At 58.1% G+C, this 112,015-nt stretch carries 108 protein-coding genes and 3 tRNA genes (1 of these 111 cut by a window edge); 67 read left to right on the top strand and 44 right to left on the bottom strand.

The genetic code is table 11. The features are described 5' to 3' along the window. Positions 1-888, bottom strand: partial view of an SLC13 family permease gene (locus tag ACR0AJ_RS04205; RefSeq protein WP_170347967.1) — the 5' portion only. The gene continues 885 nt to the left of window position 1, outside the view; 888 of the gene's 1,773 nt are visible here — the first part of the coding sequence; its start codon is at positions 886-888; the stop codon falls past the left edge of the window. Positions 889-998: 110 nt separating this feature from the next. Between ACR0AJ_RS04205 and ACR0AJ_RS04200 the strand changes: the two genes are divergently transcribed. Both ACR0AJ_RS04200 and ACR0AJ_RS04195 read left to right on the top strand, forming a co-directional pair. Then, positions 999-1,739 carry a YebC/PmpR family DNA-binding transcriptional regulator gene (locus tag ACR0AJ_RS04200; protein WP_170347968.1) on the top strand — a complete coding sequence of 247 codons (741 nt, stop codon included), beginning with the start codon at positions 999-1,001 and terminating at the stop codon, positions 1,737-1,739. Positions 1,740-1,874: 135 nt separating this feature from the next. Continuing rightward, positions 1,875-3,164, top strand: coding sequence for a permease (locus tag ACR0AJ_RS04195; RefSeq protein WP_170374411.1), 1,290 nt, complete (start codon positions 1,875-1,877; stop codon positions 3,162-3,164). Here the strand turns inward: ACR0AJ_RS04195 and ACR0AJ_RS04190 are convergent. Further along, positions 3,159-4,049 carry a LysR family transcriptional regulator ArgP gene (locus tag ACR0AJ_RS04190; protein WP_480740160.1) on the bottom strand — a complete coding sequence of 297 codons (891 nt, stop codon included), beginning with the start codon at positions 4,047-4,049 and terminating at the stop codon, positions 3,159-3,161. The two genes, ACR0AJ_RS04195 and ACR0AJ_RS04190, sit on opposite strands and share 6 nt — an antisense overlap. Positions 4,050-4,137: 88 nt before the next feature. Between ACR0AJ_RS04190 and ACR0AJ_RS04185 the strand changes: the two genes are divergently transcribed. From ACR0AJ_RS04185 to ACR0AJ_RS04160, 6 genes are all read left to right on the top strand, one after another. After that, positions 4,138-4,737 carry a LysE/ArgO family amino acid transporter gene (locus ACR0AJ_RS04185; RefSeq protein ID WP_170347971.1) on the top strand — a complete coding sequence of 200 codons (600 nt, stop codon included), beginning with the start codon at positions 4,138-4,140 and terminating at the stop codon, positions 4,735-4,737. Between the two features lie 40 nt (positions 4,738-4,777). Beyond that, complete coding sequence (locus ACR0AJ_RS04180) at positions 4,778-5,686, top strand: DMT family transporter (protein ID WP_170347972.1); 909 nt, start codon at positions 4,778-4,780, stop codon at positions 5,684-5,686. Between the two features lie 89 nt (positions 5,687-5,775). Next, positions 5,776-6,348: a choline-binding transcriptional repressor BetI gene (betI, locus tag ACR0AJ_RS04175; RefSeq protein WP_170347973.1), complete on the top strand. Its 573-nt coding sequence runs from the start codon at positions 5,776-5,778 to the stop codon at positions 6,346-6,348. Next, positions 6,345-7,853 (top strand): choline-sulfatase, encoded by a 1,509-nt coding sequence (betC, locus tag ACR0AJ_RS04170; protein WP_170347974.1) that lies wholly within the window; start codon positions 6,345-6,347, stop codon positions 7,851-7,853. The genes betI and betC overlap by 4 nt, the downstream gene beginning before the upstream one ends. A gap of 72 nt (positions 7,854-7,925) precedes the next feature. Continuing rightward, positions 7,926-9,584: a choline dehydrogenase gene (gene betA, locus ACR0AJ_RS04165; RefSeq protein WP_480740157.1), complete on the top strand. Its 1,659-nt coding sequence runs from the start codon at positions 7,926-7,928 to the stop codon at positions 9,582-9,584. 79 nt (positions 9,585-9,663) lie between these two features. Further along, entirely contained in the window at positions 9,664-9,903 is a 240-nt protein-coding gene (locus ACR0AJ_RS04160) for an HP1242/YdcH family protein (protein WP_170347976.1), read from the top strand. Between the two features lie 74 nt (positions 9,904-9,977). Here ACR0AJ_RS04160 and ACR0AJ_RS04155 read toward each other — a convergent pair whose 3' ends face one another. Both ACR0AJ_RS04155 and ACR0AJ_RS04150 read right to left on the bottom strand, forming a co-directional pair. Next, positions 9,978-11,378, bottom strand: coding sequence for a helix-turn-helix domain-containing protein (locus ACR0AJ_RS04155; RefSeq protein WP_170347977.1), 1,401 nt, complete (start codon positions 11,376-11,378; stop codon positions 9,978-9,980). Between the two features lie 65 nt (positions 11,379-11,443). Beyond that, complete coding sequence (locus tag ACR0AJ_RS04150; RefSeq protein WP_170347978.1) at positions 11,444-12,649, bottom strand: multidrug effflux MFS transporter; 1,206 nt, start codon at positions 12,647-12,649, stop codon at positions 11,444-11,446. 183 nt (positions 12,650-12,832) lie between these two features. On the opposite strand from ACR0AJ_RS04150, the gene ACR0AJ_RS04145 reads away from it, so the two are divergent. The 4 genes from ACR0AJ_RS04145 (at position 12,833) to ACR0AJ_RS04130 (ending at position 15,435) form a co-directional block, all read left to right on the top strand. Beyond that, positions 12,833-14,365, top strand: coding sequence for an acyl-CoA carboxylase subunit beta (locus ACR0AJ_RS04145; RefSeq protein ID WP_170347979.1), 1,533 nt, complete (start codon positions 12,833-12,835; stop codon positions 14,363-14,365). 100 nt (positions 14,366-14,465) lie between these two features. Then, positions 14,466-14,948: a DUF6497 family protein gene (locus ACR0AJ_RS04140; RefSeq protein WP_254437370.1), complete on the top strand. Its 483-nt coding sequence runs from the start codon at positions 14,466-14,468 to the stop codon at positions 14,946-14,948. Between the two features lie 2 nt (positions 14,949-14,950). Then, positions 14,951-15,088 carry a hypothetical protein gene (locus tag ACR0AJ_RS04135; RefSeq protein ID WP_170360362.1) on the top strand — a complete coding sequence of 46 codons (138 nt, stop codon included), beginning with the start codon at positions 14,951-14,953 and terminating at the stop codon, positions 15,086-15,088. Then, complete coding sequence (locus tag ACR0AJ_RS04130; protein ID WP_170347980.1) at positions 15,082-15,435, top strand: alpha-amylase family protein; 354 nt, start codon at positions 15,082-15,084, stop codon at positions 15,433-15,435. Before ACR0AJ_RS04135 ends, ACR0AJ_RS04130 begins: the two co-directional genes overlap by 7 nt. Positions 15,436-15,522: 87 nt before the next feature. On the opposite strand, the gene ACR0AJ_RS04125 is transcribed toward ACR0AJ_RS04130, so the two are convergent. Continuing rightward, the gene (locus ACR0AJ_RS04125) at positions 15,523-16,686 is read right to left on the bottom strand and encodes a DcaP family trimeric outer membrane transporter (protein ID WP_170347981.1); all 1,164 of its coding nucleotides are present in this window, start codon (positions 16,684-16,686) and stop codon (positions 15,523-15,525) included. 650 nt (positions 16,687-17,336) lie between these two features. Here ACR0AJ_RS04125 and ACR0AJ_RS04120 point away from each other — a divergent pair. Next, positions 17,337-17,540 carry a hypothetical protein gene (locus ACR0AJ_RS04120; RefSeq protein WP_170347982.1) on the top strand — a complete coding sequence of 68 codons (204 nt, stop codon included), beginning with the start codon at positions 17,337-17,339 and terminating at the stop codon, positions 17,538-17,540. Positions 17,541-17,654: 114 nt separating this feature from the next. Continuing rightward, positions 17,655-19,700, top strand: a complete 2,046-nt coding sequence (locus tag ACR0AJ_RS04115; RefSeq protein ID WP_480662383.1) for an acetyl-CoA carboxylase biotin carboxylase subunit — start codon at positions 17,655-17,657, stop codon at positions 19,698-19,700. 76 nt (positions 19,701-19,776) lie between these two features. Here ACR0AJ_RS04115 and ACR0AJ_RS04110 read toward each other — a convergent pair whose 3' ends face one another. Beyond that, entirely contained in the window at positions 19,777-20,223 is a 447-nt protein-coding gene (locus tag ACR0AJ_RS04110) for a DUF4174 domain-containing protein (RefSeq protein WP_170347984.1), read from the bottom strand. 168 nt (positions 20,224-20,391) lie between these two features. On the opposite strand from ACR0AJ_RS04110, the gene scpA reads away from it, so the two are divergent. The 6 genes from scpA (at position 20,392) to ACR0AJ_RS04080 (ending at position 25,831) form a co-directional block, all read left to right on the top strand. Continuing rightward, on the top strand, positions 20,392-22,518 hold the full coding sequence (scpA, locus tag ACR0AJ_RS04105) for a methylmalonyl-CoA mutase (RefSeq protein ID WP_480740154.1): 2,127 nt from the start codon (positions 20,392-20,394) through the stop codon (positions 22,516-22,518). Between the two features lie 107 nt (positions 22,519-22,625). Beyond that, on the top strand, positions 22,626-23,228 hold the full coding sequence (locus tag ACR0AJ_RS04100) for a VOC family protein (RefSeq protein ID WP_170347986.1): 603 nt from the start codon (positions 22,626-22,628) through the stop codon (positions 23,226-23,228). After that, positions 23,225-23,749, top strand: coding sequence for a GNAT family N-acetyltransferase (locus ACR0AJ_RS04095; RefSeq protein ID WP_170347987.1), 525 nt, complete (start codon positions 23,225-23,227; stop codon positions 23,747-23,749). The genes ACR0AJ_RS04100 and ACR0AJ_RS04095 overlap by 4 nt, the downstream gene beginning before the upstream one ends. A 9-nt stretch (positions 23,750-23,758) precedes the next feature. Next, positions 23,759-24,439 carry a molecular chaperone DjiA gene (locus ACR0AJ_RS04090; protein ID WP_170347988.1) on the top strand — a complete coding sequence of 227 codons (681 nt, stop codon included), beginning with the start codon at positions 23,759-23,761 and terminating at the stop codon, positions 24,437-24,439. Positions 24,440-24,443: 4 nt separating this feature from the next. Further along, a complete protein-coding gene (locus tag ACR0AJ_RS04085) occupies positions 24,444-25,421 on the top strand; it encodes an endonuclease/exonuclease/phosphatase family protein (RefSeq protein WP_170347989.1) in 978 nt (325 codons plus the stop codon). Between the two features lie 38 nt (positions 25,422-25,459). Next, the gene (locus ACR0AJ_RS04080; RefSeq protein ID WP_170347990.1) at positions 25,460-25,831 is read left to right on the top strand and encodes a hypothetical protein; all 372 of its coding nucleotides are present in this window, start codon (positions 25,460-25,462) and stop codon (positions 25,829-25,831) included. Here ACR0AJ_RS04080 and ACR0AJ_RS04075 read toward each other — a convergent pair. The 5 genes from ACR0AJ_RS04075 to ACR0AJ_RS04055 form a co-directional block, all read right to left on the bottom strand. Then, complete coding sequence (locus ACR0AJ_RS04075; protein WP_170347991.1) at positions 25,828-27,372, bottom strand: Ppx/GppA family phosphatase; 1,545 nt, start codon at positions 27,370-27,372, stop codon at positions 25,828-25,830. The genes ACR0AJ_RS04080 and ACR0AJ_RS04075 overlap by 4 nt on opposite strands. Before the next feature lie 49 nt (positions 27,373-27,421). Beyond that, the gene (locus tag ACR0AJ_RS04070) at positions 27,422-28,111 is read right to left on the bottom strand and encodes an HdaA/DnaA family protein (protein ID WP_170374440.1); all 690 of its coding nucleotides are present in this window, start codon (positions 28,109-28,111) and stop codon (positions 27,422-27,424) included. Next, positions 28,112-29,185 (bottom strand): AI-2E family transporter, encoded by a 1,074-nt coding sequence (locus ACR0AJ_RS04065; RefSeq protein WP_480740151.1) that lies wholly within the window; start codon positions 29,183-29,185, stop codon positions 28,112-28,114. A gap of 91 nt (positions 29,186-29,276) precedes the next feature. Beyond that, positions 29,277-30,251 (bottom strand): isopenicillin N synthase family dioxygenase, encoded by a 975-nt coding sequence (locus ACR0AJ_RS04060; RefSeq protein WP_480740149.1) that lies wholly within the window; start codon positions 30,249-30,251, stop codon positions 29,277-29,279. Beyond that, positions 30,251-31,615, bottom strand: coding sequence for an FAD-dependent oxidoreductase (locus tag ACR0AJ_RS04055; RefSeq protein WP_170349345.1), 1,365 nt, complete (start codon positions 31,613-31,615; stop codon positions 30,251-30,253). Before ACR0AJ_RS04055 ends, ACR0AJ_RS04060 begins: the two co-directional genes overlap by 1 nt. A gap of 168 nt (positions 31,616-31,783) precedes the next feature. On the opposite strand from ACR0AJ_RS04055, the gene proS reads away from it, so the two are divergent. Then, positions 31,784-33,124 (top strand): proline--tRNA ligase, encoded by a 1,341-nt coding sequence (gene proS, locus ACR0AJ_RS04050; RefSeq protein ID WP_170360340.1) that lies wholly within the window; start codon positions 31,784-31,786, stop codon positions 33,122-33,124. Then, complete coding sequence (locus tag ACR0AJ_RS04045; RefSeq protein WP_170360338.1) at positions 33,108-34,019, top strand: glycosyltransferase family 2 protein; 912 nt, start codon at positions 33,108-33,110, stop codon at positions 34,017-34,019. The genes proS and ACR0AJ_RS04045 overlap by 17 nt, the downstream gene beginning before the upstream one ends. A 2-nt stretch (positions 34,020-34,021) precedes the next feature. On the opposite strand, the gene ACR0AJ_RS04040 is transcribed toward ACR0AJ_RS04045, so the two are convergent. Next, positions 34,022-34,375 (bottom strand): hypothetical protein, encoded by a 354-nt coding sequence (locus tag ACR0AJ_RS04040; protein WP_170347997.1) that lies wholly within the window; start codon positions 34,373-34,375, stop codon positions 34,022-34,024. A gap of 377 nt (positions 34,376-34,752) precedes the next feature. Between ACR0AJ_RS04040 and ACR0AJ_RS04035 the strand changes: the two genes are divergently transcribed. Further along, positions 34,753-36,048 carry a lipoprotein-releasing ABC transporter permease subunit gene (locus tag ACR0AJ_RS04035; protein WP_170395608.1) on the top strand — a complete coding sequence of 432 codons (1,296 nt, stop codon included), beginning with the start codon at positions 34,753-34,755 and terminating at the stop codon, positions 36,046-36,048. Continuing rightward, entirely contained in the window at positions 36,041-36,727 is a 687-nt protein-coding gene (locus ACR0AJ_RS04030; RefSeq protein ID WP_480635947.1) for an ABC transporter ATP-binding protein, read from the top strand. The genes ACR0AJ_RS04035 and ACR0AJ_RS04030 overlap by 8 nt, the downstream gene beginning before the upstream one ends. Here ACR0AJ_RS04030 and ACR0AJ_RS04025 read toward each other — a convergent pair. Then, the gene (locus ACR0AJ_RS04025) at positions 36,711-37,148 is read right to left on the bottom strand and encodes a DMT family transporter (protein ID WP_170360332.1); all 438 of its coding nucleotides are present in this window, start codon (positions 37,146-37,148) and stop codon (positions 36,711-36,713) included. The two genes, ACR0AJ_RS04030 and ACR0AJ_RS04025, sit on opposite strands and share 17 nt — an antisense overlap. A gap of 92 nt (positions 37,149-37,240) precedes the next feature. Between ACR0AJ_RS04025 and ACR0AJ_RS04020 the strand changes: the two genes are divergently transcribed. Then, positions 37,241-37,645: a c-type cytochrome gene (locus tag ACR0AJ_RS04020; protein WP_170348001.1), complete on the top strand. Its 405-nt coding sequence runs from the start codon at positions 37,241-37,243 to the stop codon at positions 37,643-37,645. Between the two features lie 3 nt (positions 37,646-37,648). On the opposite strand, the gene ACR0AJ_RS04015 is transcribed toward ACR0AJ_RS04020, so the two are convergent. Both ACR0AJ_RS04015 and ACR0AJ_RS04010 read right to left on the bottom strand, forming a co-directional pair. After that, on the bottom strand, positions 37,649-38,335 hold the full coding sequence (locus tag ACR0AJ_RS04015) for a hypothetical protein (protein ID WP_170548032.1): 687 nt from the start codon (positions 38,333-38,335) through the stop codon (positions 37,649-37,651). Between the two features lie 40 nt (positions 38,336-38,375). Then, entirely contained in the window at positions 38,376-39,038 is a 663-nt protein-coding gene (locus ACR0AJ_RS04010; RefSeq protein ID WP_480740146.1) for a DNA-3-methyladenine glycosylase I, read from the bottom strand. Positions 39,039-39,206: 168 nt separating this feature from the next. Here ACR0AJ_RS04010 and ACR0AJ_RS04005 point away from each other — a divergent pair, with 168 nt between their 5' ends. The 4 genes from ACR0AJ_RS04005 (at position 39,207) to ACR0AJ_RS03990 (ending at position 42,916) form a co-directional block, all read left to right on the top strand. Further along, positions 39,207-39,872 (top strand): NnrU family protein, encoded by a 666-nt coding sequence (locus ACR0AJ_RS04005; RefSeq protein ID WP_480740144.1) that lies wholly within the window; start codon positions 39,207-39,209, stop codon positions 39,870-39,872. Positions 39,873-39,944: 72 nt separating this feature from the next. Then, on the top strand, positions 39,945-40,466 hold the full coding sequence (locus ACR0AJ_RS04000) for a DUF2478 domain-containing protein (RefSeq protein WP_170374471.1): 522 nt from the start codon (positions 39,945-39,947) through the stop codon (positions 40,464-40,466). 87 nt (positions 40,467-40,553) lie between these two features. After that, positions 40,554-41,801, top strand: coding sequence for a D-arabinono-1,4-lactone oxidase (locus tag ACR0AJ_RS03995; RefSeq protein WP_480740143.1), 1,248 nt, complete (start codon positions 40,554-40,556; stop codon positions 41,799-41,801). Then, positions 41,798-42,916, top strand: a complete 1,119-nt coding sequence (locus tag ACR0AJ_RS03990) for an alanine racemase (RefSeq protein ID WP_480740142.1) — start codon at positions 41,798-41,800, stop codon at positions 42,914-42,916. Before ACR0AJ_RS03995 ends, ACR0AJ_RS03990 begins: the two co-directional genes overlap by 4 nt. Positions 42,917-42,950: 34 nt before the next feature. Here ACR0AJ_RS03990 and ACR0AJ_RS03985 read toward each other — a convergent pair. Continuing rightward, positions 42,951-43,034 (bottom strand) — tRNA-Tyr (locus tag ACR0AJ_RS03985). A gap of 116 nt (positions 43,035-43,150) precedes the next feature. Between ACR0AJ_RS03985 and rlmB the strand changes: the two genes are divergently transcribed. The 4 genes from rlmB to ACR0AJ_RS03965 all read left to right on the top strand — a co-directional run bounded on the left by rlmB (position 43,151) and on the right by ACR0AJ_RS03965 (position 45,447). Next, positions 43,151-43,924, top strand: a complete 774-nt coding sequence (rlmB, locus tag ACR0AJ_RS03980; RefSeq protein WP_170374477.1) for a 23S rRNA (guanosine(2251)-2'-O)-methyltransferase RlmB — start codon at positions 43,151-43,153, stop codon at positions 43,922-43,924. Next, entirely contained in the window at positions 43,905-44,219 is a 315-nt protein-coding gene (locus tag ACR0AJ_RS03975) for a hypothetical protein (protein WP_480740140.1), read from the top strand. Before rlmB ends, ACR0AJ_RS03975 begins: the two co-directional genes overlap by 20 nt. Positions 44,220-44,325: 106 nt before the next feature. Next, positions 44,326-44,778: a YHS domain-containing (seleno)protein gene (locus ACR0AJ_RS03970; protein ID WP_170360318.1), complete on the top strand. Its 453-nt coding sequence runs from the start codon at positions 44,326-44,328 to the stop codon at positions 44,776-44,778. Positions 44,779-44,976: 198 nt separating this feature from the next. Continuing rightward, on the top strand, positions 44,977-45,447 hold the full coding sequence (locus tag ACR0AJ_RS03965; protein WP_170409102.1) for a CoA-binding protein: 471 nt from the start codon (positions 44,977-44,979) through the stop codon (positions 45,445-45,447). On the opposite strand, the gene ACR0AJ_RS03960 is transcribed toward ACR0AJ_RS03965, so the two are convergent. From ACR0AJ_RS03960 to ACR0AJ_RS03945, 4 genes are all read right to left on the bottom strand, one after another. Further along, entirely contained in the window at positions 45,444-46,010 is a 567-nt protein-coding gene (locus ACR0AJ_RS03960; RefSeq protein WP_480740138.1) for a hypothetical protein, read from the bottom strand. The two genes, ACR0AJ_RS03965 and ACR0AJ_RS03960, sit on opposite strands and share 4 nt — an antisense overlap. A gap of 73 nt (positions 46,011-46,083) precedes the next feature. After that, entirely contained in the window at positions 46,084-46,401 is a 318-nt protein-coding gene (locus tag ACR0AJ_RS03955; protein WP_480740136.1) for a phosphoribosyl-ATP diphosphatase, read from the bottom strand. Further along, positions 46,398-47,159, bottom strand: coding sequence for an imidazole glycerol phosphate synthase subunit HisF (hisF, locus tag ACR0AJ_RS03950; RefSeq protein ID WP_117872606.1), 762 nt, complete (start codon positions 47,157-47,159; stop codon positions 46,398-46,400). The genes ACR0AJ_RS03955 and hisF overlap by 4 nt, the downstream gene beginning before the upstream one ends. 99 nt (positions 47,160-47,258) lie before the next feature. Next, positions 47,259-49,301 carry a fused MFS/spermidine synthase gene (locus tag ACR0AJ_RS03945; RefSeq protein WP_480646108.1) on the bottom strand — a complete coding sequence of 681 codons (2,043 nt, stop codon included), beginning with the start codon at positions 49,299-49,301 and terminating at the stop codon, positions 47,259-47,261. Between the two features lie 416 nt (positions 49,302-49,717). Here ACR0AJ_RS03945 and ACR0AJ_RS03940 point away from each other — a divergent pair, with 416 nt between their 5' ends. Further along, entirely contained in the window at positions 49,718-50,164 is a 447-nt protein-coding gene (locus ACR0AJ_RS03940) for a DUF302 domain-containing protein (protein ID WP_480635961.1), read from the top strand. Positions 50,165-50,213: 49 nt separating this feature from the next. Here the strand turns inward: ACR0AJ_RS03940 and hisA are convergent, their stop codons facing one another. Further along, positions 50,214-50,936, bottom strand: a complete 723-nt coding sequence (hisA, locus tag ACR0AJ_RS03935; protein ID WP_480646110.1) for a 1-(5-phosphoribosyl)-5-[(5-phosphoribosylamino)methylideneamino]imidazole-4-carboxamide isomerase — start codon at positions 50,934-50,936, stop codon at positions 50,214-50,216. A gap of 134 nt (positions 50,937-51,070) precedes the next feature. Between hisA and ACR0AJ_RS03930 the strand changes: the two genes are divergently transcribed. Continuing rightward, positions 51,071-51,472: a DUF2147 domain-containing protein gene (locus ACR0AJ_RS03930; RefSeq protein ID WP_480635965.1), complete on the top strand. Its 402-nt coding sequence runs from the start codon at positions 51,071-51,073 to the stop codon at positions 51,470-51,472. 4 nt (positions 51,473-51,476) lie between these two features. Here ACR0AJ_RS03930 and hisH read toward each other — a convergent pair whose 3' ends face one another. Beyond that, on the bottom strand, positions 51,477-52,115 hold the full coding sequence (gene hisH / locus ACR0AJ_RS03925; protein WP_480635967.1) for an imidazole glycerol phosphate synthase subunit HisH: 639 nt from the start codon (positions 52,113-52,115) through the stop codon (positions 51,477-51,479). Continuing rightward, entirely contained in the window at positions 52,116-52,703 is a 588-nt protein-coding gene (gene hisB, locus ACR0AJ_RS03920; protein ID WP_170348018.1) for an imidazoleglycerol-phosphate dehydratase HisB, read from the bottom strand. It abuts the gene before it with no gap. A gap of 154 nt (positions 52,704-52,857) precedes the next feature. On the opposite strand from hisB, the gene ACR0AJ_RS03915 reads away from it, so the two are divergent. Beyond that, positions 52,858-53,097 carry an Lrp/AsnC ligand binding domain-containing protein gene (locus tag ACR0AJ_RS03915; RefSeq protein WP_058280212.1) on the top strand — a complete coding sequence of 80 codons (240 nt, stop codon included), beginning with the start codon at positions 52,858-52,860 and terminating at the stop codon, positions 53,095-53,097. Here the strand turns inward: ACR0AJ_RS03915 and ACR0AJ_RS03910 are convergent. The 3 genes from ACR0AJ_RS03910 to ACR0AJ_RS03900 all read right to left on the bottom strand — a co-directional run bounded on the left by ACR0AJ_RS03910 (position 53,094) and on the right by ACR0AJ_RS03900 (position 54,229). Further along, positions 53,094-53,960, bottom strand: coding sequence for a GNAT family N-acetyltransferase (locus tag ACR0AJ_RS03910; protein ID WP_170348020.1), 867 nt, complete (start codon positions 53,958-53,960; stop codon positions 53,094-53,096). The two genes, ACR0AJ_RS03915 and ACR0AJ_RS03910, sit on opposite strands and share 4 nt — an antisense overlap. An 85-nt stretch (positions 53,961-54,045) precedes the next feature. Beyond that, positions 54,046-54,120: transfer RNA gene (locus ACR0AJ_RS03905), tRNA-Gly, on the bottom strand. Between the two features lie 34 nt (positions 54,121-54,154). Continuing rightward, a tRNA-Gly gene (locus tag ACR0AJ_RS03900) sits at positions 54,155-54,229 on the bottom strand. A 148-nt stretch (positions 54,230-54,377) separates the two neighbouring features. Between ACR0AJ_RS03900 and ACR0AJ_RS03895 the strand changes: the two genes are divergently transcribed. Then, positions 54,378-54,530, top strand: coding sequence for a hypothetical protein (locus tag ACR0AJ_RS03895; protein ID WP_170348021.1), 153 nt, complete (start codon positions 54,378-54,380; stop codon positions 54,528-54,530). A 16-nt stretch (positions 54,531-54,546) separates the two neighbouring features. Here ACR0AJ_RS03895 and ACR0AJ_RS03890 read toward each other — a convergent pair whose 3' ends face one another. The 4 genes from ACR0AJ_RS03890 to ACR0AJ_RS03875 all read right to left on the bottom strand — a co-directional run bounded on the left by ACR0AJ_RS03890 (position 54,547) and on the right by ACR0AJ_RS03875 (position 61,552). Further along, entirely contained in the window at positions 54,547-54,930 is a 384-nt protein-coding gene (locus ACR0AJ_RS03890) for an MAPEG family protein (RefSeq protein WP_170348022.1), read from the bottom strand. A gap of 74 nt (positions 54,931-55,004) precedes the next feature. Further along, complete coding sequence (locus tag ACR0AJ_RS03885) at positions 55,005-58,442, bottom strand: pyruvate carboxylase (protein WP_480740133.1); 3,438 nt, start codon at positions 58,440-58,442, stop codon at positions 55,005-55,007. A gap of 146 nt (positions 58,443-58,588) precedes the next feature. Continuing rightward, positions 58,589-59,725 carry an alpha-hydroxy acid oxidase gene (locus ACR0AJ_RS03880; protein WP_170348024.1) on the bottom strand — a complete coding sequence of 379 codons (1,137 nt, stop codon included), beginning with the start codon at positions 59,723-59,725 and terminating at the stop codon, positions 58,589-58,591. A gap of 39 nt (positions 59,726-59,764) precedes the next feature. Then, positions 59,765-61,552 (bottom strand): sensor domain-containing diguanylate cyclase, encoded by a 1,788-nt coding sequence (locus ACR0AJ_RS03875; RefSeq protein ID WP_480740130.1) that lies wholly within the window; start codon positions 61,550-61,552, stop codon positions 59,765-59,767. A 189-nt stretch (positions 61,553-61,741) separates the two neighbouring features. Between ACR0AJ_RS03875 and ACR0AJ_RS03870 the strand changes: the two genes are divergently transcribed. Next, on the top strand, positions 61,742-64,138 hold the full coding sequence (locus ACR0AJ_RS03870; RefSeq protein WP_170348026.1) for an ATP-dependent helicase: 2,397 nt from the start codon (positions 61,742-61,744) through the stop codon (positions 64,136-64,138). Positions 64,139-64,658: 520 nt separating this feature from the next. On the opposite strand, the gene ACR0AJ_RS03865 is transcribed toward ACR0AJ_RS03870, so the two are convergent. Further along, a complete protein-coding gene (locus tag ACR0AJ_RS03865) occupies positions 64,659-64,883 on the bottom strand; it encodes a DUF1127 domain-containing protein (protein ID WP_170348027.1) in 225 nt (74 codons plus the stop codon). Positions 64,884-65,792: 909 nt separating this feature from the next. Here ACR0AJ_RS03865 and mraZ point away from each other — a divergent pair. The 9 genes from mraZ (at position 65,793) to ACR0AJ_RS03820 (ending at position 75,474) form a co-directional block, all read left to right on the top strand. Next, complete coding sequence (gene mraZ / locus ACR0AJ_RS03860; RefSeq protein ID WP_170348028.1) at positions 65,793-66,296, top strand: division/cell wall cluster transcriptional repressor MraZ; 504 nt, start codon at positions 65,793-65,795, stop codon at positions 66,294-66,296. Between the two features lie 4 nt (positions 66,297-66,300). Continuing rightward, positions 66,301-67,293 carry a 16S rRNA (cytosine(1402)-N(4))-methyltransferase RsmH gene (gene rsmH / locus ACR0AJ_RS03855; protein WP_480740305.1) on the top strand — a complete coding sequence of 331 codons (993 nt, stop codon included), beginning with the start codon at positions 66,301-66,303 and terminating at the stop codon, positions 67,291-67,293. Beyond that, entirely contained in the window at positions 67,290-67,658 is a 369-nt protein-coding gene (gene ftsL / locus ACR0AJ_RS03850) for a cell division protein FtsL (RefSeq protein WP_170348029.1), read from the top strand. Before rsmH ends, ftsL begins: the two co-directional genes overlap by 4 nt. After that, positions 67,655-69,442, top strand: a complete 1,788-nt coding sequence (locus ACR0AJ_RS03845; RefSeq protein WP_170348030.1) for a peptidoglycan D,D-transpeptidase FtsI family protein — start codon at positions 67,655-67,657, stop codon at positions 69,440-69,442. The genes ftsL and ACR0AJ_RS03845 overlap by 4 nt, the downstream gene beginning before the upstream one ends. 21 nt (positions 69,443-69,463) lie before the next feature. Further along, on the top strand, positions 69,464-70,945 hold the full coding sequence (locus ACR0AJ_RS03840) for a UDP-N-acetylmuramoyl-L-alanyl-D-glutamate--2,6-diaminopimelate ligase (protein ID WP_170548053.1): 1,482 nt from the start codon (positions 69,464-69,466) through the stop codon (positions 70,943-70,945). Further along, positions 70,942-72,336, top strand: coding sequence for a UDP-N-acetylmuramoyl-tripeptide--D-alanyl-D-alanine ligase (locus tag ACR0AJ_RS03835; RefSeq protein ID WP_480740128.1), 1,395 nt, complete (start codon positions 70,942-70,944; stop codon positions 72,334-72,336). The genes ACR0AJ_RS03840 and ACR0AJ_RS03835 overlap by 4 nt, the downstream gene beginning before the upstream one ends. A gap of 24 nt (positions 72,337-72,360) precedes the next feature. Further along, entirely contained in the window at positions 72,361-73,443 is a 1,083-nt protein-coding gene (gene mraY / locus ACR0AJ_RS03830) for a phospho-N-acetylmuramoyl-pentapeptide-transferase (protein WP_170348033.1), read from the top strand. A gap of 150 nt (positions 73,444-73,593) precedes the next feature. Further along, complete coding sequence (murD, locus tag ACR0AJ_RS03825; RefSeq protein ID WP_480740127.1) at positions 73,594-74,994, top strand: UDP-N-acetylmuramoyl-L-alanine--D-glutamate ligase; 1,401 nt, start codon at positions 73,594-73,596, stop codon at positions 74,992-74,994. Positions 74,995-75,099: 105 nt separating this feature from the next. Then, a complete protein-coding gene (locus ACR0AJ_RS03820) occupies positions 75,100-75,474 on the top strand; it encodes a glycine zipper family protein (protein WP_254428516.1) in 375 nt (124 codons plus the stop codon). Here the strand turns inward: ACR0AJ_RS03820 and ACR0AJ_RS03815 are convergent. Then, positions 75,471-76,649, bottom strand: coding sequence for a BaiN/RdsA family NAD(P)/FAD-dependent oxidoreductase (locus ACR0AJ_RS03815; RefSeq protein ID WP_170577362.1), 1,179 nt, complete (start codon positions 76,647-76,649; stop codon positions 75,471-75,473). The genes ACR0AJ_RS03820 and ACR0AJ_RS03815 overlap by 4 nt on opposite strands. Positions 76,650-76,831: 182 nt before the next feature. Between ACR0AJ_RS03815 and ACR0AJ_RS03810 the strand changes: the two genes are divergently transcribed. From ACR0AJ_RS03810 to ACR0AJ_RS03735, 16 genes are all read left to right on the top strand, one after another. Next, positions 76,832-77,167 carry a cupin domain-containing protein gene (locus ACR0AJ_RS03810; protein ID WP_170374536.1) on the top strand — a complete coding sequence of 112 codons (336 nt, stop codon included), beginning with the start codon at positions 76,832-76,834 and terminating at the stop codon, positions 77,165-77,167. Positions 77,168-77,381: 214 nt separating this feature from the next. Next, entirely contained in the window at positions 77,382-78,545 is a 1,164-nt protein-coding gene (gene ftsW, locus ACR0AJ_RS03805; RefSeq protein WP_170348041.1) for a putative lipid II flippase FtsW, read from the top strand. Beyond that, positions 78,545-79,642, top strand: a complete 1,098-nt coding sequence (locus ACR0AJ_RS03800; protein ID WP_480646119.1) for a UDP-N-acetylglucosamine--N-acetylmuramyl-(pentapeptide) pyrophosphoryl-undecaprenol N-acetylglucosamine transferase — start codon at positions 78,545-78,547, stop codon at positions 79,640-79,642. Before ftsW ends, ACR0AJ_RS03800 begins: the two co-directional genes overlap by 1 nt. Then, entirely contained in the window at positions 79,639-81,048 is a 1,410-nt protein-coding gene (gene murC / locus ACR0AJ_RS03795; RefSeq protein WP_170348043.1) for a UDP-N-acetylmuramate--L-alanine ligase, read from the top strand. The genes ACR0AJ_RS03800 and murC overlap by 4 nt, the downstream gene beginning before the upstream one ends. 75 nt (positions 81,049-81,123) lie before the next feature. After that, on the top strand, positions 81,124-81,372 hold the full coding sequence (locus tag ACR0AJ_RS03790; RefSeq protein WP_170348044.1) for a DUF2484 family protein: 249 nt from the start codon (positions 81,124-81,126) through the stop codon (positions 81,370-81,372). Further along, entirely contained in the window at positions 81,369-81,617 is a 249-nt protein-coding gene (locus ACR0AJ_RS03785) for a DUF2484 family protein (protein WP_170348045.1), read from the top strand. The genes ACR0AJ_RS03790 and ACR0AJ_RS03785 overlap by 4 nt, the downstream gene beginning before the upstream one ends. A gap of 792 nt (positions 81,618-82,409) precedes the next feature. Further along, positions 82,410-83,339 (top strand): UDP-N-acetylmuramate dehydrogenase, encoded by a 930-nt coding sequence (gene murB / locus ACR0AJ_RS03780; RefSeq protein ID WP_480740124.1) that lies wholly within the window; start codon positions 82,410-82,412, stop codon positions 83,337-83,339. 101 nt (positions 83,340-83,440) lie between these two features. Next, positions 83,441-84,364 (top strand): D-alanine--D-alanine ligase, encoded by a 924-nt coding sequence (locus ACR0AJ_RS03775; RefSeq protein WP_480704063.1) that lies wholly within the window; start codon positions 83,441-83,443, stop codon positions 84,362-84,364. Further along, positions 84,352-85,353 carry a cell division protein FtsQ/DivIB gene (locus ACR0AJ_RS03770; protein ID WP_170532759.1) on the top strand — a complete coding sequence of 334 codons (1,002 nt, stop codon included), beginning with the start codon at positions 84,352-84,354 and terminating at the stop codon, positions 85,351-85,353. Before ACR0AJ_RS03775 ends, ACR0AJ_RS03770 begins: the two co-directional genes overlap by 13 nt. A gap of 8 nt (positions 85,354-85,361) precedes the next feature. After that, positions 85,362-86,696 carry a cell division protein FtsA gene (ftsA, locus tag ACR0AJ_RS03765; protein ID WP_480740303.1) on the top strand — a complete coding sequence of 445 codons (1,335 nt, stop codon included), beginning with the start codon at positions 85,362-85,364 and terminating at the stop codon, positions 86,694-86,696. Continuing rightward, entirely contained in the window at positions 86,683-87,099 is a 417-nt protein-coding gene (locus ACR0AJ_RS03760) for a hypothetical protein (protein ID WP_480740122.1), read from the top strand. The genes ftsA and ACR0AJ_RS03760 overlap by 14 nt, the downstream gene beginning before the upstream one ends. A gap of 349 nt (positions 87,100-87,448) precedes the next feature. Then, positions 87,449-89,059, top strand: a complete 1,611-nt coding sequence (gene ftsZ / locus ACR0AJ_RS03755) for a cell division protein FtsZ (RefSeq protein WP_170348050.1) — start codon at positions 87,449-87,451, stop codon at positions 89,057-89,059. Between the two features lie 213 nt (positions 89,060-89,272). After that, entirely contained in the window at positions 89,273-90,193 is a 921-nt protein-coding gene (gene lpxC / locus ACR0AJ_RS03750) for a UDP-3-O-acyl-N-acetylglucosamine deacetylase (protein WP_170348052.1), read from the top strand. A 127-nt stretch (positions 90,194-90,320) separates the two neighbouring features. Beyond that, positions 90,321-91,163 (top strand): outer membrane protein assembly factor BamD, encoded by an 843-nt coding sequence (locus ACR0AJ_RS03745; RefSeq protein ID WP_170348054.1) that lies wholly within the window; start codon positions 90,321-90,323, stop codon positions 91,161-91,163. A 35-nt stretch (positions 91,164-91,198) separates the two neighbouring features. Further along, on the top strand, positions 91,199-92,848 hold the full coding sequence (gene recN, locus ACR0AJ_RS03740) for a DNA repair protein RecN (RefSeq protein ID WP_480646126.1): 1,650 nt from the start codon (positions 91,199-91,201) through the stop codon (positions 92,846-92,848). 100 nt (positions 92,849-92,948) lie between these two features. Next, positions 92,949-94,634: a chloride channel protein gene (locus ACR0AJ_RS03735; RefSeq protein ID WP_170360248.1), complete on the top strand. Its 1,686-nt coding sequence runs from the start codon at positions 92,949-92,951 to the stop codon at positions 94,632-94,634. Here ACR0AJ_RS03735 and ACR0AJ_RS03730 read toward each other — a convergent pair. Next, positions 94,631-95,995 (bottom strand): DUF3179 domain-containing protein, encoded by a 1,365-nt coding sequence (locus ACR0AJ_RS03730; protein ID WP_170348058.1) that lies wholly within the window; start codon positions 95,993-95,995, stop codon positions 94,631-94,633. The two genes, ACR0AJ_RS03735 and ACR0AJ_RS03730, sit on opposite strands and share 4 nt — an antisense overlap. A 219-nt stretch (positions 95,996-96,214) precedes the next feature. On the opposite strand from ACR0AJ_RS03730, the gene ACR0AJ_RS03725 reads away from it, so the two are divergent. Then, positions 96,215-96,835, top strand: a complete 621-nt coding sequence (locus ACR0AJ_RS03725) for a hypothetical protein (protein ID WP_480740120.1) — start codon at positions 96,215-96,217, stop codon at positions 96,833-96,835. Positions 96,836-96,892: 57 nt separating this feature from the next. Here ACR0AJ_RS03725 and ACR0AJ_RS03720 read toward each other — a convergent pair whose 3' ends face one another. The 5 genes from ACR0AJ_RS03720 to cobS form a co-directional block, all read right to left on the bottom strand. Further along, positions 96,893-97,234: a DUF427 domain-containing protein gene (locus ACR0AJ_RS03720; protein WP_170348062.1), complete on the bottom strand. Its 342-nt coding sequence runs from the start codon at positions 97,232-97,234 to the stop codon at positions 96,893-96,895. A 60-nt stretch (positions 97,235-97,294) separates the two neighbouring features. Further along, positions 97,295-99,076: an aminopeptidase P family protein gene (locus ACR0AJ_RS03715; protein ID WP_480740118.1), complete on the bottom strand. Its 1,782-nt coding sequence runs from the start codon at positions 99,074-99,076 to the stop codon at positions 97,295-97,297. Positions 99,077-99,149: 73 nt separating this feature from the next. Next, on the bottom strand, positions 99,150-101,027 hold the full coding sequence (cobT, locus tag ACR0AJ_RS03710; RefSeq protein WP_170348067.1) for a cobaltochelatase subunit CobT: 1,878 nt from the start codon (positions 101,025-101,027) through the stop codon (positions 99,150-99,152). A gap of 210 nt (positions 101,028-101,237) precedes the next feature. After that, complete coding sequence (locus ACR0AJ_RS03705) at positions 101,238-101,957, bottom strand: sulfotransferase family 2 domain-containing protein (protein ID WP_170374559.1); 720 nt, start codon at positions 101,955-101,957, stop codon at positions 101,238-101,240. Between the two features lie 4 nt (positions 101,958-101,961). Beyond that, positions 101,962-102,948: a cobaltochelatase subunit CobS gene (gene cobS, locus ACR0AJ_RS03700; protein ID WP_170348070.1), complete on the bottom strand. Its 987-nt coding sequence runs from the start codon at positions 102,946-102,948 to the stop codon at positions 101,962-101,964. 391 nt (positions 102,949-103,339) lie between these two features. Between cobS and ACR0AJ_RS03695 the strand changes: the two genes are divergently transcribed. Then, positions 103,340-104,227 carry a Hint domain-containing protein gene (locus tag ACR0AJ_RS03695; RefSeq protein ID WP_480740117.1) on the top strand — a complete coding sequence of 296 codons (888 nt, stop codon included), beginning with the start codon at positions 103,340-103,342 and terminating at the stop codon, positions 104,225-104,227. Between the two features lie 6 nt (positions 104,228-104,233). On the opposite strand, the gene ACR0AJ_RS03690 is transcribed toward ACR0AJ_RS03695, so the two are convergent. After that, positions 104,234-104,857: a J domain-containing protein gene (locus tag ACR0AJ_RS03690; protein WP_170348074.1), complete on the bottom strand. Its 624-nt coding sequence runs from the start codon at positions 104,855-104,857 to the stop codon at positions 104,234-104,236. Between the two features lie 108 nt (positions 104,858-104,965). Here ACR0AJ_RS03690 and ACR0AJ_RS03685 point away from each other — a divergent pair, with 108 nt between their 5' ends. Next, positions 104,966-105,220 carry a BolA family protein gene (locus tag ACR0AJ_RS03685; protein ID WP_170360232.1) on the top strand — a complete coding sequence of 85 codons (255 nt, stop codon included), beginning with the start codon at positions 104,966-104,968 and terminating at the stop codon, positions 105,218-105,220. Between the two features lie 32 nt (positions 105,221-105,252). After that, a complete protein-coding gene (locus ACR0AJ_RS03680; protein WP_226688691.1) occupies positions 105,253-105,477 on the top strand; it encodes a GDCCVxC domain-containing (seleno)protein in 225 nt (74 codons plus the stop codon). A 17-nt stretch (positions 105,478-105,494) separates the two neighbouring features. Here ACR0AJ_RS03680 and ACR0AJ_RS03675 read toward each other — a convergent pair whose 3' ends face one another. The 5 genes from ACR0AJ_RS03675 to pepN all read right to left on the bottom strand — a co-directional run bounded on the left by ACR0AJ_RS03675 (position 105,495) and on the right by pepN (position 111,996). Further along, positions 105,495-105,905 carry a DUF4177 domain-containing protein gene (locus ACR0AJ_RS03675; RefSeq protein ID WP_480662347.1) on the bottom strand — a complete coding sequence of 137 codons (411 nt, stop codon included), beginning with the start codon at positions 105,903-105,905 and terminating at the stop codon, positions 105,495-105,497. Between the two features lie 140 nt (positions 105,906-106,045). After that, a complete protein-coding gene (gatB, locus tag ACR0AJ_RS03670; protein ID WP_170360228.1) occupies positions 106,046-107,557 on the bottom strand; it encodes an Asp-tRNA(Asn)/Glu-tRNA(Gln) amidotransferase subunit GatB in 1,512 nt (503 codons plus the stop codon). A 70-nt stretch (positions 107,558-107,627) separates the two neighbouring features. After that, positions 107,628-108,800: a hypothetical protein gene (locus ACR0AJ_RS03665; RefSeq protein ID WP_367647900.1), complete on the bottom strand. Its 1,173-nt coding sequence runs from the start codon at positions 108,798-108,800 to the stop codon at positions 107,628-107,630. Between the two features lie 218 nt (positions 108,801-109,018). Further along, positions 109,019-109,447 carry a hypothetical protein gene (locus ACR0AJ_RS03660; protein WP_480740114.1) on the bottom strand — a complete coding sequence of 143 codons (429 nt, stop codon included), beginning with the start codon at positions 109,445-109,447 and terminating at the stop codon, positions 109,019-109,021. Beyond that, positions 109,444-111,996 (bottom strand): aminopeptidase N, encoded by a 2,553-nt coding sequence (pepN, locus tag ACR0AJ_RS03655; RefSeq protein ID WP_480740113.1) that lies wholly within the window; start codon positions 111,994-111,996, stop codon positions 109,444-109,446. The genes ACR0AJ_RS03660 and pepN overlap by 4 nt, the downstream gene beginning before the upstream one ends. Positions 111,997-112,015: the final 19 nt, after the last annotated feature.

Here is a 112,015-nt window from a genome sequence, read left to right as displayed (position 1 = left end):
CCGCGTGTCCGAAAAATCGAGATTCAGCGCTGCACGGAATTCATCCAGTGCCTCGGGCCGCGCCTCAAGCACCAGCGCGTCGCCCGGTTTCAAGGTAGCATGGGCCGATCGTCCATAGCGCCGCTTGCCATCGCGGATCAAACCGATGATGGCGACGTCGGATTTCTCGGCGGCCTCATACAATTCGCTGACCCGCTTGCCGATATGCGCTGATTCCGGAGGGATGGTCAGTTCGGCGATGTATTCCGCCAGCGCCTCGGACGTTTCCTCTTGCGGGCCGCGGTTCGGGATCAGACGCCATCCGATCAAAGACACAAAGGCCAGCCCGGCAATGGCCGCTAACCCGCCGACAGGGGCGAAATCGAACATCCGGAACGGCTCGCCCAAGGTTTCGGCACGGATTGAGGCGATAATGATATTAGGCGGCGTCCCGATTAGGGTGGCCATACCGCCCAGAATGGTGGCAAAGCTCAGCGGCATCAGGGTCAGGCCTACCGACCGCCCCGCCTTGCGCGCGGTTTGAATGTCGACCGGCATCAACAAGGCCAGTGCGGCCACGTTGTTCATAAAAGCCGACAGAACAGCTCCGATCCCGCCCATCAGTGCGATATGCGCGCCAAGCCCGCGCGAGGCATCAACCAGCGTGCGCGTGATCAGAAACACCGCCCCCGACCGAACCAGCCCTGCTGAGACAACCAGAACTAACGCCACAATAATGGTTGCCGGATGTCCAAACCCGGCAAAGGCGTTGTCCACCGGCACGACGCCAAGAACGACCCCGATTAACAGCGCAGAAAACGCCACAAGATCATAGCGAAACCGCCCCCAAAGAAGCATTCCGAATACAGTGGCAAAAAGGGTGAAAAGAATAATCTGATCTGTCGTCATCCCGCCACCATACCCGCAAGGGGGCGTCTCGCAAGCCGCTCTCTTGATCCCATGCCCTGCAAACGTCTATATGAGCGCCGAATACGCAATCACTATCACGAGGACGCACCATGGCAGGCCACTCCAAATGGGCCAACATCCAGCACCGCAAGGGACGTCAGGACGCCGCGCGGTCCAAGCTGTTTTCCAAACTGTCGAAAGAAATCACCGTCGCCGCCAAGATGGGCGACCCCGATCCCGAAAAGAACCCACGCCTGCGTTTGGCAGTTAAAGAGGCCAAGTCGAACTCAGTCCCCAAGGACGTGATCGACCGGGCGATCAAAAAGTCGGTTGCGGGTGAAGGCGATGATTACGAAGAAATCCGGTATGAGGGTTACGGCCCTAACGGTGTGGCTGTGATCGTCGAGACGATGACTGACAACCGCAATCGCACCGCCTCGACCGTGCGTTCAACCTTTTCCAAGAATGGCGGCAATCTGGGTGAAACCGGCTCGGTCGGGTTCATGTTCGACCGCAAGGGCGAGGTGGTGTATCCGGCCACTGCAGGCGATGCGGACACCGTTTTTGAGGCCGCCATCGATGCCGGCGCCGAAGACGTCGAAAGCTCGGAAGACGGTCACATCATCTGGTGTGCTGACACCGACCTGAATGATGTGTCGAACGCACTGGAGGGCGCGCTGGGCGAATCCGAATCTACCAAGCTGATCTGGAAACCCACCACTACAACCGAGCTGGGGCTGGAAGACATGCAAAAGCTGATGAAGCTGGTCGATGCGCTGGAAGATGACGATGACGTACAGCGCGTGACCACGAACTTCGAGGCCACAGACGAGGTCATGGCGCAGCTTTAAGCGTTTTGAATTTCTGTTGGAAAACCCGGCCTCTGGTCGGGTTTTTTGCTTTGTGGGTTCTTGGCCGGTTGGACAGAACCCGATAGGCTTGACCAGAATATCTGTGCCCAAACGGCACATAATCTGATTGAGCGAATGACGGACAGCCCAGCCAGCCAACCCAAACGCAATATTCCTGTTCTGACCGGTCAGAGCATCCTGTCTCAGGTCGCGTGGACGCTTGGCAGCCCTTCAATCGTCCTGCCGTTTCTGGCCGTTTCTTTTGAATTGCCCATGTTCATCGCAGGCGCATTGGTGTCGATTCGGATGGTCGGCAGCATGATTTCGGATATCTTTCTGGCACAGCCGATTTCGGCGCGACAGCAGAAGAAACGCGGGATTGCCCTAACCGAGGTTTGTATAGGCGCCTGCCTTGTCATGGCTGTTTTGGTGGCCGCGACAGGGTTTGTTCCTGCAATTGCACTGGCCTTTGTCGCAGCGTTCTTCGTGATCGGCCTGATCGAAGAAATTCAATCGTTGATGTTAACGGATCTGATAGGGGATCAAGTGCAATCCAAATCGCGGATGATCATGCACTATCTTCAATTAGGTATAGGCGGGTTGGGAGCCATCGGATTGGCGCTGCTGGTGCATGAGATCACAAAGGAAAACCCACCGTTTTCCCGCCATTCCACCGTGATTGCGGTTTCGGTGGCCTTTTTCGTTCTGTCTGGCCTGTCCATTCTTGCGATCTCAGAAATCGCACGAGGGGATGAGGTCAAGGACACACCGCAAAGGGTGCGGAAACGGAAATTTTCAGAGAACTTTACCGATATTGCCGCCATGTTCGACCAGGCTTGGTTCCGTCGGTATCTGGTCATGCGGTTGCCCTTGGTCGTGGTCTCCCTGTCGGTGCCATTTTTTGCCCTGATCGCGGCCGAGGCACATCATGCCTCAGCCAAGGGACTGACGGCCATGATCATCTCATCCGCGTCGGGATATTTGGTCTCGGCACCGCTGTGGCAGCTGGTGAACATGAAATCCCACCGCGCCGTCATGGTGGCCGGAAACCTGATGGTTGCCGCGACAGGTGCCACGTTGGTCACTGTCCACTTTCTGGGTATTGATCACGCAGTCCATCTGCATGCTATCGCGCTGTTCGTTGTGACCGTGGCCGTAACTGGCATAAGCGGTGCGCGGCAGTTGTATTATTTGGACGTGGCCCCCAAGGATCAACGTGTCAAAGGCGCGGCGGCGATCAAAAGTATTTGCCGGATCACGGCGGTGATCCTGTCGGCGGCCTTGGCCGGGGTCGCCCATATGCATGAGGTTGCGTGGGCCATTGTGTTCATCACTATGGTCAGTCTGTTTGCTGCCCTCACCTGTTACCGCGTGGTCCTTCCCAACGCGGAAAAGGCCAAGGGCGCGCAACCGGGACAGTCATGATTGCGACGGAAGAAGCTCCTTTGCCGCGGTTTGTCTGACCGCGCGGGTCAGCGGAACCAGCGCAGAGGACAGAACGCGCCCCACCTGCCAAGTCAGACCCACGTCAAGAGGGGCCTCAGGCAGCAGCGGACGTAGTCGCCCATCATTTAGCGCGCTCTTCGCCAGCCCGACAGGGTTCATGCCCCAACCCAACCCAGCTATGGCCGCTTCCACAAACCCTTGCGGAGACGGCAGAAAATGCGAGGGTGGGGAAATCCGGCACCCCATCTGTTCGATGATCCACGTTCGTTGAAGGTTGTCCTTGCGGTTGAAGGTCAAGCAAGGGGCAAGGGCCAGCGAGCGTTCGTTTACACCCTCGGCAAACCATTGTTGCATATAGGCCGGGCTGGCGGTCGCGATGTAGCGCAGCGCGCCCAAGGCATAGGTGTCGCACCCCGAAACCGGCTGACCGCCTACCGTGATTGCAGCGCTGACCTCGCCGCGACGCAACCACTCGGCCGAGTGATCCTGATCATCCACCACCAGATCAAATAGCAGCCCATCCACCTGTGCCATGGCATCAATGAACCACGTGGCCAGAACGTCGGCAGGCACTGCCACGCGGACACGGGCCGGGCCGGTGCCTTGATCCAATGTCAGTTCGCGGGCCAGCTTCGCTTCGAGCAAACCGATATCCTCAGCATGCTGGGCAATACGCAGCCCCGCCGGTGTTCCGGTGCAAGGCGGTCCGCGATTGATCAATGCTGCCCCCACGCGATCTTCCAGTGCCTTGATCCGCTGGGATATGGCTGAAGGCGTCACAGTAAGTTCCGTCGCAGCGGCCTCAAAACTGCCGTGCCGCAAAATCGACGACAAAGCCGACAAGTGGTTGGGGTCGAGTATCATTAGCTAGACTTAATTAGGATCAACATCTTTAATTTGATAGGATGCCAAAATGCGCATAGTCAATGCCCCTGAACGCACAGGAGGCATTATGTCCGCATCCCTTTTCGCCGGTTTTTTACTGGGCTTCAGCCTCATCCTAGCCATCGGGGCACAAAACGCCTTTGTGTTGCGTCAGGGATTGCGGCGCGAACACGTTTTTCCCCTGTGTCTGACCTGCGCAGTGTCGGATGCCATCCTTATTGCCGCAGGTGTCGCGGGGTTTGGTGCGCTGGCCGAAGCGGCACCTTGGTTTGAGACCGTCATGCGATACGGAGGGGCGATCTTTCTGACGTGGTACGGGCTGCGCAGCCTGCAATCTGCGTGGCAGGGCGGGGCGGCGATGGACGTGACCAAAGGCCAACGCGCCAGCCTTCGGTCGGTGCTGCTGACGGTGCTGGCTTTTACCTGGCTCAACCCGCATGTCTATCTGGATACGGTAGTGTTGATCGGATCGATCTCGGCCCAGTATGATGACCGTCTGGCCTTCGCGAGCGGTGCGATGCTGTCCAGCTTCGTGTTCTTCTTTTCCCTCGGTTATGGGGCCAGGGTGCTGTCCCCGGTCTTTGTAAGACCGCGTGCCTGGCAGATTCTGGATGTGGTCATCGGTATTGTCATGCTGGGAATCGCACTGAAACTTGTTGCCATGTGAAGGGTTGTACCTGCGCAGGTTTCAGTGTTCAGGTTTCGGCATGAAAACGTCTGCAACCTCATACCGGCCCCTTGCGGGCATGTTCTGGATGTTTGCCGCCGGGCTGTCCTTTGTGGTGATGACGGCCTTGGTCAAATCGCTGGGCACAACAATGAGTCCGATCCAGGCGGCATTCATACGCTATGCTCTGGGGTTGGTATTTCTGTTGCCGGCCCTGCGTTTGATCCTGTCGACTCATCTCACAAAGCGTCATCTGACCCTGTTCGGGCTGCGTGGGATCATTCACGCCTTTGCTGTGATGCTGTGGTTCTATGCAATGACCCAGATCCCCTTGGCCGAGGTCACGGCGATGAACTATATGACGCCGGTCTATGTCACGTTGGGTGCGGCGCTGTTCTTGGGTGAGCCGCTGGCCTTTCGCCGGATTGCGGCGATAATGGTGGCGTTGGTCGGTGTGGTGATCATCCTGCGCCCGGGGTTCAGAGAGGTTTCGACCGGTCACTTGGCCATGTTAGGAACTGCTCTGCTGCTTGGAGGGTCCTACCTGCTGGCCAAACTGCTGGTGCGCGATATTCCACCATCGGTGGTCGTGGCGCATTTGTCGATTTGGGTGACACTGGCGTTGATCCCCTTTGCCATCGCCGTTTGGCAGCCGCCCAGCTTGCGTGACATCTGGGTTTTGTTTCTGGTCGCCTGCTTTGCCACCGCGGGGCACTATTTCATGACGCTGGCCTTGCAGGCGGCTCCGGTGGCGGTCACGCAGCCGGTGACCTTCCTGCAATTGATCTGGGCCACGCTGCTGGGTGCGTTGGTTTTTCACGAAAGTGTTGACATCTGGGTTGTTGCCGGGGGTACGTTAATCCTGTCTGCCGTCAGCTTCATCGCCTGGCGCGAAGCGGTTCTGAACCGCAGTAACCTGACCACGCCCAGTATAGCCCCAAAACTCTAGCAGGTTTCAGCGTGCGGAAATGGTTATTGATTGACGAGTCAATAAAAACACCGTAGCGTTTTCCTACCAGTCATAGGGAGGGGACAGCTATGCCGAAACTCGGAATGGAGCCGATCCGCCGAGACGCAATCGTCCGGGCGACGATTGCCGAGCTTGGGTCGAAGAAATCCCTAGATGTGACCGTCAGCCAAATCGCCAAGCGGGCCGGCATGTCCAGCGCCCTTGCGCATCACTATTTCGGTGGCAAAGACCAGATTTTTCTGGCGGCGATGCAACGCATCCTGTCCGATTTCGGTGCCGAGGCGCGCAGCGAGCTTAAGGCAGCCGCACCGCAGGAGCGGGCGCAGGCCATCATCCGGGCCTGTTTTGCGCCCTCGTGCTTTACGCCCGATGTCATTGCTGCATGGATGACGTTTTACGTTCTGGCCCAAACCAACGATGACGCGCTGCGCCTGTGGCAGATCTATCAGGCGCGTATCCGTTCCAATCTTATTGATGCCCTGCGCCCGTTGATGAGCGACCCGGTCGAAGCGGCCGAGAATATGATTGCTCTGATTGACGGGCTGTATATCCGCGCCGCGCTGAGCGCGCCGAAAAAGCCGCAACTGGCGGTTAATCACGCATTGCGTGTCCTCAACACTCTGCTCGAGGCTGAAAAATGACAAAACCGAACATTCTGATCCTGATGGTGGATCAGCTCAACGGGACACTCTTTCCAGATGGTCCCGCAGATTGGCTGCATGCACCCAATCTGAAGAAATTGGCGGAAAGGTCGACACGGTTCGCCAATGCTTATACGGCCTCGCCGCTATGCGCGCCGGGGCGGGCCAGCTTTATGTCCGGCCAGTTGCCGTCGCGGACCGGCGTCTACGACAACGCCGCTGAGTTCCGCAGCGACATCCCCACCTATGCGCACCATCTGCGCCGTGCGGGGTATTACACTTGCCTGTCCGGCAAGATGCATTTCGTCGGCCCCGATCAGTTGCACGGGTTCGAGGATCGCCTGACCACCGATATCTATCCGGCCGATTTCGGCTGGACGCCCGACTACCGCAAACCGGGTGAACGGATTGATTGGTGGTATCACAACATGGGCTCGGTGACGGGCGCAGGCGTGGCCGAGATATCCAACCAGATGGAATACGACGACGAGGTCGCCTATAACGCCAAAACCAAGCTGTATGATCTGGCGCGCGGTAAGGATGACCGACCCTGGTGCGTAACCGTCAGCTTTACCCATCCGCATGATCCCTATGTGGCGCGCCGCAAGTATTGGGACCTGTACGAGGATTGCGAACATCTGCTGCCCGAGGTCGCGGACCTTGGCTATGACAACCAAGACCCGCACTCCAAGCGGATTTTTGACGCCAATGACTGGCGCAGCTTCGACATCACCGAAGAAGATATCCGCAAATCCCGCCGCGCCTATTTTGCCAATATTTCGTATCTGGACGACAAGATAGGCGAGATTCTTGAAGTGCTGGAAAGTACACGGCAAGAGGCGATCATCCTCTTTGTCTCGGATCACGGCGATATGCTGGGTGAGCGTGGATTGTGGTTCAAGATGACCTTCTTCGAGGGCTCGTCCCGTGTTCCGCTGATGATTTCGGCCCCTGACTTGCCTGCCGGCCGGATCGGCACGCCAGTTTCGACAATCGACGTTACGCCGACATTGGGTGCGTTGGCAGGTGTCGACATGGTCGAGATCGAACCTTGGACCGATGGGGAAGACCTCGTGCCGCTGGCCAAGGGCGTTGAGCGCACCGCGCCCGTAGCAATGGAATATGCGGCCGAGGCATCTTATGCCCCGCTGGTTTCGCTGCGCTATGGCAAGTGGAAATACAACCGCTGCGCGCTGGACCCGGATCAGTTGTTCGATCTTGAGGCCGACCCGCACGAACAGGCCAACCTGGCCGAAGACCCGTCGCATGCCGGAACGCTGGAAACGCTGCGCGCCAAGTCCGAGGCCCGTTGGGATCTGGATCAGTTCGACGCGGATGTCCGCGCCAGCCAGGCCCGCCGCTGGGTGGTGTACGAGGCGCTGCGGCAGGGTGGGTATTACCCGTGGGATTACCAGCCGCTGCAGAAGGCATCGGAACGCTACATGCGCAATCACATGGATCTGAATGTCGTCGAGGAAAACGCTCGTTTTCCGCGTGGCGAATAGACTTATCAACCTAATCGAAGATTCCTCGCCGAAAATTCGCAACTTGGTTCGGCGGGGCATGGAGACCAAATAATGGAAGCAGATTTCGTCATCGTTGGCGCAGGATCCGCAGGATGCGCGATGGCTTATCGCCTCAGCGAGGCTGGGGCCTCGGTTCTGGTGATCGAACATGGTGGCACCGATGCCGGTCCGTTCATCCAGATGCCCGCGGCGCTGAGCTATCCGATGAATATGTCGCGCTATGACTGGGGCTATCATTCTGAACCCGAGCCGCACCTGAATAACCGCCGTCTGGCCTGTCCGCGTGGCAAGGTGATCGGTGGGTCATCCTCGATCAACGGCATGGTTTATGTGCGAGGTCATGCGCGTGACTTTGATACCTGGGCCGAGATGGGGGCTGATGGCTGGTCCTATTCGGATGTGCTGCCCTACTACAAGCGTATGGAGACCTGGCATGATGGTGGCCATGGTGGTGATCCTGAATGGCGCGGCACTGATGGGCCGCTGCATGTTTCGCGCGGTCCCCGTGAAAATCCGCTGTTTCAGGCCTTTGTCGATGCTGGTCAGCAAGCTGGCTATGAAGTTACTGGAGATTATAACGGCGAAAAACAGGAAGGCTTTGGCCCGATGGAGCAGACCGTCTGGAAAGGGCGGCGCTGGTCGGCTGCGAATGCTTACCTGAAGCCTTCGCTCAATCGTGAAAACTGCGATATCGTGCGCGGGCTGGCCGCGCGCGTGGTGATAGAGAACGGCCGTGCGACGGGTGTTGAGCTGGTGCGTGGTGGTAAAAAGGAAATTATCCGTGCGCGGCGCGAGGTGGTGTTGGCCGCATCCTCGATCAACTCGCCCAAGCTGCTGATGTTGTCGGGCATTGGTCCGGCGGCACATCTGGCCGAACATGGGATCGAAGTTGTCGCTGATCGCCCCGGTGTGGGGGCGAATTTGCAGGACCATCTGGAGCTTTATATCCAACAGGCTTCGCTGCAGCCGATCACGCTGTATAAGCACTGGAACCTGATCAGCAAGGGCTTGATCGGGGCGCAGTGGCTGTTTACCAAAACCGGCCTTGGCGCGTCGAACCAGTTCGAAAGCGCGGCCTTCATCCGGTCGAACCCCGGTGTCGAATACCCGGACATCCAGTATCACTTCCTGCCGATTGCTGTCCGGTATGACGGGCAGGCGGCGGCCGAGGGGCATGGCTTTCAGGCGCATGTAGGGCCGATGCGTTCGCCTTCGCGCGGGGCTGTCACGCTGCGTTCGAACAAGCCCGAGGACGCGCCGGTGATCCGGTTCAACTACATGAGCCACGAAGCGGATTGGGAGGACTTCCGCAAATGTATCCGCCTGACCCGCGAGATTTTCGGGCAAGATGCGTTCAAACCCTATGCGGGCAAGGAAATCCAGCCGGGTGCCGACGTGCAGACAGACGAAGAGCTGAATGGCTTCATCGCCGAACATGCCGAAAGCGCCTATCACCCCTGCGGCACCTGTCGCATGGGTCGGGCCGATGACAAGAATGCGGTGGTCGATCCTGAGGGTCGTGTGATTGGTGTGGACGGCCTGCGCGTCGCCGACAGTTCGATCTTTCCGCAGATCACCAACGGCAACCTCAACGCGCCGTCGATCATGGTGGGTGAGAAAATGTCGGATCATCTGTTGGGTAAAGAAGCCCTGCCAAAAGCCAATGACCGTCCGTGGATTCATCCGGCATGGGCAACAGCGCAGCGGTGATTTGATCCGCGTCAAAGCAGGGTGTGGAAAAGACGTATAGACCTGAATCGCAACGACATATTTTGAGGAGCGAACAGGAATGTCCCACACCCCGCATGAACTGGCCGAAGAGTTTCCGGATAAGGTCGAGCTGATGAGCCAGCTCAAGCAATCGGATGCACATTTTGCCCGGCTGGCGGATGAGTATCACGAGATCAACCGCATCGTGCATCGGGCCGAGACCAACATCGAACCCGTCGAAGATCTGACCGAGGGTGAAATGCGCAAGAAGCGCGCGGCGCTCAAGGATGAGATCTGGGCGATCTTGTCGAAAGCCTAAACCTTAAGGCGGGGGTGATGCCCCCGTCGCCGCAGGCCGCGACTCCCCCGAAGTACTTTCAGGCCAGGTGAAGATCAGGTGACCTTATATGGCAGGGTTCCACGGGTGTGGGCGTCGATCGACAGGCGGCGTTCCAGCGGCGGGACCGAGCGTTGGTGGCAGGTTTGCCGTTCGCAGATACGGCACGAGATGCCGATGGGCTCATAGGCGCTGGCGTTATTGATGTCGAGATTGTCGGCATAGACCAGCGCTTCGGCGTGGCGGATTTCGCAACCAAGCGCGATGGCATAGCGACGCACCGGCGCGCCATAGGAACCGCCCGATTTCGAAACATCCCTAGCCAGAGAGATATAGCGCACGCCGTCGGGTGTTTCCGCCAGTTGCCGCAGGAAATGGCCGGGCGTTTCAAAAGCACGGTGGACGTTCCACAGGGGGCAGGCACCGCCGAAACGTGCAAATTGCAGGCGAGTGGCCGAATGGCGTTTGGTAATCGTACCAGCCTGATCAACGCGGACAAAGAAGAACGGGATGCCTTTGGCACCGGGGCGTTGCAGTGTCGAAAGCCGGTGTGCCACTTGTTCGATTGACGCGCCGAACCGGTTGCTGAGCAGTTCCAGATCGTGGCGATAATCCTGCGCTGCGGTCAGAAAGGCGTCGTAAGGCATCAAGGACGCCCCGGCGAAATAGTTGGCCAAACCGATCTTGGCGATGGCGCGGGCTTCCTCGCTTTGGAACTTGGCGAAGTCCAGGGTGGCTTCGAGCAGTTTGTCCTGGCTGATAAGCGCCAACTGCAGCAGCAGTTGAAACACTTGTGTTTGCGGCGCGATACGGGACGAGAGTTGCAGTGTCTTGCTGTCAGCGTCGTATTTCCGTGTTTCGGGGATATCGACAAATTGAACCCGAATGTCGCGCTCATTAAGACTGTTGATCGCTTCCGCCCTTATGCCATCGGCCTTACCAGCGCGGGTCGAAAAATGTTCGGCCGCGCGGTCGACCGCGTCGATGTAGTTGTCGCAATAATGGAAAAAGTCACGCACCTCTTCCCAGGGGCTGGCCTGAATCTGCGCGTCCTCGCGACCCAAAGCTTCGTCCAGCGAAGCGAGCCGTTCGTGGGTTTGGCGATAGGTGCGGTGCAGTGCAATGAACGCGCGCGCCAGTGCAGGAGCGTTCGAGGCCGTCAGGCGCAGATCGGCCAGTGGTGGTATGGCGTCATCGAAAACCGGGTCGGCCAAAGCCTCGCGCATGTCCGAGACCAGACGCTCGCTGTCGCCGGTGCTCAGCTCGGTCACATCCATACCGAATTCCTGTGCCAGAGCCAGAACAACTGTGGTCGAGATCGGCCGGTTATTATTCTCCATCTGGTTTAAGTAGGGCAAAGAGACGCCCAATTTGGTGGCGAATTCCTTTTGCGTCAGGGTCAGGCGCGTGCGCATTTCGCGCAGTTTCGCACCGGCATATAGCTTTTGAGTGGCCATGGCGTTTCTTTGCAACTTTTCCGTTGTGGCAAGCTAACTTTGCAAACCATGCGGTGCAAGCTGTGTTACAAGCCCAGTTGCCTCTCGCGTCGGATGACGGACGCAATCGCGCAGATCGCCAGCGCCGATGTTGCCAGCATCAGCCAAAGCAGGGGCATGGCGCCGGTTTCATGGGTCAGCAGCGTCCCGGCCAGGGCGCTGAGGCCCGCGCCACCGCCCAGCATGATCGCGCCACTGAGGCCCGAGGCGGTGGCGGCCAGATGCGGACGAACCGACAGGGCGCCCGAGGTCGCGTTGGGGATCGTCATGCCGTTGCCAAGGCCCACAAAGGTCATGAGGCCAAAGAAGCTGAGCGCGGTGCCAAAACCTGCCAGAAACAGGATGGCCGACAAGGCAACACCCATCGCGTTCAGCCAACATCCCCAGTATACCATCCGGTTCACGCCAAATCTGACCGAGTATCGACCGCTGAGAAAATTGCCGACAAAATACCCGACAGCAGGAGCGCCGAAATAGATGCCGACCTGCGCGGCACTGAGGCCGAACAATTCCGTACCGATGAAGGGCGCGCCGCCCAGATAGGCAAAAAACGCGCCCGAAGACAGGGCAGAGGACAAGGAATAGCCCCAGAACCGAGGTGAGCGCAGCAGCTCTGGATATTCTCGGAATTGCTGTACCAGCGTTTTACCGCTTTTGGCGGAGGTTTCCCCAAAGTCGACAAAGGTCAATGCCAGCGTCAAAGCGCCCAGGCCGAAAGGCAGCCAGAAATTAGCTTTCCACCCAAAGCTTTCCTCAAGCAGGCCGCCGATGGCAGGGCCGATCATCGGTACGATGGCCATGCCCATGGTCACATAGCCGATCATCGAGGCCGCCTGATCCTGATCATAAAGATCCCGGACGGCTGCTCGGCTCAGCACCATGCCGACCACCACGATGGCCTGGCACATTCGAAAGGCTAGAAAAACCTCGGCCGTCGGCGCATAGATACAGCCCAGCGTGGCGATCAGAAACAGCGCCAATCCCCACAGTAAAACAGGGCGACGCCCCGCTTTATCCGCAATCGGGCCGATCAGTACCTGCAGCACCGCATTGACCAGCAGGTACAGCGCGATGGAAAGTTGCATGACCTTGTAGTCGGTCTGAAAATGCAGCGCCATATTTGGGAGGCTGGGCAAGAACAGGTTCAGGCTGAGGGCGGACAGCCCCGACAGCAAAACCAGCGTGAAAATGGTGGGTGGCGACCGACGCGCCATAGGCGAACTAAACTGCATGGTTCACATGTATAGTGACCGTTTCAGGGAATGCTATCCAAGACGGTGTTTCAGTATGAAACTTTGCAATTTTACAGTTTTCCATAACTTTGTTGCCAAAGGTTTGCAAATTTGCCGAAATGTACTTTGGCAACGGCATCCGTGCGTATAGTGTTCGCCTAAATTTCACAGGGAATTAGCGCCATGAAAGACATCCTGACTGAGCTTGAAGACCGCCGCAACGACGCCCGTCTTGGGGGTGGGCAAAAGCGTATCGACGCGCAGCACGGCCGCGGTAAGTTGACAGCACGCGAGCGGATCGAACTGTTGTTGGATGAAGGCAGTTTCGAAGAGTTCGACATGTTCGTCAACCATCGTTGCACTGACTTTGGGATGGAAAATCAAAAGCCTGCGGGTGATGGTGTGGTCACCGGCTGGGGCACAGTCAATGGCCGCATGGTCTATGTGTTTAGTCAGGACTTCACCGTGTTTGGTGGTTCGCTGTCGGAAACCCATGCGCAGAAGATTTGCAAGATCATGGATATGGCGATCCAAAACGGCGCGCCTGTAATTGGAATCAACGACTCGGGGGGTGCGCGAATCCAAGAAGGCGTGGCTTCGCTGGCCGGTTATGCCGAAGTGTTTCAGCGCAACATCATGGCTTCGGGCGTCGTTCCTCAGATCAGCGTGATCATGGGGCCATGTGCGGGCGGTGCGGTTTACAGCCCGGCGATGACCGACTTTATCTTTATGGTCAAAGACACGTCGTACATGTTTGTGACCGGCCCCGATGTGGTGAAAACCGTGACAAACGAAGTTGTCACGGCAGAGGAACTGGGTGGTGCGTCGACCCACACCAAGAAGTCCTCGGTCGCTGATGGCGCGTTTGAAAACGACGTCGAAGCACTGGCCGAGGTGCGCCGTCTGGTCGATTTCCTGCCGCTGAACAACCAAGAGAAACCGCCCGTTCGTCCGTTCTTTGACAGCCCCGAACGGGTTGAAACCTCGCTGGATACTCTGATCCCAGACAATCCCAACACGCCCTACGACATGAAAGAGCTGATCACCAAGGTGGCGGATGAGGGCGATTTCTACGAAATTCAGGAAGATTACGCCAAGAACATCATCACCGGTTTCATCCGGCTGGAAGGACAGACTGTGGGTGTCGTGGCGAACCAGCCGATGGTTCTGGCCGGATGTCTGGACATTGACAGCTCGCGCAAGGCAGCACGGTTCGTGCGGTTCTGCGACTGTTTCGAAATCCCGATCCTGACGCTGGTGGACGTGCCCGGATTCCTGCCGGGGACGTCGCAGGAATATGGCGGGGTGATCAAGCACGGCGCCAAGCTGTTGTTTGCCTATGGTGAAGCGACGGTTCCAAAGGTCACCGTGATTACTCGCAAAGCCTATGGTGGCGCCTATGACGTTATGGCCTCCAAGCACCTGCGCGGCGATTTCAACTATGCTTGGCCCACAGCTGAAATCGCGGTGATGGGTGCCAAGGGCGCGACTGAGATCATCCACCGTGCCGATCTGGGCGATGCCGAAAAGATCGCGCAGCACACGCAGGACTACGAAGATCGCTTTGCCAACCCCTTTGTTGCGGCTGAGCGCGGTTTCATCGACGAGGTGATCATGCCGCAATCCACCCGCCGCCGAGTGTCGCGCGCGTTTGCCAGCTTGCGCAACAAGCAGCTGAAAAACCCGTGGAAAAAGCACGACAACATTCCGCTGTAACGGACTGCGCTGAATGACCTGCCCTTTGCAGAATGCTCCTTGGGCGGGTCATGGCAAGGGTAACTGTCGGTACGTTTGACTTTGAGGCCAAAGCTGCTAGATGAGACGTCTTACCAGATACATACACGCGCGGGCCGAAAGCCATGCGCGCGCGATCCCGGAGAGAGGAGCCCACTTGTGGGTCTGGGATCGCGCTTTTGTACTGGCGTTTCTGGCATGGACCTCCCCTGCAATCGCTCAATCCGAAAACCTGTTGCCTGTCCCCTCTGGTCAGCCGGTGCATCTGAGTGATGTGCTGCTGGACAACAACCCGGGCGAGCTGTGGGTCAGGTTCCGTTTTATCGCGCCCAAGATCGGATCGGACGTTGGACGGATCGGGTATGATGTGGCCTCGGTGGACATGGAACATCTGTGCCAAACCCTTGCGGTGGCTTATGTCGCGAAATACGAGCTTAATCCGGCGCGGGTCGTGATATCGCTTTCTGATCGACCCCTTGAATTCGGGCGATCTTCACCTGATGCAACTCAGTATTTTGAAGCCTACCGGCTGGAGCAATCCCAATGTATCTGGGAGGGGCTCTGACCATGAAACCCCGTTTTCACCACGTCCGAGCGTTCCTAGACACCAAAGCGACTTTGGAGGTGCGCGAAATGACCCCGTCTGCAATCGGGTACGAGTTTGTTTCCCCGAATACATCGAACAACGAGGTGCTGGCATGCTAAAGCACCGCGGATTCCCCGGACGTCTGGCCGGAACTGATTTTCAGTTCACCATTCGCCGCGCCAATCCCAAGGGCGTAACCCCGATTGCCCGGCGCGAGCGGTTCCGTGACCGCAAACCCGCCGATCGCCGCGCGGATGCGGCGTTTATGGAAGCGCTGTGGCAGAATTTCGGAGACCAGCCGTTCGAGCGTGGCAACCTGGACGCCGGTCGCCTAAGCTGGTTGTTCGAGCGTGAGGTGATCGCGGCGGAGGATCCGTTCGATCCGGCCAGCTATGATGCGCTGCTGGTGATTGATGTGGACGCGGCGCGCATGTCGTTCCCCGATATCTTCGACGGGATACGCTGATCCGTGCAACCCGCTGTCGCGCATATCCATTCGGGGGAAACTTCGGAAAAAACCCTGCCCAGGATCGGGCAGGGTGGATTTGTGTGCCTAGAAATTCAGCTGGGCCGCGAATTGAACTCGGTCCGAGTCAAATGTCCGGCCTGTAGACGCGTCGTTGCGTTCGCCAAAGAAATATTCGGCGCTGAACGTCAGGTCGTCGGTTGCCTTGTAGAAGGCATTGACGTGGATTGTCTCAAGCTCGGTAAAAGCCAGAGTTCCGGTCGAGGTGGGCAGGTCGTAATCTTCTTCGCCATAGGCAATGCCGACATTCCACTTTTCGCTAATTTGCTGCCGGAATTCGACGGTAAAGCCGTCAACGTCGTTGGCCTCTCCACTGACGATGGCGTCCCCGAAGCCGATCAGATAGGGGCCAAGCGCTTCGCCGTCGACGTAGTTGACCTGAAACAGACCACCTTCCCAGGGACGGATACCAGCCGACAGAGTAAAGCCGGTTTGATCAACTTCGACATCACCGGATTGTGCCCTGCCGTACAAGGCCGAGGCTCGGGCGATGTATTTCCCGTCATTATATTCCGCCGACGCCGTCAGAACCGGATCGTCGGAATTCGAAGCGCCGACATTTTCTTCAACCGACAGGGCAAAGGTTGCGTTGCCGCCAATCTTATTCGTAAAGCGCACCTGAGGGACACGCGCGAAGGGGATACCAACGGGGCCGTTGAATTCCACAGAGGTCGGGTAGGTATCCAGCGGCTGGAAGTTGGTCCAGTACTGACCGATCAACCAGTGGTCACCGATTGTGATGTTGGCGTGTCTCAGACGCAATTCGGCCGGACCGTCCGTACCGCCGGAGAAAAGATCCAGTTCCAGTTGACCACCGATATCGCCCAACGCACTTGGCGTCGTCGTGCGCAATCCGACCCGAGATTGGCGAACCGTGGCGCCAAAGGTTCCATCCGTGGCAAATTGGGGCTCACCAATCCGCGACGTATCGGCCAAATCGCCAAGTTCAAAATCCGTATCGTAGAAAAAGTCGGCCTTGACGTAGCCATAGAGATCCAAGGTGGTGTTTCCGATCCTCAGGTCTCCGTCTCCGCCCCCAGAGCCGGTATTTGCGGTCTCCAGCGCCTCGACGCGGGCGCGCAGCGCATCCAGTTCAGCCTGGGTTCCGGCATCTTGAGCGAGCGCGAGCGTGCCCGTGACGCTAAGCGCAGAGGCAGCAAGCAAGAGTGCCTTTTTTCTATTTGTAATCATGCAGTTGATTCCTTGTGTGCGAGTGTGCCCACGCAAAGTTTCACGCAAACGTCAGTGGGGGAAATCACGAGAACGGCAAAGAAAGCGCCGTTTTCCTCAAGCAAAATTGTGCAAAGAGTCGATATTTTTCACAGCAAAGTGAACAGATCTGTCAACCATACGTTCGCAAAGACTTTTTCAAATGGGAACAGCGAACTGAGACGTGATGTTGCACATGCAGAAAACTGCCTCGGAAGCGCGAATTGTAACGGAAGTGTGACTGATTCAGAGGATGGCGTTTTCCAGTCGGGACGACCCGGTGTCGGCACGATTTTGCGCGGGAATTCGCCTTATGGGCGAATTCTGGCCGGAAATTTGGGTGGAAACAATACTTTGTTTGCGGCCTCATTTGTGCCGTGCAATGTGATCGGGCCGTGCGGCTCTACTTTGCCTGCGCCGCACAAGCACCTACTATTCCGTACCCCTTCCTTCCGCGGGCAGGTTTGTGAAACCCACAAAATCCTGCCCGCGTTTTTCTTTGCGCACAATGCAGGCGTGATGCGGCATAAATCTGCGCAAAACATCCATTTCCAGCGCTTGTTATTGAATAACAGCGCTTGGTTCCGGCATCTGCGCCCCAATGCATCAAGAAAGCTAAAGGGGCAGAACACATGCGAATCTCAAAATTCTTCCTGGCCGTTGCGACCTGCGCGGGCCTTGCTGCCTGCGGCGACTCATTCGGTGAACAGGCGTTGCTTGGCGGCGGCGCAGGGGCACTGGGTTCGGCGGTCATCGGAGCGGATCCGTTTGTCGGCGCAGCAGTCGGGGCTGCGGGCAACGTGCTGTACTGCAAAACACAGAAGAACTGTTACTAACCAAGAATTCGGGGCGCCCGCCGCTCCGGTTGCCATTGCGCATCACGCCGTCGCAGGGTTTACGCCCTGCGGCGGCGTTTTGCGTTTCCAGAACATCAAGACAAAGGACGTTCCATGTTCAACAAGATCCTGATCGCCAACCGGGGTGAGATCGCCTGCCGGGTCATCAAGACTGCACGCAAGATGGGTATCGGCACAGTTGCCATATACTCGGACGCGGACAGACAAGCGTTGCATGTATCGATGGCGGATGAGGCCGTACACATCGGCCCGCCGCCCGCGAACCAGTCCTATATTGTGATCGACAAGGTGATGGATGCCATCCGCCAGAGCGGGGCGCAGGCGGTGCATCCGGGTTACGGTTTTCTGTCTGAAAACGCCAAATTCGCCGAGGCATTGGATGCCGAAGGCGTGGCTTTTGTGGGTCCCCCGGTTGGTGCGATTGAAAGCATGGGTGACAAGATCACCTCGAAGAAAATCGCGCAGGATGCGGGTGTTTCGACTGTTCCCGGTTATATGGGCCTGATCGAAGACGCGGATGAGGCAGTAAAGATTTCGAACGAAATCGGTTATCCGGTCATGATTAAAGCGAGCGCCGGTGGCGGCGGTAAAGGCATGCGGATCGCGTGGAGCGACGAAGAAGCGCGCGAAGGGTTCCAGTCCTCCAAGAACGAGGCCGCGAATTCGTTTGGCGATGACCGGATTTTCATCGAGAAATTCGTGACCCAGCCGCGCCATATCGAAATTCAGGTGCTGTGCGACAGCCACGGTAACGGGATTTATCTGGGCGAGCGTGAATGTTCGATCCAGCGTCGGAACCAGAAAGTGGTGGAAGAAGCCCCGTCGCCCTTCCTTGACCCTGAAACCCGCAAGGCGATGGGCGAACAAGCTGTCGCTCTGGCCAAGGCTGTGAACTACGCCAGCGCGGGTACGGTGGAATTTATCGTGGATGGCGACAAGAACTTCTACTTCCTTGAAATGAACACACGCCTGCAGGTGGAACACCCAGTGACCGAGTTGATCACCGGTGTCGATCTGGTTGAACAGATGATCCGCGTTGCTGCGGGTGAGCCGTTATCCATCACGCAGGACGACGTGACCCTGACCGGCTGGGCCATCGAAAACCGTCTGTATGCTGAAGACCCGTATCGCAACTTCCTGCCGTCGATTGGCCGTCTGACCCGCTATCGCCCGCCACAGGAAACCGCAGCTGGCCCGATGTTGGACAACGGCAAGTGGCAGGGTGACGCGCCCAATGGTGAGGCCGCCGTGCGTAACGATACCGGCGTCTATGAAGGCGGCGAGATCAGCATGTATTACGACCCGATGATCGCCAAGCTGTGTACCTGGGCTCCGACCCGTGAAGCCGCGATTGAGGCGATGCGTGTAGCGCTGGACAGTTTCGAGGTCGAAGGCATCGGTCACAACCTGCCGTTCCTGTCCGCAGTGATGGATCACCCGAAATTCGTCAGCGGCGATATGACAACGGCCTTCATCGCCGAAGAATATCCCGACGGGTTTGAAGGTGTAATCTTGCCCGAGGCCGACTTGCGTCGCATCGCGGCCTCATGCGCGGCGATGCATCGTGTTGCTGAGATTCGCCGCACCCGTGTTTCGGGCCGCATGGATAATCACGAGCGTAAGGTCGGAACCGATTGGACCGTTACCCTGCAAGGCCAGGATTTCGAACTTGCCATCGAGGCGGATCATGACGGGTCAACGGTTACGTTCACTGACGGTGCGGTGATGCGTGTTGCATCAGATTGGACACCGGGCGATCAGCTTGCGTTGCTAGACGTAGACGGCGCTCCGCTTGTTCTGAAGGTCGGCAAAATCTCTGGCGGCTTCCGTATTCGCAATCGAGGTGCTGACCTGAAAGTTCATGTCCGTACACCGCGTCAGGCAGAACTGGCCAAACTGATGCCCGAGAAGTTGCCACCTGATACCTCGAAAATGCTGCTGTGCCCGATGCCAGGACTGATCGTGAAGATCGACGTCGAAATAGGTCAGGAGGTTCAGGAAGGTCAGGCGCTTTGTACGGTCGAGGCGATGAAGATGGAAAACATCCTGCGCGCCGAGAAGAAAGGCGTGGTAGCCAAGATCAACGCAGGCCCCGGCGACAGTCTGGCCGTGGACGACGTGATCATCGAGTTCGAGTGATCATGTCCGCGCGTTCGTCATATATCCAAATGGTCCCGGCGTTTTGCGCCGGGTGCTTTGGGCGTGGCGAATGCGTTCAGCCGCCCTGGCGCCGCTCGCGAATCTCGCGTTCGCGCAGGGGGGTTTTGTCGATGGACCGGCCGATTTCACGCACGCTCCATGGGGACGGTTTGCGCAGTTTGACCACGCCGTCCTTGTCTACGAATACCATTTGGAACCCGCGAGGCCGCAGCTGCGACCGGATCGGAGACCGCGCCGAAGGGTCGGTGTCGGTCAGCACGACCACATCACGGTCGCGCATCGCTGCCTCGCCTTCGGTCAGCATATCGATCTGTTGCTGGAACCGCGGGTCGGCTGGCGTGTCGGCAAAAACGACGATGGGCCGTTTGACCCAAAGAAACTCACTGAGATCGCTGTCACCAGTAGGGCGAACAAATTCGTCTTCCACCGGTGCGGACCCGTCGGCAGCCAAGGCGGCCAGCGGGAATAGTGCCGAGAAAACAAGGGCAAGCGTTCGTATCATGGGGCCTCCTGTTGAATTGAATATAGCCCCTGCGTCGGTGAATGCGACCGGCGAATTGCATCAAAGGTTCAAAATTTTGCGTAAAGCGCTGTCTGAACCAACCCGTCCGAACACCACAACGCGCAGGCCAGGCCCCAGCGCGACCCGAATTGAAAAAAGGATATCGCTATGACCGATACGAAAGACTGGCGCGCGCTAGCCGAAAAAGAGCTGCGCGGGCGTCCGTTGGAGGACCTGACGAAAGAGACGTTGGAAGGCATCGACGTCAAACCGCTCTATACGCAGGAGGACACTGCAAATCTTCCGCATATGGGATCGTTGCCCGGTTTCGGTCCGTTTACGCGCGGGGTGAAGGCGACGATGTATGCGGGGCGGCCGTGGACAATTCGCCAGTATGCCGGGTTTTCGACGGCCGAGGAATCGAACGCTTTTTACCGCCGCAATCTGGCTGCGGGCCAACAGGGCGTCTCGGTTGCTTTCGATCTGGCGACGCATCGGGGCTATGACAGTGACCACCCGCGCGTGGTTGGTGATGTCGGCAAGGCTGGTGTGGCCATCGACAGCGTTGAAGATATGAAAATCCTGCTCGATGGCATCCCGTTGGACAAGGTCTCGGTTTCGATGACGATGAACGGTGCGGTGATCCCCATCCTTGCCAGCTTTATCGTGGCGGGCGAAGAGCAGGGGCACGACAAATCCGTCCTGTCGGGCACCATTCAGAACGACATTCTGAAAGAGTTCATGGTGCGCAACACATATATTTATCCGCCCGATCCTTCGATGAAGATCATCTCGGATATTATTGAATTCACGTCGAATGAGATGCCCAAATTCAATTCGATCTCGATCTCCGGCTATCACATGCAGGAAGCCGGAGCGAACTTGGTGCAGGAGCTGGCCTATACTTTGGCGGACGGGCGTGAATACGTACGCGCCGCAACGCAGGCCGGGATGGATGTGGACAAATTTGCTGGACGCCTGTCGTTTTTCTTTGCCATAGGCATGAACTTCTTCATGGAGATTGCCAAACTGCGTGCCGCACGCACCTTGTGGCACCGGGTTATGACCGAGTTCGGAGCAAAATCCGAGCGGTCGAAGATGCTGCGCACCCACTGCCAGACTTCTGGTGTGTCGCTTCAAGAGCAGGACCCTTACAACAACGTGATCCGCACCGCCTATGAGGCGATGAGTGCGGTTCTGGGCGGTACCCAATCGCTGCATACCAACGCGCTGGACGAGGCGATTGCGCTGCCCACCGATTTCTCGGCACGCATAGCGCGGAATACTCAGTTGGTACTGCAGGAAGAAACCGGCGTGATCGATGTGGTCGATCCGCTTGCCGGGTCCTACTACATCGAAAGCCTGACCAATGAACTGGTCGAAAAGGCCTGGGCATTGATGGAAGAAGTCGAGGAAATGGGCGGTATGACCAAGGCCGTAGCCTCGGGTATGCCGAAACTGCGGATCGAAGAAAGCGCCGCCCGTCGTCAGGCGATGATCGACCGGGGTGACGAGGTTATCGTCGGGGTCAACAAATACCGCAAGGAACAGGAAGACCCGATCGACATCCTGGACGTCGACAATGTCGCCGTGCGTGAGGCTCAGGTGGCACGTCTGGAACGCATTCGCGCCACTCGCGACGAAGCTGCGTGCCAACAAGCGCTGGACGCACTGACCAAGACCGCCCGCGAGGGTGGCAACCTGCTGGCTGCTGCGGTCGAGGCCGCCCGCGCCCGCGCATCCGTAGGAGAGATCAGCATGGCAATGGAGAAAGAATTCGGCCGCCACCGCGCCGAGGTGAAGACTTTGGCCGGTGTCTACGGCGCGGCTTACGAAGGTGATGAGGGCTTTGCTGCGATCCAGAAATCCATTGAGGAGTTCGCCGAAGCCGAAGGCCGTCGCCCCCGTTTGCTGGTGGTCAAGATGGGGCAGGACGGGCATGACAGAGGTGCCAAAGTCATCGCCACAGCCTTTGCCGATATCGGGTTTGACGTGGACGTTGGCCCGTTGTTCCAAACACCTGCCGAAGCTGCGCAAGACGCAGTTGATAACGATGTGCATGTGGTTGGCATTTCCTCGCAAGCCGCGGGGCACAAGACACTGGCGCCGCAACTGGTTGAGGAACTCAAGAAAGCCGGGGCAGAGGACATCATTGTGATCTGTGGCGGCGTGATCCCGCAGCAGGATTATCAGTTCCTTTATGACCATGGTGTTAAGGCGATCTTTGGTCCGGGAACCAATATCCCCGAGGCCGCGCAGGATATCCTGCGTCTGATCCGAGAAGCAAAAGGCTGAGGCCAGCCAAGATTTTTCGCCGAAAAATCTTGTGATTCACCGCCGTTGGCGAAAACATGCGACCAGATCCATCGGGATCTGGTCGTTTTTTGTTGGAGGCAGCGCACGTGTTACTGGATCATTTGGCCGTTGCGGGCGAAACATTGGAAGAAGCCTCGGCCCATATCGAACAGGCATTGGGAGTGCCACTGCAGGCGGGCGGTAAACATGATGCTTTCGGCACGCACAACCGGTTACTGGGTTTGCGGGATGAGCTTTATCTCGAGGCCATCGCGATTGATCCGCAGGCACCAAAACTAAAGCGCACACGGTGGTTCGATCTGGATCGATTTTCTGGCCAGCCGCGCCTAACAAACTGGATATGCCGGGTCTCAGATATCCAGGCCGCACTGTCCATATTCCCAGATGGCGTAGGCCAACCAATTGACCTGACCCGAGGCGCGCTGAGGTGGCAAATGGCGGTCCCGCCCAACGGGCGGCTGCCATTCGACAATCTGTTTCCTGCGCTCATTCAATGGCACGGCGATCTACACCCGGCGCGTATGTTGCAAGGCAGTGGATGCCGCCTGAGACGTTTGGTGGTTTTTCATCCTGACGCTTTGGATCTGGCGCGGTTGCTGGGTAATCTGGAAACCGTGGTGTTCGATACCGGTCCGGCCGCCTTGCGGGCCGAGTTCGAAACCCCGCATGGCCCCCGCGTGCTGGAATGAAAATACGGCGCGCAAAGGTCGCGGACGCCGCCTCAATCGCGGAAATCACCAACACGATCATCCGCGATACGCTTGTGACCTTCACCACGGATGAGCGCAGCGTCGAAAGCATCGCCAAGGAAATCGTTTCTCGTGGGGACGGCTATTGGGTTGCGGGAAAAGGCAAGCAAGTTGTGGGTTTTGCCACCTACGGCCCATACCGCTCCGGGCCAGGTTACGCGCAGTGCCGCGAGCTTACGATCCAATTGGCACCTGATGCGCGGGGGCAGGGGGGTGGGAGGGCATTGATGGCGGCGCTTGAGACCGCCGCCCGGGTGGAAGGTGTGCATGTGCTGGTGGCCGGGATCTCCTCGGCGAATCCTGGGGCGGTCGCATTCCACGCGGCGCTGGGGTTTAAGCAAGTCGGGCACATGCCAGAGGTTGGATTCAAATGGGGCAAACGGTTGGATCTTGTGCTGATGCAGAAAATTATTTCCTCTGACCCACCTGTCGTACCTGACAGTCGCGATTTCGGACGCTAGGGTGCGCCCATGTCGATCTGGACCCGCATATCCGATGCGCTAAGTGCGCTTGCCCAGGGTGAAAGCCTTACGGACGTATTTGAAAAACTGCGCACGCCGCCGGAACGCTCGGTTGCGTTTGCAATTGCCGTGATCGCGCTGGGTGCGAAGATGGCAAAGGCTGACGGGCAGGTGACGCGGGATGAGGTCACCGCCTTTCGCGATGTCTTCCAGATTGCCCGCGATGATGAGGCCGGTGCCGCACGTGTTTTCGACATGGCCCGGACGGACGTTGCCGGTTATCAGGACTATGCCCGCAAGATTGCCCGTATGTTTGCCGATGACAGCACCACGCTGTGCGACCTGATGGAGGGGCTGTTTCACATCGCCATGGCCGACGGGTTCTATCACCCAAACGAGAACGAATTTCTGGAACAGGTCAGCCGCATTTTCGGTCAGACCGACGCGCAGTTCATGGCCTTGCGCGCGCGGTTTGTGCCTGACGCACCCAATGACCCTTATACCGTGTTGGGAGTGCCGCACGACATGCCGCTGCCTGAAATCCGCAAGATTTGGCGGCAACTTGTTCGTGATACCCATCCCGACGCGATGATGGCCCGCGGCGTGCCCGAGGAAGCCATCCGTCTGGCCGAGAAAAAGATGATCGACATCAACCGCGCCTGGGACGAGATCAACGGCGCACAGGCGTAGGCGAATGCGGTTGGCGACCTACAATATTGAATGGTTCGCCAACCTGTTCGACCGCAATGATAATTTGGTCGTCAATGATCGCTGGTCCGGTCGTCACAACGTCACCAAAGCGCAGCAGGTTGAGGCCATCGCCAAGGTTCTGACGGCAATTGACGCGGATGCAGTTTTGATTGTCGAAGCCCCCAATTCCGGGAAATCGCAGGACACCATCCGTGCTTTGCAGAATTTTGCCGAGGCGTTTGATCTGCGCACCTCACACGCGGTGATGGGGTTTCCCAACGATACCCATCAAGAGCTGGCGCTGCTTTACGATCCGAATGTGCTGCAAGCGCGGCACGACCCGGTTGCGGGCAACGATGCGGCCCCCAGGTTCGACGACGTGTTCCATATCGACCTCGATATCGATGCGACCGAGGATCTTGTGCGTTTTTCCAAACCCCCGATGGAACTGGCGGTGCAGATCCGATCCGGCGCGCAGCTTCGCCTGATCGGGGCGCATCTGAAATCCAAGGCCCCGCACGGGGCGGGATCGCGGGATGAGGCGATCCGCATCTCGATCGCGAATCGCCGCAAGCAACTGGCGCAGGCCGTGTGGCTGTCTCGGCGTGTCAAAGCGCATGTCGAGGCCGAGGAACAGGTCATCCTGCTGGGCGATTTGAACGATGGGCCGGGGCTGGATGAGTTTGAACACCTGTTTGGCCGATCCTCGGTCGAAATTCTGCTGCAGGCCGGATTGTTTGACCCGCATGCCGCGGGGACGGACGCAGAGCCGTCAACCGCCCGGTTTGCCCGCGAGGGTGGGCGGTATCTTGAGGCGCTGCTGGACTACATCATGGTCAGTGAAAACCTGCGCGCCAATCGTCCGGCGTGGCGTATCTGGCACCCTTTCAAAGACGCAGGCCTTCGTGCGTCAGAGGACTTGCATCAGGCCTTGTTGACCGCGTCCGACCACTTCCCCGTTACTCTGGATATCGCGTTGTGACCTTTTATCGACGGAAGGCTCTGCTTATATTCTTTGACATGAAACATCTCATTGCGATCTGCGCGTTATCGGTCGCGCTGGCCTTGCCCGCACAGGCCGAGGAAGATACCGGCAAATCCTTGATGGAGCAGGGGGCCGAACTGTTTTTTGAAGGTTTGCGCAAGGAAATGGAACCCGCGCTGGAAGACTTGCAGGGGCTGGTCAGCCAATTTGGCCCAGCAATGCAGTCATTCTTTGAAGAGATGGGCCCAGCCCTGGCCGAACTGGCGGGTGAGATCGAGGACTGGAGCGCCTATGAAGCGCCTGAGATATTGCCCAATGGGGATATCATCATCCGCAAAAAGCCTGAGGATCAACCAGAAGAGCCCGAGCAAATCGAAGAAGAAGCCGACGGAGCGACGGAAATCTAACCTCGGATAGTGACGTGAACCTCTGACTTTAGGGCATTCGCCAAGGAATTCAGGCGCGCTTCGGCCACCTCACTGAACAATGGTTCTGCGGCTTTGGGCAGCCGCAGTTCAAGCTGACGCTTTTTGGGATAGAATCGCAGCGTGCCCATTTTGACATCGTGGTGCATCCACAGCATGGCGCCAAAGCGCATGGCCTTGCCCAGAATTTCAGCCTGTTTCTGATCTTTCTCGTCCAGCAGTTTGTAAAGCGGCTCGAACCGGTTGCCCTCGCGTTTATTGCGATAACGGTGTTGCAGCGCAAGGCCGATAAAAACCCGTTCAGAATGTTTCAATCCGCCCAGATTGGCGCGGGTGACATTGTCGAAACAAATCTCGGCCCGGTAATCGGGATGGGCGCGCCAGCTGACGTCGTGCAGCAGGCAGGCAGCCTTGATCAGGCGCACGCGTGCCTCTGGAGCGGATTTGAACAACGGCATGACAAAATCAAACAGGTGTTTGCCAAATCCGGGCAGACGGGCATCTTTGGCTTCGGAGAAGTAGCTGGCTTCGATCAACGGGTCACGGTCGCGCAGAATCTGCGGCATTTGTTCGTACAGCAACCCTTCGCGGATGCCATAGCTTGAGATCGCGATGTCCTTTGGTTTGAAAGTGCGGATCAGCCGCGCCAGAACGTCCATCGCATAGGGGATCAGCGCCATGCGGGAACTAGACACGCCCGCCTGACTGCGCAGCTGATCCGGATCACCTTTTTCGATGAACTTTATGGTCTCACGGACCTGCTTTGTGGTCATGCGGTATTCATGCAGCACGTTCAGCGGATAACCCCGGCGCAGCATGTCCAGACGTGCAAAAGCACGCCAGCTGCCGCCCACCAAAAACAGGCGATCCCGCTGCGGCCCCAGCTGATCCCGCAGTTCTTCCATGGTGGCCTTGATATGGGCCTTGCGCGCGCGCCGCCCGCCCTTGATATCGCGTAGTTTCAATGGCCCCAGGGCCGAGGTCAGACGGCGCCCGACTTGACCGTCGCCAATCTCGGCCAGTTCCATGGATGAACCGCCAATGTCGCAGATCAGGCCATAAGCCCCGGGCCAGCCCAGCAACACACCCTGCGCGGACAAGCGCGCCTCTTCGCCGCCGTCTATGACCTGAACGGTCAGACCGGTTTCCGAATGAACCTGATTGCAAAAATCCGGTCCATCCTTGGCTTCGCGCACTGCAGCGGTTGCCACGACATGCAGGCCCGGTAGGTCCAGATCATTGGCCAATTGCTGAAACCGGCGCAAAGCGGACAGCGCACGCTTGCGCCCGCGCGGGTTAAGGAACCCGGATTCCGACAGGCCCGCACCCAGCTCGCACATTATCTTTTCATTGTAGAAATAAGCCGGGGATCGCGCGGCCCCGTCAAAGATTACCATCCGGACCGAGTTCGATCCAACGTCGACCACGCCCACCCGCGACAGGGCGCGGGCCTCGGGGTTGTCGAACAAGGGCTTGCCGAACGATCCCCAGTCCGGGATTTTGGCTTCTGCAATCTGATCCATGTCTATTCCAGATATTCGGGTGGCAGAATGCGAAATCGCAGTGTGCGGGTCAATTGTCGGATGCGACATCTGTCATGTCCGCGTTTAGCACCCGGATCGCAAGAGCGCGGGTGATTTCCCGCTTTTCCGACAAGGCTAGATGATCCAACCGGGCTACGACCTCGGCTGCGGTCTTGAACCGCCGATCCATGTGCTTGACGAGATAGGCAATCACGTCTGGTCCGGGATTCAGTTGGCGGTCGACAAACAGCTTGGCCAGAACGGCCCCCAAAAGGGCATCGTCCGGTGGGTCCAACGCCACGTGATGCGCCCCTTCGATCCGGCTTTGCAGATCGGGCAGTGGCAGTTCCCACAGCTTTGGCGCTAACCGCCCGGTCATCAACAACGCATGGCCTTCTGCCAGCACCAAGTTGTGCAGGTGAAACAGGGTTTTCTGCTGATCGAGGTCGCCTGCGACCATCGGAATATCTTCGACCGCTATCGGAGTGCTGGCCAAGGCGGGCACGTCTTCGTACCGCACATCGCGGGCCTGAATGATCCGCCCGCCGGTTTCGGCAGCCCAGACATGGGCCAGATGCGTTTTGCCAGACCCGGCAGGGCCGCTGAGGACCAGCTTGTTGCCGGGCCACGACGTCGCCGAGATCATCGCAACGGCCAGCGCATTGGCGGGCGAGACAAAAAAATCCTCGCGGCCCAGTGCGGTTTTGGCCGGTAGATCAAAGCTGAGTTGTTGGGCCATTTATTCGTCTTCCTGCTTCAACCCGTCGAGGCCGGTATACAGGCGGCTGTCCAGATAGATTGAGGTCAGGAACCGGGCGACCACGCCCAGCGCTGCGGCAACCGGAACAGCAACCAGCATACCCACAAAGCCGAACAGCGCGCCAAAGACGGACAGGGCCAGCAGCAGCCAGACAGGGTGCAACCCGACCGAGCTGCCAACCAGCTTGGGCGTCAGGAAATTGCCCTCGGTCACCTGTCCCAGCGCGAAGATGCCTGCCACCAGGCCGATATGAAGCCAATCGCCCCAGAACTGAAACAGCGCAAGGCCGATAGCCAACGTGCCGCCAATCAGGGCACCCAGATAGGGGATGAATGTCACGAGCCCTGCGATGAAGCCCACGATCAGGCCGAATTGCAGACCAACGATCATCAGCGCAACGGCGTAGTAGGTGCCCAGGATCAGACAGACGGTTCCCATGCCGCGGACGAATGAGGCAAGAACATCGTCAATCTCACCCGCCAGCCGCTTGATCGTTGGGGCGTGGTCACGAGGTAGCAGCTCTCCTATGCGGGCTATCATACGATCCCAATCTAACAACAGATACACGGCAACCACCGGCACGATGACAAGCAGAACCACCACGTTGATGGCTGATCCCAGCGAAGCGGCGACGGATTGCAGAACGTCTCCAGTTTTGGATTGCAACGTCTCGCCCAGCGACACAAGGAATTGGTGAGAGCTGGATTCGGTATCCAGCAGGGATGGGAATTGTTTTTCGATGAAGCCGCGCAGTTCTTTGAGCAGACTGGGCATAACTTCGACCAGATCGATCAACTGGGTGATCAGCGCGGGCACCACCATCAGCACCATCAGCACAAATCCCAGAACGCCGACAATGGTGATAATCCCTGTCGCGGCCATTCGCGTCAGCCCCAAGTTTTCCAACCGGTCTGCAATTGGGTCAAGGAAGTAAGCGATTGCTCCGCCAATCACAAAGGGCAAAAGAACGTCGCCAAGTGCCCACAATAGAAGCACAAAAACTACAGCGGCTATGCCCCAGTACCTGAGCTGATCCTTCACCGGCAAAGCCATGGCTGTCCCCTTGTTTTCGGCTCTTGCCAGTGTTCTTGGCGCATGCAGCCCCATGATGCAAGCGCTTCATCGCCCGTACATTTCCCGGGCGCTAATCGCTGAGCGTGCCCAGTTCAGGCGTGGCGTCATGGGCGGCCTCGTCCGGCCAGTTGGTGCGCCAGATTTCCGCAGACCAATGGCCGCAATGTACCGCGGGCCGATCAAAGCCGGGCAGGGGGGCGACCAGAGGTGAAACCACCACGTCATGGCGGGGCACGGCAAAATAAGGAAACGAGTAACGTTCCTGTCCCGAGCGATTCACCACCCGATGCGGCGTAGATTTCAGCCTCCCGCCGGACCAAAGTTCCAGCATATCCCCGATATTGACGACAAACCCGCCCGGCGGGCAGTCAGGGCTGACCCAACTATCGTCCATGGTTTGCACCTCGAGCCCGCCAACGGGGTCAGGGGCGATGATGGTCAAGGCATCGGTGTCCTTGTGGGGATGAATGCCATAGCCGCCCTCATCGGGGGCTTGAGGAGGATAGTGCAGCAAAGTCATGTTGGTCATGGGGTCGCGGAAAGCGTCCCGCAATTGGAGTGGGGGCAGGCCCAGACCTGTTTCCAACGCACCCAGCAAGGCATCTGCAACGCGGTCGAGTTGGGACCAGTAGTCAAGGATCATTCCGCGAGCGTCTGGCACCTGCGACGGCCAGACATTCGGGCCGTACAAGGCACAATCGTTGCGGATCGGCGCATCGCTGGCGACCTCATAGTGCAACTTGTAGCCTTCGTATTTGTCCGCCTTGCCAGACCCGTCATTTGGGGTGAAGAACCCCAGCGGGATGAACCCGCGATAATTGTCGCGGGTGATGGCCTGATCCCACTTGGCACCTTCTTCAACGTCAAAGATGGCCTGCACACAGGCGCGCATTTTTTGAACCGTGTCAGTGGGTATGTCGGTTCCGGTGATCGACAAAAAACCGATATCAGTGCAGGCGCTCATGACCTGCTGAACGGTCTGCTCATAATCCGCATGGGACGCATTAAACAGCGGGGCGATGTCTATAGTGGGAATGCCACCCATCAGTGAACCCTGACGCCTTGGCGGTCAAGTTCAGCATGAACCGGGGCTAGGTTCAGCCCATGCAAGTCCTGATTGCTCTTCAGAGACAGGGCGGCTGCAATCCCGGCACCCTGACCCATGACCGCACAGCAGGACATATTGCGGGTGGCGGCATGGGCCACCTTGTCCGCCCCGTGCGACCGGCCTGCAACCAGCAGACCCTTAACGCCTTTCGGCAGCATCGAACGGTAGGGCACATGCATATACCGGCCCGTGGTCGGCAGGATCAGGATGCCATAGCCGTCGATGAATTCAGGATAGATGCCGATCGTATCCTCGAACCGACCCTGATGCCGGGCGTCGTCCTCGGTCATATTGTAGATCGCATCGATCTTGCGGGTGTCGCGAATGCCGATGGTCATGCCGAAATTCCGCAGACGCGCGTTTTCGCAGCCGGGCATGAAACGGCGCAGCGCCTCGATGGCTAGCATTGACTGTCGACGGCCCTCGATCTCGCCACGGGTCAGGCTATCGGGATCGGTGCCGTCTATCCCGTCCATATGGATCAGGTTCATATAAGTCAGCTCACCCGTATCGTGGACCGCGCCCCAAGTGCCGGCGATGGTGTTCAGATGCGGTGGGATCAGACCCTGTTCGATGGCTTGCTGGAACGGTTTCTTGACGAAGGGTGAGAACATGTCGTCCTCTTTGCCACTGGTTTCAATGTTCCACTCGCCACCGCCGCCCCAGTCCTTATAGGTCTGCGGGTCGGCCTTGACGCCCTCCATAAAGGCGCGCTTGTCGACGCCTGCCAGATGGAACATGACCGAAGCGGCCATCATATCCTCGCGCGCGGTCTTGTAGGTGGGCGCGCCTGCGCGATGGGCTACATCCGCGTCCCCGGTGGCGTCGATCACTACCTTGGCCAAAATCGCCTCACGCCCAGCTTTGGATTCGGTGATGACGCCGGTGATCCGGTCACCATCCATGATTGGAGCAACGAATTGACGGTGCAACATTGGATGCACCCCGGCCTCTTCGACCAGCTTGTCAGCAACCAGTTTGAACCCTTCGCTGTCCAACTCATAGCTGAGCGACTGGCTTTCTGGCACCGCTGCCCCCATGTCCCGGGCGCGGGTTTCAAATTCCAGACCAATGCCGCCTGCTTCGACGGTTTTCTCATGGCGGTACCAAGCAAATCCTTCGACACCCACGGCGGTGATATTGCCACCCATGCAGCCAAAGCGGTCGACCAGAGACACTTCGGCCCCTGCGCGCGCTGCCGCCAAGGCAGCGGCCAGCCCCGCGGGGCCGGAGCCCACAACTAGAACGTCGGTTTTGTGAACGACGGGAATTTGACGGGCGGGTTCCTGAATGGTTTGCATCGGCGCCTCATGGGTTTGCATTTTAGCCACCATTGAAAACCTTGGCTGGCGGGTCAATCAAAATTCCGACCGTCCCGAGGTCGCAAAATAACCAATGGCCGATTGCCCCCGGCGGGGCTTTGGAATAAGGACCTTTGAAGTCGAATTCTCACCCGTGAAGGTCATACAATGCGCCTCAGCCGTTACTTTCTGCCCGTTCTCAAGGAAAACCCGTCCGAGGCCCAGATCGTCAGCCACCGGCTGATGCTGCGCGCCGGGATGATCAAGCAAGCATCGGCCGGGATTTATTCCTGGCTGCCGCTGGGTTTCAAAGTTCTGCGTAAGTTGGAAAATATCATCCATGAAGAGCAGGCGCGCGCAGGTCATATCGCGATCCAGATGCCGATTATCCAATCGGCAGACCTATGGCGTGAATCCGGGCGCTATGATGACTACGGTCAGGAAATGCTGCGTATGAAGGACCGGCATGACCGGGATATGCTGTTCACGCCCACGGCCGAAGAGCTGGTCACCGATATCTTCCGCGGCCACGTCAGCAGCTACAAGGACCTGCCGCTGACGTTGTACCAAATCCAGTGGAAGTTCCGTGACGAGATCCGCCCGCGCTTTGGCGTGATGCGGGGGCGCGAGTTCTACATGAAGGACGGGTATAATTTCGACCTGACCAAAGAGGACGCGCTGCACGCCTATAACCGTCATCTGGTTACCTACCTGCGCACCTATGAGCGCATGGGCCTGCAGGCTATTCCGATGCGTGCTGATAGCGGCCCGATCGGCGGCGACAACACCCATGAATTCCTCGTACTGGCCGATACGGGTGAATCCGAAGTGTTCTATGACAGCGCCGTCACCGACCTGACGTTTGGTGATCGTCAGATCGACTATGACAGCCGAGAGCAGTGTCAGGCCATTCTGGAAGAGTTCACCTCGAAATACGCCCGTACCGATGAAACCCATGACGAGGCGCTGTTCAATCAGGTGCCCGAAGATCGCCGCCGTGTGGCGCGCGGGATCGAAGTGGGGCAGATTTTCTATTTCGGTACCAAGTATTCCGAGGCGATGGGCGCTACCGTTCAGGGCCCCGATGGCAAACCAACGCCGGTCCATATGGGCAGCCATGGCATCGGTGTCAGTCGTCTGATCGGTGCGATCATCGAAGCCAGCCATGACGATAAGGGCATCATCTGGCCCGAGGGCGTAACACCGTTCCATTGCGGTATCGTAAACCTCAAGCAGGGTGATGATGAGGCTGACGCCGCCTGCGACAAACTCTATGGCGCGCTGACCGCTCTGGGTCTTGAGCCGCTGTATGATGACCGCAACGAACGGGCAGGGGGCAAGTTTGCCACCATGGACCTGATCGGCTTGCCGTGGCGTATCACCGTCGGGCCGCGGGGTCTGAAAAACGGCGTCGTTGAGCTGACCTGCCGCCGTACCGGTGAAAGCGAGGAGTTGAGCCCCGAAGCTGCCGTCACGAAAGTTGCCGAAATCTATGAGCAAATCGCCTGAACAGGATCATCGGCCGCTGATCTCGGTCGTCACCGTTACGCGGAACCTGATCGAAGCAGGGCGCGAGGTGCAAGTCCTCGCCGCCCTGGACAGCGTGCAGTCGCAAAAGCTCCGTGACATCGAGCATGTGATCTGGGACGGCCAATCCGATGACGGAACGCAGGACCTGCTGAAAGACACGATTCAGAAATTCTCGGAGTCGGGCGACCCCATTCCTGTGCGGTATTTCTGTGAGGCAGACAAAAGCCTGTATGACGCGATGAACCAGGCGGTTGATCGGTGTCGCGGCGAGTATGTCTTGTTTCTCAACTCGGACGATCTGATTGCAGACCCTGACAGCCTGTTGAGGGTGCAAAAAGCTATCGAGCCCGATAAGCCCGATTTTGTGTATGGTGAAACCGTCTTTTTCGATGATGAGGGCAACCGCCGTCATGCCCGTCGGCTAACCCCGAAATCCATCTTGCAGCGCTTACCATTCGGTCACAATGCGATGGTCCTGAAACGGGCGTTGTTTCAGGAATTGGGCGGTCACGACCTACAATTCCGTATCGCCGCGGACTATGACATGGTTTTGCGAATGATCCTGTCTGGCCATTCCGGCCAGCGGTTGCAGGCCCCAATATCACTGTTTCGGATCGGTGGAGTATCAGCAGACACAGACGCTGCCGGGGCCGAAATGGCCGCATGTTGGCTGAAAAACTACAGTCAGTTCTGCGATCTGTCCGGGTACTCGGACGCGCAGCGCTTTGGGTGGTACAAGCAAGGCCATTTGCCGGTTCGGGTTTCAGGCGCCATTTTGCTGAAATCGCTATCGCAGCCTGCTATCGCGCGTGCCGCGCTTTACAGCCTGACAAAGACGTTACGTCGCAAGGCTCAGTTCTGGCGGTCTTTCTAGGTTCACTGCGGTTCCGGTCGTTCCGTCAGAATTTCACCATCCGCACTGTTGCCGCGTGCAACGACAATCGGACGGCCCAGACGTCTGACCAGATCTTTGTATTCGAACCCTAGAAAGCGTATCCCACAAACCCGTTGATCGGTCGTGCGATCCGTAATGCACAGCCGCCCCTGACGGAACGCCAATCGGTATCCTTTGTCTTTCAGGATATCGGTCAAACTTGCCCAGCTTGCCGCTGTATCGAAAACAGGGCGAATGACTGCGCGCAACAATGCTGCTGTTTCACAATCCAGTTCTGAAGATGCGTTTCGGACCAAAATCGGGTCCAACAATTCCTTATTACTCTTTACAAACATGAGCGACTCCCGCTCTAAAAATGATATCCCCCTTACATCTAAGGTGACAAAGTTTTAAAAAATAAGCAAAAGGCGAAAGAATATTGCTTAATCAATGTTGCATTTTGAGTTCAGTAACTCACGCAACGGCCCTATTGACTTCATAGCTGAAACAATTGGGGGTTGTCTGTGAAGGGGGTCACAACCAAGGGTGTAATCTGGATCTTTTCTCTCTCCTTTCGCCAGAGCGAGCTTCCCGACACCTAGGGTGATTCGTATTGGGCCATGCCAATAAAAGTCGCAGGATTGCCTATCGCCGGGCGGGACGCGCATAACCACCTTGACCATCCCGGCAAATGCCGAAAGGGTCGCGCAAACCAAAAAGCCCCGGAGCAGACATGGCCAAGACGCCCCCGCCCTTTGCCCCATTCGAATGGAAGATCGCCTGGCGATACCTGCGCGCACGCCGTGCCGAGGGCGGTGTCAGCGTGATGACCTGGATTTCACTGATCGGAATTACACTGGCGGTGTTTGCCCTGATCGCGACGCTGGCCGTTCGGTCCGGCTTCCGATCCGAGTTCGTGGGTACCATTCTGGGGGCCAATGCGCATGTCACTGTCTACTCGGCGGGTAATTTCGATGCGCAGGGTAACCTGGACCGCACCATCGCGGATTATGACGGAGTGGCTGAGCGCGTTGCGCAGGTGCCCGGCGTTGAACGCGCCGCGCCCTTGGTCAAAGGGCAGGTGCTGATTACCAATCGCGAGCGCAGCAGCGGGGTTGAGGTCTTTGGCATTCAGCCTGACGACCTGCTGGACTTGCCCGGCGTCGCCGAAAGCGAACAGGCGGTTGGGGATCTTTCCGAATTCCAGAATGGAGAGGACGTTATCGCCATCGGTTCGGGCGTGGCGCGCAGTATTGGGGCAACTGTGGGGGATACGGTCAAACTGACGTCCCCTAACGGGGTGAAGACGGCCTTTGGTACCTCACCTCGTGTGAATGCCTATCGGGTGGTCTATGTCTTCTCGGCCGGGCGCTATGATATCGACCGCACCCGCGTTTATATGCCGTTCGAACAGGCGCAGGGCTTTTTCAACCGCGAGGGCGTTGCGGATGAGATCGAGGTGATGGTTGACCGCCCTGAAGAACTGACACCGATCCTGATCCCTATTCTTGAGGCCGCCGGCGAACGAAGTCAGATCTGGACCTGGCAGGACGCCTCGGGCGGGTTCCTGCGCGCGTTAGAGGTCGAGGACAACGTGATGTTTATCATCCTGTCGATCCTCGTGTTGATTGCGGCGATGAATATCGTCTCGGGGTTAATCATGCTGGTGAAGAACAAGGGGCGCGATATCGGCATCCTGCGCACCATCGGTCTGAGCGAGGGATCCGTACTGAGGGTGTTCTTCATCTGCGGTGCATTCACCGGCATCATAGGCACCGTGATGGGTGTTGTTCTGGGTTGCTTGTTCGCGATTTATATCGATCCGATCTTTTCGTTCGTGAACTACGTCATGGGTGGCGGTGTCTGGGACCCTTCCATTCGCGGCATCTATGCCCTGCCCGCCGAACTGCACCTGTCGGACGTGTTGAAGGCAATCGGCTTGTCGCTGGGCCTGTCCTTTTTCGTCACCTATTTCCCCGCCCGCCGCGCGGCGCGGCTGAATCCGGTTGAGGCGCTGCGCTATGAATGATGTGACATTGCGATTGAGCGGTCTGACCAAGACCTATCTGAAGGGCACACCGGGCGAGGTTCAGGTGCTGCGTGGGGCCGATCTGGAACTGCACGCGGGCGAAGCGGTGGCGCTGGTTGCACCATCCGGCGCGGGCAAGTCGACCCTTTTGCACATTGCCGGTTTGCTGGACACGCCGGATGACGGCTCGGTCGAGATTGCGGGTCAGAATTTCAAAGGTAAGGGCGACCGGACACGCACCGCATTGCGGCGTCAGGACGTCGGGTTCGTCTATCAGTTCCACCATCTGCTGCCCGAGTTCACGGCGCTGGAGAATATCACCTTGCCGCAACTGGCCAACGGGGTGTCCGAGGCGGCGGCACAAGCGCGGGCGAAGTCTTTGCTGGACCGCGTTGGTGTGGCACCGCGCGCTGATCACCGCCCGGCGGCGCTGTCAGGCGGTGAACAACAGCGGGTTGCTTTTTGCCGGGCGCTGGCCAACAAGCCGCGCGTTCTGCTGGCGGATGAGCCGACAGGAAATCTGGATCCCGAAACCTCGGATCAGGTGTTTGACGCGCTGATGGCACTGGTGCGGGACGAAGGGCTGTCGGCACTCATCGCCACGCATAACATGGAACTTGCCGCGCGGATGGACCGCAAGCTGCGGTTGGAGGGCGGTATACTCAGGCCAGTTGAGTGATCGCAACGCCCGCGGCCATCACGGCGATCCCACCTGCGCGTATCCATGTCAGCGGCGTGACTTGCGCGCCGAAAAGCCCGAAGTGGTCGATGGCTGCCGTGCTGATCAGTTGCCCGAGTAAAACGAAGAACACCGCATTACCGACACCGAAATGCGGTGCGACATGGGTGATGGATAGGACGTAAAAGGCGATCAGGACACCGGCCAATAGCAGGTGTTTCGGGGCCTGCGTGACTTTGGGCAGCGCGCCCGTGCCGGTAAATAAAACCATCACCAGCGCGGATGCTGCGAACGCGATGGCGAACAGGATGACGGCGGCGGTGGTCGGTGATCCGATCAGCTTTCCAAGCGCCGCGTTCAGAGCGGCAAGGATTGGAACGCCAATCCCGGCGGCCAGCATGATAACTGCATATTGTGTCATTGCCCGTACCCATCTGCTTCGTTGATCTGGATCATTGCGCCAAGCCGGCCCTCGGGCAAGCCTGTATATGTCAATCGTGACAGGAGGATGCGATGCCCAGACCCCTAATGACTGCCGTTTCGTTCGGAGTGCTTGTGACCGCTGCACAGGTCGCGGCACAGGATGTGGATACCGGGGCCGAGCTGTATCAGCACTATTGTGCAACCTGCCACGGAATCGATGCGACCGGGCATGGGCCGATGGCGGGGATATTGGTCATTCAGCCGGTTGATCTGACCAAGCTGGCCGGAGAAGACGGTGTTTTCCCAACTGCGCGCGTCGTTGCGCGGATTGACGGGCGCGATCCGTTGGTCAGCCACGGCAGCCCGATGCCAGTCTATGGTCCTTATTTCGACGGGCAGGACACCTCGATGAAAACACCCGAGGGGCAGCCGATTCTGACCAGCCAGCCGATCGTGGATCTGATCGCCTATCTTGAAACATTGCAAGGCGGGTAACGTCTAGCGGCAAATGCCTTCGGTCTTTGCGCCGCTCCAGGGGATGACGATATCGCGCTCACGCGGTTGGTTCGGCAGGGGTGAAATGTCGAAATGCGCGCCCAGCATGTCGTGCAAGCGTTGGGTGCGGGGGGCTTGAGGGTCCAGCGCCCGGCAGCAGACATATTCCTCGACAATCGCGCCTTGTTGTTCAAACCCGTAGGATAGGAAGTCGGACGAGGTTTCGATATCAAACAGATAGGGGTCCTTGTTGCCACCATGCTCGGCCGCTGCACGCAAAGGGTGATAGCCTGTGGTTTTCCGGTTCTGCCATTGCCACACATGTGTCAGCTCATGCGCCAGCAGCATTCCGGCGATTAGGTTCATCTGCTCGGGGAAGTCGGACATATAGTCCTCAAGATACCACTCACGCGTGAAATAGACCTTGTTGAACAGGGCTACGGCGGCGGGCTTTGCTGTGACGACCCCTTCGGTCGGGGCTGGCAATATGCGTTCACGGCAGGCCAGACGGGGCCGTTCCTTGCGGTAAAACGTGATTGGCGCGACCGGAGCCCCCTCGACCAGGCGCACCCGATCCAGATTCAGCGACTCGCCCTGAACAGCGGTGGCAAAAGCACGTTCCTGCTCGGTCAGCGGGCGACCGCAGGATGCAAGCAGAAGGAGAACCATCATCAAAATGCGGCAGGTCATGAAGTGAGCCTAGTGTGAAGCACCCGCACTGCAACCGGTTTTACAGGCTCATCGCCAAAACTTGGCTGATTTCCGTCAACGACCGCCCGGATTGGTCCATCCAGGTGTTGAATGCGTCTTGAACGGCAGCCATCGCCTTCTTGGAGCTTGGCGCTTTGTCGATCACGCCTTCAGCAATCAATCGGGCGGTGACGTCCCGCGACAGGATGAAACTGTCGCGCCCGGCAAATCGCATGGCGTATTGCGCCGAGGCCCCACCCAGACGCGACCCGCGCTTGCCTAGCATCGCCAGCAAGCCGACGTAATCAGTCGAGGGCCAGCCGCCCAGCACCTTTCCCACACCACCTTCCTGACGCAGTTCCAGCAGAAACGCGGCATTGTCGCGGACCGTGGCGATCTTGGTGCCATTGCGGACAATGCGGGTGTCTTGCAGCAGGGCGTCGAACTTCTCATCATCCATAAAGGCGCAGCGACCGACGTCAAAACCATCAAAGGCAGCTTCAAACCCATCCCATTTGCTTTCGATAACCTTCCAGTTGAACCCGGCCTGAAAGACGCATTTCGTGATGATCGACAGCCAGCGATCATCGGGCAGGGCGGTCAACTCAGCCACGCTTTTAGGTTTGCTCAGCTTGGCCCGCAACGCGTCGGGCCCACCGTGGCGATTGGCAGCCATGGTGTAGATCTCATCGAAATGGTGCATCGGTGTCCTCCGCAGGCAGGGTTGCCTGTTCATTGTCGGGTTGCAAGCGTTGAAACAATATGCCCAGAACATGCGCGGAAACCCCATGCGCCGCACCCGACTTGATTTCGGACAAGGATCATGCCGCGTCACGGACCTAAATAGGGGCCAACATTGACGGAGAATACCATGCTGGGTTGGGCCCTTTTCCTTGCCGCACTGATCACCTTTCTGCTGACCCACGCCATCCCCGCCCGACCCGTCGTGCGCGGGCGGTTGATCGACGTGATGGGACGCAGGGGGTATTTTATGGCCTATTCCGCGTTGTCCCTGCTAGTTTTGGGCTGGCTGATCGTCGCCGCAGCGCAAGCGCCCTATGTTGAAGTAATTCCACCGCTTCCCATCCTACGTTGGGTGCCGCTGTTGACCATGCCTGTGGTGTGCTGGTTGGCGGTGGCAGGTTTGACAATCCAAAATCCGTTTTCTTTTGGCGGCCTGGGTCACCGTCGGTTCGACCCCGAAAACCCCGGTATCCTGCGCACCACGCGTCACCCGCTTCTTGCTGCCATGATGCTGTGGGCCTTGGCGCATCTTCTGGCGAATGGCAGCCTGTCGCATGTCATCTTATTTGGTCTTTTTGCAGGTTTTGCGGCGTGGGGCATGGCGCTGATCGATCAGCGCAAGGCGCGCGATATGGGGATCGAATGGGTACGCCTATCCCGCAATACGGCGCGGTTTTCCCTGCGCGCGCCGCAACCCTGGCCTGGCTTGGGGATCGCGCTGATTTCCTTGGCCGCATTTGTGGTTCTGCTTCACCTGCACGCGCCTGTGATCGGCCTTTCGCCCCTGCCATAACGCAAGGAGTGGCCGGACCGGGTCATGCGTGCTATCTGGAAAGTCACACTTTAGGACTATGAGGGTCTTTCAATGTATCTGGCCTATGTTACCACCACCGATCGCGGCGCGACCGACCGCCTGCTGAGCGCCGTTGCCGAACATCTTCTGGCCAACGATGCCCGTCTGGTCGGCGTGGTTCAAACTAACACCGAATGCGCCGACAGCAGCAAATGCGACATGGATGTCCGTGTGCTGCCAGATGGCGAGACCATCCGCATCTCGCAATCTCTGGGCGAGCATTCGCGCGGTTGTCGGCTGGACCCGGCTGCGTTGGAGCGGGCTGTGGGGTATGTCACCAACTCGCTTGAGGATGCGCCGCAGTTGCTGATCATCAACAAGTTCGGCAAGCATGAGGCTGACGGGCGCGGTTTTCGCCCGGTGATCGCCGAAGCGTTGACACTGGATATCCCCGTGCTGGTCGGCGTGAACGGTTTGAACAAGGAAAAGTTTCAAGAGTTCACCGGCGGCGCGGCCGAGCAGTTGGAGCCGAACCTCGAAGCCATCTCTGCTTGGTTCGACCGGGTCAACGCGCAACGCGCGGCTGCGGCCTGAGTTAACCTCTCGTTGGGTAAACCTCTGTAATCCTGACTTGTTTCGTTCCACCTGTGCTGCAATCTTCGATTTCGGAGGAGATTGCACATGTGGACCAACTGGGCCGGAAACCAGCGTACGCAGACGCCGATCAAACGCCCAACCTCGATTTCCGAGTTGCAGCAAGCCGTGGCGCAGTCAGGCACGCTGCGGGTCGTTGGGGCCGGTCATTCGTTCACACCCATTGTTGCCGGTGGGGATCGGATACTGGACTTGTCGGATATCGACTTGCCAGTGGTCGGAGAAGTCGGGGAAGACAAGGTTTGGGTGAACGCAAATGCCCGGCTGCGCGACTTGTCTCCGGCCTTGGCGGGGCAGGGGATGGCTTTTCGCAATCTCGGTGACATCAACACACAGTCTTTGGCCGGTGCAGTATCAACCGCCACACACGGCACCGGACGCTCGCTGCCCTGTCTGGCAGCGGAAATCACCGCCGCAAAACTGGTCAGCGCGGGTGGGGATATTCTGACAACCGACGACCTTCCGCTTGAGATGGCGCAAGTCACTTTGGGCATGTTGGGCATTTTGACCGAGGCCCAAATCTCGGTCGTGCCGAAATACAACCTGCGCCGAAGGGTACGATTGGCTGATCTGCAGGACTGCATCGCCAACATGCACCAGAACTGGGCACAGAACCGAAATTTCGAGTTCTTCTATATTCCTTTCACCGGTAAGGCCGTCGAGCTGCGCCATGAAATTTCAGACGCAGCCGAAAGCAGGGCACCACGTGATCTGGACATGATTGCCGTCAAAGTGCTGAAGCTGGCGCGCAATGTTGGTCGGCTCAGCAGTGGGCTACGCGATTTGCTGTTGCGACTACTGACCATGGCGCAATCGGACGAAGACTATGTGGGCGAAAGCTGGCGGGTGCTGTGCAGTGACAGGCATATTCGGTTCAAAGAAATGGAATACCACCTGCCGCCCGACGTCGCCCAAGATGTTCTGCAAGAGGTCATTACCCGGCTGCATCGCGACCACAAGGATATCTATTTCCCAATTGAAGTCCGCCAAACTGCGGGCGACTCAGCCTGCCTATCCCCATTTCAGGGCGGGCCGCGCATTTCAATAGCAATCCACACAGATGCGGACGAGGATCACCGGCGATACTTTGACGCCATTGAACCATTATTTGTCGAAGCGGGCGGACGACCGCATTGGGGCAAAATGCACAGCTTGGGCTTCACAGAACTATCCACCATGTATCCTGATTTCGACCGTTTCTGCGCGCTGCGGGAACAATTGGACCCGTCGGACAAGTTCCTAATGCCCGCGCTTGCCAGGCTTTTTCGACCATGATGGACTATCTCCAAAACTTCTCTGAAACGCTGCGTGCGTATGGCGTGGACAAGCCGGTCGCGGTGGTTGATCTGGACAGGCTCGATGCAAATTGTGCCTTGGCGGTGGACAGGTCGGATGATGGGTTGGGCCGTCGATTGGTCGCCAAATCCCTGCCTTGTTTGCCGCTGCTGGATCATATTCGGGGTCTGATCCAGACCTCGGGCCTGATGACGTTTTCCGAGCCCATGCTGCTGGCACTTTTGAAGGCCGAGCCGAAAGCCGACCATTTGATCGGCAAACCGTTGCCGGTCCGGTCAGCTGCGCGCGTTCTGAGCGAATGTCCAGACGCTGCTGCGCGGGTTCAATGGCTGATCGACTCGTCAGAACGGTTGCAATCCTATCTGGCCCTTGCAGCGGATCGTCAGCTAGCCCTGCGCCTGTCGCTTGAGGTTGATATCGGCCTGCATCGCGGTGGCTTTCAACCAGATCAAGTTGCGCGCATTGCGCAAGAAATTGAGACAAACCCTAATGCGCGGTTGTCCGGTGTTATGGGGTACGAGGCGCATCTGGCCAAACTGCCGCATTTCTTGCGCAAACGTGCCTTTCGGGCCAGCGCGGATGCGTTCGATCACGCCGTTTTCAACCTGCCGAATGAGGCCAAAGGGCTGTGCCTCAACACGGGTGGCAGTCTGACTTTTCAGTCCTACCGCACAACAGGTAAGACTACCGAGATCGCTTTTGGGTCGGTCCTCGTGAAACCCACAGATTTCGACCACAAAACGACACAGGGATTTCAACCCGCAGCGTTCATCGCGACTCCGGTTTTGAAAACCATGCCCGGTAATTCGCTGCCGGGATTGGATTTTCTGGCCCGGCGCAAAACCGATCTTGCGATTGTCGGGGGGTATTTCCGCGCTAATCCGGTATTTCCCAACGGCTTTGGCTATTCCTCCATTTTCGGACGTTCAACCAATCAGGAGGTCTGGACAGGCCCACCTGATGCGCCCGTCAAACCCGGCGACATCGCCCTGCTACACCCAAGTCAGAGCGAAGCTGTGCTGAACCAGTTCGGGATCGTATTGGCGGTTAGGGGTGGTCAGGTGGTAGACGAATGGGAATGCCTGCCGAATTAACGGCCCCTTGCACTTTGTCACCATCAGAAGAAGATGGTGGGCGACCCTGGAATCGAACCAGGCGTGCGTCTCCGCGAGGGAGTTACAGTCCCCTGCCACACCTTGCGGCCTGTCGCCCACTGTCAGGCGTTGCACCTGACGTGGAGGCGTGATTACTAGCGCCTTAAAGGAGCGTCAACAGGAAAATACCGCTTTGACGCAGGAAACCGATTTCCCGGCCCGGAGGCCCAAGAAATGAAGAAACCCAAGTGGGTCGTTGAGAAAGAACAAGCCCGTAAAGCGGCTGCATCCGAAACTGTTTGGCTGTTTGGCCTTCACGCTGTACGCGATGCGTTGATGAATCCGAAGCGGCAAAAACTGCGTTTGATCGTGACGCGAAATGCGCAGGACAAGCTGACAGAGGCCATTGATTTTGCAGGGATTGAGGCCGAAATGGTCGATCCGCGCAAATTCACCGCGCCGATTGATCCGGGGTCTGTCCATCAAGGCGCAGCGCTTGAGGTTAAACCGCTGGATTGGGGTGGGCTGGCCGAGAATTGCATCGGGCGCGAACATCCTCGCGTGATTCTGCTGGACCGGGTGACCGACCCGCATAACGTCGGGGCGATTCTGCGCTCAGCCGAGGTTTTGGGGGCCAGTGCGGTGATCGGCACGCGGCACCATTCGGCGCCGGAAACCGGGGCGCTGGCCAAAACCGCTAGCGGCGCGTTGGAACGTCAGCCGTATTTGCGGGTTCGCAATCTGGCCGACGCCATCGTCGAGCTTCAGAATATGGGATTTCTGGTTCTTGGTCTGGATGGTGAGGCCGAAGAAACCATCGAGACAGCGTTGGGTGGCAAACTTGATCAGCCGGTTGCGTTGGTATTGGGGGCCGAGGGGCCGGGCTTGCGGCAAAAAACCAAAGAAACAGTTGATCAACTGGTGAAAATCGACGCAGCGGGCGGGTTTGGGTCACTTAACGTCTCAAATGCTGCCGCAATTGCCCTATATGCCTCAAGGCACAGATAGACAGGAGAGTCCCATTCCCAGCCCGTCCAAAATCGCCACCTGTTGTTATTGCGGGACCCGCGCTGCGCTGGTTCTGAAAGGTCAGGACCGTCATGAGCTGAGCTGTTCCAGCTGCGGGGCGCCATTGCATAACCTCAAGATGATGCCCAAGCGTAAATTGTCCGAAAGCCAATCAAAGCGTGGTGCGGCAAAGCCGACTGCAAGCCACAAGAAAAAGAAGCAGAAAAAGAAAAAGAGTGTCTTCTCACACGTGTTGGATGAGGCATGGGATGTCATCGAAGACATCTTTGATTGATGTGGCGCCTGGGCGACACAGGTGATCACAAGCCCGTTAAGTGGGGTGTCACTTGGTCATAAAACTTGCATCTTGAGACCCTGATGACCTTGTTCCGATTTCTGTGATGTTGACCCGACGTTTTCTTCTGGGCGCGATTGCCGCCGCTTTGATCACTCCTGCCGCAACAGCGCAGGAGATACCTGTCTTCTACGTGACCGATGGCACCGCGATGTCCGGGTATGACGTGGTGTCGTATTTCAATGGCGATGCTCCGGTTCATGGTCAGCCGAAATACGCCGTCGTCTGGAAAGGGGCCCAATGGCACTTTGCAACCGCTGAGAACCGTGACGCGTTTGAACGTGATCCACGTGCCTTTGCCCCTCAATTCGGTGGATATTGCGCCTATGCCATGGCGCATGGATCGCTTGTTAGCACCGATCCCAAGGCATGGCAGGTCGTGGACGGTCGGCTGTATCTGACCCACTCACCCGAAATCGAAGCGATGTGGCGTGAAGCCAGGACGGAATATATCCGTATGGCCGAAGCGCATTGGCCTGTAATTCTTTACGAGCAATAGGCGGGTTTTCGCTTTTCGTGATCTGTCATCACAAAAATGCGCATCCCCTCTTTTTTTCTCTCAATTTATGCCTAAATGTCACAGTGACCGCGGAACGGAACTGCCGCGGGTCATTTCACTGTCCCTCGTTCCAACAACTGGCGCTCAGGTTCGACCTGGGCGCTTTTTTCTTTGTTAAGGACGGCATAGGGTGCGCAGATGGCCGACTATTCCGATAAGCACCTTAGAGAGATTCTGCAGCGCACCAAAGTTGTCGCTGTTGTGGGTGTGTCAATGAACCCGGTACGCCCCAGTTATTATGTGGCGCGATATCTGTCGTTGAAGGGTTTTACGGTCATTCCGGTCAACCCAGGCCACGCAGGCAAAGAGCTGTTTGGTCAGACCGTCAGGGCGTCGTTGTCCGAGATTTCTGAACCCGTAGATATGGTCGATATCTTCCGCCGCTCCGAATCCGTGCCGCCGATTGTGGATGAGGCATTGGACGCATTCCCGAACCTGCGCACCATTTGGATGCAGATCGGTGTCGAAAACGCTGATGCTGCCGCCAAGGCACAGGCGCGCGGGGTGGATGTGGTGATGAACCGTTGCCCCAAGATCGAATATCAACGCCTGTTTGGTGAGTTGCGCATGGGCGGATTTGCCACTGGCGTCATCTCGTCCAAAATCTAGCCGCCGGTATAGGGCAAGAGATCGCCGTATTGTTCCACGCGGCGCTTTTCCAATATGACGTTGCGTGGCACCCATTCGTATTTCGTGTCTTCGATCAGCGGCGACCAAAACAGCACTCCGCCATAGCGCCACGGATCCAACACCACACCGTCATACATCGTTTCCCCTCTGCGGCTGATGATGGCCGTGCTGTGATCGATTCTGAACGGGTTGTCGGCGTTGGCGATGGCGCGGTGCAGGTCAAGAGTTTGAAAGTTCTCCTGTTTCAGGCGGCGCTCAATGTCTTCGGCCCAATGCCAGCACAGCCCGCGCGGGCGCAGACCCTTGTTGACCTTGGCGTTGTGGATCAACGGAGGGTCGGTGATTTCGTATTCCTGCACCAATTGCGCCGTATAGGAATAGGCAATACGCGCGGCGCGGTCAGCCTCCTCCGGGTCGATATCGGGGCCGAGGCTGCGTATTTCGCTGGCCAGCCGTTGAACTTCATCTCCGGTCGAAGGGGGAGGGGACGCGCATGCCCCCAGCGTCAGAAGGGCCAGCACCAAGGCCAAAGCTTTGATCATCTGCGTGCCCTTCGATCTGCAAAGCATGAAACACGATGATAAAGGGTTGAGCGGTCTGACGAAACCCTGCCGATTACCCCTTGGGGCGCGCGGCTTTTTCGGCGATGCCGCTGATGCCCTGACGACGTTCCAATTCCGCCAGCACATCATCCAGTGCCACATCCCGCGCAGCCAGCATGACAAGCAGATGATAGAGCACATCCGCCGCCTCTGCCGTAAGCGCGGCCTTGTCGTCCTTGACGGCCTCGATAATGGCTTCGACGGCCTCTTCGCCGAATTTTTCGGCGCATTTCTCGGGTCCTTTGGCCAGCAGTTTGGCGGTCCAGCTGGACTCGGGATCAGCTCCTTTGCGGGCCTCAATGGTGGCGGCCAGGTCGTGCAGAATGCTCATGTTAGCCTCATCGGAATACCTGCAGCGGCCATGTGTTCCTTAGCCTCGCGGATAGTGTATTCGCCGAAATGAAAGATCGAGGCGGCAAGAACTGCGCTTGCCCCGCCTTCGGTCACACCTTCGACCAGGTGGTCAAGGTTTCCAACCCCGCCCGAAGCGATCACTGGTACGTCCACCGCGTCGGAAATGGCGCGGGTAAGGGGCAGGTTGAACCCGGCCTTGGTGCCGTCGCGGTCCATTGACGTCAGCAGGATTTCCCCGGCACCTTTGGCGACGACGGTTTTGGCGAATTCCACCGCGTCAATGCCGGTGGGTTTGCGGCCGCCGTGGGTGAAAATCTCCCACTTGCCGGGGCTGACGGTCTTGGCGTCGATGGCACAGACAATGCACTGGCTGCCGAACTGATCGGCTGATTCCGCGATCACATCCGGGTTTGCCACTGCGGCCGAGTTGAAACTGACCTTGTCCGCACCAGCCAGTAGTAGGGCGCGCACGTCATCTTTAGTACGCACACCGCCACCCACGGTGAGGGGCACAAAGCACTGCTCGGCGGTGCGTTGTACCACGTCAAACATTGTACCGCGGTTTTCATGGGTGGCGTGGATGTCCAGAAAGCAGATCTCATCTGCGCCGGCGGCGTCGTAGGCCTTGGCCGATTCAACCGGGTCACCAGCATCACGCAGGCCAACGAAATTCACGCCCTTGACCACACGGCCATCAGCGACATCCAGACAGGGAATGATGCGGGTTTTCAGCATGTCGGCATCCTTTGTTGCCGCACCTCTACCTACAAAGCCCCGCCGATGCCAGTGCTGAACAGCCTGACTGTGGCGGGGCACAGGTTGCGTTATGTGCAATCAGTTTGTGTGCAGTATCTTGAGGGCCGACAGAAGGTTCGCCTTGTCATCCGTCCACGGAACCTGACCGTCGGTGACCAAAGGCTCCCACTTGCCGGTATCGATGAACGATTCGATGCGATTTTTGTCTCGGCTCAGGATGACGACATGCGTGTCAGACGCGCCGGTTTTTTCTTCTTCCTCGGTGGCATCGTCCATTTGAAGTGCCGCGTGCAGGTTCAGCGCTGCTGCGGCTCGCGCCAGTTGCGGTGAAAGATCGTAATACTGGTTCGAGATATGGAAGACCAACGTGCCATCCTGATCCAGATGGTTCAGATAGACCTCGATTGCCTCCTGCGTGATCAGGTGGAGCGGTATCGCGTCGGAACTGTAGGCGTCCAGCACCATGATATCAAAGTCGAACTTTTGATATTCCAGAACGATCCGGGCGTCGCCCAGATGGGTGGTCGTGTCCGGCGCACATGTGGACATATAGGTGAACAGTTCAGGGTCGCGTGCAATGCGATCAACGGTTTGGTCGATCTCAAAGAAATCCCACGTCTGATGCGGTTGCCCATAGCAAGCCAACGCACCGGTCCCAAGGCCGACAATTGCGATATTGTCCGAGTTCTGGCCGTATTCCGATGTCAGGATTTCGGCCATTGGCCCGTTCGGATGATAATACGAGGACCCAACCGGCCGCGTACCAGGCGGTGTTTGCCTTTGCCAGCCGTGTACGGTGGTTCCGTTCTTGTAGACCCGGAATTCTTTAAAATCATAGACGGCGTGGGTTCCGAAAAAGCTGCGATCGCGGAAATAGACCTGAGTCTTCGAGATCAAGTTCGGTGCCAAAACGATCAGCAAAACTGTCGCCAATCGGGTCGGGGCATTTCTAAAGGCCAGTAGCACTGCGGCAACAAGTGAGGACGCCACCAAGATACCAAGTGTGCGAGAGTCGAACACGAGGCTGAAGCGCAGTGCGCCTGTCACGAACAACAGCGGAATCGACGCAATGATTCCCATGGCAACGTGACGGATACTGAAAGTACCTGCGTGCAGCAGAAACAGTCCACCGGTCGTAATGAGTGTCAGGGCGAATTCGATCTCGCGGTCAAAGAAGACCGGCGCAATGATCGAGTTGAACAGGCCTCCACAAGCCCCTCCAACCGAAAGCGCCAGATAGAAGACGGTCAGATGCTCGGCTGGTGGCCGAAGTTCATACAGAAGCCTATGCGCAAACAGGGCTACCAGAAAGAGGATCGGAACATACAGCATCATCAACGCCAAGGCCTTGTGCGTCGGTGCAACCTTGGACAGCAGGACCACGGCGATTGCCAGCGCGATCAAAACCGGAACTTTCAGACTATCCAGGGTGACGCGACGCCATTTGGTAAAAGCGAGAATGAAGGTCAGGATATATGTCGCCAGTGGCAGAACCCAGATTAGCGGGATGGCACCAAGATCGATGCTGAGCTTGGTTGTTGTGGCCAGCATCAGGGATGACGGAATGAATGCAATGAACACCCAAGTGGAAATTGTCTTGATGCTCAGGGCGCTGCCTGTCGTTTGCGGTTCATGTACGGCGACAGGTTCGGTTCCACCCCGAAGGGCAAACACACCACTGACGGCCATAAGAATACCAAACACGACAAATCCGACGGACCAGAACAGGCTGATGTCTTGCGCACCAAAGAATGGATCGGCCATCAGTGGGAACGCCAACAGGGCCAGCAGCGATCCAACATTGCTGGCTGCGTACAGAAAATATGGATCGTTGGCTGATGGACCGCCAGAGCGCGAATACCAGGCCTGAAGAAGCGGTGCATTTGCGGACAGCACTGCAAATGGAACACCGACCCCTGCCGCAAACAGAATCAGCGTTTGAAGGGCAATAGATTGCGAAGAATCGAATCTCCAGCCTTCTTGCGTGGCCAAGGGCAAAAAGCTGAGGGCGATCAGCCAAAGGGCCAGATGTGTAACAAGTTGCCAACGCAGGCTAAACCACCGGGTCAGGATGTGGGCGTACAGATATCCCATGATCAACATAAGTTGGAAAAACAGCATAGCTGTTGTCCAAACCGCCGGAGCACCGCCGATTTTGGGCAAGACGAGTTTTGCGAAAAGCGGTTGAACAAAAAACAGAAGGCTGGCGCTGACAAAAATTGTCGCGCAAAAACTGATGACCGGAGCATAATAGCGCCAATTTTCAGTCGGTTGAGATACGTTTGAAACGGACACAATGAAACTCCGGCATTAGATTGCGGTTCAGCCCTAGCGACGGAATAAGACTATTTTGCGGCTGATATGTGCAAACTCTTACCGGAAACGTGGAATTGTTCACGATTTGTCATCGGTCGCGGCGGGCCCATTGAAACCCATTTAATTCGCTACCGGCAAAGCCTCGCCGATGCCGGAGATGTGATTGCCACCCGGTTCAAAACTGTGAACACTGCGCCCAAATTCATTAGGAGATCAATGAGATGCGTAAACTTTTTTTGACAGCCGCTTTTGTATTTGGGGGGACCGTCGCAGCGATGGCAGACGATATCATCAAGGTAAACACAGCTAAATCCGTGCCCGAGGTAATGGATGCACTTGAAGCCGCCGTTGGCAATGCAGGCGCGACCGTATTTGCGCGCGTCGATCACGCGGCTGGTGCGGAAAAGGTCGGGCTGAGTATCCCAGCCAATCAGGTGCTGATCTTCGGCAACCCGGCGCTGGGAACGCCCGCGATGCAGATCGACCCGCGGGCGGGATTGTTCCTGCCACTGAAAGTTCAAGCCTATGAGGATGAAAACGGTCAGGTTTGGCTGGCTTATGAAGACCCGAAAGAGACCATGGATGAGCTTGACGCCGTCGAGAATTCTCCGGTCATCGAAAAGATGCGCGGTGCGTTGGCCAAACTGACTTCGGTCGCGGCTCAATAACATCAGGAATGCGCCAGCTGCACTTCTTGCTAGCGCATTTGGGCCCGCTCTAGTTGCTCAGGGTGGCCAGGGCCTCTTTCAGATCGAGGGCTCCGTCATAGAGCGCCCGACCAGAAATCGCCCCGTTCAATTCGACTCCGCAATCGCGCAGGGCGATGAGATCATCCAGCGAACTGACACCTCCCGAGGCAATGACCGGGATTGAGACGGCGCGGGCCAGATCGGCGGTTGCTTCAATATTCGGGCCCTGCATCGCGCCATCGCGGTTGATGTCTGTGTAGATGATGGCTGCGACGCCTGCATCCTCGAAACTGCGGGCCAGATCGGTGACCTGAACGTCGGTCTCTTCGGCCCAACCCTTGGTGGCGACAATACCGTTCCGCGCGTCAATGCCCACAGCGACCTTGCCGGGGAATGCCTTTGCTGCTTCACGCACCAGATCGGGGTTTTCCACTGCAACCGTACCCAGAATTACGCGAGCGAGGCCCTTTTCGATCCAGGTTTCGATTGTGGCCATGTCGCGAATGCCGCCACCCAACTGCGCGGGCACGTTGCAGGCTTTCAGAATGGCCTCGACCGGCGCGGCATTGACTGGCTCACCCGCAAAAGCGCCGTTCAGATCGACAAGATGCAGCCACTCGCACCCGGCCTCGACAAAGGCGCGGGCTTGCGCGGCCGGATCGTCGTTGAACACGGTGGCCTTGTCCATTTCACCGCGCAGCAGGCGCACGGCCTGGCCGTCTTTGAGGTCGATGGCGGGGTAGAGGATCATGTCGGGCGGCCCTATATCTTGGTCAGTCGCGCGGGATATCGCACAGTCAGGGCAGGGGATGCAACGCGACGCAAAGTCATTCTTGCCCGAAGCCGGTCACCGGGCCAGAGTGATCGCAACACAGGGAGAGCATTATGAAGAAATTTCTACTTGCAGCAGGTTTAGCCACCATGGCGACCACCGCCTTTGCGGCTGACCCGGTTGATGGGCTGTGGAAGACCCAGCCGGGGGATACGGGCGGCTATCTGCATGTAACCATTGCGGAATGTGGCAGTGCGATTTGCGGCACAATTGACAGCGCCTTCGACGGTGATGGCAACCAGCAGTTGGAATATGAAAACCTGGGCAAACAGATCATCTGGGATATGGTGCCCGAGGGGGATGGTCAGTACGACAGCGGAAAAATCTGGGCGCCAGACCGCGACAAGACCTACAACTCGAAAATGACACTGGACAGTCAGAATGAGCTGACTGTCAAAGGCTGTGTTGCTGGTGGTCTGGTCTGCCGTGGGCAGACCTGGACGCGGGTTCAGTAACCGTTCAGGGCATCCAGGTCAGGAAGTTTCCGATCATGCGTAGGCCCACGTCCTGGCTTTTCTCGGGGTGGAACTGCATGCCAACCATTGTGTCGCGGCCAATCACGGCCGTGACCTCTTGGCCATAGTCCACAAAAGCCAACCGCTCTGCCGGGTCTGTTACCCGAAAATGGTAGGAGTGGACGAAATAGACATGATCACCTGTTTTGACGCCACTGAACACTGGGTGATCGCTTTCCAGCACCAGATCGTTCCAACCCATATGGGGCACCTTCAGCGCATCGTCCGAGGGTTCGATCCGCAGCACATCACCGGCCACCCAATCCAGGCCGTCGGTCTCGGTGTATTCATGACCTTTTGAGGCCATCAGCTGCATCCCGACGCAGATGCCAAGAAACGGGCGGCCTTTTTGTTCCACCGCCTCGACCATCGCGTCATAGATGCCCTTGTGGCCGCGCAGTTCAGACGCGCAGGCTGGAAAGGCGCCGTCACCGGGCAGAACCAGACGGTCGGCCCGCGCCACAACATCCGCGTCCGAGGTCACTACGACCTGACCGGCATCCATTTCGCGCGCCATGCGCTGAAACGCCTTTTCGGCCGAGTGCAGGTTGCCGCTTTCGTAGTCGATAATGGCCGTGAGCATTTACAGCGCGCCCTTTGTCGACGGAATCGCATCGGCCTTGCGCGGGTCAGTCTCAACCGCCAGACGCAGGGCGCGGGCGACGGCTTTGAACGCGGCCTCGGCAATGTGGTGGCTGTTGAAGCCGTGCAACTGGTCGATGTGCAACGTGATGCCGCCATGGGTGCTGAGCGCCTGAAAGAACTCGCGTACCAGTTCGGTGTCGAACGCGCCGATCTTGGGCGTCGGCAGGTCCACGTTCCAGATCAGGAACGGACGGCCCGACAGATCCAGCGCACACCGCACCTGGGCGTCATCCATGGGCAGGTGGCATTCGCCATAGCGGCGGATACCTTTCTTGTCGCCTAGGGCCTGGGTCAACGCCTGACCCAGCGCGATGCCGGTATCCTCGACCGTGTGGTGGTCGTCGATGTGATAATCACCCTTGGCGCGGATCGTCATGTCGATCAGCGAATGGCGCGCCAGCTGGTCCAGCATATGATCGAAGAAACCGACGCCGGTCTGGTTGTCATAGGTGCCGGTGCCGTCCAGATTGACCTCGACCGATATTTCGGTCTCGGCGGTTTGACGGCTGATCTTTGCGCTGCGCATGGGCGAATTCCTTTTGCTACAGGCGCGCTTATAGACGGGGATGGCCCGCCTTATCCAGACCAAGCGTGGCATTCACCGCAAACTGTTGCAGGGGATTGCGCCCGGTCGCGGCCCATGCCAGCCTGCAGGAAACTGAACCAACAAGGCACGGCCCATGTCCACTTGCGTTTTCATCCAGATTCGCTGCAAACCCGGCTCTACCTACAAGGTGGCCGAGGAAATCGCCCTGCGCGAAATCCATTCTGAGCTGTATTCGACCAGCGGTGAGTTTGACCTGCTGCTGAAGCTTTACATCCCCGAGACCGAAGATGTAGGCCATTTCATCAATGAAAACCTGCTGGTGATTCCCAACATCGAACGGTCGCTGACCACGATGACGTTCAAGGCGTTTTAACCAAGCTCAAAGGTCGTGACGCCAAAGATGCGGCTCAGATCGATGTCTGGTTCGTAGTCTGAATACATCCGGGCTGTTTCGAACACCTTGTCCAACCCAAGTTCATCGGCCAGCGCGAACGCTGATGGGTTGGGTTGAGGCATGTCCACGAAGACCTCATGCTCATTGTGATCCTCAGGGATTGCAGTCAGAATTGCGGCCAGCAAAGCCCTTGCGATGTCGGAGTTATCCGCAAACAGGGGGCCAACCTTATACCCAGTGAGGCAGGGGCGAAGTGTTGCGTACCCTCTGATTCTGCCGTTCTCGGTAAAGACTTTCGATACGTGGCTATAGGCACTCAGCCAGTCGCCCAGAAACAAGTCGCGTGGCGCGGGAAACAGTTCGCGATCATAGTCTTTCAAGGCGTCGGATGCTTGGGTCAGATCGGTGATTTGATCGTTCTGTCTGGTTCCCAGCTTAGCCAACATCCGACTTTTCGTGCCGGCAAAACGATAGTTGTTATAGGCAAAGGTAAAGCCGGACTTGCGGTAATTGTCCTGTTGCTCGACCACGCCATCCAGCCCCATATTGCGCCCGGTACAATGGGCCAACGCATGCTGAGCGATCTCAAGCCCGTGGCCATGGTGGCGAAACTCGGGTTTGACGATATAGAACCCCAGGAATGCGAAGGTTTCGTCGTAATTTACCGCTGATACCGACGCGATCATCTCGCCATTCAGAAACCCACCCAGAAACCCATCCGGGTCTGTCGTGCGAAAGCACTCGGCATCATGTTTGCCCGGATTCCACCCTTCGCGACCGGCCCAATCCACGGCGTGTTCGACTTCGGCGGCAGTAAGGGGGCGAATGACATAGTCCGACATTGGCGAATTCCGTGCATGATTGAAATCACGGCCAGAATGGCGCAACGCTTACGAAGAAACCAGTGTGTTTGAATGGGTTTGTATCTGGAGCGGGCGAGGCGATTCGAACGCCCGACCCTAACCTTGGCAAGGTTATGCTCTACCCCTGAGCTACGCCCGCATCAGATACATATGTTGGTCCGAAGACCTCTCAATGGAGCGGGCGAGGCGATTCGAACGCCCGACCCTAACCTTGGCAAGGTTATGCTCTACCCCTGAGCTACGCCCGCGCCGTTGAGTGAGGAGGGATGTATAAATTCCCACGCGGGCCTGCAAGCAGAAAAAGACAAAAAGGCGGAAAAATCTTTCGACGGAAACCCCGCCGCCGCACGTTCAAACCACAGAGCATTATAAAACAAGAGGGTTCGAGGAGAGGAAATGATACGGGTTGCAGATATGAAAATGGCACTGCTGGCTGCACTGATCGTGTTGACGGCCGTGTTCTGTGCGGAAGATGATGGCAAACTGGTCGAGGTTGAGCCGGTCCTAATGAAAGCACCACTGATTGAGACGCAGATATTGGCGGGATAAGCCCCCGCCAGCCGGATCAGAGCGCCAGCACGAGATTTGCAATTGCGGCCACCAGAATGGCCGTGAAGGTTAGCAGCATCCCGATCTGGCGCAGAATCACGATCTGCGGGCTGCGACCGAAGCCATAGGCATGCATCACCCGTCCAGTCAGCAGGGCCAGCCCCAGCAGATTCAGCAGCAGCCCACCCGCGCCTTGCAGCTCGACCATCGCGATCAACAGAAGGGCAAAGGGTGTGTATTCGACAAAGTTGGAATGCGTCCGCATCACTTTGAGCATGTCCTGATTGCCACCGTCCCCGTAGGAAATCTTGTCGCTGCGACGTTGGCTGATAACCTTGGCGCTTAAGACGACGTACAAAATCGCCAGCAGTGCGGCGTAGATTGGGGTGACGGACAGCATCTTGATCCTCCTCGGCGTAAAAAAGGCCGCCCGGTTCCCCGCGCGGCCCTTGTTAATTTAGAAAGCTAAACCGGTTATTCCAGTTCGACCAGCAGGTCCTTAGCGTCAATCTGGCCTCCGGGCTGCACGTGAACGGCCTTGACCGTCGCGTCGCGTTCGGCGTGGATGCCGGTTTCCATTTTCATCGCTTCGATGGTCAGCAACATGTCGCCTTCCTTGACCTGCTGACCAGCTGTGACGGCGACAGTGGCCACAACACCTGGCATCGGTGCGCCGACATGGTCGTGGTTGCCCGCCTCGGCCTTGGGCCGCGCCTGCGTGGTCGAGGTGACCATGCGGTTCGGCACCCGGATCACGCGGGGCTGGCCGTTGAGTTCGAAGAAGACTTTGACTTCGCCTTTTTCGTCGGTCTCACCAATGGCCTGACAGCGGATTTCCAGTGTCTTGCCCGGGTCGATCTCGGCGGTGATCTCTTCGCCTGGCTCCATGCCATAGAAGAACGTGCGCGTGGGTAGGGTGCGGACTGGACCATAGACGCGGTGACGGCCCATGTAGTCCAGGAAGACCTTGGGATACATCAGGTAGCCGTTCAGATCCTCGTCATCGACCTCTTTGCCTTCCAATTGCTTGGATAGCTCGGCGCGGGTGGCTTCCAGATCAACCGCCGGCACGTCCTTGCCCGGGCGGTCGGTGTTCGGGGCCTCGTCTTTTAGCACCTTCTTGATGATGGTGTCCGGGAACCCTCCAGGAGGCTGACCCAGATTGCCACGCATCATGTCGACGACCGAGTCGGGGAAGGCCACGTCAGAATCCGGGCTTTCCACATCGTCACGTGTCATGTTCTGACTAACCATCATCAGCGCCATGTCGCCAACCACTTTCGACGACGGCGTCACTTTTACGATGTCGCCGAACATCTGGTTCACGTCGGCATACATCTGCGCGACTTCGTGCCAGCGTTCCTCCAGACCCAAGCTGCGTGCCTGCGCCTTGAGGTTGGTGAACTGACCACCGGGCATTTCGTGCAGATAGACCTCGGAGGCCGGGGCTTGCAGGCTGGACTCGAAGGCCGCGTATTGGCCGCGCACGGCTTCGAAGTAATCGCTGATCTCACGAATCGCTTTAATGTCCAGCCCGGTGTCGCGCTCGGTATGGCGCAGCGCTTCGACCACAGTGCCCAGCGTCGCCTGCGAGGTGTTGCCGCTGAAGCTGTCCATCGCGCAATCCACCGCGTCTACGCCGGCCTCGGATGCGGCCAGAATGGTGGCGCTGGCGATGCCGGCGGTGTCGTGCGTGTGGAAGTGGATCGGTAGCCCGACCTCTTCTTTCAGCGCCCGGATCAGAATCTTGGCCGAGGCCGGTTTCAGCAAACCCGCCATGTCCTTCAGGCCCAGAACGTGTGCCCCTGCATCGCGCAACTCTTTCGCCATGCCGACATAGTATTTCAGGTCGTACTTGGAGCGATCCGGGTCCAGAATGTCACCGGTATAGCAAACGGTGCCTTCGCAGATTTTGCCATTCTCGACCACTGCATCCATCGCAACGCGCATGTTCTCGACCCAGTTTAGCGAGTCGAACACGCGGAACACGTCGATATTCTTGGACGCCTGACGTACGAATTCCTGTACTACATTGTCGGGATAGTTGGTGTAGCCAACCCCGTTCGCCCCGCGCAGCAGCATTTGGGTCATCAGGTTCGGCATCGTTTCGCGCAGGTCACGCAGGCGCTGCCACGGGCATTCCTGCAAGAAGCGATAGGCCACATCGAAAGTTGCGCCGCCCCAGCATTCGACGCTGAACAGTTGTGGCAGGTTGGCCGCATAGGTCGGTGCCACCTTGATCATGTCGATTGAGCGCATCCGGGTGGCCAGCAGCGACTGGTGGCCATCACGCATAGTGGTGTCGGTGATCAGCAGCTGACGCTGCGCCTTCATCCAATCGGCCACAGCCTGCGGGCCCTTTTGCTCCAGCAGATTGCGGGTGCCCATTTGCGGCTCGGCCTTGGGCGCGGGGGCTTTGGCTTCCTTTAGATCAGCGCGCGGGGCGGGACGATCTGCGGTCTCGGGATGCCCGTTCACGGTGATATCCGCGATATAGGTCAGAACCTTGGTGCCGCGGTCGCGACGACGCTTGAAGGTGAACAGGTCCGGCGTCGTGTCGATGAATTTGGTGGTGTATTCATTCGACAGGAAGGTCGGGTGTTTCAGCAGGTTGATGACAAAGTCGATATTGGTGCTGACGCCGCGAATACGGAACTCGCGCAGGGCCCGGTCCATCCGGGCAATCGCCGCGTCGGGCGTTGGGGCCTTGGCGGTCACCTTTGTCAGCAACGAGTCATAGTACCGCGTAATCACGCCACCCGCATAAGCCGTGCCGCCATCCAGACGGATACCCATACCCGTGGCCGAGCGATAGGCGGTGATGCGGCCGTAATCGGGGATGAAGTTGTTCTGCGGGTCTTCGGTGGTGATCCGGGTCTGCAGCGCGTGACCGTTCAGATGCACATCGGCCTGGCTGGCGGCACCTGTGGCCTCGGCCAGGGTTTTGCCCTCGGCGATCAGGATCTGCGCCTGCACGATGTCGATTCCGGTGACTTCTTCGGTGACGGTGTGTTCGACCTGCACGCGCGGATTCACTTCGATGAAGTAGAACTTGCCGGTTTCCATATCCATCAGGAATTCGACAGTGCCAGCGCATTCATAGTTCACATGGGCGCAGATTTTACGGCCCAGTTCGCAGATTTCCGCGCGCTGTTCTTCGGACAGATACGGGGCAGGGGCCCGTTCCACGACCTTCTGGTTCCGGCGCTGGACCGAACAGTCGCGTTCATAGAGGTGATAGATCTCGCCATGTTTGTCGCCGAGAATTTGCACCTCGACATGGCGGGCGCGGGTGATCATCTTTTCCAGATACCCCTCGCCGTTGCCGAACGCAGCCTCGGCCTCGCGGCGGCCTTCCAGTACTTTTTCTTCCAGCTCGTCCTCGGATTCGATCGGGCGCATCCCGCGACCGCCGCCGCCCCAAGACGCCTTGAGCATCAGCGGATAACCGATCTCGGCAGCTTCCTTGCGGATCGCGTCCATGTCATCGCCCAGAACCTCGGTCGCCGGGATGACGGGTACGCCCGCCGCGATAGCCACACGTCGTGCGCTGGCCTTGTCACCAAGCGCGCGCATGGTTTCAGCTTTGGGGCCGATGAAGGTGATGCCATTCTGAACGCAGGCATCCACGAAATCGGGGTTCTCGGACAGCAGGCCATAGCCCGGGTGGATCGCGTCCGCGCCGCATTCCTTGGCCACGCGGATGATTTCGTCGATGCTCAGATAGGCAGCAACTGGTCCCATCCCCTCGCCGATGCGATAGGCCTCATCCGCCTTGAACCGGTGCAGGCCCAGCTTATCTTCTTCGGCGAAGACAGCGACGGTGCGTTTGCCCATCTCGTTTGCTGCGCGCATCACGCGAATGGCTATCTCGCCGCGATTGGCGATCAGGATCTTGTTGAAGTTGGTCATATCAGGTCCCGGTCTTGGTGGTTTGGCCGTATTCATAGGCGGACAATACGCGCTCGTATATCAGTCGTTCTGGGTAGAACCGGCATGTTAACGCTCGCAAACGCCGCTTGGTGGCGCAAACTTACTAGCAATTCTGCGCTGCAGCATCAATTGCTGTATTGACGTAGCGTAAGTTGATCCAACTTTGCCAAACCCATCTGGCCCATATTCGCCAGCATGTCCTGTCGCAGAATGTCGATGACATGGGCCGGGCCGCGTGACCCAAGGGCAGCCAACCCATAAAGAAAACCCCGCCCCAGCATGACGAAATCCGCCCCAAGCGCCAAAGCTCGCAGAACATCAAGCCCGCCTTCAACGCCACTGTCAAAGATTAGCGGCAAGTCTGTGGCCGCTCGTATGGCGGGAAGCGCGCGAATGCTAGCCGGGGCGCCATCGAACTGCCGCCCACCGTGATTCGAGACCCAGAGCGCATCAACACCGGCTTGTTTCAGGCGAGCCGCGTCTTCGGCGCGCATCACGCCTTTCACAACGAACGGCCCATCCCATGCATCGCGCAACCATTTGACATAGTCCATATCTGGCGATGTGCGCAGCAGGTATCCGATATGCGCCGTGGGGGACAGCGCGCTATTGCCATCGATGTATTTGTCGAGCGTCCTCATTCGCGGCATACCATGTCGCGCCATGCCCAAGGCCCAAGTCGGGCGTTGGGCGATCTGCGCCAGCAAACGTGGCGTCAGTCTGGGTGGATGGGTCAGGCCAGATCGCACCTGCCGTTCGCGCCGCGATGCAACCGGGACGTCAACTGTCAGCACAAGCGTTGAAAACCCGGCGGCTTTGATGCGACCTAACATGTCCGCGCGAATGTCCGGGTCCTTTGGAGGGTAAAGTTGAAACCAGGCGTTTTGACCAAGATGAGGAGCCAGATCCTCGGGGCTTTGGCTGGCGACGGTCGACAAAGTATACGGCAACCCTGCCTTGGCACCGGCGAGGGCCAGCAGTTTCTCAGCATCCGGCCAGATCAGCCCCGACATTCCAATCGGCGCAATACCGAAGGGCAAGGGAAAGTCTTGGCCCAAAAACTGTGTTCTGGTGTCACATTCGATAGGACCGTGCAGGATTGAGGGTAAAAACTCCACATCATCCAGTGCGGCCCTGTTTTTGTGCAGCGTGACCTCGGACCCTGTACCGCTATCCAGATATTCCCAGACGAAATGCGGAACCTTGCGCCGTGCGTGGCGTTTCAGATCGCCAATGCTGGGGAATGAGCTGTACAGGTCCATACGAATTGATCCGACCTACACAGTGATTCTGCAAGGTTTTCAGGCCGCTGATGCCTGAGTTGTCGATTTGGTCGGTTGCTCGGGCTTGCTTTTATTACCCTGTGCCGGATCAGCGCCATTGGCGACCTGCACCTGATTTCGACCCTTGTCTTTGGCCACATACAGGGCGTCATCTGATGCACGCATCAAATCCTGCGGCATAGAACCGTGCGCAGGATAATGGGCAACGCCAACGGAAATCGTGATGCGCGGCAGTGATTTCTCACCATAGCGGACCGAGACAGCCTCGACCGCCTGCCGCAATTGTTCGGCCCGGGTCATGGCGTCTTCGGGGGTGTTGTCGGGCAGGATCAGCATGAATTCCTCACCTCCGATGCGGCAGGCAACCTCGTCCCGGTCACAGCCCTGTTCCAAGGCCGAGCCCACCGAGCGCAGCACCATGTCGCCCGCATCATGACCATAGGTGTCGTTGAATTTCTTGAAGTGATCCACATCCACAGCTATCAGGCTCAGCGGTGCGCCTGTCTGTTGGCTGCGGCTAATGGATTTGCGCAACGTGTCGGTCATATGCCGACGATTGAACAAGCCGGTCAGCGGATCACGGACCGATTGGTCATGCAATTGGTCCCGCATCCGCACGTTTGCAATCGCCATGCTGATTTGTTCTGCACACAGTTGGGCCAGTTTTCTATTGGAATGAAACACTTTTTGGCTGCCTTCATGCGCCCGCAGATGGAGCAGGCCAACTGTTTCGCCATGCGCCAGAATGGGAAAACAGAAATAGGGGCGGCCATCATGGGGTTCGGCATGTTCGCAGACAAAATCAATCTCAGACGCGCCGTATTGGTATGTGCGACCGCGACGCAGACCCCAGCATCCTTCAGGGTGGATATGCGCCTTGTGAGTGCCCCCGTTCCAGCTTGCGCAGCCATCCAGAACATCGCGCGAGTTGGAGTAGACATACACGCTGCCCTCTGCCTCAGGCAGGATGTGGGTCATAAACCTTGAAACCATGTCGAACAGTTCATCCAGAGATCGGCTCGACTGTAGCCATTCATTCAATTCGCCCAACAGGCGTACCTCACGCGCCAACCTAAGTTGTTCATCCATCAGGTTGCGTTCTTTGGCTGATTGCCGTTGCAGCGCGCGTAACTGCAGACGGTTGGTGCGATATGTCACCAATGAGACGCTGGCCAAAGCGAACAGCGCAATGCCGCAAAGGATCGAAAGTGAAACCCTCAGTCGGGTAATAAATGTTGTGCGCAGATCGGTGAAATCGGTGAAAAACTCAATCGCGCCGATGAAGCGTCCGTTTTTTGTGATCGGAACGAACACCTCAGCCACCTGATGTTGCACGGCGGTACGCGTGCTTTCGGAATGCAGGTCGAGTCCGTCGATCTCAGACAGCGGGAGCGCTTCCTGAATATAATGCGTCATTCCGCGTGCAACATCACTGCGGAAAAAGGCACGCGTTTCGTAGGATCCGATTTCCTCGGGACGTGTTGACCAGACAACGCGCCCGGCCGTGTCGAACATTTTGAACCGATACACATCCGACGCTTCGGGCATCGAAGAAAGAAATTCGGCATCATGCGGGTCGATCTTGCCGGTTTGCAGCGCCGTTTCGGGATCTTTTAGATGCAGAACAACGCGGCGTTTCCACAGTTCGGACTGTTTCATTATGTCAGTTTTCAGCATTCGGTCCACAACCGGTGCCGGAAGAGAATAGACTCCCCAACCTGCAACCGCCGCCAGCGCTATCAACAAAACGGTGATCCCCGCCCATTTTACCCGATGGGCAAGCCGTCCCCGAGCCGTGAGTTTCATATCCCGCCCTCCCGCAATCTGACATCAGCATTGAGGCCAGAGTTTGAGAGAGAGTTAACGAGACCGGCATAGGAGCAGACAAAAAAGCTCGAATTGCTCAGAGTTGTAGCTAAGGATTTGTTGCTTTTTAGGTGAACAAGCCGTGAACAAACCCTTTCCCTTGTCGCGGAACCAGCGTAGTTTGGAGGCATGAGCAGTTTCGACGAAATGGACGCCTTTGAGGGCGCATCGCTTTCGGCACGCGCTATGGCAGCGCGGCCCGCACCTTATCTGGATGAGTTGAACCCGGCGCAACGTGACGCGGTTGAGCGGTTGGACGGTCCGGTTCTGATGCTGGCCGGGGCGGGGACGGGTAAAACCAAGGCCCTGACAGCGCGTATTGCCCACTTGCTTAGCACGGCGCGGGCGCGACCGAATGAGATTCTGTCGGTGACCTTCACCAACAAGGCCGCACGTGAAATGAAAGACCGGGTGGGCCGCTTGCTGGGCCAACCGGCCGAAGGGATGCCGTGGCTTGGCACCTTCCATTCAATCTGCGTCAAGCTGCTACGCCGTCATGCTGAGCTTGCCGGTCTGAAATCTAATTTTACCATTCTGGACACAGACGATCAGTTGCGCTTGCTGAAGCAGTTGATTCAGGCCGCCAATATCGACGACAAGCGCTGGCCCGCACGAATGCTGGCTGGAATCATCGACGACTGGAAAAACCGCGCTCTGACGCCAGACAAGGTGCCCGCAGCGGATGCCGGGGCCTATAACAATAAGGGCATTGAGCTTTACGCTCAGTATCAAGTTCGCTTGCGCGAGCTGAACGCGGTGGATTTCGGCGACCTGCTGTTGCACATGGTCACGATCTTCCAAGCGCATCAGGATGTGTTGGAGCAATATCAACGCTGGTTCCGCTATATTCTGGTGGACGAGTATCAGGATACCAACGTGGCCCAATATTTATGGCTGCGCCTGCTGGCCGGGGCGCATAAGAACATTTGCTGCGTAGGCGATGATGACCAGTCGATCTATGGCTGGCGCGGGGCCGAAGTAGGCAACATCCTGCGGTTCGAAAAAGACTTTCCCGGCGCTTACGTGGTACGGTTAGAACAGAACTATCGCTCGACCCCGCATATTCTGGCCGCTGCGTCGAATGTCATCCGCGGAAACGAAAACCGTCTGGGCAAGGAACTCTGGACCGACGCGCAAGAGGGCGAAAAAGTTCGTCTGATCGGCCACTGGGATGGCGAGGAGGAGGCCCGTTGGATCGGCGAAGAGATCGACGCGATGCAAGGTGGAACTCGGGGTGCGCGGCCCTTCAATTTGGATGAGATTGCCATTCTGGTCCGTGCTTCGCATCAGATGCGCGCGTTTGAAGACCGGTTCCTGACCATCGGTTTACCCTACAAGGTTATTGGCGGCCCGCGTTTCTATGAGCGGATGGAGATCCGCGATGCCATGGCTTATTTCCGGCTGGTGGTCAGCCCCGGCGATGATCTGGCGTTTGAGCGGATTGTGAACACTCCGAAACGCGGCCTTGGAGATAAGGCGCAGCAGACGATCCAGATGACAGCGCGCGAGCATGGCGTGTCACTGGTCGATGGCGCGCGGATCGCGGTCGATAACGGGTTGATCAAGGGCAAGGGCGGCAAGGCGCTGCGCGAGTTGATCGACGGCCTGGCACGGTGGAATGCGATGACGCGTGGGCCTCGGATCGAGGTCGACGACGATTCGGTGATTGATGACGGCACTGCGCCCATGCGGTTCGGCGAGCCAGAGGTTTCACATATCGAACTGGCGCAAATCGTTCTGGATGAATCCGGCTATACCGCGCATTGGCAAAACGAAAAAACGCCCGAGGCGCCGGGACGACTGGAAAACCTCAAGGAGTTGGTGAACCAGTTGGACAACTTCGAGAACCTGCAAGGGTTTCTGGAACATGTCAGCCTAGTTATGGATAACGAGCAGGAGGGTGACGGGGCCAAGGTTTCGATCATGACCCTACACGCGGCCAAGGGGCTGGAGTTTCCCGCCGTGTTCCTGCCCGGGTGGGAAGACGGGTTGTTCCCGTCGCAAAGGTCGATGGACGAATCCGGCCTTAAGGGTCTCGAGGAAGAACGACGGCTGGCCTATGTGGGCATCACCCGCGCGGAAGAAGTTTGTACGATATCCTTCGCCGCCAATCGACGCGTGTTCGGCCAGTGGCAAAATTCGATGCCGTCGCGGTTTATCGACGAACTGCCCGAGGATCATGTTGAGGTGCTGACGCCTCCGGGGCTTTATGGCGGCGGTCAGCCTGCGGCGGGAATTGAAACCCGCGCGGCTGAGGCAAATGTTTATAACTCGCCCGGTTGGAAGCGGATGCAAGCGCGGCAGGGGCAGTATGGGATGTCTCAGCCACGCGAAACCCGCAACACGGTGATCGATGCAACCGCGGTCGCAAGCTTCACCCTAGGCGAGCGCGTGTTTCACCAAAAATTCGGCTATGGCGCGGTGATCGGCATCGAAGGCGACAAGGTCGAGGTGGATTTCGAAAAGGCGGGCACCAAAAAGGTGGTCTCGCGGTTCCTGTCGGCCAAGGACGACATACCCTTTTAATCAATAGGAATGTGCCTGACGGCATATGCTCGGTTTTTTTGGGGCGCCCGGCCATTGCTGCGGCGCCTTGTTTCATTTGTGAAAAAAGAAAAACGGCGGTTCCCAGGGAGGAGGAGGGGAACCGCCGTTCATTTCAACATCAGGGCAGGGAGGAGAAGAGCCCCGATGTATCCGAACCCGGGTTTGATCCCGGTATGTGTAAGTCGCGGCGACACCAGGGAGGAGGAGAGGTGTCGCCGCGCGCTTTCAACATCAAGGCAGGGAGGAGAAGAGCCCCGATGTATCCGAATCCGGGTTTGATCCCGGTATGTGTAAGTCGCGGCGACGTCAGGGAGGAGGAAGACGTCGCCGCGCGCTTTCAACACCGGGAAAGGGAGGAGAAGTACCCGGTGTGTCAGTTTCCGGCTTTCAGGGCCGGTATAAGGTGCGGCGATATCAGGGAGGAGGAGAGATATCGCCGCTGAAATACAGATCCTAAAGGGAGGAGGAAGGACCTGATCTCGGTTATGTCAGTGCGCGCTTAGTGCGCGACGTATTCTTCGGCCGCCTGCATTGCCACGCGGCGGATCATCGAACGGTGCAGGCCCAGATCGGCCAGCTCTCGGTTCGACAGTTCGGACAGTTCATTCACGGTCCGGCGGTAGACCCGGTACCGAACGAACCTGGTTTTTGAAGCCTCAATCAGTGATGCCAGGCCGGTTGCCGGTGCGCCTTTGAGCGCGGTCTGATGTGTTGCTACAGCCATCTGTGTTACCCGATATGTTTTGTCTTTGCCGCTGTGTCTCGGCGTTTGCTTGAGGATGAAGATAAGGAAATGCTGCACATGCACAATAGGTGAACTTGTCAATGCTGCTATGCAGCAAATGCATAGATATCAACGTGTTGGTGTGCTGTTGTCATTTGGGCCTTAAAAACAGGAGTTTTATGAGTGCCTTGCCCACGGTGGCAATCTTCCGAATTTTACTGGTTAGTAAAAATTGCCGCTTCTTTAAGCGCGATGTTTCTAAGTTGAGCATCTTTAAATTAAGGTGCGCCTCTTGCCTCACTAAAAGAGTGTTCCGGTGTGCATGGGAAATCATGGGCGACGCCTGGGAATGCCTTCGCGATTTGCATGGGGAGCCGCAAATGGAAGGTGATTCGTACGGTGGAAGCTGTGAGATTGACCTCTGGGTGATTGAATTTTCAAGAATTTGGAGAATTTTTGGGAATTCATGGGACATGATGTTCAGTGCAAGTTTTTAGCTATATATGGTATTTGGCCTCGATATCAATTCTAATTATGGTGTGATGCGGGTGGTTTTCAATTGATTGCCATGCGTCTATATTGCGATTCTTGCTTAAGTACATTGAAGTTTCCTATTGATTTCCATGAATTCCCATGGCATCCCTTGTTTATCCGATGAGGACGAGGCACATGGGGCGCCAAACGACCCCGAACCAATAAAAACAGGTTTCATACAGGCATCTCGCTTTCATCAATCAAGAGATCCGGCGCGCGGGCGAGCAGACATCCCCCCAGGTGGCGCGCGCAGCTGGACATCCCGCAAAGCGGGTCAATGCGGCGGGTTGATCAGTGGCAGCAGATCAACCCGCCGTTTTTCATCCGGGGGGAACGTGAATTTTGGGTGGGGCGCAAGCGAAAGGGACAGTCGTCTTGGCGCGCAGGTTTAGAGGTGAAAGCCACCACAAGGTGGATACGAAGGGCAGGGTGTCGATCCCGGCCTCGTTTCGCCGTGTGCTTGAGGCTTCGGACCCGAACTGGCAGCCCGGTGATACCCCCGAACTGGTGATCGTCTATGGAGATCACCGCCGCAAATTCCTTGAATGCTATACCATGCAGGCGATTGACGAGGTCGATCACAAGATTGACGCGCTTCCGCGTGGTTCGATGCAGCGGAAGATGTTGCAGCGCATGTTCCACGGTCAGTCCTTCCCAACCACCGTGGATGAGACGGGTCGCCTTGTGCTGCCAGCCAAGTTGCGCACCAAGATCGGCCTTGAAAACGAGGCGTTCTTTATTGCCGCGGGTGATACGTTCCAGATCTGGAAGCCTGAGACATATGAGTCTGAAGAGCTGGCAGCCGCCGAAGATTGGCTGGACGAACAGCCCGAGGATTTCGATCCTCTGGAGTTCCTAGATGGCGTCGGGGACGCGTGACGGCATGGCCGGCGCTGACACCCCTTCCGACAAACCTCATATCCCTGTTCTGCTGCGCCCATTGCTGGCCGCTGTGGCGCCGGTGTCCGGTGCTTGGCTGGATGGGACGTTTGGGGCGGGTGGTTATACACGTGGCCTACTGGAGGCCGGGGCTGACAAAGTCATTGGCGTGGACCGTGATCCGTTGGCCTTTGCGATGGCGGCAGACTGGGCGGGTGGCTATGGCGACCGGTTGGTTATGCAGCCCGGGGTGTTTTCCCGCATGGATGAATACGCGCAAGATCTGGATGGCGTGGTGCTGGACCTCGGCGTCTCATCCATGCAGTTGGATCAGGCCGAGCGTGGCTTTTCCTTCATGAAGGACGGCCCGCTGGACATGCGAATGAGCCAGGAGGGTGAGAGCGCCGCCGATCTGGTGAACACGGCGACCGAGGCCCAACTGGCCGATATTCTGTTCCACTATGGTGAAGAACGCGCCAGCCGACGGATCGCTAAGGCGATTGTGAAAGCGCGGGCGGATGAGCCGATTACGACGACCCTGCGTCTGGTTCAGATCATCGAATCTTGCTTGCCGCGCCCCAAACCGGGGCAGTCGCACCCGGCAACGCGCAGCTTTCAGGGGCTGCGGATTGCAGTGAACGCGGAATATGAAGAGCTGTTTCAGGGGCTTATGGCTGCCGAACGCGCGTTGAAGCCAGGCGGGCAACTGGCTGTTGTGACTTTCCATTCCATCGAGGATCGGATGGTCAAAAGGTTCTTTCAGTCCCGCGCAGGCAAGACCGGGCGTGCCAATCGCTATGCACCTGAAATGGAACAAGAACTGCCGCAGTTCACGCTAAAGACCCGCAAAGCTGTGGGTCCGGATGAACAGGAATTGCAGGAAAATCCGCGTGCGCGCTCGGCCAAGCTGCGTGTGGCGGTACGGACTGAGGCTCCGGCAGGGGAAATTGATGCCCGCGCCGTTGGGATGCCGCAACTGGGGGGAAGGGCAAAATGAAGAGTGTTTTGTATGTGTTGACTGCTCTGGCTGTGTTCGGACTGGCGCTTTGGGCGTATCAAGAGAATTACCGCACCCAGCAAGTGGTGAAGGAAACACAGAAGCTACAGCGCGAGATTGGCATGGCGCAGGTGCGGCTGGCCGTTTTGAACGCCGAATGGGCTTACCTGAACCGTCCCGACCGGCTGCGTGAATTGGCCGACCTGAACTTTGAACGTCTGGGCCTGTTGCCGCTGCGCGCCGAACAATTCGGACGCGCTGATCAGATTTCTTACGCCGAGGACCCGGACCTGCCTATCGTCGACCCGGTCGAGTTGCAGGCCATCACCAGTACTCAGGCGCTGGGAGAGGTGCAGATCCCATGACCCGTACCCCTCTGCGCCCCCTGGCCCGTGTTCTTGACGCCCGCGCCCGCGGGGAAAACCCAAAGGCGATCGAGCGGGAAAACATCCGTCAGCGTCACGAAGACATGAAAGATCGCGCCCGTGCCCGCGCCGAAGGGCGTTTGCTGGTACTGGGCCTGTTCTTCTTCTGCGCTTTCTCGGTGGTAGGGGTCCGAATGGGCATGCTTGCGACGTCCGAGGCACAAGAGCCGCTGGCAAGCGCCCCCGGTGCTGCGATTGCGATGCAGCGCGCCAATATCGTTGACCGTGAAGGGCGCATTCTGGCAACCAATCTGGACACCTATTCTGTCTATGCCCAGCCGCCTGCAATGATCGACCCAGTCGCCGCTGCAGATCAGCTGGTGGCGATCTTCCCTGATCTGGAAAAAGAGCGTCTGGTCAAGGATTTCACCGGTAATCGCAAGTTCCTGTGGATCAAGAAACGTATCTCACCGGAACAGAAACAGGCGGTGCATGATATCGGCGATCCCGGCATCTTATTTGGCCCGCGCGAGATGCGGTTATATCCGAACGGGCGTCTGGCCGCGCATATTCTGGGTGGTTCGGGCTTTGGCCGCGAAGGCGTCAGCGCCGCCGAAGTTATCGGCGTGGCGGGGGTCGAGAAGCAATTCGACGATTATCTGCGTGACCCGGCCAACGGCAACAAGCCGCTGCAACTTTCGCTGGACCTGACCATTCAAGCGGCGGTTGAGCAGGTTTTGTATGGCGGCATGAAGATCATGAACGCCAAAGGGGCCTCGGCGGTGCTGATGAACGCACACACGGGCGAGGTCATCTCGGCCGCGTCGCTGCCGTCCTTCGATCCGAACGACCGTCCGCGCCCGCCAACCTCGGGATTTGATCCGTCGGACAGCCCATTGTTCAATCGCTATGTGCAGGGCGTTTATGAGCTGGGCTCGGTATTCAAAATCTTTACTGCCGCGCAGGCTGTTCAGTTGGGGTTAGTGAATTCTGAGACAATCATCGACACCTCTGGTCCGATGCGGATCGGGCGGTTCCCGATTGGTGAGTTCAACGGCAAGAACTATGGTAAGATCAGCGTTGCGGATGTGATCGTCCACAGCTCGAACCGTGGCACGGGCCGATTGGCCTTGCAGATTGGGTCGCGTCGTCAGCAGGATTTCCTTGAGGCGCTGGGCATGTTCGAACCCACCCCCTTTGAAATTGTCGAGGCCGCAGGCGGTGAACCGCTCAAGCCCAAGAAATGGGGCGAGCTGAGTACGGTGACCATTTCTTACGGTCATGGCCTATCGACCAGCCCGATGCATCTCGCAGCCGGATATGCAGCGATAGCCAATGGCGGGCATTATGTCAGCCCGACCATTCTGCGCAAAAATGGTGCTCAATACGGGCCGCGAGTCATGTCCGAAAGCGCCGCGAAACAGGCGCAGAACATGCTGCGCCGTGTGGTGACAGATGGCACTGCCAGCTTTGGTGATGTTGCAGGCTATGACGTGGCGGGTAAGACCGGCACGGCGGATAAGCCCAAGCCGCGCGGTGGGTATTATGATGAAAAGGTAATCGCGACGTTCGCGACGATCTTCCCGGCCTATGATCCGAAATATGTGTTGATCGTCACTCTGGATGAACCGTCCATCGTGGCCTACGGCGAAAAGCGGCGGACGGCGGGTTGGACGGCAGTTCCCGTGGCTGCCGAGCTGATCGGACGGATTGCCCCGCTACTTGGGTTGCGTCCCCGGCTTGAGCCTGAGGCGCGCGCTGCTATAACCCTGACCTCAAATTAGGCTGTCCAGCAGAGGTGGGTCATGGGCACAAGGACGAAAACACTTAGCCAACTGGCCCTGACTGCGCGGGGCGGGGCGAATCCCGACATTACCGGACTGGCCGTTGACAGCCGTGAGGTGAAGGATGGCTATCTGTTCGCTGCGCTTCCCGGCACCCGCGTACATGGTGGAGAGTTCATACAATTCGCCCTGCGTATGGGGGCCGCTGCGATCCTGACGGATGCCGAAGGCGCTGAATTAGCGGCGGAGGAACTGGCCGCATCGGACGCTGCTTTGATCGTGGTTGAAGACCCCCGTCAAGCGCTGGCCGGATGTGCCGCGCTTTGGTTTGGGGCCCAGCCGCAGCACATCGTGGCTGTCACCGGGACAAACGGAAAAACGTCCGTGGCCACCTTTGTACGCCAGATTTGGATGGAGCTTGGACTGGCCGCCGTCAATCTTGGAACAACAGGGGTTGAGGGTGCGTGGACCGCACCGCTGGCGCATACCACGCCCGAGCCGATTACCTTGCACCGCTGTTTGGCCGAAGCTGCGGAAAACGGCGTGACCCATGCCGCGATGGAGGCGTCTTCGCACGGGCTCGAACAACGGCGTCTGGATGGCGTGCATCTGGCCGCTGCGGGCTTTTCGAATTTCACGCAGGATCACCTGGACTATCACGAAACCTTCGAGGCCTATTTCGCCGCCAAGGCGGGATTGTTCGATCGTGTGTTGCCACAGGACGGCACCGTGGTAATCAACATGAGCGACCCAAAAGGTGTCGAGGTTCGCAAAATTGCCGAAGCGCGGGGTCAAAGTGTATTGACTGTCGGGCTGGGCGATGCCGATCTGTGTCTGATCGGTCAGCGCTTTGACGCGACGGGGCAGGATTTGCGGTTCTCGTGGCAAGGGAAGGTACTCCAAACCCGTCTGAACCTGATCGGAGGGTTTCAGGCCGAGAATATCCTGCTGGCCTGCGGGTTGGTTATCGCTGCCGGGGAAGAGCCCGAGCGTGTGTTCGAAACCTTGCCGCACCTGACAACCGTTCGGGGCCGAATGCAGCTGGCTGCGACCCGTGACAACGGCGCGGCGGTATTTGTCGATTACGCCCATACGCCGGACGCGGTGGCAACGGCGCTCAAGGCGATGCGGCCGCATGTCATGGGTCGCTTGATCGCCATTGTCGGCGCGGGTGGGGATCGGGATGCCACCAAGCGCCCGCTGATGGGTAAGGCAGCCGCCGATCATGCGGATCTTGTCTTTGTCACCGACGACAACCCACGCAGCGAGGACCCGGCCACGATCCGCGCCGCTGTTCTGCTGGGTGCGCCGGAGGCCACCGAAGTGGGCGATAGGGCCGAAGCTATCCTGCGCGGCATTGACGCTCTGCAACCCGGTGACGCGCTGTTGATCGCCGGAAAAGGCCATGAGACTGGGCAAATCGTCGGTGATCAGGTGTTGCCGTTTGATGATGTGGAACAGGCCAGTATCAGTGTGGCCGCGCTGGACGGGAGGGTGGCATGACGCTTTGGACAGCAGCCGAGGCGGCCGAGGCCACCGGAGGGCGCGCCACGACCGATTGGATGGTAAATGGCGTATCGATCGACACCAGGACCATTCAGCCGGGCGACTTGTTCGTTGCTCTCAAAGCCGAGCGTGACGGGCATGATTTTGTGGCGCAGGCGTTGGAAAAAGGTGCGGGTGCTGCATTGGTGTCGCGCATTCCCGAAGGTGTTCCGAAAGACGCCCCGCTGTTGATAGTCGATGATGTTCAGACCGGGTTAGAGGCATTGGGGCAAGCAGGCCGCGCCCGAACTGACGCGCGCGTAGTGGGTGTTACCGGCAGCGTCGGAAAGACCTCGACCAAGGAAATGCTGGCGACCATATTGGAAAAGCAGGGAAAAACCCACGCCAGCGTGGCCAGCTATAACAACCATTGGGGCGTTCCTCTGACGCTGGCTCGAATGGGGCGCGACATTGAATTCGCCGTGATCGAGATCGGCATGAACCACCCCGGAGAGATTGCCCCGTTGGCGCGTCAGGCACGCCCGCATGTGGCGTTGGTGACGACAGTTGCGGCGGTCCATCTTGAGGCGTTCGATTCGGTTGCGGGTATCGCTCAGGAAAAAGCCGCGATCTTCGAAGGGCTCGAGCCCGGCGGAGTGGCCATCGTAAATGCAGATATCGAACACGCAGAAATTTTGCGTCAGATCGCGCAGGACTACGGGGCCGGTATCGTTGGTTTTGGCCGTAAGGCTGCAGATTACGCATTGAATGATGTCTCGCAAGGAGGCGACTCGGTGCGTGCGGAAGCTGCGGTTGGGGATGCCACCATCACCTATGACGTGCAATCGGCTGGAACGCATTTTGCCATGAATGCGTTGGGTGCATTGGCGGCCTGTGTTGAAATGGGTGTTGATCTTGATGAAGCCATCGCAGGTCTGCGCCAATGGTCTCCGGTCAAAGGGCGGGGCGTGCGCGAGGTGCTGCCGCTGGCGGCGGGCGGGCAGATTGAGCTGTTGGATGACAGTTATAATGCCAATCCTACTTCGATGGAGGCAGCGTTGGATGTGCTGGCTGCGGCCGAGGGCACACGCCGGGTCGCTTTTTTGGGTGATATGAAAGAGTTGGGCACGCAGGAAATCGCCATGCATTCCGGAATGGCGGATGTCGCGGCAATGGCGCAGGTCGATCAGGTTCACTGTATCGGTCCGTTGATGAAGGCTCTGCATGCAGCGCTGCCCGAGGGCAAGCGCGGGTTGTGGAGTGAAACAAGCACCGAAATGGCCGCGCATCTGCCGGATTTGATCCGGGCAGGCGATACGGTTCTGGCCAAAGGCTCGCTGAGCATGGCGCTGGCTCAGATTGTTGACGGTTTGCGGAAAATGGGGCAAGGGAGCGCGCTTGACCCATGACCTCCGCATGAGAAAGGTTTTGACATGCTCTATTGGTTGACCGCCCTGTCGGATGGGGGGGATTTCTTTAACCTCTTCCGCTATATCACCTTCCGTGCGGGCGGAGCCTTTCTGACCGCGTTGATCTTTGGCTTTATCTTCGGCAAGCCGCTGATCAACGTATTGCGCAGGAAACAGGGTAAAGGTCAGCCAATCCGAGACGACGGTCCTGAGGGGCATTTTTCCAAGGCTGGCACGCCAACCATGGGCGGGTTGCTGATCGTTGGTGCGCTGGTGACCTCAACGCTGGTCTGGGCGCGGTGGGACAATCCTTATGTCTGGATGGTGTTGTTTGTGACGCTGGCTTATGCGGCAATCGGTTTTGCAGATGACTATGCCAAGGTGTCCAAGCAGAACACTAAGGGTGTGTCTGGAAAGATGAGAATGGCGCTGGGGGTGATCATCGCGGTTCTGGCTTCGCTTTGGGCCACCCTGCATCATCCCGAGGCGCTGCAGAACCAGCTGGCCGTGCCGGTCTTCAAGGATACGCTGGTCAATTTGGGAGTTTTTTACATCCCCTTTGCAATTGTTGTGATTGTGGGGGCGGCCAACGCTGTGAACCTGACTGATGGCTTGGATGGCTTGGCAATCATGCCTGCGATGATTGCAGCCTCGACCTTGGGTGTAATTGCTTATGCGGTCGGGCGGGTCGACTTTACCGAATATCTGGACGTGCATTATGTGCCGGGTACGGGGGAGATTTTCATCTTTACCTCGGCACTGTTTGGCGCGGGGCTTGGGTTTCTGTGGTATAACGCTCCGCCTGCGGCCGTATTCATGGGCGATACCGGATCGCTGGCTTTGGGCGGCGCGCTTGGCGCGATTGCGGTGGCCACTAAGCACGAGCTGGTACTGGCCGTTGTCGGTGGGCTTTTCGTTGTGGAAGCGCTGAGTGTGATTATTCAGGTTTTGTACTTCAAACGCACCGGTCGCCGCGTGTTTCTGATGGCACCAATCCATCACCACTATGAGAAAAAGGGGTGGGCCGAGCCGACCATTGTGATCCGGTTCTGGATCATCTCGCTGATCCTGGCGATGATTGGTCTGGCGACTTTGAAAGTCCGGTAACGCTCCCGCCAGGTTCGGCGGACCTGCGGTCCACCTGCCACCTGTTGAGCCCGGCTCGCGCTGACGCGCGAGCCTTTTGTTGCCCTTGCCAATAGAGTTTTCTTCTGTGCAGTGTGACGGCCAATTGGACGTCAGAAGAAGGTGGGCGGCATGATCCCGGTCAAAGGGTTTTCAGGGCAAAAGGTTGCGGTTCTGGGGCTTGGCCGATCGGGTCTGGCCACGGCCCGTGCATTGCGGGCAGGTAAGGCTGAGCCTGTCTGTTGGGATGACAATCCCGCCGCTCGCGAAACAGCCGAGGCAGAAGGTTTCACTTGCGCCGATTTGCACCGCCACGGGGCGTTTGACGACATCGCGTCGCTGATCGTGTCGCCGGGAATTCCGCATCTCTATCCCGAACCGAACCCGATTGTGGCTGCTGCGCTGGACGCCGGAGTGCCGGTGGACAACGATATTGGGCTGTTCTTCCGATCCTTTGCCGGGTCGGAATGGAACAACTATGACACCCCGCCTCGCGTTATTGCGGTGACCGGGTCAAACGGGAAGTCAACCACTGCAGCATTGATTCATCACGTCCTGACCGAAGCCGGGCGCGAGGCACAGCTGGCAGGGAATATTGGGCGCGGGGTGCTGGATATTGATCCGGGTGGAGACGGGTCGGTGGTTGTGTTGGAGTTGTCCAGCTATCAGACCGATCTGGCCCGCGCATTGACGCCGGATGTGGCGGTGTTCACCAACCTCTCGCCTGATCATCTGGATCGGCATGGCGGGATGGGGGGCTATTTCGCAGCCAAACGCCGGTTATTTGCCGAGGGCGGACCGGATCGCGCAGTGATCGGTGTGGATGAAAACGAAGGCGCGTTTCTGGCGGGCCAGCTGTCCGAAGGGCCGACTGACGACCGGGTCATCCGTGTCTCGGTGGCGCGCAAACTGACCGGGCCGGGGTGGCAGGTCTTTGCACGCAAGGGGTTCTTGTCGGAGTACCGCAAGGGGCGGCAGGCTGGGTCAATCGACCTGCGTCAGATCAAGGGCCTGCCCGGCGTTCATAACCATCAGAACGCTTGTGCCGCCTATGCTGCCTGCCGCGCGTTGGGGCTGGCGCCGCGCGTAATTGAGGATGCGCTGCACAGCTATCCCGGCTTGCCGCATCGCAGCCAGATTATCGCCGAAGTGGACGGCGTGACCTATGTGAACGATTCCAAGGCCACTAATGTAGACAGCGCGCTGAAGGCGTTGAGCGCGTTTAAAAAGATCCGGTGGATTTGTGGGGGGCTGGAAAAAGAGGGTGGTCTTTCAGCGTTGAACGGCGCTGCGGATCAGGTGCTCAAGGCTTATGTGATCGGGCGCGAAGCTGCCAATTTCGCGCTTCAACTTGAAGCCGAGGCGCAGGTCTGCACCACAATGGCGGAAGCCGTGGCGCAGGCTATGTCAGATGCGCAACCGGGAGAGACGGTGCTGCTGGCCCCTGCAGCGGCAAGTTTCGATCAGTATAACAATTTTGAACAGCGGGGAGAGGACTTCGCTGAACAGGTTCGGCAGCGGTTGGCGGGATAGTCATTTGCAATAGACCGCCAGTTGGGCCAAGCTACAGTGCTATCAGCTTGACGCGCCGTGACAATTACGTTTGGCTCCGGGCAAATTCAACACGAGGTAATGACTATGCCATACCGTAAGTTTTCTCTGATCCTACCCGCCGTTTTGGTAGCTGGTGCCTGCACGAATGTTGGTGCCAATTATCAGCCGATTGTCGATGGCCCGATTGGCCCGAACTACAACGTGGATCTGCAGCAATGCCAACAGCTGGCTGCATCGCAAGCCAGCGTTGATGGCTCCACCGCCGGGAACGCCGCAATCGGCGCGGCAGGTGCGGCTGCGGTTACCGGGATCGTTCAGGACAGCAGCGACAATCTGGGTCGTGCAGCGGTCGCTGGCGCTCTGGTCGGTGCCGGTGCGGACGTGATCAACAAGAACCAGAATAAAGAAGTCATCGTGCGCAACTGTATGCGCGGACGTGGCTATAACGTCGTCGGCTAACGGGTTGCGATTGCAACTCCAGCAGCGTGGCCCGAGGACCACGCCCATTGGAAATTGTAGCCGCCCAGCCAACCAGTGACATCCACCGCTTCGCCAATCGCATAGAGGCCGGGGACATCCCTGGCCTCCATCGTTTTTGACGACAGATCATCAGTATCGATCCCGCCCAGGGTGACCTCGGCGGTGCGATAACCTTCGGTGCCCGAAGGGGTCAATGGCCAATTGGACAGGGCCGTAATCAAATCGGTCAGTGCCGCGTCGGATTGGTCGGCCAGGTTGCCCTGCATCGGAATATGCAGGCTTAGGTACTCCACCAGCCGCGTTGGCAAGTGGCGGGCAAGTTCAGTGGTCAGGGCCTTGCGGCCCCCGCTTTGCCGCTGATCGCGCAGCAGGTCGAAAAGGGGAAGATCGGGTATCAGGTTGACCCGGATCGCCTCACCCTCGCGCCAATAAGAAGACAATTGCAGCACCGATGGCCCGCTGAGGCCGCGATGGGTGAACAGCAGCGCCTCGTCAAAGCTGATGCGCTCGTTTGACAGGCGTGCCGGCAGGGACACGCCGGAAAGGTCCTTGAATTTCCCGTCCGAGAAGGTGAACGGCACCAATGCTGCGCGTGTGTCGGTGATCCGCAGACCGAACTGGCGGGCGATATCATAGGCCAAGCCGGTTGCACCCATCTTGGGGATCGACTTACCGCCCGTTGCCAGAACCAGATTGGTGCAAGTCAGGCTGAGGCGCTGCCCTTCGCGCTCGACCTCCAGCGCGAAACCGGCCTCGATCTTGCGCAAATCTTTCAACTCGGTACGCACCCACAGATTGGCCCCGGCGCGCTCCATCTCGGTCAACAGCATCTGAATGATCTGTTTCGAGGACCCGTCGCAGAACAATTGGCCAAGGGTTTTTTCATGCCACGCGATATCGTGGCGCCCGACCAGATCAACGAAATCCCATTGCGTGTATCGCGCCAAGGCCGACTTGCAGAAATGCGGGTTTTGCGACAGAAAATTGCCCGGCCCGGCGTACATGTTGGTGAAATTGCAACGCCCGCCACCTGAGATGCGAATTTTCTCTCCGGCCGCTTTGGCATGATCGATCACCAGAACGCGCCCACCGCAATGGATCGCGCACATCATACCGGCTGCACCGGCACCGAGGATGATCGTGTCATATGTCATGGGCTGCGCATGGCGTGGAATTGGAAGGAAGGCAAGAGCCAGCGCGGTTTCGGCGCACTGCAAAAGACTTCATGGGTCATTGCATCGTGAGGCGTTTTGGTCAGTAGAAATACAGATTGCAAGCTGCCCAACGCGCTGACATGCTGCCCTTTTGACGCGCGTTTTCAAAAAAGGATAAATCGATGCGATTTCCGGACTTTATTACTGCATTTCCCAAATTGGACGTGCCTTTCCCCGAGGATGTCGTGCAGACGGCGGTCATAAGATCTGACGCCGGCCTCGCGGCGTTTTTTACGTTTCTTCAGGATATGGAGCTTCCATTGCATTCACATGGGGCCCAATGGGGAACGGTCATCGAAGGTGAGGTCGAGCTGACTATCGGAGGAGTTACCAAAACCTACCGTCCCGGTGACAGCTATTCGATTCCGGCCGGGGTGGAACACGGTGGGCAGATCAAGGCCGGGACCCGTGTGATCGACGTGTTTGAAGAGCCGGATCGGTATCCAATCAAAGAGTGACGTAAATTCTGCGCTGTCCTGCGCGGGCATTATTCAGCCCCTTTGACACCGCGATGGGATTGGGGCCGTTTGTCCAATTGCTAAGGTCACCGCCACTGACGGGCCGTTTTCCGCATACCCGCTCATTCCGCTAGCCCAAACGCAAAAATGTCTGTAGACTCTCAATCAGATCCCGAAAACGGGGCGTGAACGAGGCAGTAAGTGGCGGTATCTCATGACTGAGATGGTGTATGGCGCGGTCCAGGACCAGCGCGGAGAACCGATTCTACCAAAGTGGTGGCGGACGATTGATCGCTGGACCATGTCCTGTGTGCTGATCCTGTTTGTCATTGGGCTGTTGCTGGGGCTGGCCTCGTCGCCGCCGTTGGCCGGGCGCAACGGGTTTGACCCGTTCCACTATGTCGAACGGCAGGCGATCTTTGGCGGGCTGGCTCTGGTTGCGATGCTGCTGACCTCGATGATGTCCCCGACACTGGTGCGGCGTCTGGCAGTGCTGGGCTTTCTTGCGTCGTTTGTGGCGCTGGCGTTTCTGCCGGTCTTTGGCACCGATTTCGGCAAGGGGGCGGTGCGTTGGTATTCGCTGGGCTTTGCCTCGATGCAGCCATCCGAGTTTCTTAAGCCCGGCTTTATTGTCGTGGCCGCATGGTTGCTGGCCGCGTCGCAGGAAATCAACGGTCCTCCGGGGCGGTTGTGGTCCTTTGCGCTGTGCATGGCCATCGTTGGCATGCTGGTGTTGCAACCTGATTTCGGTCAAGCCTGTCTGATCCTGTTTGGCTGGGGCGTGATGTATTTTGTGGCAGGGGCACCTATGCTGCTTCTGCTGGGTATGGCCGGGGCGGTCGTGCTTGGCGGTATGCTGGCCTATTCGAACTCGGAACACTTTGCCCGCCGCATCGACGGGTTCCTGAACCAAGAGGTCGATCCGACCACGCAGCTGGGCTATGCCACCAACGCCATTCGCGAAGGTGGATTGTTCGGTGTTGGCGTGGGCGAGGGGCAGGTGAAATGGTCGCTGCCCGATGCGCATACCGATTTTATCATCGCTGTCGCGGCTGAGGAATACGGCCTGATCCTGGTGCTGATCATCATCGCGCTCTATTCGATCATCGTTGTACGCTCGCTGCTGCGGTTGATGCGCGAGCGGGACATGTTCATCCGTCTGGCAGGCACCGGTCTGGCCTGCATGTTCGGTGTGCAGGCGATGATCAATATGGGCGTTGCGGTGCGGCTGTTGCCCGCCAAAGGCATGACGCTGCCGTTTGTCAGTTATGGTGGTTCATCCCTGATTGCGGGCGGCATCGCGGTTGGCATGTTGTTGGCCTTCACCCGCACCCGCCCACAGGGCGAGCTTGGCGATATACTGCGCGGACGAGGTTAATGAACAAACCCTACCTTCTGATTGCAGCTGGCGGCACCGGGGGGCACATGTTCCCGGCACAAGCGCTGGCTGAGGCGATGCTGCAAAAAGGTTGGCGCGTGCGCCTGTCTACCGATACGCGCGGCGCACGGTATACCAGTGGCTTCCCGCACTCGACCGAAATTGTCGAGGCGTCCTCGGCCACTTTCGCGCGTGGTGGTTTGGCCGCAAAGGCGCTGGTCGGACCCAAGATTGCGGGTGGCGTGACCAGCATGTCATTGCAGATGATGCGCGACCGGCCGGATGTGGTTGTGGGATTTGGCGGTTACCCCTCGATCCCGGCGCTCGGCGCGGCGACGATGTTGAAAATCCCGCGCATGATCCATGAACAGAACGGTATTCTGGGACGGGTAAACCAGTTGTTTGCGACCCGCGTGTCTCAGGTAGCTTGCGGTATTTGGCCCACGAATCTGCCCGAGGGGGCAAAGGGCATCCATACTGGCAATCCGGTTCGGGCCGCCGTTCTTGAACGCGCGGCGGCGGGTTACATTCCGCCCGGAGATTACCCGATGTCGATCCTGGTGATGGGGGGATCGCAGGGCGCGCGCATCCTCAGCGATGTGGTGCCCGGCGCGATTGCAGCTTTGCCCGAATTGCTGCGCGGCCAAATCCGCGTTGCCCATCAGGCACGTGACGAAGATGGCGAACGGGTCACGGCGTTCTACGCCGACCATGGAATCCGTGCCGAGGTCAAACCGTTTTTTCACGACGTTCCCCGCCGCATGTCGGATGCACAGTTGGTTATCTCGCGCTCGGGGGCGTCAAGCGTTGCCGATATTTCGGTCATCGGGCGACCCTCGATCCTGATCCCGTTTGCGGCTGCCGCTGGCGACCACCAGACCGCCAATGCGCGCGGGCTGGTACAGGCGGGTGGGGCGATCATGATTCCTGAAAACGCCCTTGACGTTTCCTCGCTGACCGAGCAAATCACCGCAGTTCTGACTAACCCTGAAGCCGCGCAAAAAATGGCCCATGCCGCCCTTTCGACCGGAGCTCCGGACGCAACCGAGCGTCTGACGGCCCTTGTCGAGCAACTGGCGCAGAAGGAGACCGCATGAATCCTGCAACCAAACTGCCGCAAGATGTAGGGCCGATCCATTTCGTAGGGATCGGCGGGATCGGGATGTCGGGCATTGCCGAGGTGCTGCTGAACCTTGGCTACCGGGTGCAGGGGTCGGACCTGAAGGCCTCGAAAATCACTGACCGTCTGGCCAGCTTGGGGGGCGAGATTTTTGTCGGCCAACGCGCCGAGAACCTGGAAAACGCCGCCGTAGTAGTGGTGTCGACCGCGATCAAACCGGGCAACCCGGAATTGGACGGTGCCCGCGCGCGCGGACTGCCGGTTGTACGCCGGGCTGACATGCTGGCCGAATTGATGCGCCTGAAGTCCAACATCGCGATTGCCGGAACCCACGGCAAAACAACCACCACCACCATGATGGCCGAGTTGATGGTGGCCGGTGATTTCGACCCGACGGTGATCAATGGTGGGATCATCCACGCCTATGGCTCCAACGCGCGGATGGGACAGGGCGAATGGATGGTGGTCGAGGCCGACGAATCCGACGGCTCGTTCAACCGTCTACCTGCGACCATTGCCATTGTTACCAATATCGACCCCGAGCATATGGAACACTGGGGCGACTTCGACAAATTGCGCGACGGTTTCTACGAGTTCGTGTCGAACTTGCCTTTCTACGGTCTGGCCGTGTGCTGCACCGATCATGCCGAGGTGCAGACGCTGGTTGGCCGCATCACTGACCGGCGCGTGCGGACCTATGGCTTCAATGCGCAGGCCGATGTACGTGCAGTTAACCTGACTTACAAAGGCGGCATCGCGCATTTCGACATCCACCTGCAATACGAAGACACGGTGATCGAAGGCTGTACCTTGCCGATGCCCGGTGATCACAATGTCTCGAATGCCTTGTCTGCGGCGGCAGTGGCCCGGCACCTGGGCATGAAGACCTCGGAAATTCGTGATGCGCTGGCCAATTTCGGTGGCGTGAACCGCCGCTTTACCAAGGTGGGTGAGGTTGATGGGGTCACCATCATTGACGATTACGGCCATCACCCTGTGGAAATTGCTGCTGTGCTGAAAGCTGCCCGTCAGGCCACCGAGGGACGGGTCATCGCCGTGCATCAGCCGCACCGGTATTCCCGCCTGTCCAACCTGTTTGATGATTTCTGCACGTGTTTCAACGACGCCGATGTCGTTGCCATCGCTGACATATTTGCCGCCGGAGAGGACCCGATCAAGGGTGCATCCCGCGATGATCTTGTGCAGGGCCTGATCCGCCACGGCCATCGACACGCCCGCGCATTGCTGGACGAGGGCGATCTTGAACGTCTGGTTCGCGAACAGGCGCGTCCCGGAGATATGGTCGTCTGCCTGGGGGCTGGTACGATCAGTGCCTGGGCCAACGGATTGCCCGCTCGATTGCAGCAAAAACAGGTGGTCTGAGGCAATGGACTCTCGCCTATTGCAACTATAAAGTGTGACGTCGCAATCGCAGACGGGATGTCCTCGGAGGGGCATATGGCATATTCGGTAATGTTTGCAGCCTTGTGGGTCGTGGCCTCGACGATTGTGGCCATGTTGCCGATGCGTCTGCAGTTCCCGCCTGGAGTTGTGTTATTCATCTCTGCGCCTGCTCTGATTGTCTGGCTGGGCCATGACTATGGCTGGGTGTTTGGGCTGTTGGCTAGCGCTGCCTTTGTATCCCTGTTCCGCAATCCCATCCGGTTTTACTGGCGCCGTTGGACCGGTGCGGAGGTTCAGAAATGAACTTGTCCATCGCCCTTGCCGCGCTTTGGGGAATTGCTGCGAATGTGTTGGCGATGATCCCCAGCAAAGACAATCACTGGACCCGCGCCTATATCCTGATTGCGGTGGGGATTCCGATTTTGGGATACGTGACGCTTCAGAACGGACCGTGGATCGGGTTGATTGTAATGGCAGCAGGCATGTCGGTGCTGCGCTGGCCGGTGATTTATCTGGGGCGTTGGGTGCGACGGCTTGTTGGACACTGACATGATCGAATACGTCTTTTACACTCTCGCATTCTTTCTGCCCCTGTTTTTGATTTGGATAGCCTCACACATTCTTATTATTAAAGGGAAGTTCAGAGGACCGATCTATCTTCTATTATTTTTGTTTGTTTCGTTTGCCGTGTGGTATTGGACCCCTGTTAGCGCGTACGCCAGTCAGAGCGCCGAGGGGTTCGTTGTGCTATTTTCAGTCGCTTATACCTCGAGCGTGATCGTCCAATTCGTGCCAGGTCTTACCCTTGGAATTTTGACTGGTGGATTGCACCGGATTTTGCTCAGGAAGTTGAAGTCTGATGCCAGTATTGCGCCCGTGTAATAACCCAAGAGGTTAAAATGCTGTGCTCCAAAGAAACGCTTGGTTGAGGACAGCTGAACCATTTTGACCAAACCTTCAGATGAGGACACGGATTGGAGATAATTGAAGTAGTAGCCGCTGTCGTGTTGGCGATGGCGCTTCCGGTATTTTTGTCCGGGCTGGCATCCCACAATCTTGTTAAACGGGGTCGTTTTCGTGGGCCCGTCTATCTTTTGTTGTTTCTTGTCTTGTCCAGTGCCTATGGGTTTCTGGCTTCGGACAACGTAGGATTGCTAGAGCCGATGTGGTGGCGGGCCGAAGACTTCTATAATCTTTTCGTTATGTTCACAGCCTTTCCTTTGGGAACCGGGTTGGTTTTGGGATTCAGTACAGGTTTGCGTAGCCGACAGCGGTCAAAGCGTATGCAAAACTTAGTCCAGATAGATGACAAGCGAACAGAATCGAACTACCAGAGAGCCATGGTTCAAACACTTCCTGCGCCTCGTGGCAAACTCACTGAAAACCGACCTTTGAATGATTTAACCTGGCTTCGGGTCGGTGGGCCTGCGGATTATTTATTCCAGCCTGCAGATATCGAAGACCTTCAGCACTTCCTGCGCGACTTGCCTGCTGAGGTTCCCGTCTTCCCAATGGGTGTTGGTTCGAACCTGATTGTTCGGGATGGCGGGTTGCGCGCGGTGGTGATCCGGCTTGGGCGCGGGTTCAACGGTATTTCGGTCGATGGCAACACCGTCACCGCTGGCGCGGCAGCGCTGGATGCGCATGTGGCGCGCAAGGCGGCGGATGCGGGTGTGGACCTGACGTTTCTGCGCACCATTCCCGGCTCGATCGGGGGGGCTGTGCGGATGAATGCGGGATGCTATGGCAGCTACACAGCGGATGTGCTGCGCAAGGCCACCATCGTCACGCGACAGGGTGAGGTTCTGGACCTGAGCCCAGAGGATCTGAACTTTCGCTACCGTCAGTCCGATCTGCCCGACGGGGCGGTATTGGTTTCCGCTACATTCGAGGGTCCGTTAGGTGATCCCGCTGAATTGCACGCTCGCATGGCGGTGCAACTGCAAAAGCGCGACGAGACCCAACCCATCAAAGACCGCAGTGCCGGTTCGACCTTTCGCAACCCGGCGGGCTTTTCGTCCACGGGTCGCGCTGATGACGTGCATGACCTCAAGGCCTGGAAAGTCATCGACGATGCCGGTATGCGCGGGGCATCGCGGGGCGGGGCGCAAATGAGCCCAAAGCATTCGAATTTCCTGATCAATACCGGCTCTGCCACGGCTTCTGACTTGGAAGGTCTGGGCGAAGAGGTGCGAAAAAAGGTTTACGAAACAAGCGGCATCACGCTAGAGTGGGAAATCATGCGGGTCGGTGATCCGCTGAAAGAATAAAGCCCCAACCGTCAGACCATAACAGGCAAATTCAGGCGACGGATCAAAGGCATAACGCAGTACGGACCACTACATAAGGTCCTGGGACATTGAGGCGCTAAGTGGGTAAGTCGAGCAGGACAAGCCCCAAAGTGGCGGTATTGATGGGTGGCCCCTCGGCGGAACGCGAGGTGTCTCTCAGCTCTGGGCGCGAATGCGCAGCCGCCCTGCGGGGAGAAGGCTTTGAAGTAGTAGAGCTGGACGCAGGTCCAGACCTTTACGCGCGCCTTTTAGACATCAAACCAGATGTGGTTTTCAACGCCCTGCATGGCCGCTGGGGTGAGGATGGTTGCGTGCAGGGTCTGCTGGAGTGGATGCGGATTCCGTACACGCATTCCGGCGTGCTGGCTTCGGCGCTGGCGATGGACAAGCAACGCAGCAAAGAGGTGTATCAGGCCGTAGGTCTGCCCGTAGTACCCAGCGTGATCGTGCCCAAGGTCGAGGTGATCGAGGTTCATGTGATGGAACCTCCTTATGTCGCCAAGCCAAATAACGAAGGCTCCAGCGTCGGCATTTATATCGTGCATGAAGGATCGAACGGCCCTCCGCAGCTGTCTGAGGATATGCCGGAATTCGTGATGGTTGAGAAATACATCGCGGGTCGCGAATTGACGGTGACCGTGATGGGCGACCGCGCCCTGACCGTGACCGAGATCATGACCGATGGTGGTTGGTACGACTATGACGCCAAATACAAGCCAGGCGGGTCCTGGCATGTGCTGCCAGCCGAAATCCCGCAGGACATCTTTGACCGCTGTCTGGATTACGCATTGCGCGCCCATGATGCGTTGGGGTGCAAGGGGGTAAGCCGCACTGACTTTCGTTGGGATGACGGCATGGGGGCTGACGGGCTTTTCCTGCTGGAAACCAACACGCAACCCGGGATGACACCAACGTCGCTTGTGCCAGAACAGGCCGAGCATTTCGGCATGAGCTTTGGCCAGCTTTGCGCGTGGATGGTGGAGGACGCCTCATGCGACCGCTAAGGGCCACTCGTGCGCCGGTGATCCACCGATCAAAGCCGCTGGCCGGACCGGATGCAGATTTTGGCTCGGGCGCGCGGTCCGAGTCGGAGCCAAAGTTGCGGCTGAGTGGGGTCAAGCTGTTCGGTCGCAAATCGCAACGGTTTGATCCGGCTCCGTCGCGGCTGAATTACCGATTGCAGCGTTGGATGCTGACGCCGGGTGTGCGCCGGGGTTTGCGGGTTGGCTTGCCCATATTCGCGCTCTGCGCTGCGGCCGGGATCTATTTCGGCTCGGCCGAGCGGCGCGAGGCTGTGGTGGCCTATGTGGCCGACATCAAGACCTCGATCCAGCAGCGGCCTGAATTCATGGTCAATCTGATGGCGATTGATGGCGCGGGCACCAATCTGTCTGAAGACATCCGCGAAGTGGTGCCGTTGGACTTCCCGATAAGCTCCTGGGATCTGGATGTCGAACAGATCCGCGACACGATCACCGGGCTGGACCCGGTCAAATCCGCCTCGGTCCGGGTGCGCCCTGGTGGTATCTTGCAAGTGGATGTTGAAGAGCGTCAGCCCGTCATCGTCTGGCGCACGCGCCGCGGGATCGAACTGTTGGATGAAACCGGCGCGCATGTGGAACGCATCGCTTCGCGTAAGGAACACACCAACCTGCCGCTGATCGCAGGCAAGGGTGCGGATGCCCATGTGGCCGAGGCGTTGCAACTGGTGACCACCGCCCGCAGCTTGGGTGGCCGGGTTCGCGGTCTGGTGCGGATTGGCGAGCGACGTTGGGATCTGGTTCTGGACCGCGGCCAACGCATCATGTTGCCAACCGAACGCCCGGTGCGCGCGTTGGAACGTGTGCTTGCCGTGAACGAAGTGCAGGACCTGTTGGAGCGTGACGTGGCCGTGGTGGACATGCGGCTTGGGCAGCGCCCGACAATAAGAATGACCAAAGCTGCCAGCGAAGACTGGTGGAATACAAAAGTGACAGTGGGTAACGGGCAGTAACGAACATGATGACCGATCTTTATCAGTCCCAACGGGCCATGCGGCAGATGCGCAGGCAGGCGATGCAACGCGGTGTTGTCGCCATTCTGGATGTTGGCAGTTCCAAGATTGCCTGCCTTGTGCTGCGCTTCGATGGCGCAAACCGCTTGAGCGAAGATAACAGCATCGGGTCCCTGGCCGGTCAGACCGGATTTCGGGTGATTGGCGCTGCGACCACGCGGTCGCGTGGTGTGCAGTTTGGTGAAGTCACTGCCATGCAGGAAACCGAACGCGCCATCCGTACCGCGTTGCAGGCGGCGCAGAAGATGGCTGATATCCGGGTGGATCACGTAATCGCCTGTTTTTCGGGCGCGAACCCGCGTTCTTATGGTCTGGACGCTCAGGTTGATCTGGAAGGTCAGGTTGTGTCCGAGGCCGAGGTTGGCCGTGTTTTGAACGCTTGCGACGTGCCCGATTACGGGGCGGGGCGCGAAGTGTTGCATGCCCAGCCGGTGAATTTTGCCTTAGATAACCGCTCGGGGCTGATCGATCCGCGCGGGCAGATGGGCCAAAGCCTTGCGGTCGACATGCACATGTTGACCGTCGATGCCGTCGCGATCCAGAACATCGTGCGCTGCATCAAACGCTGCGATCTGGAACTGGCGGGGATCGCGAACTCGGCCTACGTGTCTGGCGTCTCGGCCCTGGTCGAGGACGAACAAGAGTTGGGTGCCGCCTGTATCGATATGGGTGGCGGTACAACCAGCGTGTCGATTTTCATGAAAAAACACATGATCTATGCCGATTGCGTGCGTATGGGCGGCGACCACGTGACCGCCGATATCTCGATGGGACTGGGTGTTCCGGCGGCTGTGGCCGAACGGATCAAGACCTTTGACGGAGGTGTCCACGCGACTGGCGCTGACGACCGCGACCTGATCGATATTGGTGGTGATACCGGTGATTGGGAACACGACCGCCGCACCGTCAGTCGGGCCGAGTTGATCGGTATCATGCGCCCGCGTGTCGAAGAGATTCTGGAAGAAGTGCGCGTGCGTCTGGATGCAGCCGGGTTCGAACATATGCCCAGCCAGCAGATCGTTTTGACAGGCGGCGGCAGTCAGATCATGGGGTTGGATGGCCTCGCGACCCGCATTCTGGGCCAGCGAGTGCGTTTGGGTCGACCCTTGCGTGTTCACGGTCTGCCGCAATCGGCGACAGGCCCGGGGTTTTCGTCAGCGGTGGGGCTTAGCCTGTTCGCTGCGCATCCGCAGGACGAATGGTGGGATTTCGAAATTCCGGTCGATACCTATGCCGCGCGACCTTTCAAGCGCGCCATGCGCTGGTTCCGTGACAATTGGTAAAGCGGTCGGCGTTGCGGCGCTGGTCGTTGCATCCCCGCTTACCGCACACGCCCAGACACGGATACCGCCTGAGGCATTTCTGGCTGCTGTCCAGGGTAAAACCGTTACGTTTTACGACTATCCCAGCGGCCTTCTGGTGGGGACCGAGGAATTTCTCAGCCCCAAAATGTCTGTCTGGCGGATGGAGGGGCGGGGTTGTGTCTATGGGCAGATCACTACACCCAATGGTCAGATCTGCTTTTTGTACGATGATGACCCGGATGACGTGCCGGTATGCTGGTGGACCTTTCAGCACGAAGGCCGCCTTATGGTGCGACTTGCCAACTTCAACCGACGCGAAATTCAAGAGGTGCGCAGCATTACCGAAGACGGTTTGAATTGCCCAAGTACCCCAATTAGCTAAAGAAATGGGTTGCAGCCAGCGGCCTTATCCCGCAAGATATCCACAAGGCCCGTCAGAGGCCCTGCGGCAGGACCTGAGCAGTTTTCCGCATCTTAAAAATCAGTGAATCCCTCAAGTGGCGTGCATGTTGACTGCGGCGCGTGTGTCGCTTGCTTTGTGGTGGATTGAGTTCAATCCGCAACATCTGGCAATGAATGCAAAATACCGCTGACGACTGCCTTATTTCCTCCATATTTTGTGGGATTCGGCGATTTTTGGCGTGACCTTTGCTGTTTGGACCGGTAGGATTGTAAGCGGATAGGTAAGAAAAACACCGCTTTGGCGGGTCAATAAAACAGGCGGACAGAGCATGACATTGAATCTTTCGATGCCCGGGCACGACGAACTGAAGCCTCGGATTACAGTATTTGGCGTTGGTGGCGCGGGCGGCAACGCTGTCAACAACATGATTGAGAAACAGCTGGACGGCGTTGATTTTGTCGTCGCCAACACTGATGCGCAGGCGCTGCAGCAAAGCCAGTCTTCGGCGCGGGTGCAATTGGGCGTGAAAGTGACCGAAGGTCTGGGGGCAGGGGCCCGTCCGACCGTGGGCGCTGCGGCGGCCGAAGAAAGCATCGAGCAGATCGTCGACCATCTGGCTGGCGCACATATGTGCTTTATTACGGCTGGTATGGGCGGTGGCACCGGTACGGGTGCGGCGCCGATCATCGCGCAGGCCGCGCGGGAGCTTGGCGTTCTCACTGTTGGCGTTGTCACCAAACCCTTCCAGTTTGAAGGCGCCAAGCGGATGCGTCAGGCCGAAGACGGCGTTGAGGCGCTGCAAAAGGTTGTCGACACGCTGATTATCATTCCGAACCAGAACCTGTTCCGCCTGGCCAACGAAAAGACCACGTTCACCGAGGCATTCTCGATGGCGGATGACGTTCTGTATCAGGGCGTTAAAGGTGTGACTGATCTGATGGTCCGTCCGGGTCTGATCAACCTCGACTTTGCTGATGTTCGTGCCGTGATGGACGAGATGGGCAAGGCGATGATGGGCACTGGTGAGGCCACCGGTGAAGATCGCGCGGTTCAGGCGGCTGAGAAGGCGATTGCCAACCCGCTGCTGGACGAAATCAGCCTCAAGGGTGCCAAGGGCGTGCTGATCAACATCACCGGCTCGCACGACCTGACCCTGTTCGAGTTGGACGAAGCGGCCAACCGCATTCGTGAGGAAGTTGACCCCGAGGCCAACATCATCGTCGGTTCGACCCTGGATACCGTGATGGAAGGCGGTATGCGTGTGTCGGTTGTGGCCACTGGTATCGACGCCAGCGAAAAGCCCGTCGACGTTCCGGTTGCGCGTCGCTCGATGTCCGAGCCGCTGACCCGTACCGTTTCTGCGGAAGAGGCGCAGCAGGATGAGACCCCCGCTGCTGTGGCCGAAGTGGCGGAGCCCGCGCCCCAGCTAGAAGTGAACCGTGAACCTTCGCTGTTCGAAACCGCCGAGGAACCGGCGCAGCCGCAGGTGGAGCGTGACGATGACGGTCTGCCACCCCCTGCCTATCAGCCCCGCGTGGCTGAGTTCGAGCCGACACCTGAACCGGTTGAACCCGCGGCGGAAAGCTTTGTAGCACCGCAGCCACAGCACTCCGCAGGCACACCGTCGCCCGAAGCGCTGCAACGTTTGCAGGCCGCTGTACAAAATGTCCCGGCCTCTGAACGTGGGTATGCGGCGCCGCGCCCACAGGCACCGCAACCGGACCCCGCACCGCAGGCTGAAGGGCAGGATCGTTCCCGGTTCGGCTTTAACCGCCTGATCGACCGGATGACCGGCCACGCCGCCGATACGCCGGCACAGCCGGTGCGCCAGCAGCCCCCGATGCGCCAAGCTGACGCTACGGCACCTGCGCATGATGAGGCCGACCCCGATCAGGATCGGATCGAAATTCCCGCCTTCTTGCGTCGTCAGGCCAACTGATCACGGTAACAAATTAACGACTTAGGGTCGCCTTTTGGCGACCCTTTTCTTTTGAAATACACGGCTTTAACTGTATGTAAGCAGGCTTTTGCCGATCTGTTACATTCATGTTTCATTCAGTTACAAAGAGTGAGTTGAGCCTTGACGCTTGCTTCCTTAGGTGAGTGTCCAACACGGACCGAAAAGGCCGGACACCACTCACCGAGGTTCACCTTGCAACATACGCTCAAATCTCCGATCACGTTTACAGGCGTCGGGCTGCACAGCGGCAAGCCTGCGACGATGGTCCTGAAACCGGCAGCCGCCGGTCACGGCATCTGGTTCAAACGGACGGATATCGAGCTGGGCAATGCGCTGATCCCCGCGATCTATGACGTGGTCGAGCGGACGCCGCTTTGCACCCGTCTGGTGAACGATGCAAATGTTTCGGTGTCGACCGTCGAACATATCATGGCCGCGCTCGCCGGATGCGGCGTGCATAACGCGCTGATCGAGATTGACGGACCCGAAGTTCCGATCATGGATGGGTCGTCGATTGATTTCGTGCGCGGTATCATGGCCAAGGGTGTACGTCGTCAGGCCAGCCCCGTTCTTGCGTTCGAAGTTCTCAAGCCCGTCACAGCTACGCGCGAAGGCGCCAGCGCTTCAATCGCGCCTGCGGATGGGTTGATCATCGATTTCCACATTGATTTCGAAGACGGCGCAATTGGCAATCAGACCAAAACGCTGGACATGCGTAACGGCTCGTTCGCGCGTGAGCTTAGCGATTGCCGCACATTCTGCCGCCGCACAGACGTTGAAGCGATGCGCGAAAACGGCCTGGCCTTGGGCGGGACGCTGGAAAACGCTGTCGTTGTACAGGGTGACGAAGTTCTGACCCCTGGCGGTTTCCGCCATGCGGATGAGGCTGTTCGCCACAAGATGCTGGATGCTCTGGGCGACCTTTACCTGGCGGGAGGCCCGATTCTGGGTCACTTCACTGGCGACAAATCCGGCCACGCGATGACCAACACGCTGCTGCGCAAGCTGTTTGAAACACCTGGTGCGGTGCGTCCGGTCCTGTGTACCCCCGAACAGGCCGCGCGTCTGCCGGGCCAGGGCCTTGTTTGGGACGAAATCCCCGAAGTCGCCTGATTGGATCAACTCTGCCGACAATTCCGCTAGTGAGTGTACTAAGGCGTTTTGCCCCGGAATTATCTATGCTAGACCAAAGGCCAATCAGGGGCGTGCCCCGATAAGCAATACGACGAGGATAGGCGGAATGGTTGGCACCAAAGCGGCAGTCAGGCTCGCAGGCGCGATTCTTCTGACAGCAGTTTTGACGGCATGCGGCGGAAAAGGCGCAGACCGCAATCAGAACCTGGAAGGCTTTACGCCAGAACAGATTTACACACGCGGCGAGTTTGAGCTGTCGCAGAATCGCTCGGATGATGCGGCGTGGTACTTCTCGGAAGTTGAGCGTTTGTATCCCTATTCGGATTGGGCCAAGCGCGCGCTGATCATGCAGGCGTTCTCGTTCCACACGGACAAGAACTATGAAGAAAGCCGGGCGGCGGCGCAGCGCTATATCGACTTTTATCCAACAGACGAAGATGCAGCCTATGCGCAGTATCTTTTGGCGCTGAGCTACTATGACCAGATTGACGAGGTTGGCCGCGACCAAGGGCTGACTTTTCAGGCGCTGCAATCTCTGCGCACAGTGATCGAGGTTTATCCTGATAGCGAATATGCCACGTCGGCGGTTCTGAAATTCGATCTGGCCTTCGACCATCTTGCTGGTAAGGAAATGGAGATCGGGCGCTATTATCTGCGTCAGGATCACTATACCGCTGCAATCAACCGATTCCGTGTCGTGGTCGAAGATTTCCAGACCACAACCCACACAGCTGAGGCGCTGTATCGTCTGATCGAAGCCTATCTGTCGCTGGGCTTGGTGGATGAGGCGCAGTCAGCCGGTGCTATCTTGGGTTACAACTATCAATCGTCGGAATGGTACGATGCGGGCTATGCATTGCTGACCTCGCGTGGGTTGGAATTGAAGAGCCGTGGAAACAATTGGCTAAGCACCATCTACCGTCAGACCATCAAAGGTGAGTGGTTGTAATCGTCATGGCTAAAGGCGTGGGACGCTAAGACCCGATGCTGCGCGCCCTTGATATCCGCGACATGCTGATCATTGACCGGCTGGAATTGACGTTTCAGCCGGGTTTGAACGCATTGACCGGTGAAACCGGGGCGGGCAAGTCGATCTTGCTGGATTCGCTGGGTTTCGTGCTGGGCTGGCGAGGGCGGGCTGAATTGGTTCGGCAAGGCGTCGCGCAGGGGGAGGTTGTAGCCGAGTTTGAGTTGCCAGATGGCCACCCCGCCCATGCGATTCTGGCCGAGGCAGGCTTGCCTGGTGGTGAGGAACTGATCCTGCGCCGGGTTAATACAGCCGAGGGACGCAAGACCGCTTGGGTCAATGACCGGCGCTGTTCCGGTGAGGTACTGCGCGCCCTGTCCGAGACGTTGATCGAACTGCACGGCCAGCATGATGATCGCGGGTTGCTGAACCCGCGCGGGCATAGGGCAATGCTGGATGACTATGCGGGGGTAGAGGACCTTCTGGCAGCTGTGCGTGCGGCGTGGATGGATATGTCCCGCGCGCGTAAGGATTTGGCCGAGACCGAGGCGACGCTGGCCGCCATGCGCGCCGAGGAGGAGTTTCTGCGCCACGCCGTTGCCGAGTTGGACAAGCTGGACCCTCAGCCCGGTGAGGATGCTGAATTGGATGCCCGTCGGCGCATGATGCAAGGGGCTGAACGCATTCGCGATGACGTTGCCCGTGCTTTTGACCTGTTGGGCGCAGATGGGGCCGAGGTGGCGATGTCTGACGCGGTGCGGTGGTTGGAAGGCGTGTCCGACAATGCGGGCGGGCAGCTTGAGGCCCCGATAGCCGCATTGGGGCGCGCCTTGATCGAATTGGGTGAAGCGCAGGACGGGGTGAGCGCCTGCCTTCAAGCTTTGGATTTTAACCCGGCTGAGCTTGAAGCCGCAGAAGAACGTCTTTTCGCCATCCGAGCGTTGGCCCGTAAGCATGATGTGGTGCCTGACGATTTGGGGGTTTTTGCCGACACGCTGCGTGATCGACTGACCCGGCTGGATGCAGGTGACGCCGACTTGGCGGATCGGCGTGCTGCGGTTGCGGCTGCACAGGAAACCTATGACAACGCCGCCGCCGCACTTAGCGCCGCGCGCCAACAGGCGGCCGGACAATTGGATGCGGCCGTGATGGCCGAGCTTGCACCGTTGAAGATGGAGCGTGCGGTATTTCAAACCGAAATCACGGGCGCCGATCCCGGACCTGAGGGGGTGGATGCGGTGGCCTTTACCGTTGCCACCAATCCCGGCGCTCCGTCTGGCCCACTGAATAAGATCGCTTCGGGCGGGGAACTCAGCCGGTTTTTGCTGGCGCTCAAAGTGTGTCTGACCGGCGACGATAGCGCCCGCACTATGATCTTTGATGAAATCGACCGGGGTGTCGGTGGGGCGACTGCTGATGCGGTGGGTCGCCGTCTGGCATCTTTGGCACAGGGGGGGCAGGTTCTGGTCGTGACCCACTCGCCGCAGGTTGCCGCCCGCGCGGCGCATCATTGGCGGGTTCAAAAACAGGTAACTGGCGGGCAGACATTGTCCACCGTTATTCCGCTGGCCGAACCAGACCGTGTGGATGAAATCGCCCGGATGGTCGCAGGGGACACCATCACGGACGAGGCGCGCGCCGCCGCCCGCGCATTGTTGGACGCCTGAGTTAAATTTGCCGCTTTCCGGTTTTCAAACCGTCGCGATCCTACTTTTATAAGGGGGCTCCGTGGCTTACTAAGGAATATACCTTGATCCCCGAGTGCCAATGACCCAAACGACCCGCACCGTTCTGCGCAACCAGCTCAATCAGGCTCTGGCCGCGATGAAGGATGCATGGCGGGTTATGTTGCGACGTGGGCCTAGCCAGATTCAGTTCTGGTTCATTGCGTTGGCAATTGGGATTGCGGCAGGGTTTATGGCCCTTGGGTTCCGCAAGGCGATCCGGTCGCTGCAGGCCTATGTCTACGACACAGACGATATCCTGTTGCTGCACAGCCATGCTGAGAAATTGCCGTGGTTCCTGATCCTGATTACGCCGATCATCGGCGGTCTTATTGTTGGTGTCATCCTGCACAGATTCACCGATGACGGGCGCGTACGCTCGGTCGCAGACGTGATCGAGGGTTCGGCGCTGACCAATGGCCGGGTCGAGGGCAAGGCGGGGATCGCCTCGTTCTTTGCCTCGCTGATCACGCTCAGCACTGGCGGGTCAACCGGGCGGGAAGGCCCGGTGGTGCATATGGCCGGGGTAATCTCGACCTGGGTCAGTGACCGTATCCACGCGGATGGCATCACCGGCCGCGATCTGTTGGGCTGCGCTGTGGCGGCGGCGGTTTCAGCCAGTTTTAACTCACCCATCGCTGGGGCGCTATTCGCGCTTGAGGTGGTGCTACGCCACTTTGCTGTGCACGCCTTTGCACCCATTGTTATCGCCTCGGTCGCGGGTACGGTGATCAACCGGCTGGAATACGGAGATGTAACCGAGTTCGTTCTGGAAACCCCGGGCTCGCTGCAATTCTATGTGGAGCTGCCAGCCTTTTTGATCCTTGGGCTGATCTGCGGGCTGGTGTCGTTGCTGTTGATGCGCTCGATCTTCTTTGCCGAGGACATCGGCACTCACGTTCAAAATCGCCTGTCGCTGCCACGTTGGCTGCGCCCCGCCGTGTCCGGTGCGATGCTGGGACTGCTAGCGATCTGGTTTCCGCATATCATCGGGGTCGGATATGAAACGACAATCCGTGCCCTGACTGGCGATCTGACCCTGACTGTCGCGATCTTGTTTGCCGTGATAAAAACAGTTGCTTTGGCGATCACCATGGGGGGACGCATGGGCGGTGGTGTGTTTTCTCCTTCGCTGATGGTTGGCGCTCTGACCGGATTGGCCTTTGGGTTAATCGCCACCGGGCTGTTGCCGGATGTGTCCGGGACCCATACGCTCTATGCCTTTGCGGGCATGGGTGCCGTGGCCGCCGCAGTGCTGGGTGCGCCGATTTCCACCACGATGATCGTTTTTGAGCTGACCGGAGATTGGCAGATCGGAATTGCGGTGATGGTCTCGGTTTCGATGTCGACAGCCTTGGCCTCGCGTCTTGTGGACCGGTCGTTCTTCCTGACTCAGCTGGAGCGCCGCGATGTTCATCTGGCCGCAGGACCACAGGCCTATTTGTTGGCGATGTTGCGCACCGGGGCGGTGATGCGCCCGATTGGGGACCCGCGCTCGATCACCAAAGAAAAGGCACAGGAGTTGATAGAGCAGGGGCTATGCGTACAGGCCAGTGCCACGCTTGAGGCGGCGATGCCCTATTTCGACCACGACGACATCCCTTGCATCCCGGTTGTGGTGATTGACGACGAGGGTAACGAATCCCCGGTTGGTGCGCTCTTTCATATCGACGCGCTCAAGGCCTATAACCGGGCGCTGGCCGCCACGGCGGCCGAGGAACATTCCTAACCGTCGTAGACCGTTGCCGCGTCGCCCAGATAATTGTCCCATGCAAACCAGTAAGAGATATGTCCAGCCACACGCGGCAAGCGAGTTCCGTCTGGTCCGATCAACGCCTCTTCGGTCATGGTCCATTTCTGTCCGGTCTGATCCACCAGGCCGCCGTTGGACGCGGTGAACCGGTGCGAGCTGCGTTCATACGCCCGTACCGCGCGCTTGTCGGGATTGCCGATCAGAACCAGCGGCCGGTTGGCAATCGCGTCATTGATCACGCGCGTCTTGCTAAACGCATCCAAAGGCCAGGCCCGCGCCGCACCGAACTGGCGGATAGCGAAGATATAGTCTTTCTGCCGATGTTCGGATTGGTCAACCAGTGCTGGAAACATCAGTTCGGGCGAGGCGAAATACTCACGATAGACCACGCCGGAGCCATAGTTGCGCCGATGGCCGGTATTCTGAGACAGGACGCGCGTGCCAGGGTGTGAGGACTTCCAGCTTTCCCATGTGGTGATCACTACCGGGCGCTGCTGGAGCGTGATTCCACTGCCGACCAGCGGGCCCACAACCGGCTTTCCGGTGTATTGGTTCCACAGCGAATGCGTCTCGCGATCAAACATCAGCTTGTTGGAACGGTACAGGAAACCAGATGATCCAAAGACAAACGGTTTCCGCCGTCCCGCCACTTGTGTTTCGAACAAGATACCCGACCCGCACAGCGTGCAATAAGCCAGCGCTACGGGGACGCCACCGATCACCTCGTTGAACATCTCGTGCCACCCCATGATCCGCAGCGGATAGGCGCGCTCATCCCCATTGATCGAGACGCCAAAGACCAGATCGTCGTCTTTCATGTAGCTGGCTTTTGAGGCCGAGATCAGTGCCGGATTGTCGAGCGACGGGATGCCGTCCTTGCTAACGCCGCCCCAGGTGATTTCCTCTAGCCGGATCTTCATCTTGTCGCGCTGCAGGTATTTTGGGCGCAAGAAGTCGTCAAAATTCGGGTCAATCCCCAGAAGAACCTCACGCTTGAACGGAATCAACGAAGAGTGCGGGACCACCTGCGGGTTCTTTTCCTGCCACAACATCCAATCGAACCAGTCAGTGCCAAGGTTCTGACCGGTCAGGGTCTGCATCACTTCGGCGATTTCGTCGGTACGTCGCCCTCCGTAACGCATTCCGGTCAGCAGGGCCGGGACTACATCCGGGTTGCCACGCTGCACCAGAAAGGCCATGCCCTGTTTGAATTCAGAACTGCTGCCGTACAAGGTGGACCTCACGGCCTCAAGCACGGGGTCTTGCTGTGCTGAAAGTGCGTTGGGCAATGCGGCTGCGGCCAGCATACCAGTGAAACTGCGGCGCGTGATCGACATGGCATCCTCCGATGGTGTCCATGTCCAGTGTGCATCGGCCGCTGTTCACATGCATGCAACAGGTGCGTGAGGGAAAGAAGCATACCTAAATTGGTGCCAACGTTTTAAGAAAAATCTCGTTTCATCTTACCTTGCGAGCAACAAAGCATTCTTTCTGGAAAGAAGCTTCGAAACCATCAATATTAGAATTTCCTACGTGAGAATCGGAAAGGCCTGTGCGTGAAATTTTACTTTAGGTTGGCTGCTTTGCTGGGTGCGGTTAATGCGGTCACAGTCCCGGCTGTTTCTGCTGAGATAAAGCTTAACAAATCTTCCAAGAAAACTTCTGTTTTGATGGATCAAAAACTGTCGAAACGACAAAAATCCAGGTTCAGAGAGTTTAAAACCAAAGAGTATTTTGCGGCATTTGTTGTTTCTGGACAAAACAGCAGTGGTTGGGTTGCCAACCGTCACTCGCTTGCTGTCGCGAAAGAGCAAAGCCTAAGAGATTGCCGTTTGCTTTCTGAATACCCGGATACGTGCGCGGTTTATGCTGTTATAGTGCCAAAAGACTATGATCCGACATTTGAGGGCACCACACTTAGCCAGGATGGAAACACCGAGTTCCGGAAATACCAAAAGAAAAACGCTCCACCTTCATCGGGCGCATTCGTGATCTCAGATATCGGCTCTTTTGGGTATTCATGGAGGTTCTCAGACCGGACTGAGGCACAGGAAGCTGCAATTTTGGCATGCGAATCTAATGTGGCCAAGAGGTTGGCAAGCATGAAGAAACAAGTACGTGACAAAACTCCAAAATCGCAAACAACCTGTCGAGTTATTCATGAGGCCCGACCATAAGCTTTTTGGGAAGAGTACCCGATTGAACAGTAGGTAGAGCGTCGGAAAGGTCTTTCGCTAGATCTGCTCTACCTTCACCGATTCAACCGGGTAAAAGGCCACATAACCTTTGATCTCGGCCATGGCGGGAACGGGGGTTTCATAGCTCCACGCGGCGTTTTCGGTCACCGAGGATTTGTTGACGATCGAAAAATGCGAGGCATCCCCCTTGTGTGGGCAGTGGGTGATCTTGTCGGTGCTATCCAGAAAGGCCATCGCGATATCGGTACGGGGGAAATAGATCACCGGAGTCAGATCACCTTCGATCAGTTCCAGCGCGCCAGTGCTTTCACCCAGTACGGCACCACCGGAACGAACGCTCCATTTGCCCGGAGCTCTGCGGATTGTGATCTCAACCATTTTTCTTCCCTCGTCTTATTTTCGGCCTCTCTTCTGCTCTGTGTATGTAACAGGTCAGTGTCAGATCGGCGCAGTTGCGGCATCCAACCACAGTTGCGCGTCGTCGCCCAGCCTTGAGCGCAGTTTTTTCGCAACGTCGTAGTGATAGGTATTCAGCCAGTCACGCTCTGCCGACGTCAACATGTCAGTCACGATTAGCCTTCTGTCAATTGGGACGTATGTCAGGGTCCGCCAGTTCAGCATCGCGCGTTCCGCGTCACCACCGGGCAGGGCTGGGGCTTCTTGAACAACTACGAGGTTTTCGATGCGGATACCAAAGGCGCCCTCGCGGTAATAGCCCGGTTCGTTGGAAAGGATCATGCCGGGTTGCAAGGGCACATGGCTGACTTTGGACAGGCGCTGGGGGCCTTCGTGAACGCTGAGGTAGGCACCGACACCGTGTCCGACACCGTGATTGAAATCCTGACCCGCGGCCCAAAGCGGGGCCCGTGCGATACATTCGATGTCACGCCCGGCCAGCCCGACAGGCCAGCGCAGCATGGATAGGTTAATCATGCCCTTCAATACGCGGGTAAAGCAGGATTTTTCCTCATCTCCGACATTACCGACGGCGATAGTTCGCGTGATGTCAGTGGTGCCGTCCAGATATTGCCCGCCACTGTCCAGAACCAGAATATGACCGTCTTCAAGGCGGCTGTCGGTTTCTTCGGTCACGCGGTAATGCATGATCGCGCCGTTCGGACCAGTGCCGGCAATCGTGTCGAACGAGATATCCTGCAGCGCATTGTCCTTGCGCCGGCTCTCTTCAAGGCGGGTCACCACCTGCGTCTCGGTCAGGGTACCCGGAGCCTGCGCATCCAACCAGCAAAGGGTTTCAATAACCGCCGCTGCATCGCGCAGATGCGCTTCGGCGCTGCCCGCGATCTCGGCCGCATTCTTGCAGGCCTTGGGCAAGGCGCAGGGATCTCCGCCATCCACCATCCGATCCTGCAACACATCGGCCACAGCCTGAGGCAGCGTTCCCAAATCGACCTGTATCTTCCCCTCAAGCGCTGTAACGGCGTCCAGAAATGCCCCCGGCGCGTGGACGGTAACCTGATCCGTCAACGGCTCGGACAGTTTTTCCTGATCCATGAACAGATCCACCCGGCCACCGGCATGTAGAATAGCAAAGCAATGCGCCACCGGGTTGTACCCGATATCCGAGCCGCGAATATTCAAAAGCCACATGATCGAATCCGGCAACGTGATTACTGCGGCTGTGCAATTTGCCTCGCGCAGGGCTTCGGCCAGAAGGGTGATTTTGCTGTCCGCGGTTTCACCTGCAAACTCAATCGGATGGGTCTTGACCGGGTTCATCGGGGCGGTGGGTTGGTCGGACCACACGCGGTCCACCAGATTGTCACAGCGCACCAGTTCGATGCCGCTGTCGGTCAGCTCTTTCTTTGCGCTTGTGATCTGACCTGCTGCATGCAGCCACGGATCAAAACCTACCTTGCCGCCATCGGGAAGGTGTTCCTTCAACCAGGTGCTCAGGTTGACTTCGGGCCACGGAACCGGAGTGAATTCGGCGGCGACCTGCGCCTTGACCTGGGTTCGATACCGGCCATCGACAAACACGCCCGCTATACCTGGTAACACGGCGCAAAACCCTGCTGAACCCGTGAACCCTGTCAGCCAAGCCAACCTTTCATCCCGAGCGGCCACGTATTCGCCCTGATGCGCGTCTGCGCGCGGGATCAGAAATCCGTCCAACCCTTCGTTCGCAATTTCACCCCGCAGAGCCGCCAACCGGGGTGGCCCCTGTTCCGGGCGCGCCGTCACCTCAAAGGACTGAAACATCACATACCTCTCCCAAGCGGGGGTTCACCCCTTATTCTTTTGGAAAATTCTTTGGCCCGGGGCAAGGCCAGCCTCAGCTGGCCCTTTTCATCCCCATCACCCGCGCACGTGCGCGAGGATCACTATCGAACAGGGCTGCTAGTTGCTCGGTCATTGCGCCTGCCAGTTGTTCGACGTCAGTGATCGTCACCGCACGGTCGTAATAGCGGGTGACGTCGTGACCGATGCCGATGGCCAGCAGTTCCACCATTTTGCGCTTTTCCACCATGGCGATCACGTCGCGCAGGTGTTTTTCCAGATAATTAGCGGGGTTGACGCTGAGCGTTGAATCATCGACCGGCGCACCATCCGAAATCACCATCAGAATTTTGCGTGCTTCGCGCCGGGCCAGCATTCGGCGATGCGCCCATTCCAACGCCTCGCCGTCGATATTCTCTTTCAGCAGCCCCTCTTTCATCATCAGGCCCAGATTGGGCCGTGCGCGCCGCCAAGGGGCATCCGCGCCCTTGTAGATGATGTGGCGCAAATCATTCAGACGCCCCGGTTGTTGCGGGCGACCATCGTTCAGCCACGCCTCGCGCGCCAATCCGCCTTTCCACGCGCGGGTGGTAAAGCCCAAAATCTCAACCTTCACATTACAGCGTTCCAGCGTGCGCGCCAGAACATCCGCGCAGATCGCCGCAATGGAAATCGGACGCCCGCGCATCGAGCCCGAGTTGTCCAGCAACAGCGTTACCACCGTGTCGCGGAATTCGGTGTCTTTCTCGACCTTGAAGCTGAGCGGCGTGGTCGGGTTTGCCACAACTCGCGCCAGACGGCCCGCATCCAGAATGCCTTCTTCGCGGTCGAATTCCCAGCTGCGGTTCTGTTGTGCCTGCAGGCGACGCTGCAACTTGTTGGCCAATCGGCTAACAGCGCCCTTCAGGGGCTCCAACTGTTGATCCAAATAGGCTCGCAGCCGTTCCAGTTCGGCCGGTTCGGCCAGATCTTCGGCTGCGATCTCTTCGTCGTAGGTGTTCAGATAGACCTTGTAATCGGGATCAGCTTCGGATGCCGGCGGGGGGGCAGGGGGTTCCAGCGGAGCCTCACCTTCGGGCATCTCTGCCTCATCGCCCATCTCATCTTCGGCCATCTCATCCATCGAGACCTGAGCCTGAGACTGGTCCTGCTGTTCTTCCTGCGTTTGTTCAGGCGTGGCGTCGGCGTCCTGCTCCTCTTGGTCATCCTGGCCGGTGCTGTCGGGATCGGGCTGTTCCTCGGCGTCGTCTTCGGCCTGATCTTCCTGTTCGTCGTCCAACTCATCAGGGTCATCGCCCAGTTGGTCGCCGTAACCCAGATCCTTGATCATCTGGCGGGCAAACTTGGCGAATTCCGCCTGGTCCGAGAGCAGTTCGTCTAGGTTTTCCAGCGTGCCACCGGCCTGTTCTTCGATAAATCCACGCCACAGGTTCATGATGTTAGAGGCCGCCGGGGGCAGGTCCCGCCCCGTGGCCAGGTGCCGGATCAGATAGCCCGCAGCAACCGCTAACGGTGCATCCGCTGGCTGCTTGCACTGGTCGTATCCGCGCCGCAGGGCCTCATGCCCAATCTTGACGTCGATATTGCTGGCGGTGCCGGGCATATCCCGCGCACCCATCGCCTCGCATCGCGCGACTTCCATCGCCTCGTACAAATCCCGCGCCATATCACCCGGAGGCGCATAGCGCGCATGGGTGGCGTCGTCATGGTATTTCCGCTGCAGCGCCAGAGCATCCGCCGTACCGCGTGCCAGCAAAACCTCTTCGCGCGTCATCCGGCGGCTGACTTGCGGCAGACGCATCGACTCGCCCGATATACCGGAAGGGTCGACTGTGTAGGTCACGTTCAATTCAGGGTCGTCGGCCATAACCTTGGTGGCTTCGGCCAAAGCCTTCTTGAACGGATCAGCGGGGTTGTCGTTGGGTTTGCTCATCGGTGGCAGTCCGGTCTTGTTCTGTCCCGGCAACCTAGTGCCAATTCAGGGCCTTGACCATAGGGCCAACCCCGTTTTCGCATGAAACCAGAGTGGGACCTATGGTAAAATCATGGGGTGTCTCGAAGGGTGGCGCGCGTCAAACTAACTATAAACTGCGGGACTAGGAGATTGCCCAGCCTTGTGCACCCTAGAACGACTTGGCGGTTCCTACCTGAACCATCCTATAAAACCGTCAAACACTCCCTTAAGCCCATTTTCCCGGAACAATTTCTGATCTTTGCCGTGGTGCGAGCGCATAACGATATTCGTCAAGTCACGCATCTGTCCGGTGTTGAGCTTCATGGGATCGTTTACAGCACTGGAGTTCACTTTCTTGCCGGGCATGTCGGTTAGGTCAAAGCCGTTTTCCCGGCCAAATGTCTCAAGCCCGTGCCGTAAATCGGCAAAATCCAACAGCGACACGCGCGCCCCTGACGCATGCCGGGCGCTTTTGTTGACGGTTAACCTACCTGAAACATTTTTGATATCCAACAAGTCCGAGATGGATTTGTTAGCCGACACAAGTGTCTCAAATTCCTCAAGGTTTATTGGTTCGCTGCGGGGATCAAGGCCGAAACCACCCCCTTCTTGCGCGCGCATCCAGCGGTGGGGCGAATAGTATAGCGAGATCATCCGCTCGACCGGGGGGCGGGCAAAGGCATAAGCGGTATATTCGGCAAAGGCCGGGCCAATCAGTTGGCTGTATTCAGCAAGTGTCTGATGCTTGGACTTGGTAGCGTCACCGCTTAATTCGAACCGGTCTGTGCCGTCTTGGTGGCCGCTGGTGACGATGGCATCGTCTGAGAACCGAAGGAAACAGCGCGTAAAGAAGTTTCCTCCGGTTTTTGGTACGTGGATGAACACGCATTTTTGCGCAGCAAATTGCACCTACTTATCCCAGGCTTGTGCTGGCAGCGCTTTCCGGCAGTTCCTCGTCAAAGCAACGCTGATAGAACTCGGCAACGGTCTGGCGTTCCAGTTCGTCACATTTGTTCAGGAAAGACAGGCGGAAGGCGTATCCTACGTCACGGAAAATCTCGGCGTTCTGGGCCCAGTTGATCACGGTCCGCGGGCTCATCACGGTAGACAGGTCGCCGTTCATAAAGGCGGTCCGGGTCAGATCAGCAACGGTCACCATCTGGCTGACGGTTTTGCGGCCTTTCTCGGTATTGTAATGCGGCGCTTTCGACAGGACGATCATCGTCTCGGCGTCGTGGCTCAGGTAGTTCAGGGTCGAGACCAGCGACCAGCGGTCCATTTGTGCCTGGTTGATCTGCTGCGTCCCGTGATAGAGGCCAGTGGTGTCACCCAGACCCACGGTGTTTGCAGTGGCGAACAGGCGGAAATTCGGGTTCGGCGTGATGATCTCGTTCTGATCCAGCAGGGTCAGCTTGCCGTCATGTTCCAGTACGCGCTGGATCACGAACATCACGTCGGCGCGGCCTGCATCGTATTCGTCGAACACGATGGCTACCGGGTTGCGCAGCGCCCAGGGCAAGATGCCCTCGTGGAATTCAGTGACCTGTTTGCCGTCACGCAGTTTGATCGCATCCTTACCGATCAGGTCGATCCGGCTAATGTGGCTGTCCAGGTTCACACGTACAGCGGGCCAGTTCAGACGGGCGGCAACCTGTTCGATATGGGTCGATTTACCAGTGCCGTGATAGCCCTGAATCATGACACGGCGGTTATGCGAAAAGCCTGCCAGAATCGCCAGCGTGGTTTCAGGATCAAACTTATAAGTCGGGTCGATTGCCGGAACCCGGTCGCTGCGATCTGCAAAGCCCTTGACCGCCATGTCGGTATCAATGCCAAAAACATCGCGAACCGAGATTTCTTCGGTGGGTTTTGCGTTGATATCAATCGATCCGTCAGCCATTCGCCTTGTCCTTATCCTTTGGCCCGTTTTGCCGGGTTTGAACCCGTGTGTGGTGCAACATATTGCCGGGAAGGGCAAGGGAAAGAGGCGCCGCGCGGAGGCTGAGAGGATGTTTCTTCGAAACTGGCCTTATCGGGATGAATGCGCACAGATAGCTAAAGCGATCAAGGAGGGTGCTTGTAAGGAAGAATATTCTCAATCAAATACAAATATCGAAATATTTAATTTGGGTTAAAATAGAATCTTGTAGACTGAGCTTAAGGGAATAGTCCGATTGTCTTAATTTGTGAGGCGTAATTGAACGAGACTAGCAGTCGCGAAAGAGTGCCCATCCACCCGTCGCATGATGGCGCCCCCGTTTTGACCATTGCTGGCGCAAAGGGCGAATTCGATGGCTTTTGATGTCCTACTGCACACCGTAAACACAACTGGCCCGGGCGACTTAGTCGTTCAAAACACGACTCAGCCAGCGATTGTTGATGGTCAAACGATCTCATTCGACGGGGGCCTTACGTTTCAGCCTTATACCTACCTTGGGCAAGGCACCAGGGTGAGCAACGGCGACTCCGGCGAATTTATTCAGGTCGGCACACAGATTTTCGCTTGGGACACAAACGACCCAACCGGACCAATGAGCACCGGCAATTGGAAGATCACTCAGAGTGATCTCGATCCGTCGAACCCGCCTTGTTTTGTTGCCGGTACCTTAATCGAAACAACCGCAGGCCCGCGACCGGTCGAGGATTTGGCGGTGGGCGACAGGGTTTGCGTATCTGATGGTCAAACCCTTCCTATTGTTTGGATCGGGAAACGAACACTCAGCGCTCAGACTTTGCGCTTCCAGCCAAGGTTTCGCCCAGTGAGAATTCAGCGAAACGCGTTAGGCAAAGGTCTGCCCAACCGCGATCTGTACGTATCCCCGCAGCACCGGATTGTGATTGAAGGCTGGCGGGCCGAATTGCTATTTGGGGAACCGATGGTCTTCTCGGCCGCGATTCATCTGGTCAACGATGATACGATCCGTCAGATAGGAACGGATGAGCCCGTCACCTACTTTCACATTGCCTGCGAGCAGCATGCCATCCTGTCCTCGCATGGCCTGCAAAGTGAAAGCCTGTATGTCGGCGGTCAGTCTTTGAATTCTTTCAGCCGCGAAGATGTTGACGAACTGCGCGCGCTATTTCCCGAACTCAGTGACAGCGCGCAGGTGCCAAAAACCAAACTTCGTTGCTTGAAACGCCCCGAAGCGCAGGCGCTGCGGGGTACGTTTTCAGCGTAGTAGAGCTTACTTAAAATTCCGGCTGTCCTTGATCTGATCCCAGGCCCAGACGACCTCTTGCAGCTGTTCCTCTTGGGAGCGGTCGCCGCCGTTCATGTCCGGGTGCAATACCTTGATCAGCTTTTTGTAGGCCTTGCGCACCTCAGCCTTGGACCAGCTGTCCTGCGCTTCAAGAATCTCGATTGCGCGGCGTTCGGTTGGGGGCAGGCGGCGGCCTCCGGAATTGGCGCGGCCGGGGTTCTTAGTAGCGTTCTCGCCCAAAACCTGATGCGGGTCCTCGATGCCCAGACGGGCCCAAGCACGCGCTTCGGGGTCGCCCATCGGCTTGGTCTCACGCTCCCACACTTTGTCTTTTGAGCGCTGAGCGTTCAACTCGGCCTCGGTGGTGCCGTCGAAGAAGTTCCACTTGTTGTTATATTCGCGGACGTGCTGCTGGCAGAACCAGTAGAAATCGTCCAGCACATCCGGCGCCTTGGGCGCACGGAACTTACCGGCCTCCTCACACCCCTCGTGATCGCAGATTCGCGTCGAGGTCTCAGATGCGCCCGACATCCCCCGGCGCCCGCGCGGGTTTTTTTTCTTTGCGCTGGAAACGGACATATCGAATCCGAAGGGGTCTGATTTTACCATGCTCTGATCCTCGACAAGGCATCTTTTCGACTCGGAGGCAGCAGTTTAGTCTAAGCAGCCGAAAGTAGAAGAGGGGGAGCGGTAAATTTTTTGCCGCTGAGCGAAAAAATGAGCGTGAGTGACGAAATCCATCAGCGCCTTGAAGCCGCGTTCAATCCGCGTGAGCTGGAGGTCATCGACGACAGCGAAAGCCACCGCGGCCATGCCGGGTATCAGGACGGAGGCGAGAGCCATTTCAATGTCCGCATCCGCGCCAGCGCGTTCGAGGGTCAGTCCCGCGTCGCCAGCCACCGCGCTGTACACAAGGCGCTGGGCGATATCGTGCCGCGCATCCATGCTCTGGCGCTGGATATTGGGGGGTAGCTGGCCCAAAGTGCTTTGAGGGGAGGGATCAAATGTCCAGAACGGAGACGGCCTTTACGCTCGAGTCCACCCTGACCTGCCCATCCTGTGGGCACGTCGAAACGGAAACCATGCCCACGGACGCGTGTCAGTGGTTTTATGAATGCAAATCCTGCCACCAAGTGCTGAAGCCTCTGGAGGGCGATTGCTGCGTCTATTGCTCATACGCAACGGTGCCTTGCCCTCCGATACAACAGGGAAAAACGTGCTGCGCTTGACTTGAGGCTCGCCGCGATCAGGGCTTTTCCTGAGGTTCGGATTTCGCCTCGGACCCTTTCAGCGACAGGGGCGGGTCATTCACCTCTTCGGCAATCGGAGCCGGGGCAGCAACTGTTTCGGGTCCAGGTACGGGTTGCGCCAGCGGCACGCTGTCCGGCGTTTCGGTTGGGTTGCGGGTCGAGACAAAAGACGCCTCGACCTCGCGTCGAAAGACCAACACATTGCGCCAGTTCACGGCTGAACCGGTCAGGCCAGTGCGTTCCTCGCTGGGCAGCAATTCGGCCCGCTGATATTCCCAGCCGTCTTGCCCCATCTCGTTCAGCAGCTGTTCCACGGATGCTGCAAACCGTCCTTCGGCGGTTTTGACGCCCTTGGCCTTGGTGCCTTTTTGCGGGGCTGGGACAACTTTGTATTCGTAGCGCTGCATCGGATTTTCCTGGTTGCCGGGTTCCGGCAATCTAACATGTTGGCGATTTTGGGAAAGTCATCATCGCATGGACGTGGCGGAAAGAAAAACGGCAGGGTTTTGTTCAAACCCCGCCGCGACTGTTCGATATCTCGAAGGCTTTACGAGCCCAGCTTCTTGCTGACCAGTTCGTTCACCGCCTTGGGGTTGGCCTTGCCACCCGTGGCCTTCATCACCTGGCCGACGAACCAGCCCGCCAGTTTCGGGTTCACCTTGGCCTTTTCAACCTGCGCCGGGTTGGCTGCGATGATCTCATCCAGTGCGGATTCAATCGCGCCGGTGTCGGTCACCTGTTTCATGCCGCGCTCTTCGACGATCTGCGCCGGATCGCCGCCTTCGGTATAGACGATCTCGAACAAGTCCTTGGCGATCTTGCCCGAGATCGCGTCCGATGCGATCAGGTCGATGATCCCACCCAATTGTGCCGGCGACACTGGCGACTCGGTGATGTCGTGGTCTTCTTTTTTCAGACGACCGAACAGTTCGTTGATGACCCAGTTTGCGGCCAGCTTACCGTTGCGGCCCTTGGCAACTTCTTCGAAATAGGCGGCCGATTCCACCTCGGCGGTCAGCACGGACGCGTCATAATCGGTCAGGCCGAATTCGCTTATGAAGCGTGCTTTCTTGTCGTCGGGCAGTTCCGGCAGTTTGGCGGCGATGTCGTCCACCCATGCCTGCTCGATCTCAAGCGGTAGCAGGTCGGGGTCGGGGAAGTAGCGATAGTCATGCGCCTCTTCCTTGGACCGCATCGAGCGGGTCTCACCCTTGTCCGGGTCGTACAAGCGGGTTTCCTGATCGACCTTGCCGCCAGCTTCGACAATGGCAATCTGGCGGCGGGCTTCGACCTCGATCGCTTGCTGGATAAAGCGCATTGAGTTCATGTTCTTGATTTCGCAGCGGGTGCCCAGATGCGAGAAATCCTGCGTTTCCTGGTATTTCTCATACGCGCCCGGCAAACAGATTGAGACGTTCACATCAGCCCGCAGGTTGCCGTTTTGCATGTTGCCATCACAGGTGCCCAGATAGCGCAGGATCTGACGCAGCTTGACGATATAGGCCGCCGCTTCTTCGGGTCCGCGAATGTCGGGGCGGCTGACGATCTCCATCAGGCAGACACCGGTCCGGTTCAAATCGACAAAGGACATATGCGGGTCCATGTCGTGGATCGATTTGCCCGCATCCTGCTCCATATGGATGCGTTCGATCCGCACGTTGCGCGCGGTTCCATCACCCATTTCAACCAGCACTTCACCTTCACCCACAATCGGGTGATAAAGTTGGGAAATCTGGTATCCCTGCGGCAGGTCAGGATAGAAATAGTTCTTGCGGTCAAACGCCGATTTCAAGTTGATATCCGCCTTCAGGCCCAGCCCGGTGCGGACGGCCTGTTCGACGCAGTATTCGTTGATCACTGGCAGCATGCCCGGCATCGCCGCGTCCACAAAGGCCACGTTCGCGTTCGGTTCGGCCCCAAATTGGGTCGACGCTCCCGAGAACAGTTTGGCATTGGACGAGACCTGCGCATGCACCTCCATCCCGATCACCAGTTCCCAATCGTGCTTGGCCCCGGCAATGGTTTTGGGTTTGGGCATTTCATATGTCAGGTCGAGCATGGCGCGCCTCATTTCCGCAGAAGTCTAAGCCTGCGTATTAGGCCCGGCAGGGGCGAGGGGCAAGGGGGAATCAGTGTTGAGACAGGCGCAGACCAGACGGTGTAAAGGTCACGTCCGTGCCGCTGCGCAGTTCCTCGCGGAACAGATCACGGATGGCACGCAACGCATCGCGCTTGCCGCGGGCTGCAAACCGTTCGGCAGAATTGATGCGAACCGAGTTGTTGAACCCATTCGCGGCATGCGCCCAGATCAGCGGGTGCAGTTCAGTCATGTGGTCGCGGATCAGCCTGTTTGCAGCTTCGTGAATTTGCGAGCGCACAAGGTCGGCCTTTTCGTTCAGGCCCTGACCGTTCTGTATCGTGATGGCGCAATAGGCCGACAGCATGTTGACGGTCTGCTGATCGGGGCGGCGATGCAAAATGTCATCCAACCCTTCCAGGAAGTACTCGACATCCAGACGAGCGCAGGCCTCTTCGTCCAATGCGATGGCGTCAAACTGGACCCAAGTATAGCCGCCAGCGCCCCAGATGTCGCCAGTCCGCGCGGCGTTCCGCAGTGCCTGAACTTCAAGCTTTTCATAGCTGCCAAACCAACGCGGCAGCAGATGCGTGCCCATCGCCCGCATAGGCCGCTGATTGTGCGGATCCAGGGAGATCAGGCGTTCGTATTCTTCGGCTACACGCTGGTTGGTCTTCCGTTGACCTGCCAACAGGGCACAGCTTGCGGCTGCGACAATGGGGCTGTCTGGCAACGCAGCGCGGCATGTCGGCAAAAGGTCTGCGGCCCGGTCGAAATGGGCCGCGCAACGCGACCGGTGAAGGGGCGGCAACGTGGCATCCGTTGCGGTTCCGCGCCATGCCCAGGCCAGGTCAATGTGTGCTAAGGCGACCACCAGCGTAATCATCGGATCACCCGGATGCTCACGCATTTCGTCTTCAAGCTCTGAGATACCGCCCAGCAAGTCATATTCGCACAGCGCGCTGCCATCCGACAGGGCATGTTCCACTGCCAATACAACGTCGGAACGCGCGCCAAAGGCCAACAGATCGGCAATCGGTGTTGCGTCCGATGCGATTGCGCGGTCCTTGTCGGCGGCATGCATCATTTTGGACAGCTTGGCCCAGCGGTCCTGTCTGGCCAGTGTGCGCCCTTCTTCAATGGTGTTACGGGCTGTCAGGTCTTCGGCCCTGATATCGGCCACTGGAATGTTCAGTTGCCCTTTATCCGGCAGTGATGCCGTCACCGCGCAGTCGGTTGCCCGCACGTTTTGTGTGGAATGACCCTTGGATAAAGAAGAAAGGGCCTCTCGTGCCCTGAAAAACCGAAACATGGTAAAACTCGAAACCGTAAAAAACTGGTAAGTTAGCTTGAAACTTTGACCGAAAATCGCCTCAAATTCAAGCTTTTTGGGGGGTGTTGCGTGACAGGCCGGGGGAATTGGTCCTTTTCCGACTGATTGTTTCAGAAAACGGTGAAATGGTGCCGTTCAACCCGTAATCCGGCGTCTTGCAGGACAGTTTCAAGGGTCTTGTGGGGTGGTGTGGCTTCATCCGGCAGCCGAATCCGCTTGCCCGAGGCCAGAACCAGTGACGTGCGCACGGAAAAGTCCCAGCGCGTGTCGAGCCGGACATGGTCGATATCGGCCAAGGCAACCTCGGCCTCGCGATTGCCTGAAAACCATCGTATTGCGCGGTGATTCAGGGTTAGTCCGGCACTTGTGCCATGCGCAATGTCCCAAAGGGCGGGCAGGGTAGGCAAGCTCAGCAAACCAACCAGCCACCACGCCGCATCGAACAGAATCACCAACGCGATCAGCCCCGCGTAGACGCACATCAGGATCACGACGGCGCGTGGGGTCCTGTTGTGGCGTTGGAAAGTAAACGGGGTCATGCGCCGAGGATACGAGACACCATTTCCGTTGTATCCCGCGACAGGTTCGGTGTGTCGGCGATACGCGTCAGCTGAGCTTTCATCAGGTCCTGACGGTCGGTGTCATAGCGTTTCAAGGTCTGGAAGGCAGAACACATCCTGGCGGTGGTCTGGGGGTTAACCGGGTCCAGCCTGATCAGCCAGTCTGCCAACAACGCATATCCTGCCCCGTCCGCACGATGGAACCCGGCGTGGTTCATCGCCAACGCCCCCATGACTGCCCGGAACCTGTTGGGGTTCTTCCAATTGAAATCAGGGTGCTCGGTCAATGTGCGCGTAACATCCGGCGTAGTTTCAGGAGAGGCCGTTGTCACCTGCAGGCCGAACCACTTATCGACCACCAGCCGGTCATGCTGCCACTGCCTGTAAAAGTCCGCCAGTTCGGTTTGGCCCGCGCCCGCCCGCAACAGGCAAGACAGGGCGGTCAGTTGGCGGGTCATGTTGTCGGCTGCTGCGTATTCCTCGGCCGCTTTGGCACCGCCATCCAGCCGCGAAGTCAAGTACAGTACTGCGCCACCAAGCGCCCGCTTGCCGGCCTGATCAGCATCGGGGCTGAACGGCGCGTCGATCAGTGTTTCGCTGTGCAGCCTTGGCAGCAGGTCCTGCACATGCTGTGCGGTCGCTTGGCGCAGAGTTTCGACGGCGGTCCATATTGCCATCGGATCAGGGGTGTTACCACTTTCAAACAAGGCCGCAGCCAGTTCGGATTGCGTTGGCAGACCCAACATCAATGAGCGATAGGCTGGGTCCAGATCGCCGTCACGCAGCACGGCCAACATACCATCCAGATAGTTCGTTCCCGGCGCTGCATCTTCGCGGATCATGCGCAGCAGCGTATCTTGCGCAAGCGACCGCCCTGCCTGCCAACGGTTGAATGGATCGGTGTCGTGGGCCAGCAAAAATGCGCGTTCGGCATCCGTATGGTCATGTTCCAGAATGACCGGGGCCGAGAAATCGCGCAGGATCGAGGCCACAGGTTTTGCTGCCAGTCCAGTGAAAGTAAAGCTTTGCTCGGCTTCGGTCAGCTCCAACACTTCGGTGGCCCGCACTTCGTCCCCGTTCTGGCCCAGCAGGCCCACGGCGACGGGGATCACCTGCGGCAGTTTCTTGGGCTGGCCGGGTGTTGGCTTGGTGCTTTGTGACAGGGTCAGAGTATAGGTGCCATCCTGCCAGTCTTCGGCAACTGAGATGCGCGGCGTGCCGGATTGGCTGTACCAACGCTTGAACTGGGTCAGATCGCGACCGGTCGTATCCTCGAACACCTTGATCCAGTCTTCGATGGTGCAGGCCTGCCCGTCATGACGGTCGAAATAGAGGTTCAGCGCCTGCGCATAGGCCTCATCCCCCACCAACCGCTTGAGCATGGCGATGACTTCGGCGCCTTTTTCGTAAACAGTCGCGGTGTAGAAGTTGTTGATTTCCTGAAAGCTTTCAGGGCGAACCGGGTGTGACAACGGACCGTTATCCTCGGGGAACTGCCGTGCGCGCAGGTCGATCGCATCATGGATGCGTTTCACCGGGGCCGAGCGCATATCGGACGTAAACTGCGCATCGCGAAACACCGTCAGGCCCTCTTTCAGACACAGCTGGAACCAATCGCGGCAGGTAATGCGGTTGCCGGTCCAGTTATGAAAATACTCATGGGCAATGATTGCCTCGATCCGCTCGAAATTGGCATCGGTCGAGGTTTCGGGGCTGGCCAGAACGGCGGAGGAGTTGAAGATGTTCAGCCCCTTGTTTTCCATCGCGCCCATGTTGAAGTCATCGACGGCCACGATGTTGAACACGTCCAGATCGTATTCGCGGCCATAGACGTCTTCGTCCCATTTCATTGACTTTTTCAGTGCCTCCATCCCAAAGGCGCATTTGCCTTCGTCTCCGGGGCGCACCCAGAGGTTCAGTTCCACGTCACGGCCCGACATGGTGGTGAACTGACCGGGATGGGCGATCAGGTCGCCTGCGACCAATGCGAACAGATAGGCGGGTTTGGGCCACGGGTCGGTCCATTCAGCCCAGCCTTCTCCCTTGCCCGAGGGGTTACCGTTGGACAGCAAGATCGGCAAGTCACCGTTGATGCGTACGGTGAACTCGGACATCACGTCGGGCCGGTCGGGGTAATAGGTGATCTTGCGGAAACCTTCAGCCTCGCACTGGGTGCAATACATGCCGTTCGACATATACAGGCCCTCAAGCGCGGTGTTGTTACCGGGGTCGATCTCGACGACGGCCTCCCAGATGAAGGGCGCATTGGGGACTTCAACAGTCAGGCCCTTGTCGGTGACATTGGGGGTGACTTCGACCCCGTCAACAACCGCCCGGATCAGGGTCAGGTCTTCGCCATGCAGAAAAAACGTACGATCCGTTGCCTCGGGGTTGGGGCGGAACGCAATACGAGACGTAACGCGTGTGGCATGATCTGCCAGATCAAAGGTCAGATGCACGCTGTCCACAAGATAGCCAAAAGGCGTGTAATCTTTCAGATAGATCGTGGTGGGGGCAGCGTCACGCATCGGGGGCCTCGTATCGGTT

Source organism: Ruegeria sp. CJ9 (genome assembly GCF_056536625.1).
The sequence above is the reverse complement of the archived record's forward strand: the minus strand, read 5'-3'. Positions and strand labels throughout refer to the sequence as shown.

What these genes read in the sequence shown, in the direction of transcription:
- hisA (WP_480646110.1), bottom strand. Translation starts at nt 50,936, where the DNA reads ATGATCCTCTACCCCGCCATCGACCTCAAAGACGGCCAGGCCGTGCGC.
- ACR0AJ_RS03875 (WP_480740130.1), bottom strand. Translation starts at nt 61,552, where the DNA reads ATGAAACTCACGGCTCGGGGACGGCTTGCCCATCGGGTAAAATGGGCG.
- ACR0AJ_RS03965 (WP_170409102.1), top strand. Translation starts at nt 44,977, where the DNA reads ATGGCCGACTATTCCGATAAGCACCTTAGAGAGATTCTGCAGCGCACC.
- ACR0AJ_RS04120 (WP_170347982.1), top strand. Translation starts at nt 17,337, where the DNA reads ATGCGAATCTCAAAATTCTTCCTGGCCGTTGCGACCTGCGCGGGCCTT.
- ACR0AJ_RS03675 (WP_480662347.1), bottom strand. Translation starts at nt 105,905, where the DNA reads ATGCAGCGCTACGAATACAAAGTTGTCCCAGCCCCGCAAAAAGGCACC.
- ftsL (WP_170348029.1), top strand. Translation starts at nt 67,290, where the DNA reads ATGAAGAGTGTTTTGTATGTGTTGACTGCTCTGGCTGTGTTCGGACTG.
- ACR0AJ_RS03800 (WP_480646119.1), top strand. Translation starts at nt 78,545, where the DNA reads ATGAACAAACCCTACCTTCTGATTGCAGCTGGCGGCACCGGGGGGCAC.
- ACR0AJ_RS03955 (WP_480740136.1), bottom strand. Translation starts at nt 46,401, where the DNA reads ATGAGCATTCTGCACGACCTGGCCGCCACCATTGAGGCCCGCAAAGGA.
- ACR0AJ_RS03930 (WP_480635965.1), top strand. Translation starts at nt 51,071, where the DNA reads ATGAAGAAATTTCTACTTGCAGCAGGTTTAGCCACCATGGCGACCACC.
- ACR0AJ_RS03845 (WP_170348030.1), top strand. Translation starts at nt 67,655, where the DNA reads ATGACCCGTACCCCTCTGCGCCCCCTGGCCCGTGTTCTTGACGCCCGC.
- ACR0AJ_RS04140 (WP_254437370.1), top strand. Translation starts at nt 14,466, where the DNA reads ATGAGACGTCTTACCAGATACATACACGCGCGGGCCGAAAGCCATGCG.
- ACR0AJ_RS03835 (WP_480740128.1), top strand. Translation starts at nt 70,942, where the DNA reads ATGACGCTTTGGACAGCAGCCGAGGCGGCCGAGGCCACCGGAGGGCGC.
- ACR0AJ_RS04010 (WP_480740146.1), bottom strand. Translation starts at nt 39,038, where the DNA reads ATGCACCATTTCGATGAGATCTACACCATGGCTGCCAATCGCCACGGT.
- ACR0AJ_RS03910 (WP_170348020.1), bottom strand. Translation starts at nt 53,960, where the DNA reads ATGTCGGACTATGTCATTCGCCCCCTTACTGCCGCCGAAGTCGAACAC.
- ACR0AJ_RS03785 (WP_170348045.1), top strand. Translation starts at nt 81,369, where the DNA reads ATGAACTTGTCCATCGCCCTTGCCGCGCTTTGGGGAATTGCTGCGAAT.
- ACR0AJ_RS03685 (WP_170360232.1), top strand. Translation starts at nt 104,966, where the DNA reads ATGAGCGTGAGTGACGAAATCCATCAGCGCCTTGAAGCCGCGTTCAAT.
- ACR0AJ_RS03870 (WP_170348026.1), top strand. Translation starts at nt 61,742, where the DNA reads ATGAGCAGTTTCGACGAAATGGACGCCTTTGAGGGCGCATCGCTTTCG.
- ACR0AJ_RS03915 (WP_058280212.1), top strand. Translation starts at nt 52,858, where the DNA reads ATGTCCACTTGCGTTTTCATCCAGATTCGCTGCAAACCCGGCTCTACC.
- ACR0AJ_RS03810 (WP_170374536.1), top strand. Translation starts at nt 76,832, where the DNA reads ATGCGATTTCCGGACTTTATTACTGCATTTCCCAAATTGGACGTGCCT.
- ACR0AJ_RS03940 (WP_480635961.1), top strand. Translation starts at nt 49,718, where the DNA reads ATGCGTAAACTTTTTTTGACAGCCGCTTTTGTATTTGGGGGGACCGTC.
- gatB (WP_170360228.1), bottom strand. Translation starts at nt 107,557, where the DNA reads ATGCTCGACCTGACATATGAAATGCCCAAACCCAAAACCATTGCCGGG.
- murC (WP_170348043.1), top strand. Translation starts at nt 79,639, where the DNA reads ATGAATCCTGCAACCAAACTGCCGCAAGATGTAGGGCCGATCCATTTC.
- ACR0AJ_RS03865 (WP_170348027.1), bottom strand. Translation starts at nt 64,883, where the DNA reads ATGGCTGTAGCAACACATCAGACCGCGCTCAAAGGCGCACCGGCAACC.
- ACR0AJ_RS04060 (WP_480740149.1), bottom strand. Translation starts at nt 30,251, where the DNA reads ATGGGTGGCATTCCCACTATAGACATCGCCCCGCTGTTTAATGCGTCC.
- ACR0AJ_RS04145 (WP_170347979.1), top strand. Translation starts at nt 12,833, where the DNA reads ATGAAAGACATCCTGACTGAGCTTGAAGACCGCCGCAACGACGCCCGT.
- ACR0AJ_RS04200 (WP_170347968.1), top strand. Translation starts at nt 999, where the DNA reads ATGGCAGGCCACTCCAAATGGGCCAACATCCAGCACCGCAAGGGACGT.
- ACR0AJ_RS04015 (WP_170548032.1), bottom strand. Translation starts at nt 38,335, where the DNA reads ATGACCTGCCGCATTTTGATGATGGTTCTCCTTCTGCTTGCATCCTGC.
- ACR0AJ_RS03820 (WP_254428516.1), top strand. Translation starts at nt 75,100, where the DNA reads ATGCCATACCGTAAGTTTTCTCTGATCCTACCCGCCGTTTTGGTAGCT.
- ACR0AJ_RS04000 (WP_170374471.1), top strand. Translation starts at nt 39,945, where the DNA reads ATGTATCTGGCCTATGTTACCACCACCGATCGCGGCGCGACCGACCGC.
- proS (WP_170360340.1), top strand. Translation starts at nt 31,784, where the DNA reads ATGCGCCTCAGCCGTTACTTTCTGCCCGTTCTCAAGGAAAACCCGTCC.
- ACR0AJ_RS03690 (WP_170348074.1), bottom strand. Translation starts at nt 104,857, where the DNA reads ATGGTAAAATCAGACCCCTTCGGATTCGATATGTCCGTTTCCAGCGCA.
- hisH (WP_480635967.1), bottom strand. Translation starts at nt 52,115, where the DNA reads ATGCTCACGGCCATTATCGACTACGAAAGCGGCAACCTGCACTCGGCC.
- ACR0AJ_RS04190 (WP_480740160.1), bottom strand. Translation starts at nt 4,049, where the DNA reads ATGATACTCGACCCCAACCACTTGTCGGCTTTGTCGTCGATTTTGCGG.
- ACR0AJ_RS04075 (WP_170347991.1), bottom strand. Translation starts at nt 27,372, where the DNA reads ATGGATCAGATTGCAGAAGCCAAAATCCCGGACTGGGGATCGTTCGGC.
- ftsA (WP_480740303.1), top strand. Translation starts at nt 85,362, where the DNA reads ATGACCGATCTTTATCAGTCCCAACGGGCCATGCGGCAGATGCGCAGG.
- pepN (WP_480740113.1), bottom strand. Translation starts at nt 111,996, where the DNA reads ATGCGTGACGCTGCCCCCACCACGATCTATCTGAAAGATTACACGCCT.
- rsmH (WP_480740305.1), top strand. Translation starts at nt 66,301, where the DNA reads ATGGCCGGCGCTGACACCCCTTCCGACAAACCTCATATCCCTGTTCTG.
- ACR0AJ_RS04020 (WP_170348001.1), top strand. Translation starts at nt 37,241, where the DNA reads ATGCCCAGACCCCTAATGACTGCCGTTTCGTTCGGAGTGCTTGTGACC.
- ACR0AJ_RS03660 (WP_480740114.1), bottom strand. Translation starts at nt 109,447, where the DNA reads ATGACCCCGTTTACTTTCCAACGCCACAACAGGACCCCACGCGCCGTC.
- ACR0AJ_RS04070 (WP_170374440.1), bottom strand. Translation starts at nt 28,111, where the DNA reads ATGGCCCAACAACTCAGCTTTGATCTACCGGCCAAAACCGCACTGGGC.
- ACR0AJ_RS04005 (WP_480740144.1), top strand. Translation starts at nt 39,207, where the DNA reads ATGCTGGGTTGGGCCCTTTTCCTTGCCGCACTGATCACCTTTCTGCTG.
- ACR0AJ_RS03840 (WP_170548053.1), top strand. Translation starts at nt 69,464, where the DNA reads ATGGGCACAAGGACGAAAACACTTAGCCAACTGGCCCTGACTGCGCGG.
- murD (WP_480740127.1), top strand. Translation starts at nt 73,594, where the DNA reads ATGATCCCGGTCAAAGGGTTTTCAGGGCAAAAGGTTGCGGTTCTGGGG.
- ftsW (WP_170348041.1), top strand. Translation starts at nt 77,382, where the DNA reads ATGACTGAGATGGTGTATGGCGCGGTCCAGGACCAGCGCGGAGAACCG.
- betC (WP_170347974.1), top strand. Translation starts at nt 6,345, where the DNA reads ATGACAAAACCGAACATTCTGATCCTGATGGTGGATCAGCTCAACGGG.
- ACR0AJ_RS03945 (WP_480646108.1), bottom strand. Translation starts at nt 49,301, where the DNA reads ATGCTGTTTTTCCAACTTATGTTGATCATGGGATATCTGTACGCCCAC.
- ACR0AJ_RS04045 (WP_170360338.1), top strand. Translation starts at nt 33,108, where the DNA reads ATGAGCAAATCGCCTGAACAGGATCATCGGCCGCTGATCTCGGTCGTC.
- ACR0AJ_RS04180 (WP_170347972.1), top strand. Translation starts at nt 4,778, where the DNA reads ATGAAAACGTCTGCAACCTCATACCGGCCCCTTGCGGGCATGTTCTGG.
- ACR0AJ_RS04080 (WP_170347990.1), top strand. Translation starts at nt 25,460, where the DNA reads ATGAAACATCTCATTGCGATCTGCGCGTTATCGGTCGCGCTGGCCTTG.
- ACR0AJ_RS03735 (WP_170360248.1), top strand. Translation starts at nt 92,949, where the DNA reads ATGACCCAAACGACCCGCACCGTTCTGCGCAACCAGCTCAATCAGGCT.
- ACR0AJ_RS03990 (WP_480740142.1), top strand. Translation starts at nt 41,798, where the DNA reads ATGATGGACTATCTCCAAAACTTCTCTGAAACGCTGCGTGCGTATGGC.
- ACR0AJ_RS03970 (WP_170360318.1), top strand. Translation starts at nt 44,326, where the DNA reads ATGTTGACCCGACGTTTTCTTCTGGGCGCGATTGCCGCCGCTTTGATC.
- ACR0AJ_RS03715 (WP_480740118.1), bottom strand. Translation starts at nt 99,076, where the DNA reads ATGTTTCAGTCCTTTGAGGTGACGGCGCGCCCGGAACAGGGGCCACCC.
- betI (WP_170347973.1), top strand. Translation starts at nt 5,776, where the DNA reads ATGCCGAAACTCGGAATGGAGCCGATCCGCCGAGACGCAATCGTCCGG.
- ACR0AJ_RS04095 (WP_170347987.1), top strand. Translation starts at nt 23,225, where the DNA reads ATGAAAATACGGCGCGCAAAGGTCGCGGACGCCGCCTCAATCGCGGAA.
- ACR0AJ_RS04025 (WP_170360332.1), bottom strand. Translation starts at nt 37,148, where the DNA reads ATGACACAATATGCAGTTATCATGCTGGCCGCCGGGATTGGCGTTCCA.
- ACR0AJ_RS03695 (WP_480740117.1), top strand. Translation starts at nt 103,340, where the DNA reads ATGGCTTTTGATGTCCTACTGCACACCGTAAACACAACTGGCCCGGGC.
- ACR0AJ_RS04055 (WP_170349345.1), bottom strand. Translation starts at nt 31,615, where the DNA reads ATGCAAACCATTCAGGAACCCGCCCGTCAAATTCCCGTCGTTCACAAA.
- hisF (WP_117872606.1), bottom strand. Translation starts at nt 47,159, where the DNA reads ATGCTGAAAACCCGCATCATTCCCTGTCTGGATGTCGCTGATGGCCGT.
- ACR0AJ_RS03975 (WP_480740140.1), top strand. Translation starts at nt 43,905, where the DNA reads ATGCCTCAAGGCACAGATAGACAGGAGAGTCCCATTCCCAGCCCGTCC.
- ACR0AJ_RS03815 (WP_170577362.1), bottom strand. Translation starts at nt 76,649, where the DNA reads ATGACATATGACACGATCATCCTCGGTGCCGGTGCAGCCGGTATGATG.
- ACR0AJ_RS04085 (WP_170347989.1), top strand. Translation starts at nt 24,444, where the DNA reads ATGCGGTTGGCGACCTACAATATTGAATGGTTCGCCAACCTGTTCGAC.
- ACR0AJ_RS03770 (WP_170532759.1), top strand. Translation starts at nt 84,352, where the DNA reads ATGCGACCGCTAAGGGCCACTCGTGCGCCGGTGATCCACCGATCAAAG.
- betA (WP_480740157.1), top strand. Translation starts at nt 7,926, where the DNA reads ATGGAAGCAGATTTCGTCATCGTTGGCGCAGGATCCGCAGGATGCGCG.
- ACR0AJ_RS03960 (WP_480740138.1), bottom strand. Translation starts at nt 46,010, where the DNA reads ATGATCAAAGCTTTGGCCTTGGTGCTGGCCCTTCTGACGCTGGGGGCA.
- ACR0AJ_RS04125 (WP_170347981.1), bottom strand. Translation starts at nt 16,686, where the DNA reads ATGATTACAAATAGAAAAAAGGCACTCTTGCTTGCTGCCTCTGCGCTT.
- ACR0AJ_RS04135 (WP_170360362.1), top strand. Translation starts at nt 14,951, where the DNA reads ATGAAACCCCGTTTTCACCACGTCCGAGCGTTCCTAGACACCAAAGCG.
- ACR0AJ_RS04065 (WP_480740151.1), bottom strand. Translation starts at nt 29,185, where the DNA reads ATGGCTTTGCCGGTGAAGGATCAGCTCAGGTACTGGGGCATAGCCGCT.
- ACR0AJ_RS04110 (WP_170347984.1), bottom strand. Translation starts at nt 20,223, where the DNA reads ATGATACGAACGCTTGCCCTTGTTTTCTCGGCACTATTCCCGCTGGCC.
- ACR0AJ_RS04035 (WP_170395608.1), top strand. Translation starts at nt 34,753, where the DNA reads ATGGCCAAGACGCCCCCGCCCTTTGCCCCATTCGAATGGAAGATCGCC.
- ACR0AJ_RS04155 (WP_170347977.1), bottom strand. Translation starts at nt 11,378, where the DNA reads ATGGCCACTCAAAAGCTATATGCCGGTGCGAAACTGCGCGAAATGCGC.
- murB (WP_480740124.1), top strand. Translation starts at nt 82,410, where the DNA reads ATGGTTCAAACACTTCCTGCGCCTCGTGGCAAACTCACTGAAAACCGA.
- ACR0AJ_RS03720 (WP_170348062.1), bottom strand. Translation starts at nt 97,234, where the DNA reads ATGGTTGAGATCACAATCCGCAGAGCTCCGGGCAAATGGAGCGTTCGT.
- ftsZ (WP_170348050.1), top strand. Translation starts at nt 87,449, where the DNA reads ATGACATTGAATCTTTCGATGCCCGGGCACGACGAACTGAAGCCTCGG.
- ACR0AJ_RS04090 (WP_170347988.1), top strand. Translation starts at nt 23,759, where the DNA reads ATGTCGATCTGGACCCGCATATCCGATGCGCTAAGTGCGCTTGCCCAG.
- ACR0AJ_RS03885 (WP_480740133.1), bottom strand. Translation starts at nt 58,442, where the DNA reads ATGACCAACTTCAACAAGATCCTGATCGCCAATCGCGGCGAGATAGCC.
- ACR0AJ_RS03745 (WP_170348054.1), top strand. Translation starts at nt 90,321, where the DNA reads ATGGTTGGCACCAAAGCGGCAGTCAGGCTCGCAGGCGCGATTCTTCTG.
- recN (WP_480646126.1), top strand. Translation starts at nt 91,199, where the DNA reads ATGCTGCGCGCCCTTGATATCCGCGACATGCTGATCATTGACCGGCTG.
- ACR0AJ_RS04185 (WP_170347971.1), top strand. Translation starts at nt 4,138, where the DNA reads ATGTCCGCATCCCTTTTCGCCGGTTTTTTACTGGGCTTCAGCCTCATC.
- ACR0AJ_RS03880 (WP_170348024.1), bottom strand. Translation starts at nt 59,725, where the DNA reads ATGGACCTGTACAGCTCATTCCCCAGCATTGGCGATCTGAAACGCCAC.
- ACR0AJ_RS03790 (WP_170348044.1), top strand. Translation starts at nt 81,124, where the DNA reads ATGGCATATTCGGTAATGTTTGCAGCCTTGTGGGTCGTGGCCTCGACG.
- ACR0AJ_RS04160 (WP_170347976.1), top strand. Translation starts at nt 9,664, where the DNA reads ATGTCCCACACCCCGCATGAACTGGCCGAAGAGTTTCCGGATAAGGTC.
- ACR0AJ_RS03890 (WP_170348022.1), bottom strand. Translation starts at nt 54,930, where the DNA reads ATGCTGTCCGTCACCCCAATCTACGCCGCACTGCTGGCGATTTTGTAC.
- ACR0AJ_RS03730 (WP_170348058.1), bottom strand. Translation starts at nt 95,995, where the DNA reads ATGTCGATCACGCGCCGCAGTTTCACTGGTATGCTGGCCGCAGCCGCA.
- rlmB (WP_170374477.1), top strand. Translation starts at nt 43,151, where the DNA reads ATGAAGAAACCCAAGTGGGTCGTTGAGAAAGAACAAGCCCGTAAAGCG.
- hisB (WP_170348018.1), bottom strand. Translation starts at nt 52,703, where the DNA reads ATGCGCAGCGCAAAGATCAGCCGTCAAACCGCCGAGACCGAAATATCG.
- cobS (WP_170348070.1), bottom strand. Translation starts at nt 102,948, where the DNA reads ATGGCTGACGGATCGATTGATATCAACGCAAAACCCACCGAAGAAATC.
- scpA (WP_480740154.1), top strand. Translation starts at nt 20,392, where the DNA reads ATGACCGATACGAAAGACTGGCGCGCGCTAGCCGAAAAAGAGCTGCGC.
- ACR0AJ_RS04030 (WP_480635947.1), top strand. Translation starts at nt 36,041, where the DNA reads ATGAATGATGTGACATTGCGATTGAGCGGTCTGACCAAGACCTATCTG.
- ACR0AJ_RS04150 (WP_170347978.1), bottom strand. Translation starts at nt 12,649, where the DNA reads ATGCAGTTTAGTTCGCCTATGGCGCGTCGGTCGCCACCCACCATTTTC.
- ACR0AJ_RS03680 (WP_226688691.1), top strand. Translation starts at nt 105,253, where the DNA reads ATGTCCAGAACGGAGACGGCCTTTACGCTCGAGTCCACCCTGACCTGC.
- ACR0AJ_RS03995 (WP_480740143.1), top strand. Translation starts at nt 40,554, where the DNA reads ATGTGGACCAACTGGGCCGGAAACCAGCGTACGCAGACGCCGATCAAA.
- ACR0AJ_RS04130 (WP_170347980.1), top strand. Translation starts at nt 15,082, where the DNA reads ATGCTAAAGCACCGCGGATTCCCCGGACGTCTGGCCGGAACTGATTTT.
- cobT (WP_170348067.1), bottom strand. Translation starts at nt 101,027, where the DNA reads ATGAGCAAACCCAACGACAACCCCGCTGATCCGTTCAAGAAGGCTTTG.
- ACR0AJ_RS04115 (WP_480662383.1), top strand. Translation starts at nt 17,655, where the DNA reads ATGTTCAACAAGATCCTGATCGCCAACCGGGGTGAGATCGCCTGCCGG.
- ACR0AJ_RS04195 (WP_170374411.1), top strand. Translation starts at nt 1,875, where the DNA reads ATGACGGACAGCCCAGCCAGCCAACCCAAACGCAATATTCCTGTTCTG.
- mraY (WP_170348033.1), top strand. Translation starts at nt 72,361, where the DNA reads ATGCTCTATTGGTTGACCGCCCTGTCGGATGGGGGGGATTTCTTTAAC.
- ACR0AJ_RS03895 (WP_170348021.1), top strand. Translation starts at nt 54,378, where the DNA reads ATGATACGGGTTGCAGATATGAAAATGGCACTGCTGGCTGCACTGATC.
- ACR0AJ_RS04040 (WP_170347997.1), bottom strand. Translation starts at nt 34,375, where the DNA reads ATGTTTGTAAAGAGTAATAAGGAATTGTTGGACCCGATTTTGGTCCGA.